Origin of the sequence: Rubrilithobacter danxiaensis, assembly GCF_047272945.1 — a bacterium.
Lineage (GTDB): Bacteria > Bacteroidota > Bacteroidia > Sphingobacteriales > Sphingobacteriaceae > Rubrolithibacter > Rubrolithibacter danxiaensis.
Genome location: NZ_JBKOPS010000007.1, coordinates 57371 through 172713, shown reverse-complemented (window position 1 = coordinate 172713; position 115343 = coordinate 57371). Strand labels below are relative to the sequence as shown.

Sequence of the window (115343 nt, the reverse complement as noted above, 5' to 3'; positions counted from 1 at the left end):
CCTTCTTTTTGCGGTAAACAAGAGCAAGGTTCAAATAGGTATCGCCAATTTGCTTGTCATCTTTAAAAAAACGGTCAATGTCCAGAACTTTGTAATGATAGGATAGAGAGGCATCCAGGTTTCCTGTATAGAAATAACAAAGGGCCATGTTGGAATAGATTTCTGAAAAGCCCCGTAAATTGTTGGTTTTTGCACAGATTTTTAAAGCAGTTCGATCGGTTGCCAGGGCTTTATCGTATTGCCCGCTGATACCATAGATATTTGCTAATGTATGGAGGCATCGTAAATGAAGCCTGTCGTCATTGATCCTGCCGGCAATTACCAGCGCCTTTTTTACAAACTGTTCGGCTTTATCTAATTGATTATTGCTAAAATATACCCCACTTAAACTGGCAAGACTTGCACCAATTCCGACCGAATCTTTTAAGATTTCACGTATTTTTAAAGCTTTTAAATGGCTTTTTATCGCTTTGTCAAACATTCCTGTCTGCCAGTAATACGTTCCATACAAATGGTTTCCGTAGGCATCTGCCTCTGTAAGTTTTTCTTTTTCAGCCAACTGCAAACAACTGTCTCCGTATGCTTTTAGGGAATCGTACTTGCCCTGTAAGTTATAATACAGACCAAGCTGATAGTTTGAAAGCATCCTTCCCGTTGAATTACTGGTTTTAACAGATAGCGACTTCAGTTCACGAATGTAACGGAAGGCCGCTTGCGGGTCCTGCTGCTGAAGTTCTGTGATTAAACGATGGTAGGCGGAAACCTTTTCTTCTGATGAAGCCGTTCTGGTGATTCTCTTTAAGCTGTCGGTTAATTTATTCTGCTGTGCAGCTACCAGCCCGGGAATCAGTAAGAACAGTAAAGAGAAAAAACGCATATCTTGAATAAGTAATTGAGTTGTAAAAATTACTACTTTTAGTTGTTTAACGGAAATTTAATCAGCAGTATTTATTGGATGAGAACACGCATTTTAATTGTTGACGATCATGGTATCATGCTGGACGGGATTGAATTGTTGTTAAAGCAGAACAAGGACTTAGAAATAATTGCCAAAACAATCAATGCAAATTATGCCCTGGCTTATTTACGCAGTGAAAAGGTAGATCTATTGATTACAGATTACAACATGCCCGAAATGAGCGGACTGCAACTGTTAAAACAGGCAAAAAAAATACATCCGGGCCTGAAAATTATATTTTTAAGTATGCATGATGAACAGGTAATTGTTCAGGAAGTGATTCAGGCCGGGGCAGACGGATATATTTTGAAGAAGTATGCGTACCAGGAAATAATACAGGCAATTGATGTTATAAAAAGTGGCGGACAGTACTGGAGCCCTGAAATTCGTAAAGTGATGCTTTCTGCATTAAGAAAGGAAGACTCCCTTGTTGAATTAACCGACAGGGAAATGGATATTTTAAGATTGCTTGTGAAGGAATTGACAAGTAAAGAAATTGCGGAAAAGCTTTTTATAAGTGAACGCACAATCGAAACCCACCGGAAAAACTTACTCAGAAAAACCAATTCTAAAAGTACTGTTGGACTGATAAAATACGCCTATACATATAAATTAGTGGATTAGGCTGCAGTTGTGGAGCAATAGCTATCAGCACTGCTTCATTTCTACCTGCTCCACCTGCTGCAAAATTCAGTGTTTGTAGGTATAATTATCTCCGTATTTCTACGGATACTATTCCTTCTCTTCTTTCTGATTTTAGAGTCTGCTAATTACAAATCGATAAGATGATGAAAAAACTGTTAACACTATTAATTACACTGTCTTTATTCAGTTCGTTTGCTTTTAAGAATAAAGATGAAGAAGGACTTGCCCGGGTGAACAAAGTACAGGGAATAGAGGTTTATATTCTATCTGAACCTGTTCGTGATTATGAGGTGATAAGCGATGTTGGTACCGGGCTAAGTACTACTTCTGCTATTACAGGCGGACTTGTAAATGAAAGCATTGCCGACAAAATTTCGAATTTTGTGAGAAAAGCAATGAAACAGAACTCTCGCATTGACGCTGTAGTTTACTCATCAGGAAAAAGAATTGTAGGAATCCGTTTTAAAGATAAACCAACACCTGCAACAAAAGGTATCGGGAGGGTGAAAAAGATTAATGGTATGGACGCATATGTATTGGCGGAGCCGCTTCAGGATTATGAGGTTCTTACCAATAAAAGCGGTGGTATAAAATGGAAATCGGCAATAACCGGCGGTTTAATAAACAACTCAATAGAAGAAGACTTGGAACGTATGGCTAAAAAAGTAGGGGGTGACGGAACTTCTGTTGACGGGATTATTTATTCTTCCGGAAAAACTGCTTCAGGTTTCAGATACAGATAAAAAAGGGTGATCATAAATTGAAAAGCTTTCAAATGATTTATTTGAGAGCTTTTTCTTTTTTAATAAGTAGGTCGGTTTTATTAGTTCTTATCTTGCTGATCCCTAAACTGAATATCATATTTGCAACAGAGAAATTTAATAAGCCTCCTTTAATCGGATCTTAATTAATAGGTTTTAAAATCCGGTTCCATCTTACCTTATTCAAAAGGTTTTCTGTCGAATCTATGCTCATCCAGGTTATCATTGCTTTTCCTACTATGTGATCTTCGGGGACATATCCCCAAAAACGGGAGTCGATAGAATTATGCCGGTTGTCACCCATCATCCAGAAATAATTCATTTTAAAAGTATAACTATCTGCCTTCTTCCCATTTATAAATATATCCGGGCCTTTTAATTCAACCTTATTATTTTCATATAATTCAATAGCACGACGGTATAACATCATAGTAGAATCTGTCAATTGGACTGTCCAGCCTTTTTTAGGTATGATAATCGGTCCGAAATTGTCTGCGTTCCATTTAAACTTCTCATTATGGGGGAAAATAGATTTATCGTACACCTCTGTCGGCTGGACAACCGGAATAACGTTTTTCACCCAGGGATAAGACTTAATGGTCGATAAATACTTAGTCGGTATTATCATTTCATAAGTATTGTTATCCTGTTGCTGCATAATGGTAAGGTGCATATCCTTAATTAGCTGAGGATTAATGTCTGTTCCATCAGTACTAACGAGGTAGGAAGTTTGTACTTTCTCAAAATCGGCTGATTTACCGTTTATATAAACTCTTGAATTTATAATACTAAGCTCATCACCCGATGTAGCAAGGCACCGTTTAATTAAATTAGTACGAACATCTACCGGTCTGTTAAAAACCGGATCGGCTTCTTCAGGCTTATTAAAGACCACAATATCACCCTTTTTTATTTCAGATATACCTGGCAAACGAAAATAGGGGAGTTCAATACCATCCCAATACGTTTTAATATTATTTTTTGTCACGGTTGATTCCAAAAAAGGAATCTGAACGGGAGTAAAGGGCATTCGCGGTCCATAACTTATCTTGCTTACAAACAGATAGTCCCCTGTGAGCAGCGTATTTTCCATTGAGCCGGAAGGAATGGCATAGGCAGAAAACAATAGTCCCCGAAAAATGGTAGAAACAATAACCGCAAATAAGATAGCGTCGAGCCATTCGCGGGTTTTTGTTTTTTTAGGCTTATTGTTTTCAGTCCTCTTTTTAAACTTAAAATTCCATTTCATAAAACCTGTTTTTGGACATTACAGGTTAGATTATGAAATGGAAAGATTGTTACAGCAGCAGAACTAAAAAAACCGGCTATTAAAGCCGGTTTCCTACTAACTATATAATAAACCCACAATTACTGGCCCTGCATACCCTGGCCGTTATTGTCACCCTGTTTAAGGTCGTCGTTATTGATGCCCCGTTTCTTTTTAGGCATCTGCTGATTAAAATTCATCTTACCAAAGCTCCAGCTGAAATTAACACCCACAGATCTGAACGGAACCGAGAACTGATTGAATTGTGTAAGCGTACCGCTGTTGATGTTGGTTGTAAAGTTTTTCCGGTCATTAAACGGTTCAACAATGTTCAAACCGATACTACCCTTTTTCTTTAAGATCTCCTTTTTCAATCCGATCGTCCATAAGTTAAAGGAAGGATTTACTCCCTGGAAAGTTCTGCGTGGAGAATTTTGAATCATGAAAGTTTCGGCTGCGAAACCGCTTGGTAGCTTAACTCCACCGCTCAAAAAAACATTGTATTGCAAATATGTATTATCGTTTGTCTGTGTATAAGTACCTGAAGTTTCCGGCTTATAGGTAAACAGATTTACACTTCCTCTTAAGGTAATAATCTTTTTCAATGTAACCGAACCGAATATGCTGGAACCAATGGAATTATTCTGGCCAATATTTCCAAAATTGGTTAAAGACACATTTCTGGTAACAGAATTACCCTCATTGTCAACCGTTGTATAAGGAATAGTAGTTATGTAGCTTTCAATTATATTATCGGTGTGTCTGTAGTAAACAGACGCGTTGATAACAGATCCTTTAATAAAGGTTGAGTAATTAAACTCTACACTTTGCGATACTTCAGGAGAAAGTTCAGGATTACCTTCACTTTGGTTAAGCGGGTCGCTTGTATTTCGGAACGGATTTAAGAATTGCAAACTTGGGCGCTGGATCCGTTTACTATAGCTCAATTTAACAGTTTGAGAATTATCAATCTTTTTTGAAACAGCAAAGCTTGGGATAAAATTATTATAGGTGTTTTTAAAAGGTGATCCGTTGCTGCTGTTAACAAAATTTCCTTCAATCTCTGTGTTCTCTAAACGTCCTCCAACTTGTATTCCGTATCCATTTTTAAAATTAGCACTTAATACACCATATCCTGAATAAACATTTTGATTATAATCGTACTGATTTGATGTCAGGGGATTTAATACATATTCACCCACTTCGTTTGGGTTATAAAAGTTAGAGATACTGCTGATATTCCTAAAGATTCCCTTGGTACCAGCTTCTAATTTTAACACTTTATTAAGTGGCAAGGCATAATCGAGCTGCACGGTATATTCATCGTTTTTTCCGTCGTTGCTTGCATCCTGGTCTTGAGCAAAGCCTGTATATCTCGAAGTATAATCAATATTTACTTTACTATGGCTCCATTGGCCTGCCAGCGTAAGTTCTTCTCCTTCTTTTTTAAACTTGTGAGTATAATCAGAATTCCAGTCGAAACTATTTAATGCAAAGTGGTTGCTATTAATTGCACTGTATTCTATAAAACCGGTTTCCGGCGTCGTATTGCTGCTTACAGAACTTCCGTCATTGCGGAAAGAACCGCCACGAAGACTGATGGAAGAAGATACACTGTTGTAGTTATTGAAATCATAACCTAAAGAAGCCGAACCCATATTGAACAGGCGTTTCGATTGGTTAGTGCCAATAGAGGAAGAGCTGCTTCCTAATGCGGTATTCTGACTGCTTAATGTTGTATTAGTCGTCTGTGGCCATCCGCTGTTCACACCTAAATTCGCCGATAAACTTAACCGGTTTTTATTAAGATTGATATTAAAATTACCATTATTCTGGCGGGTGCCAAGTCCACCGCTTACCGAACCGCTTACACCCGAAACATTCTTCTTCTTGGTTACGATATTGATTATTCCGGCAGATCCTTCTGCATCGTATTTAGCGGAAGGCGATGTTACAACTTCAACGTTTTTTATCTGGTCTGCCGGCATTGATTTTAATACATCAGCAACATTGCTTGAAAGAGCTCCTGAGGGCTTTCCGTTTATCAGGATTTTAACATTCTGACTTCCACGAAGCGAAACATTTCCATCCATATCTACCGAAAGCATCGGAACCTTTCTTAATACATCACTGGCGTTTCCACCAGTTGTAGTTACATCTTTTTCAGCATTAAAAACAAGTTTGTCGATCTTGTTTTCAATAATAGGAGTCTCGCCTGTTACCACTACCGCATTCAGCGTATTAGCGCCCGGAGATAAAACAATAGAACCTAAATTATGATCCGGTTTTGAAAGGGTAGTAGTTACTCCGGTAATGGTTTTTGTAGGATATCCGATAAATGTAATCGTTAATTTATAGTTTCCTGTGCTAACATTTGAGATTTTAAATTCCCCTTTTTCATCTGTCAAGCCACCATTTAAAGGCGCTTTCCCGTTTTCTCTGAATAAGGTTACTGTTGCATAATCCAGGGGTTTACCGCTTACTGAATCTATTACAGTACCCGATATTGTCCCGATGATAGAAGGGCTTCGTTGTTGCATTGGTACCTGTGCATGGCTATCTGTAAACAGAAAGACTGCTGCGATACACAGGAAGATTCTTAAATAAATATTTGCAAATCGGTTAAATTTAAAATTGAGCAAAGGGATTGATTTGGGTTTCATTTTTAATAAAATTATGCTCAAAACAAATCCTATTTTCTGACTATATAAAATTAAATAGACTAAGCAGCAGGGAACGCCGACAGATAAGAAGATTTAGACGTTAAAGCGTTATTGACTGAATTTTATATGTAATCAGGCGTTTTCATAGATGAAATTACAGCTCCTATCGGCATTCTCCTACCGCCCGTATATCAGGGCTTATAAATTAAAACGTATGTATTAAGTTTGTTATATATATTTAACCTTAGATGACGGTTTTCCCAAAAAAGCACAGACTTTCAATCCTCATACACATACTGGTAATACTTGGACTTATGCTGTTATTGTGCCAGCCACTTGCCTGGCAGGTATCATTACCGGTACAGTTTTGGATACGGCAGGTAATTTTGTTCTGTTTGTGGACCGGAGCTTTCTACCTTAATATGAAATTACTGGTGCCGAAACTTCTTTTTAAAGATAAAGTATGGCCCTATATCTTCTTTGTATTAATAATGATTGTTGGTTCGATAGCTGTTAACAGGTTAGCTGAGTCTTCCTTAAATCTGCCAGAATTAATGGAGCGGACTTTTCATCCCCATGCAAAACCTTCTCAATCAAAAAAGTCAGATCATGCATTTGATTTTGTACTTGTTATTATTACGATGCTGATGGTTGGAATCAGCACCAGTGTCACTGTTTTTCAGAAACTGCAGCGTGATACCGAGCTGAGGTTAAGTCTTGAAAAAGAGAAAACAACTTCCGAGTTGTCATTTTTAAAAGCGCAGATAAATCCTCATTTCTTTTTCAATACGCTGCACAGCATTTATGCGCTTACTATTGCCAATGTTGAACTTGCCCGCGATGCTTTGTATACGCTCTCGCACATGATGCGTTATGTTTTGTACGAAACACAATCAGGAACAACCTTACTCAGCAAAGAGATTGCGTTTATTAAAGATTATATTGACCTGATGCAGTTGCGTTTAACTGAAAAAGTTAAAGTTACTTTTATCTCGCCATCGCCGCTTAAAGATGTGCAAATTGCCCCCATGCTTATTCTTCCCTTCATAGAGAATGCATTTAAACACGGAGTAAGTGCAGTTGAAGAAAGTAAAGTGTACGTGGAGATAAAACAACAGGGAAATCTTCTGATGATAGAAGTCAGAAATTCATTGCTTTCGGAAAAAGGAGGCATTATGGAAGAAAGTAACGGGATAGGAGTAAACAATACCAAACGACGCCTCGATCTGATATACCCCGGGCAATATGAATTGAAAGTAACAGAAGATATTGCAGCGAATGAATTTGTAGTTCAATTAAATTTAAACATGGCATGAAATTAAAATGCATAGCTGTTGACGATGAGCCGTTAGCCTTAGGGTTGATCTGCACGTATATTGAGCAAACTCCTTTTCTGGAATTAACAGGAAGATATTCAAGCGCTGTTGAAGCATTGAAGGTGATTCATAACTCGCCTGTCGATCTTATATTCCTGGACATACGGATGCCAGACTTAAGCGGAATTGAACTGGCCAGAGTATTAGATAAGGGCAAGCCTGGAGCCGGCCCCAGAATAGTGTTTACTACTGCTTTTGACCAGTTTGCGATGGAGGGTTACAAGGTAGATGCGCTTGATTATTTGCTTAAACCATTCAGTTATGTAGATTTTTCGAGAGCGGCAAATAAAGCCCTTGCGTATGCAGAACTGCTTACTAATTCTAAAAATGATGCAGTTTCTGCTGATAATGAAAAGCAGGAAGAAGATTATTTGTTTCTGAAAGTAGAGTATCAATTAATTAAAGTTGCGTTAAATGATATACTTTATATTGAAGGACTAAAGGATTATGTTAAAGTTCATCTTGAAAGCAGCGAGAAACCACTGTTATCACTTACCAGTTTAAAAGCGCTGGAAGAGAAGCTTCCGGATAAAAAATTCATGCGCATTCACCGCTCCTTTATTGTGGCTCTTAACAAGATCAGGTCTGTTACGCGTAATACCGTACAAATAGGAAACACCACAATTCCGGTTACAGATCAGTATAAGGAGAATTTTAACAGCTTTTTAAGTCGGTGGATGTAAAATTAAAAGAGGCTACGAGATTGGCTCTAAACCATTCAAACAGCCTCTTTCATTATCCGTTTATTGTTTTCATCATTTGTTCCGGGTACCGGGTACCAGCAGCAATATCAGGCGGAAAAATGGCACTTATTTCCGATAGCTCGTCCTGAGAAAGAGAGATTTCAACAGCAAGAATATTTTCATCCAGGTATTTCCGGCGTTTTGTTCCCGGAATGGGCACAATTTCTTCTCCCTGTGCTAAAACCCAGGCCAATGCTAATTGTGAAGGAGTACAGTTCTTTTGTTCCGCAAAAGATTTTATCTTTTCTACCAGCTGCAGATTTTTTTCAAAGTTATCTCCCTGAAAACGCGGACTGTGCCTCCTGTAGTCGTTTTCATCAAAATCCTCTGGTTTGATAATAGCACCTGTGAGGAAACCACGTCCTAAAGGGCTGTAAGGAACAAATCCTATTTCCAGGCTTTTACAGGTCGAAAGAACACTGTTCTGTTCAGGATCCCGGGTCCATAAAGAATATTCAGTCTGAACAGCTGTTATTGGGTGGGTTTTATGTGCCCGCTCGATGGTATGAGCAGAAGCCTCTGATAATCCCAGAAAACGGATTTTACCTTCTTTTACCAGATCGGCCATGGCACCTATCGTTTCTTCTATCGGTACTTTTGGGTCTACCCGGTGTTGGTAATATAAATCTATAATTTCAACTCCCAATCGTTTCAAACTTCCTTCAATTGATTTTTTAATATATTCCGGACTTCCGTTAATTCCCCGTGCTGCCGGATCATCCGGAGTACGAACAATACCAAACTTTGTAGCTATAAAAACCTGGTCGCGTTTTCCTTTTATAGCGCGTCCTACAAGTTCTTCATTGGTGTATGGCCCATACATGTCGGCGGTATCCAGGAAATTAATCCCCGCCTCTAAAGCATGGTGAATGGTAGCTATAGATTCCTGATCATTTCTTTCACCGTAGAAATCACTCATTCCCATACAACCTAATCCAATTGCGGATACTTTTGGCCCGTTACTGCCTAAATTTCTGTATTTCATAAGTAAATGGCTTTTGCTACGTTATAAATAACAAAGAAAGTATAATAGTTTATAAAACTTTAGATCCTCTTCACATATGTTGTGCAACCTTGTGAAACAAATGCCAGAGGTTTAGGTTTATGGTAAGTAAAATGTTCCTGACTGATTATATTCCCGCATGAAAAGACGCTGTTTATTTCTTATTCTATTTTCTATATCCGCACTAACTCTTAAAGCGCAGGAAAAAGACAACGTTTCGGCTAAATCCTCACAAACGATAACTAAAAAGAATTCTAAGCCTGAGAAGAAAACTGTGGATTCTTCTAGGAGCGTAGTAAAAGATAAAAGCCAAACTGACTCTGGTATCAACTCAAAGAAAAAAAGTAGTACCACTTCTGTTAAAAAGACTCCTGTTAAAAGTACAGATACCATCTCAGCAGTAAAATCAAAAAAAGCCGCAGCTGCTGTTAAATCAAAACCTGTAAGTTCATTATCTAAAACAAAAAAAACACAATCAGGCAAAGCAACAAAAAAAGAAAAAGCGAAGCTTACAAAATACGATCCGTCAGTTTCCTATATTTTTAAAACCATGCAGCCCTATACTGCAACAAAGTTAAACCCGATGTCTGGCAATCAGCATGTATGGATGGGAAAAGTCAGCATTGTAAAAGCTTCAAGGCAGAAACGCCTCGAGCAGGATGTTAAAGATATCCCCTATTTACTGGCAATAGACAGGGAAAAAGAAGCAATACTAAAGGCAAAAATTGCTTTGAATTACAGCGAAGGCGTTGGAAATACAAAAATACAACTGGAAATTCTGAATTTACTGGCAAGGTATTGCACCAGGTACAAGGTTTGGGATGAAGCGGAAAAATATTACCGAATTGCGCTCACTCGTCGTCTTATTGCGCCAGATTATACGGGTTACGGATCTTTTTCAAGGCAACTGTCGCAAGTGTTATTACAAAGAAATCAGTTTGATTCTGCACTTAAATATGCTCTATTTGCTGTTAACGAGTTCTCCACTGCAGTTAATCCCGATAGTCTTGCACCTGCTTATCTTACTCTTGCTAAAGTTTATTATGCACAAGGTAATTTATCAGAAACGGAAACTATTCTGCTAAAAAAAGCGCTTCCGTTGTATAGTTATGTCGAGAATAATTCAGGGAGAATGTATTGTTTTGAATTACTGGGCAAGCTGTATTATGATCAAGGCCGGAATTCGGAAGCAAAATGGTTTTTTATACAACAAAACACACTCGCAAAGCAACTTAATAAAAAGGAATCGATGTTTAACTCGCTGGTAAACCTGGGCAGAGTGAAAAGTGCTATCGGTGATTTTGGTCTTGCTTTGGGAGATTTCAGAAAAGCTCAAACTTCTTTAAATAAAAAATCTTCTGTTCAACTATCCCTGTATCTTGAAGAAGCATATATGGATTACTTTAAGAAACAGGGTAAAACAAAGTTTGCGAATGAGGCTAAGCGAAGATCTGCAAAGCTTAAAGGAACATATAATAAAACAATTGCAGCTCAACGGAAAACTGCTATGAGTTTACTTAATACTTTTAAAGAACAGAAATTGCTGTACGTTCTTGCAACTGATAAGGTTCAGAATTAGTTTTCAGCAATCATAATTACAACCTCTCTGCTCATTGGATTTCCAGTATTCCACAGTAATTCATTTTTTCCACACTTAGAGCAAAAACAAGTCAATAAATTAACTTTACAGACTTTTAAGAAGATTAAGATTGGCAAAGACTGCGACTAAAGAAACTCCATTAATGCAACAATATAACACCATCAAGGCGAAATATCCGGGTGCATTGTTGTTGTTCAGGGTGGGCGATTTTTATGAAACTTTTGGCGAAGATGCAGTAAAAGCTGCAGGAATTCTGGGTATCGTATTAACCAAACGGGCAAACGGTTCTGCCTCACACATTGAGCTGGCTGGTTTTCCCCATCATTCTTTAGAAACTTATTTACCCAAACTGGTAAGAGCAGGGCAACGTGTGGCTATCTGCGATCAGCTGGAAGATCCGAAATCAGTAAAAACCATTGTAAAACGCGGAGTGACAGAACTTGTAACTCCGGGTGTTTCTTACAGCGACAATATTCTTCAGCAAAAGTCCAACAATTACCTGGCTTCTGTTTTCTTTGAAAAAAATACTATAGGAGTAGCTTTTTTAGATATTTCTACCGGGGAGTTTTTAACAGCACAGGGAAGTTCAGATTATATAGATAAACTTTTACAAAGCTTTAAGCCTACCGAAGTTATTTTCCCTAAAAGCCGCCACCGTGATTTTACAGAAACTTTTGGCGACCGCTTTTATACTTATTGCCTGGATGAATGGGCATACAGCGGGGATTATGCGTATGAAACTTTACTGAAACACTTTGAAGTAACTTCCCTTAAAGGTTTTGGGGTAGATCGCTTACCGGTTGCTGTTACCGCAGCCGGTGTTGCTTTGCATTATCTGAACGAAACGGAACATCGCAATCTTCAGCATATTTCTTCCATAGCACGAATTGAAGAAGACCGTTTCATGTGGCTGGATCGGTTTACCATTCGTAACCTTGAACTTATAGTTTCATCGAATGAGAACGCCGTTACTTTGGTAGATGTTCTTGATCAGACCTGCTCACCTATGGGAGCGCGTATGCTGCGCCGCTGGATCGTGATGCCTTTAAAAGAAAAGAAACCCATTCAGGACCGTTTGGATGTGGTAGATTTTTTCGTGCAGCAGGAAGAACTGAGAGAAAATTTATTGCATGAAATTAAGCAGATTGGCGACCTGGAGCGCTTGATTTCAAAAATAGGTTTGCAAAAAGCAAATCCACGCGAAGTGTGCCAGCTAAAAAGAGCCTTATTTGCTTTGGATAATATTAAAAAAATATGCTCCGAAGCCGATAGTACTGCACTTCAAATCATCGCCGAACAGATAAATCCATGCGCAATTATCCGCGAAAAAATAGAAAAAGAACTTCATGTTGAACCGCCGGCACTGGTGATAAAGGGAAACGTAATTGCAGAAGGCGTAAATGAAGAACTTGACCGTTTACGAAAAATTGCTTTTGGCGGTAAAGGCTATCTGGTAGAAATTCAGAAGCGGGAAGCTGAAGTTACCGGAATACCGTCGCTTAAAGTTGCTTTTAATAATGTTTTTGGATATTATCTGGAAGTAACTAACTCACACAAAGATAAGGTTCCTGCCGATTGGATACGGAAGCAAACACTCGTAAACGCTGAGCGTTATATTACTCCAGAGTTAAAAGAATATGAAGAGCAGATACTGGGCGCAGAAGAAAAAATCTTAGCTCTTGAAACGAAACTCTATAACGAACTTGTTTACCAGTTATCGGAATACATTAAACCGATCCAGTTAAATGCCCAGCTGATTGCGCAACTGGATGTGTTGTTGTGTTTTGCCACGCTTGCTATAAAAAACTATTATGTAAAACCGGAAATTAACGAAGGTAATGCAATAGACATTAAAGGCGGGCGGCATCCGGTTATCGAAAAGAAACTGCCTGCAGGCGAAGAATACATCACAAATGATGTTTACCTGGACAGTGAAACCCAGCAGATAATTATTATTACCGGCCCCAATATGGCAGGTAAATCAGCTTTGTTAAGGCAAACCGGTTTGATAGTTTTAATGGCGCAGATGGGTTGTTTTGTTCCTGCAAAAGTTGCCACCATTGGCTTAGTGGATAAAATATTTACACGCGTTGGCGCTTCGGATAATTTATCGTCCGGCGAATCTACTTTTATGGTAGAAATGAACGAAACCGCCAGTATTTTAAATAACATTTCAGATAAAAGTCTTATCCTTCTGGATGAAATTGGCAGGGGAACAAGTACATACGATGGTATTTCCATTGCCTGGGCCATTGCCGAATTTTTACATAATCATTCAACAGCTAAAGCAAAAACACTTTTTGCAACGCATTATCACGAACTCAATGAACTGTGTAATTCTTTTAACCGTATTAAAAACTTCAACGTATCGGTAAAAGAAGTAGGCAATAAGGTGATATTTCTTAGAAAATTAGTTCCGGGTGGAAGTGAACACAGCTTCGGAATACACGTAGCAAAAATGGCAGGCATGCCACCCAAGCTTATTCATCGGGCCAATGAGATACTGAAGCGGCTTGAACAGGAGCGAACAGGCGGTGAACATATAAAAGACAGCATTAAAAAAGTGCAGCAGCAAGCCTATCAACTCCAAATGTTTTCGATAGAAGATCCAGTGCTGGTTAAAGTAAGAGATTTGTTAAATAACCTCGACGTCAACACCCTGACGCCTGTTGAAGCCTTAATGAAACTGGACGATATTCAGCGATTACTAAAAGGATAAACCGCTTTCTTTCCTGAAATCAACCTGTTGTAAATTCAATTAATCTATTATACATTTGCAGCGCTTTGGTTCTCGTCGGCTTCGCCGATAGGATTAAAAGGGAATCATGTGAAAATCATGAACAGACCCGCTGCTGTGTTCTCCGCAACGGTTACTAATTCAAAGCCACTGTTTGCTTAAGCAAATGGGAAGGCAAGTAACCGGGAGTAAGTCAGAAGACCTGCCAGGCACATTAATAATTCGGCTTTCGGGGATTGAAGCTTGAATGGTAATACTTCGCTGTATTCTCATTTTTGATTTTTCATCTTTTTATTGCCTGAATTATAAAAGTGAAATAGAGAATCACGGAGCTGTTTTATAATTAATCCGGAAAATTATGCAGTGCAAGGATGTTTTATTTCAACAAAATTTATCAGATGGGACTACGATGAGCAGGCAGTCGATAAATCGGAATTGAATCCGGTAGTTGCAGCATACTCAGAAGGTCTCATCACATCAAAAAAACAAATATTAGATGAAACAAACTTACATTCAAATTATTGCAAGCACTGTGCTTATTCCGGTTATTCTTTTTGCAAGTTCCGCTTTAGCACAGGAAAAAAATGCTCATTCCTTAGACGAAGTTGTGGTTACGGCATCACGGTCGCCAAGAAAACAATCAGAAATTGGCCGTGTTGTGCGTGTTATAAATTCGAAACAATTGCTGCAAAGTCAGGGGAGAACCCTGCCGGAGGTTTTAAATAATGTTGCGGGACTTACACTTTCTGGTAGCGGAGGTGGTTTTGGTTCCAATATCTCCGTATACACACGCGGAGCCGCTGCTGGTTACACACTTATTTTGATTGACGGCATTCCCGTTAATAATTCATCAGGTATTACTTCCGAATACGATATCAGTTCTTTTGCTATCGACCAGATAGAACGGGTTGAAATTTTACGTGGAGTTAATTCAACCTTATATGGTTCGGATGCAGTAGCGGGAGTAATTAACATCATTACTAAAAAACCTTCTGCAGATAAACTGAATGCGGATGTTCTTCTTTCCGCCGGAAATTATGGCTCACATAAGGAAGCAATTGGTTTAAACGGAACGAAAAATAAAACAGGCATCGCGGTAAATTTCAGCAACACTGCTACCGACGGGTTTTCTATTGCAAAAGACGCTACAGGAAATAGTAGTTTCGATAAAGATGGCCTAAACCAGCTCGCTTTAAACTCCCGAATAAATCAGGAATTAACTGATAGATTAAGTTTAAGTGCCAATCTGCAACTAACTCAAAATAAGTTTGATCTGGATGCCGGAGCTTTTACTGATGACGCCAATTATACCGGTAAAAATACCTTTCTCTTTGGTGGCCTAAATCTGAAATACAATCTGCGAAAAGGGGTTTTAAACGTTAATGTTAATCAGAATAACGTGTGGAATAATTTCATTAACCTGGCTGGTGGCGGTGACAATGGAAGTGCAAAGCAACGGAATACCGGAAAAATAACATATTCAGAAGCTGTACTGAATCAGCAGTTAGTTGAGAATCTGGATTTGACAGCAGGCTTGAATTACCGGGATACAAAATCTGACCAGGTGTATGAATCATTAAGCGATTTTGGACCTTATAATTCCTATTTATCTTCAGACTCTGCAAACAACTCGATTTTCAGCGGTTTTGCAAGTTTGTTTTTCCACAATAAAGCAGGCTTTAATTTCGAACTGGGGGGTCGATATAATAATCATTCGGAGTATGGCAATAATTACACTTATACCATAAATCCATCTTACGTTATAGTAAACCGCTATAAAATATTCGCCAGTTTAGCTTCTGCTTATAAAGTTCCAAGCCTTTATCAACTGTATTCACAATACGGAAATCAGGATTTAAAGCCTGAAAAGTCCACTTCATACGAGGGTGGACTGGATCTGGAATTAATTGTTTCAAAAGTTACGTTTACAGCTTCTTTCTTTAAAAGGGATATTACAGACCTGATTTATTTTTATTCAGACCCCGTCACTTTTGCTTCGCAATACCGAACCGGTAATTCGCAAAAAGATAAAGGCTTTGAGCTGGAGTTGAATACCAATCCCACCGAGAAATTATCCTTTAATGCCTGGTATGCCTATGTTGAAGGCGAAGGAAAAGATGCAACAGGAGCTGTGACTGAATATTTGTACCGCCGGCCTAAAAATTCTTTTGGAGCCAATGCTGGCTATAGCTTTAACAAAGCGCTTTCGCTGAACCTGATTTATAAATATACGGGAGAACGTTCCGATCCGTTTTATAACAATACCACTTTTAAAACAGACATATTAACCCAACGTTCTTTCTCTTTGCTTGATGCTTATCTGCAAATTATTCCTACCCGCAGACTTACTTTATTTATTGATGTAAAAAATCTGCTGGATGAAAAATATGTGGAATGGCAGGGCTATAATACAAGAGGCAGGAATTTTAATGCGGGAATAAGGTATACTATTCAATAATCTTATTTAGCGGGAATAAAAAATTTCCGCTTTTTTGTTATGAAAAAAAACGCAGCATTGTTCTGGAGCGGTGGTAAAGATTCGGCATTTGCTCTGTACCTGGTACAGAAGCATTATCCGGAAATCAGGGTTGCTTGCCTTGTTACCACTCTTTCTGAGGAATATAAACGTATTTCTATGCATGGCATCCGGGAATATTTACTGGATAAACAAGCAGAAGAGACTGGCTTGCCTCTTTATAAAATGTATGTTCCGGCCGGTTCTTCAAATCAGTTGTATGAAAAGGAATTGAATAAAATGTTGTTACGACTGAAAGCAGAGGGAATTGAATTTGTAATTTTTGGAGATATTTTTTTAGAAGACCTGAAGCAATACAGGGAAGACCTGTTAAAACAAAAGGGTCTTTCTGCTATTTTTCCTTTATGGAAGAGAGATACGCGGCAATACTTAGCTGATTTTTTAGCTTCGGGATTTAAAACAATTATTTGCTGCACAAGTAACCTTTATTTAGACGATAGTTGGCTCGGCAGGGAATTAAATGAACGTTTTTTACTTGATTTGCCGGAAGGGATAGATCCCTGCGGAGAAAATGGAGAATTTCATACTTTTTGTTTTGACGGGCCTGTGTTTAAGAAGCCTGTTAATTTTAAAACCGGAAATAAAGAATACCGTCAGTTATCATTAGATAGAGATAAAAAAGCAGGTTTTTGGTATCTTGATCTGTATTAATCCTTGGTTGCAAGTTTCCATCCTTATGTATAAAAATATTTTGAACAATAAACTTTATGAAGCCAAAAATTGTAGTGCTAACCGGCGCTGGAATCTCTGCTGAAAGTGGTTTAAAAACTTTCCGTGATTCGGATGGATTATGGGAAGGCTACGATGTTTATGAAGTTGCAACGCCAGAGGCATGGATAAGCAATCCGGCTCTGGTTCAGGATTTTTACAACATGCGCCGGAAGGATGTGCTGGCCGCTTCGCCAAATGCAGCACATATCGCATTGGCGGAATTGGAAAAGAAATACGAGGTAGTTATTGTAACACAGAATATAGATGATTTGCACGAAAGGGCAGGATCATCAAATATTATTCATTTGCATGGAATAATAACCAGATCTCAATCAAGTAAAAATCCAAATCTTACTTATTTAATGGAAGGCGATGAAATAAAAATGGGTGAGAAGTGTGAATTAGGCTCCCAACTTCGCCCTCATGTGGTTTGGTTTGGCGAGCCGGTGCCGATGATAGAAAAAGCTGCACAAATAGCTGCTGAAGCGAATATTTTTATTGTTATCGGAACTTCTCTGGCGGTCTATCCGGCAGCCGGCCTGATAGACTTTGTTCCTCACGATGCCGAAAAATTTTTAGTTGATCCAGCTACTCCTGATTTAAAGGTTAAGAACCTTACAGCAATTCGTGAAAAAGCCACCATCGGTGTTCCAAAACTGGTGAAGGAACTTCTGGAACGAATATGAAATGTTAAAAAATAAGAAGACCCACTGGACAGTGGGTCTCTTAAATAATTTGCTTATTTTATATCAGTTCTACACTTCTTTTTACAAATGCTGTAAGTTCAGCACCGGTTAACATTCCCTGCGATAGTAAGGCAAGGTCGAATGCTTGTTTCGCGAGCTGCGATTGAGTTTCTTCTCCTTCAGCCTGAAGAATTTTATTGATCAAAGGATGGTTTCCGTTGACAGCAACCTTATAATTTTCAGGGAAAGCACCGTAAAAACTCATTCCTCCACCCATCTGAGCCATGTCTTTCATCCGGCGCATAAACTCATCCATCGTTACACTTACGGGCAATTCATCCGGATTAAGACTTTCGATCTCCACTTTCATATTTGGCTTTTGTATCGCCTTTTCAAAGATCGTTTTTACTTTTTCGGTTTGCTCTTCAGTTAACGCATGTGCAGGATTATCGTCTTTCCTGATCAGTTTATCTATAACGTCTGAATCCACTCTTTTTAAAGATGTTTTCTCTAATTTCTGTTCCAAATGGCTGATGAAATGGTTATCAATAGGAGAGTCCATCAGCAGGACATCGTAATCTTTTTTATGAGCAGACTGGATGAATGCATCCTGTTTAGCCGCGTCGGTTGTGTAAAGGTAAACCAGCGTTCCGTCTTTATCGGTCTGATGATCCTTAACTTTGTCTTTATACTCTTCGAGTGTAAAATGCTGTTTACTGGTATTAGTTAGTAAAGCAAATTCTTTAGCCTTATCATAAAATTTATCTTCGCTTATAATTCCATATTTTACAAACAGCCCAATATCCTGCCATTTTTCCTCAAAAGATTTGCGGTCTTTTTTAAATAGTTCAGCTAACTTATCAGCAACTTTCTTGGTGATGTAATTGTTGATTTTTTTAACATTACTGTCGGCCTGTAAAAAGCTTCTCGAAACATTTAACGGGATGTCCGGAGAATCAATAACCCCATGCAGAAGCATCAAAAATTCCGGAACAATATCTTTTACTTCATCTGTAATAAATACCTGACGGGAGAATAACTTGATTTTATTTCTCTGCAGTTCGAAATCATTTTTCACTTTAGGGAAATAAAGAACTCCGGTTAAATTGAAGGGATAATCTACGTTCAGGTGTATCCAGAAAAGAGGATCTTCCGAGAAAGGATAAAGCTCTTTATAAAAAGCAAGATAATCTTCGTCCTTTAAATCTGCAGGAGATTTAGTCCATATCGGATTGGTATTATTGATGATATTATCAACCTCAACCGAGTCGTATTTTGGTTTTCCTTCTTCGTCTTCACCGGCAGGGATTTCTTCTGTTTTTGTTCCCAACTTAATTGGCACGGGCAAGAATTTGCAATATTTATCCAGTATTTCCTGCAATTTAAATTTCGACAAGAACTCCTCGGAATCCTGATTTATGTATAAGATGATGTCTGTACCTCTTTCGGTTCGGCTTCCTTCCGTGATTTCAAATTCAGTACTTCCATCACAAATCCATCGGGCCGGTTCAGAACCTTCCTGGTAAGAAAGCGTTTTTATTTCCACTTTATCGGCAACCATAAATGCGGAATAAAAGCCTAATCCAAATTTTCCGATCAGTTCATTCGCATCCTTTGCGTCTTTAAACTTCTCAACAAATTCTGTAGCACCAGAAAAGGCAATCTGGTTGATGTATTTTTTTATTTCTTCAGCGGTCATTCCTATTCCGCGATCAGAGATAGTGAGTGTTTTTTTGTTCTCATCAAAAGCGACTTCAACCATCAGATTGCCAAGTTCACCCTGATATTTCCCTAAAGATGATAGACGCTTTATTTTTTGTGTGGCATCTACCGCATTAGAAACTAATTCCCGAAGAAAGATCTCGTGGTCGGAGTAGAGAAATTTTTTAATTATCGGGAAGATGTTTTCGGTGTGAATTGATATAGTTCCTTTCTCTTGCATAGTCTTTAAATTGATGTTTTTCCTTTCTGCTCAACAGCTGTTCCAAAAGTCCTTTTTTTGTCAAATTGTCAGCGCCAGTAAACGGGTAGGTAACAAAATGAAATTTTTCAGGCTCTAAACCGTCAGTATTAAGTATATGCGAAACAAAATAAATATTGCGCCTTTTATTGCGCTCCTATTGATTTCCTTTTTAACTGACCTATATGTGTTTGAGGGAATAAAAGTAATAACAGCATCTCTATCGGCAGGATTACAGCAAATAATTCATACAAGCTTTTGGGTTATATCTTCCGGACTGGTTTTTTTATTCATTTATCTTTTTTATCGCTTGTTTCCCGCCCGCGAATTCACTTTGCTGTTTAATACTGTATTCAACGCTTTTTTAACGCTGTTTGTAACCAAACTTGTTTTTATTTTCTTTCTTTTTTTGCAGGATACAGGTCGGGTTATTGTAGGTGCTGTTAGTTACTATTCAAGTGGAAATGGCTTTCAATTGCCTCAGCGATCTTTACTTCTAACTGAGATAACTTTCTTACTTGCAGCCATACCTTTCTTTTCCTTTCTTTTTGGTGTTACCAGGGGGAAATATCATTACAAGGTGCACCGGCATACTTTATACTTTAAAGACCTGCCCGGGAACTTTCACAATTTTACCATCACACAAATCTCTGATGTCCATGCAGGTGGGCTGGATAACAAAAAGGAAGTACAAAAAGGAATAAATCTCATCAAAGCCCAAAAATCTGATGTATTTGTTTTTACCGGCGATCTTGTAAATAATAAGGCTAAAGAGATTATTCCCTGGATTGAACAGTTCTCCCAGATAAAATCTCCCTTGGGACAATTTTCCATTCTGGGGAATCATGATTATGGCGATTATGTGCCTTGGCACAACAATGAAGAGAAACAGAAAAACCTTGCGGAGCTAAAAAGATATCATCAGCAAATCGGCTTCAGGTTACTGCTGGACGAGCATGTTATTGTTGAAAAAGGAGGGCAAAAAATAGCATTATTGGGTGTAGAAAACTGGGGTCTGGGTTTTGGACAAAGGGGGGATCTTCGTAAAGCGCTGAATGGAATTGATCCATCTGCTTTTAAAGTGCTTCTTTCGCACGATCCGTCTCATTGGGATGCACAAGTAAAGAATTATCCTGTTAAGGTTCATCTTACTCTTTCTGGCCATACCCATGGAATGCAGTTTGGAATTGAAATTTTCGGATTCAAATGGAGTCCTGTAAAATATCGCTATCCAAACTGGGCAGGAATTGCAATGGAGAATGGCCGCGTATTAAATGTAAATCGTGGATTTGGTTTTTTAGGATTTTCCGGCAGAATCGGAATCTGGCCGGAAATAACGGTTATTACATTGAAAAAAACTGCTTAAACTAAAAAGAGCTCCATTCAGAGCCCTTTTTAAAAAAAAATATTGAAGAAAAATTACTCAGTAAATATAATACAGGGTGATACAATTTTTTAGTTAAATAATGTTAAACGCGAAGAGATAAATGTTAAATATTTTGGGATAAAAGCATTTACTTTGATTATGCCTTATGCTTATTTATTCCTTCTGCTCATTCTTTCCGTCGGAATATTCCTGAGTGTTAAAACGCAAAAACTTACCCTGCCAGCTGCCTTAACAGGTGGGATTGTGGCAATTTGTATTTTCGCCGGTGCTGGTTTTACCGGCATTGCAATGCTTGCTGCATTTTTTGTATTTGGTTCCGTTGCAACTTCCTGGAAAATAAAAAAGAAAGAACAGCTTTTTCTGGTTGAAAAAAACGAAGGAAGAAGGACAACGTCGCAAGTGTTGGCAAACGCCGGAGCTGCAGGAATAGTCGGACTTCTTTCCTTAATTCTTACGGCAGAACGACAATTGTTTGAATTAATGATAGCAGCCAGTTTTGCTTCTGCAACAGCTGATACTTTATCATCCGAAATGGGAAATGTGTATGGCAAAAATTTTTACAACAGTATCAGCTTTAAAAAAGATAAGCGAGGGCTGGACGGAGTTATAAGCACAGAAGGAACACTTTTTGGTTTTGCAGGAGCGCTGATTATTGCTTGTATCTTTTCAATTCTCCGAGGTTTTAACCAAAGTTTTTTTACTATAACAATTTCAGGATTAGCCGGTAATGTTTTTGATTCAATATTAGGTGCTTCTTTACAGCGAAAAGGCTATTTGAACAACAATTCAGTTAATTTTCTTAACACAGCTTTTGCTGCAATCCTTTCCCTGGTATTATTTGAGATTTTACAAAGGGTTACTTAAAAAGTAGTCTGATAATTGTTCCCATTCCAGGTCTAACGTAATTGAGGGCCTTTTCCTTGCGGCTCTGTTGTACCAATAATCGGCATTCCAGGTATCGCCTTCTTTTCTGTGAAGATAAGCATGAATCCAGGCAGCATCTTTATCAGACAGATTTTCAATTAGGCTGTGGGCCTTCTTCCAGTTATCTTTTGCATCGTACCACAAAGCCTGAAGGTAAACAGAAGCGTTAGCTGGCGGGTTATTCCCTGATAAACTTTCCTTAAATGCAGTTAGTTCCATTTTTTATTCAAAGACGATTGTTTTATTGCCTGTTACAAATACCCGGTCTTCAAAAACAAGTGTCATAGCTTTACTCAAAACCGATTTTTCTACTTCCTTACCGGCAATAACCATATCGTTTACCGTGAATGTGTGATTAATCGGAGTTATTTCCTGCGCAATTATCGGTCCTTCATCCAAATCGTTGGTTACAAAATGAGCGGTAGCTCCAATAAGTTTTACACCTCTTTGAAAAGCCTGACGATAAGGATGCGCTCCAACAAAAGCGGGTAAAAAAGAGTGATGGATATTTATAATCTGGTAAGGATAATTTGCAACAAATTGCGGCGAGAGTATCCGCATAAACTTTGCAAGTACTAAATAATCTGGATTATAAGTAGCAAGAATCTGTAAAATTTCCTCTTCAAATTGTTCTTTTGATTTCTCCTGGTGATCCACATAATGGAACGGTACATCAAAACGTTCGGTAAATGATTTTAGTGTTTCATAGTTGCCGATTACGCAGCAGATATTTGCACCCAGGTTATTAAAGCAATGCCGGGTTAAAGCATCGCCCAGGCAATGATATTCTTTAGTTACCAGCAGGGCAACACGTTTTTCTTTTTTTGGATTGATGCTGATTACCGCATTTTCAGGAAGTTTTATTTTTAGTTCCTGGAAAAGAAGATTCTGGTTTTCAGCAAGCCCCTGGCATTCAATACGTGTAAAAAAAAGAGAAGCGGTTTCATCCACAAATTCCCTCATTTCAGTAATATTAAGATTATGTTCGGCTAAAATGCGGGTTACAAGTGCAACAAGCCCTACTTTATCCGAACACTGTATCAGTATCAATGTATTCATGCTGTAAATATAATGGCAATTTTAAATTTCAGTAAAACAATGCCTGCTAATTAAATAGGCAAACACTTTTAATAAAGTTATTGTTTATCAAGAAAATTAACTTAAACTTTAAGAATATGAAAAGATTCCTGTACATCGTTCTGATTACTATGATAGTTGGTTTTGTATCTGTTAATGCTTCGGCCACCGATTTAAAAGTTAAGAACGGGGTAGCTACAGAAAAAACATTAACTGAAGAACAAAGAGAGGCACGTATTCAGCAGATTAAGCATCGTGTAGAAGAAATCAGGGATATGGACCGATCCAATATGTCTCGCCAGCAACGTAAAGATTTGCGCAATGAACTTCAGGATTTGAAAAAAGAAGCCAGGGCAGTAACATCCGGCGGTGTTTATCTATCGGTAGGAGCTATTCTTCTTATAATACTTGCGTTGATAATTCTTTTATAAATACATCTATCTACTTATACTAAAACATCTATTTATGAGCAGTTCATCAAATCAAACCCATGATCATCAAAAAATAAAGGAATGGGCAGAAGAACGGGGCGGTATCCCAGCAAAAATTAAAGGAACGGGAGGAGGCGATGACGAAGGTGTGCTTCGTATCCATTTTCCAAAAAACAGTGATGCCGATGATCGTTTCGAAGAAATTGAGTGGGATGACTTCTTTGAAAAGTTTGAAGAAAAAGATCTCGATTTTTTGTACCAGGATAAAAAAGCGGATGGTGAAACAAGCACTTTTCACAAATTTGTAAGCCGCGGAAATAAATAGCAATAGGGATATTCAAAAAGCAAGCATGCTTTTTATAAGAGTATGTGCAGTTTTTTGAATATCCCTTTTCTTTCTTAAAACTTATAAAGAATCTGTTATAGCTACCTTTATTTAGGAAGAAGGGGCTGAACCGGTATCTTCAATAGCTTTACCAATTTCGTTAACCAAGTCTGTATCCATATTTTCTCCGTTCAATTGTTCCCACGAATCATCCGCTTCATCTAAGCCTATTATTTCTTCGTCTCCATCGTCAAATACTACTCTGTAGGCTTTTTTTCCTTCAAATATTTCCGGCTGAATCTGAACTTCCTTCATTTCTCCGCTGTAGGGAATTGTAATTTTTACGATCTGCATTTCTTTATCCTTAAAGTTTAAAATTCCTGACCCACCCATTTTTATCGCCACTTGTAATAAAATAAAATCCTCCGTAGCTACCAATTATATTCACAGGTTCTCCGGTCTTCAAAAGGTCTTTTGCAATGGCGTTTGTGTCCGGTTCTGTTAATAATTCCGCTGTTGTTGAAATGTTTACTTTTTTTATCGGTTTTTCCGTGCTTTCTGCAACCGTGTATCTTATAAATCCGGTAGTACCGTCAGGTAAAACACTTTTATACCAGCGTGAAGTGGCTGCATCGATTCTGAAGATAGTATTTGCGTGTAAAGTTTTGAGGACTGTTTTTGCATCCGGATCGGTATAAATCGAGCTTTCAGACTTTGTTCTTGAAGATCTTCCCAAGATTGTTGTGTCTCCCCGAACGGGCAACGGATTGTTTTTTACAGGATTTACAAAAGGCAGCGGGTCAATGGCACCGCCAAAAGTGTACACTCCAAAATGAAGATGCGGAGAAGTGTGTATGGCATTACCGGTTTTACCAACAAGACCAATAGTATCACCGGTTATTACCCGGCTGCCCGGTTTTACCAGCTGAGAATCAAGATGCGCATAGTACAGCGTATAATCTTTGTTATCAGGATGCAGGAAAATAACCTTTCCGCCCAGTTTATTGGTTGTAACGGAAACAGTGGCATTTGCTGCGGCTATTGCAGGAGTACGAAATGGAGCGAAAATATCAATACCTTCATGCTTTCGTACGCCTTCATCCCGGCTGGCGCCAAAAAAGCTTTGAATACTGCTTCTCTTTACACCTTTTACCGGAAAACTCAGCGAAGGACCCGTTGTAATGGTTAATGTATATAATCCCGAAACCAGTAGTTCTGGCTGCAAACGCAGAACATAGGTGCCTGTTTCCTTTACTTCATAACTTAATCTGTTACTTAACGTATCGGCAGAGGATAAAAGTTTGGGATTGTTGTTTTGTACTTTTAGCAGGTCTGTAAATATCCTAAAATCGGTTGCTGAATTTTTATCCAATGTAATCAGTAACGTTTCTCCGCGTGTTCCCTTAAAACGAAATGCTGCCGCCTGCACCCGCTCGGCTGCAAAAAAACCCGTTTCCTTGTAGGGTAAGGTTATACTGATGGCTGACGAAATACTTTTTACTGCTTCCTGTGTCCAGGCTTTTCCCATGGCCGTTTGTAGCAAATTTGCAGCTTTCAGCTTTTGAGCGTATTGTTCATGCGGACTCCTTTTAGTAAACAAACCAGGTACTAAACTGGTACATGAATTTAAACAGAACACGAAAAGTAATACGATTCCTGATGTTAGTAAAATCTGCAAGTTTTTCATTCTTAAAGTTTAACTTTATATAATTCTTAAAGTTTTATTTTCAAATCTGCTATGGAAAATGAACCAATTGTAATTGAACGGACTTTCAATGCTCCTGTGGAAAAAGTATGGAACGCTCTTACTGATAGTCAGCAAATGAAGCAATGGTATTTTGATATCGCCGACTTTAAGCCTGAAGTTGGTTTCGAGTTCCGTTTTTACGGAGGAACTGAAGAAAAACAATACCTCCATATCTGCAAAATATTAGCAGTGGTGCCAAAAGAAAAACTAGCCCATACCTGGCGTTACGACACCTATGAAGGAAATTCAGAGGTAATATTCGAACTGTTTGAAGGAGATTCTCCAGATGAAACAAAACTGAAGCTTACCCACGAGGGTTTAGATACTTTTCCGCGTGATAATCCCGATTTTGCAAAAGAAAGTTTTATGGAAGGATGGAATTACATTATTGGTTCTTCTTTGAAGAGTTTTGTAGAAAACTAACTCCAATAAAGGGATAAGATTCTGACTTGAGTTGAAGGAAGGTAAGAAGGTTTTTATCAGATATTCAAATAGTTAAGCGTTTCTTTATTACGGTCAATCCTTATCAATATTAATTTTAATCAAACAAGGTTAAAAATATTTTAAAGCGTCGTAGGGGTAGGTGTATGTTTCGTTGTCTCATTTTAAAATCAGACAATGAAAACGACCACATACACATCTTTATTTCAACGCTCAGTCGTCAAAACAATCGGTGCAGCTATTCTCCTAGCGGCAGGATTAAATGTAAATGCTCAAAACAGTATTCCTGATAATATCCATATCGGGATTGTCTATCCAATAAGTACTCATGGCAATCACGCCGCCGCAGATACCAATATTTTTTCTCTCAACCTGTTGGGAGGTGTTTCTTCGGCAGAAAAAGGTTTAACATTTTCCGGTCTAACAAATGTAATTCTCAACAATGCAACAGGATTACAGTTTGCCGGCATATCGAACCATGTAGGAAACCGTTCAGAAGGATTTCTCTTTGCTGGTGTAGCAAACACTTACAAGGAGGGAAATGGAATGGCTTTCGCCGGTATAAGCAATATTGCTTCAGGAAAGGTAGAAGGCGCTCAGTTTGCAGGCTTGTTAAATACAGCTGCTGATGCCCTGGCAGCTCAATTTGCAGGTTTTACCAATATTTCTCACAATATAACGGGCTCGCAATTTGGCGGCTTTGCAAATATCAGCCATGATATGACAGGTTCGCAATTCGCAGGGTTTATAAATGTTGCTGCAAAAGTAAAAGGTTCACAGTTTGCCGGATTCAGTAACATTGCCGGTGGAAAGTTGACTGGTTCTCAATTCTCAGGCTTTCTTAATAAAGCAGGAGATGTAGCAGGCTCACAATTTGCAGGTTTTATCAATATCGCAAAGAATGTTAAAGGAGCTCAGTTGGCAGGTTTTATTAACATTGCTGATAGTAGCGATTCTCCCGTAGGCCTGTTAAACCTGATTAAACATGGCGAAAAAAGTATTGGAATAAGTACAGATGATAACCTGACAACTTTAGTTTCTTTCCGGTCCGGCGGAAGATCTTTATATGGCATATTAGGAGCAGGATATAATTTCAATAACACAGAAGAAGTATACGCCATTGAAGCCGGATTTGGGGCCCATTTCTTTGAATCACGTTCTTTCCGGCTGAACACGGAACTTGCTGCTGTTACACTTGAAAGCTTTAAAACAGGTGAATATTTCAAAGGTTCTTTACGACTTCTGCCAGCAGTTAGGCTTGCACGGTATTTTGAACTGTTTGGGGGCCCTGTATTTAATTATGTAAACACAAATACCGGCGAAGGTAAATCACTCACCAATCATTATTTCCGCACGTGGACTGAACGCCCCGAGGGCAGTTTTCAGGGATTGTATATCGGGTACACGGGCGGCTTTCATTTTCTTTTTTAATCGTATTTAATTAAAGCATCATATTAAAATTTATAATCATCATGAGAATTATCACACTAATTGCATTTGTAAGCATGTTCTGTTTTTCATGCTCAAAAGAGGTATTAACAGGCAATGGCAACAGACAAACAGAAACACGGAAGCCAGGAAGCTTTACTGCCGTTCGAAATTCCGGTTCAAATCCCGTTCATATTCAACATGGAGAAGAGTATAAAGTAGAAATAAAGGGTTCATCAAACCTGATTCCTGCTTTTAAGTCGGAAGTTTCAAATAATACCCTCCATTTAGGATTTGAGCGTGTTAATGTAAGAGATAATGATATTGAAGTATTTATTACCATGCCTAAAGTAAAAGAAGTTTCATTAAGCGGAAGCGGAAAGCTGGATATAGCAGGAGCATTTCCGGATCAGGAAATTTTCAGATTGAGGATAAGTGGTTCTGCGGATGTAACTGTTGAAGACCGATTTAATTCGGAAGAAGTAAGAGCAGATATTTCAGGTTCAGGAAATGCCAATCTGGAAAAAATAAATGCTCAACATGCAGAGGTTAATATTTCCGGCAGCGGTGACGTACGCATAACTTCGGAAGAAACACTTAAAGCACGGATAAGCGGAAGCGGAAAGGTTTTTTATACGGGAAATGCAACCGTAAACTCATCTATCAGCGGATCCGGCAAGGTTATTCATTTTTAACATAGTCCTTCAACTTTTAACAAGAAAGAAAATGTTATTTACAGCTTTATCTCCAGTCCTGGTTCAGACTATTTTTGGCGCACCGCAAATAGCTCTTGACACTATTGATGAGCTCGAAAAAAGTTCTCCAAACATATTAGTGTATGCTTTACCCTTGGTATTGTTGTTTACGCTGCTGGAATTTTTCTTCTCGCACCATCACGACCATCATAAAAGTTATGAGAAAAAAGAAACGATAGGCTCTGTTTTAATTGGTACAGGAAATCTGGCAGTAAACCTGGCATTGAAAGTTGTTTTGTTTTATGGAGCAGTGTGGTTATATAACCACTTGCCCTGGCGAATGATGTTTAACTGGTGGACACTGGTTCCTTGTTTTATTCTATATGACTTTTGCAGCTATTGGGCTCACCGTATTTCCCATTTCAACCGTTTTTTCTGGGCAACACACGTAGTGCATCATTCTGCAGAACACTATAATCTTACGGTTTCTTTCCGTCAGAGCTGGGTGCAGCATTTTAAGCTGATATTCTTTTTACCGGTTGCCTTATTAGGTTTTCATCCCGTTATCTTTTTTATCGCAAATCAGCTAAGTGTATTGTACCAGTTTTGGGTGCACACAGAATCTATCGGAAAATTGCATCCGTTTATTGAAAAGTATTTTGGCACACCTTCTAATCATCGGGTACATCATGGCAGCCAGGAAAAATATCTGGACAAAAATTTCGGTGCCACTTTTATGATATGGGATCATCTTTTCAACTCCTTTCAATATGAAAAGGAAAAGCCAGTTTATGGCATAACTACAAAGCTGGACAACAAAATAAATCCGTTCATACTGAATTTTCACGAATATGCTGATATTATAAAAGATGTTAAGCAGGCAAAAGGATGGCGGAAGAAGTTATTCTTCCTGTTTGCCAGCCCGGATAAAATTTCCCGGCATAAGAAAATGAGCATAACGAATATTTTAGAAAAAAAGGCTCCTAAAGCTTTTATTAAGCCAACTGCGAAGTTTGCCTATCGGATTTTGCTTTTATTCTTACTACAGTTGTTTGCTTTTCCGTTGCTTGCAACGCCTGCCGATGATACCGTATCGCTGCCTTCTCCGAAAGGAAATAATTTACTTTTTTACCTGCAACGGGACCCCGATGCAAATACAGTGATCTATGAATTAAATTACAGAAAAGACGGAACGCCTCATCCTTCAATTCCTGTAAAAGGTTCGTGGATACGGTACAGTGAAAACGGACAGCACAAAGACTTAAATGCCATAGAAAGAAAATTTGCTTACGGGATTCAGAGCAAGGCAATTGCGGATAACGAATACGAAATTAAACTGGTATCCTATAAAAAACAACCAATGTATCTGAAACGTACGGAGACGGGAAAATATGTTATTTACACGAATATCAATAAACAAGAACTTTTATTAAAACGGGTCTTTGTGAGGGTAAACGGCGGGTCGTTCTGGTTTCCGAAAGTGGAATATATAGAGCTGGCAGGTATTGAAACATCCAGTGGTAAAGAAGTTATTCACCGCATTAAAATTTAATAAATTCGTTTGAAAATTTAACAGATATATCAGTACAGGTAAGCTGAGTGCTTAAAACTGATATATTTGACGGAGATTTAAACGAGTGGAATTAACAGGAACTAACGTTCGGGAGCGGGTTGAATACGATGATCAGGCTTTTGAACAATTATTTAAAACACATTTTAAAGCGCTTCATTCGTATGCCGCTGTTATGCTGCGTGACGATGATCTTGCTGAAGAAATTGTACAGAATATGTTCCTGAAGTTATGGGAAAAACGCGAACAATTAAATGTACAAACATCGGTAAAAGCATATTTATATAAATGTGTACATAACGATAGTCTGAACTATCTTAAGCACCAGAAGATTAAGGCAAAGTACCAGGATTATGCCACTTACTCAATGAACGGTAACACAGAACAGGCATCTAAGAATCTGGAATTAAGCGAGTTGGAAAGCCGCCTGGGAGAAGCATTGAATGAACTGCCGCAGCAATGCCGTACTATTTTCCAGATGAGTCGTTTTGAGGAATTAAAATATAAAGAGATAGCAGAACGCCTGGATCTTTCTGTTAAAACTGTAGAAAATCAAATGGGTAAGGCCTTAAAAATCCTGCGGTTAAAACTGGCTGATTTTCTGCCGCTGATTGTATTAATTTTATGGTTGTTGCATAACCGCTATTTTTTGATTTAGAGGAAACATGAAGGAAGAGCTACTGATAAAGTTTCTGTTAAAAGAAGCAAGTGTTGAAGAGGAAAACCTCGTCAGAAATTGGATTGCATCTGATCCTGCAAATGAGAAGCAGGTTTCGCATTATGAATTAATATGGAAAGCAAGTAAAAAACTCGAATCACAAAGTAAAATTGATGAGGAAGCTGCATGGCAGCGTTTTAAACAAAAGGCAAATGCTTCTGCTCAGAAACCTGTTGTTCGTTCTTTGACTTCTAAATACAGCTGGTTGAAAATTGCTGCAGCAATTGTAGTGCTGGCTGCAGGCTGGTCGGTTTATTCAAAACTTAGCGGACCGAATTATATTACAATAGCCGCGGCAGGAGAGGTGCGCACAGAGCAGCTTCCTGACGGTTCGGAAGTTATACTGAATAAAAATTCTGAATTATCATTCAATAATAAGTTTACCGGCAATAAAAGAAAGGTTCATTTAGAAAAAGGAGAAGTCTTTTTTAGGGTAACTCCTGATAAAAATAAACCTTTTATTATTGATGTTGATCAGGTTACCGTTCGAGTGGTTGGAACCTCCTTTAATGTAAAACACCTTCATAATCAAACCGAAGTTATCGTTGAAACAGGTATTGTTCGTGTAAGTCTCGGAAAACAACAGGTTGAACTGCGCCGCGGTGAAAAGGTAAAGATAACAGGAGATGCCGGAAAACTTGTTAAACAGGAAAATACAGATCAGCTTTATAATTATTACCGGAGCAAAGAATTTGTTGCTGATAACACACCTTTATGGAGAGTGGTTGAGGTATTAAATGAGGCATACCAGGCAGATATCAGTATAGAAAATACCCGGGTACGTGATCTTACACTTACCACTACTTTCAAACGGGAGGAATCGCTGGATCACATTCTTCAGATTATCAGTGAAACTCTTGATATTACAGTTGTTCGGTCAGATAAAAAGATTATCCTGAAGTAAAAGGCGATGAAAACCAGATTAATTCTTGCCGTCTTCTTTCTGTGCGTATCTGCTGTTGTTCAGGCTCAGGAAAAAACAGTGTTCCGGTCCAATCTCTCCCGCAAGATTTCGGTAAAAATAAATAATCAGCGATTGCAGGATGTGCTTGATAAAATAAGTGAACAGGGAAAGTTTTATTTTTCGTACAGCGGAAAAATGCTTCATAGGGATAGCATGGTATCAGTAACAGCGGAAAATAAAACTATACGTTCTGTTTTGGATGAGCTTTTTCAGGGACAGGTTGACTATAAAGAAAACGGTAATTATATCATTCTGCGCTCGGCCGCTTTACGTTTTTATATTGAGCCGGAAACGATATCAAATCAAAACAGATTATACCAGATAAGTGGTTATGTAATTGATGAAAAAACCGGAGAAAAGGTTAAAGACGCCAGCGTTTACGAAAAACATTTGCTCCGTTCTGCATTAACGGATGATCAGGGCTTCTTTAAAATGCGCTTTCGAGGAGATTATACTTCCATCAATTTAACGGTAAGTAAAGAAGCATACAGAGATACTTCGATGGTATTTTTGTCGAGTATCCTGGTAAAACCTGAAGGCTATCAGGAAACAGACGAAGAAAAAAGCAGGCGTTATACTTCCGATCTGGTTGAACGATTAGGTTTCGGACGGTTTTTTGTTTCATCCCGGCAACGGATACAAAGTTTAAATATTCCCGGTTTTCTTGCCAACAGTCCGTTTCAGGCGTCGCTTACTCCGGGCCTCAGTTCGCATGGAATGTTAAGTTCGCAGGTGGTAAATAAAGCTTCTTTAAATTTAGTTGGCGGTTATACTGCCGGAGTTGATGGTGCAGAAATGGCAGGTGTTTTTAATATAAATAAAGGAAACGTTGGAAATTTTCAGATTGCAGGTGTTTTTAACCTGGTAGGAGGGGCGGTAAAGGGAGTGCAGATTGGAGGCGTAATGAACAATGTACTTGACAGTATGAATGCGGTACAGCTTGCAGGTGTGTTAAACAGCGTAAATAAAAATGCACAGGGAGTACAGATAGGCGGAGTATTTAATCATGTGCATCAAAATTTTTCTGGAGTACAAACCTCAGGTGTTTTTAATCTCACATCAAAAGATTTTTCGGGGATGCAAATTACAGGGGTAACTAACGTAGTATCGGGAAATTTAAATGGAATTCAGATAGCAGGAGCAGGAAATATTGCTTCCAAAAAAATGAGCGGCTTACAAATCGGAGGCGTCTTTAATCTAGCCAAGAACATGAAGGGTATGCAGATCGGGCTGATTAATATAGCCGACAGTTCTTCAGGTTTTAGCCTGGGATTGCTCAATATTGTAAGAAAAGGGTATCATAAAATCAGTTTATCAACCAATGAAGTGATGAACGCCAATGTTGGAATTAAAACAGGTAATTCAAAATTATATACAACCATAATTGGCGGAATGAATGTATCAGATACGGAAAAGATTTATTCTGCCGGGCTTGGGCTGGGACACGACTTTTTATTTGGTAAACTGTTTTCGGTTTCCGCCGAACTTTCTTCGCAGTACTTATACCTGGGAAATTTTGATAATACAAATCTTCTGAATAAGTTCCAAAGTAATTTTCAGTTTAAGATTTTTAATGGCTTAACTCTTTTTGCCGGACCGGCTTATTCAGTCTATTACAGCAAAGCATCCTCATCAAGCTCAATAGGTTTCAAACAACATGTCTATCCTGAAAACCATCGCGTTTATAATGATGATCTGAAAGGCTGGCTTGGGTTTAACGCAGGAGTAAGTATTTTTTGAGGATAAGATTATAATTACCGCTATTCTAGCACATTATCAATCTGAAAATTCTTCTGTTTTAGCATACAGCAATGCACTTAAAAGAGCACATTGGAATCTTGTATGTGCTTAAAAAGTTTAAGTGATCTTTCAAAATTGTCTCTTTTAAATCATAAAACCGGCTTTTCTGATAAGTTAATTCCTTACACAAAACAAAATGGCGTAATAGTTGATTCTATATACAGCTGGCAGTTTCTGCCTGTACCACTAAACATTTTTTGAAGATTATATTAAACTTTTAATTATGAAAATGAAAGAATTATTATTGAATGCCTTAAGTTTTAATGAAATTTTAAAACAATTTTCTATCGATCAGTCAGAGGTTACTATTAAAGATGAAGATCTGCTGATGGCAAATCCCGATTGGATGAATAAAGAGATTTTGAAAGAGCGGATCTGTATTGAGGGAAAATCAAATAATAATATCATTAATTTTTTTGGAACGCTGCATTATAACTTTTTCAACCAGCTTGCTGTTTTTGAGCCTGAGTTTATAGAAAAAACTCCTGTTAACACTGCTATTAATTAGCAATGTATAGGTGTTTAATAAATTCTTTTAAATATTTTGATAAAAAAAACCTGCCCCAAAAAGGCAGGTTTTTTTGTAACAGGCAGGTGGAGTGTTTTAAACTAAACTATTCCCTGTGCAATCATAGCATCTGCTACTTTTACAAACCCGCCTATATTAGCTCCTTTTATATAATCAATATAACCGTCTGCTTGTTTACCATGTTTAATACAGATCTGGTGTATCTGATGCATAATTTGCTTTAAACGAGTGTCAACCTCATCTCTCGTCCATGATATGCGTAAGGAGTTTTGGGACATCTCAAGGCCGGAAACAGCAACACCGCCGGCGTTGGCCGCCTTGCCGGGAGCGTATAAGATTCTCGCCTTATCAAAAGCATGAACGGCTTCAATAGTACAAGGCATATTTGCACCTTCAGCAACACAAATACAACCATTTTTAATTAATGTCAGCGCATCCTCCTTGTTCAGCTCATTTTGGGTGGCATTCGGAAAGGCAACATCACATTTGACTTTCCATGGACGCTCGCCTTCAAAAAACTCGCAGCTATATTTTTTAGCATACTCTTCAATCCTTCCTCTTTGCACATTTTTCAGGTTCATGATATAATCAAGCTTTGATTTATCAATTCCTGCCGGATCGTAAATAAAGCCACTTGAATCAGATAAGGTAACAACAGTAGCTCCCCAATGGATACATTTTTCAACCGCATACAGGGCAACATTCCCTGATCCTGAAATAGCAACAGTTTTACCCTTTAGTGAATCTCCCCGTGTTTTCAGCATTTCTTCAGCAAAATATACCACTCCGTAACCCGTAGCTTCAGGCCTGATCAAACTGCCTCCGTATTCAAAACCCTTACCTGTTAAAACTCCGCTAAATTCGCCCTGTATCCTTTTATACTGTCCGAACAAATAACCAATTTCCCTTCCTCCAACGCCAATGTCGCCGGCCGGTACATCAATATCAGCATGTATATGTCTGTATAGTTCAGTCATAAAACTTTGGCAGAACTTCATCACCTCGTTATCTGATCGTCCTTTAGGATCAAAATCGGAACCGCCTTTACCGCCACCCATTGGAAGACTGGTAAGGCTGTTTTTAAATACCTGTTCAAAGGCAAGAAATTTAAGTATGCTCAGGTTAACTGAAGGATGAAAACGTAAGCCTCCTTTGTAAGGGCCGATCGCACTGTTCATTTGAACCCTGTAACCGCGATTTATTTCAACTTCTCCCTGGTCGTTAAGCCAAGGGACTCTGAACATTATAACTCTTTCAGGTTCTGCAATTCGTTCGAGTATCTTGTGATTTTGATAGTGGGGGTTTTCTGCAGTAAAAGGGATAACAGACTCGGCAACCTCTTGTACAGCTTGTAGAAATTCAGGTTCATGGGCGTTCCGTACTCTGACCTTATCCATGAACTCCTTTATAAGTACATCCATTAAAATAAAAATTGTTTGGTGATCGTACGAATCTATAAACTATTCTAAAAAATGCTGAAATATCAGTGAAATTTTTACGGTAATAATTTAAAAATTAATTAAATGGCAAAAATATTGTTTGTGTAAGAAGTAGAAATACCTTAAAACCGTGTATCGTATTTGCTGTTAAAATTTAAACGATAACTTTAAAATGCATACTACCGAACCACAAAAAGTACCGCCTCAATCGCAGGAGCATCAACCAGGAATTGAATCTGAAATGACTCCAAAACCGCATTATCAGGGTGAGAGCCAGGATGTGTTTTCAAAACTTGCAGGAAAAGTAGCAATTATTACCGGTGGCGACAGTGGAATTGGCCGGGCAGTAGCAATAGCTTTTGCACGTGAGGGAGCCGATGTGGTAATATCTTACCTGGAGGAGCATGCAGATGCTGAAGAAACAAAAAGACATGTGGAAGAGTACAATCAGCACTGTTTACTTATTCCGGGTGATGTAAGTGAAGAGCAGCATTGTATCAAAATTGTGCAGGAAGCTATTTCAAGATTTGCCCGCATTGACATTGTTGTAAATAATGCTGCTGTGCAATATCCACAGAAAAATTTAGAGGATATTACAGAAGAGCAGCTGGAAAAAACTTTCAGAACCAACATTTTCCCACATTTCTTTTTAACAAAAGCTGCGCTTAAATATCTTAAAAAGGGTAGCACCGTTATTAATACTGCTTCGGTTACAGCTTACAGGGGTAGCAGTCATTTACTCGACTATGCCTCAACAAAAGGCGCCATTGTTGCTTTTACCAGATCGTTGGCATCTAATCTGGCAGAAAAGGGAATCCGGGTAAATGCAGTGGCCCCGGGCCCGATCTGGACACCTTTAATTCCGGCGTCTTTTCCTGAAGAAAAGGTTGGGTCTTTTGGTCAGGATGTGCCGTTAAAACGTCCCGGTCAACCGGAAGAAGTGGCACCAAGTTATGTATTTCTTGCTTCAGAGGATTCCAGCTATATGACGGGGCAGGTATTGCATCCAAATGGGGGTGAAATAATAAATGGATAAGAACCGTTAATTTCTGTGACTATAATTTGTTAAATTCTGCCTCCCAAAAGAAGAAAATCCAATTCTTTCCAGTATTTTTTTTCGGCATGGATTGGATTTTTTATCCGAAATATTTCGAAGAAAAGCAATTGAAATGTAAAAATTGATTTGTTATATAGTTTTTATACCTTTTTCTAAACGGGTTTTTTGTTCAAAAGAAGCCTTTTTTTTAAATTTTAATGAAAATATCTTTCAAATAGGTTTTAATACCAGTACAAAGCTATTATTTTTGTTACCCACAGAAACCTTAATTAATAATTAAATGAAGCTAAGCCAAAAAGAAGCTGTATTTGCCAGCGAAGTTGTTACAAGGTTTGAATTATACAATAGTTTATTTCTTACACTTCCATTTTATCAGGTAAAACATACAGGTATTTTATTGCCGTTTTTCACTTCTCATTGCGAAAACGGAGTAAAACAGGAATTAAGCCCTGTTGATATTATTGAAAGCTTTTTTGGCCAGTATGAGCAATATGTTCAGGCAGCAGACCGGTTTGATCTTTTATTCAGGTTTATACAATATATAGAACGCCAGGTAGTATTATTTGATGCTATTGAAGATTCTGCTTTTAATAAAACCAGCCGCACAGAAGATACAGGTTCATTGAAGATCCTGCTTCAGCAGATGTCGGGTAATCCGGCTATGAAGAGTAAAGCATTGGAAGCTATCAAGGATTTTTCGCTTCGACTGGTTCTTACCGCACATCCAACTCAATTTTATCCAAGTACTGTTCTTGCAATTATTACTGATCTGACCGATGCATTAAAAAATAACGATATTAATTCCATCCATTTATTGCTTCAGCAATTAGGTAAAACACCTTTCTTTAATAAAAAGAAGCCAACGCCGGTTGATGAGGCGGTGAGTTTAGCATGGTTCCTGGAACACGTTTTCTATCCGGTGGTTTCCGATTTACAAGCTCAGATTGAAAACGAGTTTGAAGTTCCGGTATTTGATGCTCACCAGCTTATAGAACTCGGCTTCTGGCCCGGTGGTGACCGGGATGGGAATCCAAACGTAACTGTAGAGAGTACCAAAAAAGTTTCACGCCTGCTTCGCGAAATTCTGTTTCGTTGTTATTACCGCGATTTTCGTGTGTTAAAACGACGCATAACATTCAGAGGTGTAGAAACTTACATGAGTAACCTGCAGAATATATTTTATAAAAACAGTTTCAGTTCTCTGGCAGAACCTCAAAACAAACAAGCCGAAATACTGGAGAATCTGCAGGCGGTAAAAGAAGTTTTGCTAAGGGCACATGATGGGTTGTTTGTTGATACGGTTGATAACCTTATTCTTAAGGTAAAACTCTTCGGGTGTTATTTTGCCTCTTTGGATATCCGGCAAGATAGCCGCATACTGCGTGATACGCATGCTTCCTGTAGAGCAAGTTTAAAACAAAGTTCCATTCCGGAGAATTACAGCGAACTTCCTGAAGAAGAAAAACTTAAACACATTCAATTCGAAGAAGCCGACTACATCTGCGAGGATAATGCAGATGATCTTACCAAAGATACGCTTGCAACTATTCGCCTCATGAAGCAGATGCAGCTATCCGGCGGAGAAAAGGCTTGTAACCGTTTTATAATCAGTAATTGCCAGCAGGCATCGGATATTCTGCAGTTAACTACCCTATTTTTATGGAGTGGTTGGAAGAAAGACGAACTGAATGTAGACTTTGTTCCTTTGTTTGAAACGGTTAATGACCTTGCCTCTGCAGCAGAGGTAATGAAGAAATTATATACTCATCCTTTCTATAAAGAACATCTTAAAAAACGAGGAAACAGGCAGGTAATTATGCTTGGCTTTTCAGACAGTACTAAAGATGGCGGTTACCTGATGGCGAACTGGTCGATTTATAAAGCTAAAATGGAGCTTACTGCAATGGCCAGAAATTATGATATAGATCTGGCGTTTTTTGACGGCCGGGGAGGCCCACCAGCCAGAGGTGGGGGTAAAACGCATAAATTTTATGCTACCATGGGTAAGGAAATTGCTAATGAGCATATTCAGCTTACTATTCAGGGACAAACAATCAGCAGTCAGTACGGATCCTATGATACGGCGTATTATAATATTGAGCAACTGGTTAATGCCGGATTGGTTTCTGCACTGGGGCAGAAAGAAAAGGATACGCTAAACAATGAGCAGAAAGAGCTGATAAATAAAATGGCCAAAGACAGTTACAATGCTTTCTTTGCTTTGAGAGAAAATCCGCTGTTTTTGAAATACCTGGAACGTTTTAGTCCCTTAAAACTGCTTTCTGAAATTAATATCAGCAGCCGTCCGGTAAAAAGAAACTCAAGTTCAGAACTGAAACTGGAGGATTTAAGAGCAATCAGCTTTGTTACTTCTTGGAGCCAGCTTAAACAAAACATACCAGGCTTTTACGGAGTAGGTACAGCATTAAAGGCCATAAAAGAAGAAGGCCGCTGGGAAGAAGTTAAAGACCTGTATCTTTCTTCCGGGCAATTTAAAACGATGATAGACAATTGTTCGATGTCTATGTCTAAGTCTGATTTTCGTGTTACCGCCTATATGAACAATGAGAGCGAGTTCGGGAAATTCTGGCAGGGACTTAGGGAAGAGTTTGAACTTACAAAAAGCCTTATCCTTGAACTGACAGGTAACAGAGTACTAATGGAGCAATATCCGGTAGAGCGCCGTTCCATTGCAATTCGCGAAAAGATTGTATTGCCGCTTGTTGTTATCCAGCATTACGCCCTTCAACAGCTTTTATCCGGGAACGCGGACGAAGAGCAGGCAAGGATTTACAGAAAACTTATCATCCGTACCGTTTACGGAATTGTGAATGCAGGCCGAAACCTGGCGTAAAATTTTATATCCGATGAATATTGACATTGCAATATTCATCGGATAATCATAAAAAAAATTTCTTAAAATCTGCTGTTACACAAAACGCGACAGCAAATAGATCCATCCCAAAATCAAGAGCGTTCCAATTAAATTATTAACCCATTTTTTTTGAGTTTTAGTAAAGCGTTTATAGTAAAACGAACCTAAAATGGCGATGAAAATAAAAATATAGGGGAGGAGCAAACGCATAAGCAAAAGTATGCTTTTTACAACTTTAATTGCATGCTGTTAAATACATCTAAAACACTTTTCCGGCAAATGCTGTTAGTTTTGAACGATGATTACAGTACCTCCTGCAAATATTATTGCTGATACCATTAAAAAGCATTTAAGTGATCTTCTTCGGGGGCATACTTCTGGTATCGACCTTGAAGATGCTGTTGATAACATACCCTTCAGTTTAAAAAATACAAAGCCCGAAAGCCTTACATATAGTATCTGGGATCTTCTTAACCATATTCAGATTACTCAGGCTGAAATACTTCATTTTTGCCAAAATCCGAATTACAAACCAAGAAAATGGCCGGAAGAGTACTGGGTACCTGCTACAAATGAACCGGTTGAAGAAAGCTGGACGACTGTAATTAATCAATTTAAATTAGACCGCGAAGCATTTATCTCTCTTTTAAATAATCCAGATATTGAACTTTTTATTCCCCTGGCAGATGGAACAGAACGATCGATGATACGGGAAGCTCTATTTCTGGCGAATCACACAACATATCATATTGGTCAGATTATTTTAATACGAAAACTATTAGGCTGTTGGAAATAGTTTTAGTATTTACGGCTCTCGCTTCTACCATTTTTTTCAGCTTTAGTATCTGTTATTGGGATCAAGTATGGCAAAGGAAGAGGAAATTCAGGATGTGCAGGAATATTTAAAGATTGTAAAACTGTATAAAAAACAGAATCTTGATTCAGGGAATGAAGAAGACTTTCTTTTCAGAGGCCAGCAGACAGATCAGCCTTTGATACCTAAAATAGCCAGATTACGTCCACACGGAGACCTTGTAATTATTGAAAAAATAATACTGAATGAATTTAAAAGAACCAACCCTTTATTGATTGAAGCTCAAAAAGCAATTGATGATTGGGATTATTTAACGCTTGGTCAGCATTTTGGCCTTCCCACCCGCTTTTTAGACTGGACAAATAATGCACTTACCGCTTTATGGTTTGCTACCAATAATTACGGTAACCCTAACAATGAATACGGTGTGGTATGGGTATTAATGGCAGAAAAATTAGATTTTATTCTCGATGCAAGTAGTAGTTCTCCTTTTGATGTGAGTAAGACAAGGGTTTTCAGGCCGAGAATCATTAAGCAACGTATTAATAACCAGTCCGGAGTTTTTTCTATACATACTACAGAAGATATAATACATAAAAATGAACTGAACACCGTTCCCTTTTTCAAAAATAAATTACTGAAAATTAAAATTCCATCTAACCACTTCCAGGAGATAAGGGAAGATTTAAATACACTTGGTGTAAATGATTTTACCATTTTTCCCGAGTTAGAGGGCCTATGCTCATACCTTCAATGGCGTTATTTCTCCTGAGGCTTTCTTTTAAGATTATTTTTTCTATTTGACTATCAATTAATTAGTAGTTTCGGTTAAAATTTATTGAACAAATTTTTGATAAAGTAATTATTAGCAATACTTTTACTCTACTAATTTTATAGATTAAATAGGAAATGGAATTTAACAGTTTTAAGCTGATGTACTATGAGTGTTGGGGTAGATGGAATTAAGATAAAGAGCTAATTATTATTTACACACCTAAACACAAATACAATGAAACTAATTTTAATAAAAACAACTCTTTTTTCCCTGGTTCTCTGGGTGGCTGCAACAGTATCGAAAGCCCAACAACAGAATGAAGACTTACTAAATTTATTAATTCAAAAGGGAACACTTACACAGGAGGAAGCTGATTCTTTACGAGCTGAATGGGCTTTAAAAGCACAGGATCAGAAAGAAAAACAAACCAAATTTAATCTCAGTACTTCGAAGGCACTGCAATTAAGCGGATATATCCAGGGACGGTATCAGGTTCAGGACGAAAAGGGAAAAATAGATGGTTTTGATATCAGGCGGGCTCGTCTGGACTTGCGTGGCACAATCAGCGAACACTGGGATTACCGCTTACAGGTAGATTTTGCCGGAACTCCAAAGCTATTGGATGGAATTATAACTTATAAAAACAGTGATTTTTTTAAAATCAGTGCAGGCCAGTTTAAAATTCCTATTTCATATGAAAATTTAATGGGTTCGCAAAAATTAGAAACTATTGACAGATCACAGGTTGTAGAGGCACTGGTTGCAAGAGGAAAAGATGTAATTGGAAATCATAACGGAAGAGATATAGGAGTACAGCTAAACGGCAGCTTTGTAAAGCTTGAAAACAACTATCTGTTTGATTATGCAATAGGGATATTTGATGGAGCCGGAATTAACACAACAGATAATAATGAAAAGAAAGATTTTGCAGGACGTTTAACTATACATCCCTTATCCGGTTTGGATATTTCTGCTAATTATTATAATGGACTGGGTAAGTGGGCTGCTTCAAATACAGCACAACCCGTAAGTCGGGGAAGAGAAAGAGTAGGTTTTGATGTCCATTACTTACGCGGCCCTTTATCACTTACTGGAGAATATATTAAAGGAAAAGATGCAGACAGCAAAAAAGAAGGATGGTATGCACAGGCAGCAGTATTCGTTTTTCCAAAAAAGGTACAATTAGTTGCAAAATACGATGACTTTGATCCGAATACCGCAGTCGCACAGGATATTTCACACTGGTATATAGGTGGTTTAAATTACTTTTTTACAAACTGGTCGAAATTACAAGTGAACTACACAGTAAAAGACGAACAGGCTTTAGAAACACACAATAATTTACTTTCAGCACAACTTACCCTTCAATTTTAATCTGAATATGAGAACTATAAATTTTACAAAATATGTTTTGATAAGCGGACTTGCTATCAGCATAATAACACTGAATTCATCGTTTATAAATAAAAATGAGGTTGTAAAACCTGCAGATGACCTTTCTGGAACTATTAATATCTCAGGGGCTTTCGCGCTATACCCGATTACAGTAAAATGGGCGGAGGAATTCAAAAAGAAACATCCAAACGTGAAATTCAACATTTCCGCAGGCGGGGCAGGAAAAGGAATTGCAGATGCGCTGGCCGGTTTGGTAGATATTGGTCTGGCTTCACGCGATATTTATCCTGCAGAGGTTAAAAAAGGTGCATACACTGTTTATGTAACTAAAGATGCTGTAATTCCTACTTTCAATCCGGGCAACCCGAATGCACAGCAATTGCTCGCAAGGGGGCTAAAAAGAACGGAGTTTGCTAATATTTTTATTAATGGAACAGTGAAGAACTGGAAACAAATCCCCGGTATTAAAACAGCAGCTCCGGTGCATGTTTATACCCGGTCGGATGCTGCAGGTGCAGCAGAAAGCTGGGCAAAATATTTTGGCAAAAAGCAGGAAGACCTGCAGGGAGTAGGTGTATTTGGTGACCCTGGTTTAGCGCAGGCTGTAAAGAAAGATGCAGCCGGTATCGGATTTAATAATATTGCTTACTTATACGACCTGAAAACGCGAAAACAGGTTGCAGGCATACGAGTATTGCCAATTGATATTAACGGTAACAGCAGGATTGATGCAGATGAGAACTTTTACGGAACAGTAGATCAGTTAACGGATGCCATAGCAGCAGGAAAATATCCTGCTCCACCGGCAAGAAATTTAGGATTTTTATTTAAAGGAAAGCCACAAAAAAAGGAACTGATTGAATTTGTAAGATATGTACTTACGGAAGGGCAACGATTTGTAGAAGAGAACGGGTATGTTACTCTATCTAAAGATAAACTCCAGTCTGAACTTAAAAAGATAAATTAATTTCAAGCATGGAGATTCGTTTAATAAAAGATAAGTTTTTATCCAAACTGATGCTGGTGTTTACACTTGCATCAGTTTCTTTGGTACTGCTAATCGGCATCGGTCTATATTATCGTTCAATTCCTTTATTGAATGAGAATTCCTGGGCTCAGCTTTTAGGATCAGCTGAGTGGAAACCTTTTAAAGGCTCCTTCGGTTTTTTCCCTTTTATAACGGGTACCTTATGGGTTACGGCAATAGCAATAATTCTGGCGCTTCCGCTTTGTTTACTTACCGCAGTTTATTTGAATGAATATGCACCTGTACGTATAAAACGGACTATTATTCCGTTTGTGAATCTGCTGGCTGGCATTCCACCGGTCATTTTTGGAGTTTGGGGCGTGTTAATGATCGTACCTTTTATAGAAAAGTATCTTGCACCTCATTTTGTAGAATTTTCAACAGGTTATAGTGTGCTGGCCGGAGGCATAGTTTTGGCGGTAATGATCTTTCCCTTAATTGTCAGTATTATATGTTCGGTATTCAATACTATACCACAGGAGCTTAAAGATGCATCCCTTTCACTGGGAGCAACCAAATGGGAAACAGTTAAAAAGGTACTATTCAAAAAAGCCGCACCCGGCATAATCGCCGCCACTGTTCTGGCGGTGTCACGAGCTTTTGGCGAAACTATTGCTGTATTAATGGTGGTTGGCAATACACCGGAAGTCCCAAAATCCATTTTTGATTCGGCCTATCCGCTTCCAGCTTTGATTGCAAATAACTATGGCGAAATGCTCTCCATTCCGCTTTACGACTCTGCGTTGCTTTTTGCCGCCTTCTTGCTATTTATAATTATCGTGTTGTTCAATTTAATATCCCGAATTATCTTGTCAAGACTGGAAAGGAGGCATATTTAATGAAACGAAGAAATTTAGAAGAGCGTTTTTTTAAAATGCTGATGCTGCTTACTACCCTTATAGTAGTAGGAAGCTTTTTCCTTATTGTTGCAGTTATTGTCATTCGCGGCCTTCCTTACCTGAATCTGGACATGATTACGAAAGTTCCTGATGGCGGCTTTTATATTGGTAAGGAGGGAGGTGTCTTAAATGCTATTATCGGCTCTTTGTATGTTGCAGGAGGAGCTACCCTCATCAGCCTGATTATAAGTATTCCGGTAGCCTTGTATATTAATTTTTATCTGAAAGCCAATACCATTTTTACCAGTGCTGCCCGCATGTCATTTGATGTTCTTTTTGGAATACCTTCTATTGTTTATGGTGCATTTGGTTTTATAATCATGATGTATTTTGGATTAAGAGCATCGTTGCTGGGAGGAATAATCGCGGTAACCTTACTTGTAATTCCGATAATGGTAAGAACACTGGATGAAGTAATCCGCACAGTTCCGGCCGAGCTGCGTGAGGCATCCTTTTCATTGGGCGCTACCCGGTGGGAAGCAGCAAAAGTAGTATTACGACAGGTAAGACCTGGAATTTTTACTGCCATCCTGCTGGCTTTCGGAAGAGGAGTAGGTGATGTGGCAGCGGTAATGTTTACGGCAGGATTCTCTGATAATATTCCCACTTCGCTGCATGAGCCGGCCGCAACATTGCCTCTCGCTATTTTCTTTCAGTTAAGCAGCCCTACACCAGAAGTACAAGGACGAGCTTACGCGTCCGCCTTGATACTTACTATCCTGGTACTTGCTATTACTGTCTTATCAGAAAAACTTATTAAAAATTATTCAAAAAATAAAATCTAACATGACCTTGTCTCCTCATATCAGCGTTCAAAACTTAAATGTTCATATTAGCCAGCAACATATCCTGCAGGATATAAGTATTAACATTCCAAATAAAAAAGTAACGTCTATTATTGGCCCTTCCGGATGCGGTAAAACTACTTTGCTGAAAACATTTAATCGTTTGCTCGATGATTCTGCAGATGTTAAAGTGGATGGAAAAGTATTGGTTGACGGTGAAAATATTTACGATCCGAAAGCTGAAGTTACACATATACGAAAAAAAATGGGACTGCTTTCACAGCGACCCTTTCCTTTACCGATGTCTGTGTACGATAATGTTGCCTATGGGCCCAGAATTCATGGTATACGAAAGAAAGGGCAGCTTGACTATCTGGTAGAAAACTACCTGCAGGCTACCGGATTATGGGAGGAAGTGAAAGACCGCCTGTATTCTCCCGCAACACGTTTATCCATTGGTCAGCAGCAGCGCTTATGCCTTGCAAGAGGGCTGGCAGTAGAGCCGGAAATAATTCTTGGTGATGAATCAACTTCAGCGCTGGATCCTGTATCGACTCATAAAATTGAGGAGCTTTTTATTAAACTCAAAGAAAAATACACCATCGTACTTGTAACACACATTTTAAGACAGGCACGCAGAGTATCTGATTATATAATTTTTGTTTACATGGGAAGGATCATTGAATTCGGCCCTACAGAGGAAGTGTTACTTAATCCCAAAGAAGAACTTACAAAGGAGTACGTAAAAGGATTTATAAGTTAAATAGTATTGGTTCACACAAACACAAAAGATATTCCCCTGACAAAAGCTTATTGCCTGAAACTGAAGAAAACTTTAACTTAGCAGTCCAAATAATTTTTGAATGGCGCAGGAAACAGAGCACGTAAAATGTTTAATAATAGGTTCAGGTCCGGCGGGTTATACTGCCGCAATTTATGCTGCAAGAGCTGATCTGAAACCGGTTTTATACACCGGGATTGTTCCCGGAGGTCAACTCACCCAAACCACAGATGTGGAAAATTTTCCAGGTTATCCGACTGGAATTTTAGGTCCGGAAATGATGGAGGATTTCAGAAAACAGGCAGAACGCTTTGGAACAGATATTCGCTTTGGATATGCTACTTCGGTAGATTTCTCTGTCCAGCCACATAAAGTTGTTATTGATGAAATTAAAACCATAACTACAGATACTGTAATTATTGCTACCGGAGCCACAGCTAAATGGCTGGGCCTTGAAAGTGAACAAAAATACAACGGTTTTGGCGTTTCTGCCTGCGCCGTTTGTGACGGATTCTTCTTCAAAGGGCAGGAAGTGGCGATAGTTGGAGCAGGAGATACGGCCGCTGAAGAAGCAATGTACCTGGCAAAACTCTGCAAAAAAGTACACATGCTTGTTAGGAGAGACGAATTCAGAGCTTCAAAAGTTATGCAGGCTCGTGTTTTTGCAACTGAAAATATTGAAATCCATTATAACAGTGAAACCAGGGAAATATTGGGAGACGGACAGGCAGTAACAGGTCTTCGTGTTTTCAATAATAAAACCAATGAAGAAACTACGCTGGATATAACAGGTTTTTTTGTGGCAATAGGTCATAAGCCAAATACGGAAATTTTCCAGGGTTGGCTTGATATGGATGAAACAGGTTATCTTATTACCAAACCCGACAGTACAGAAACAAATGTAGAAGGCATTTACGCCTGTGGCGATGTGCAGGATCATGTTTTCAGGCAGGCAATTACTGCAGCGGGGACAGGCTGTATGGCAGCTTTAGAAGCCGAAAGATATCTGGCAGCTAAAGAACATAGTGTAGTAAACCTATAATAAATTTTGTAAAACATCCTTTATTGTATGATGTTGATAAATCTGAACCATAATAACTTTCAAAATGGGAAAAGGCGACATCAAAACAAAAAAAGGGAAGATTACCAACAAATCATTCGGTAAAAAACGAAAACACAAAAAATTACCGGCTGTAGCAAGCAGCGAAAAGCAAGAACCAACAAAATAAAGTGCTCCAGTAAGCACTTTTTTTATTTCCTATTTTTCAGGCAAAATTACAATCCTCATAGCAGTAAAATTTCAGTGACCGCTATTTACTTAGTGTAAAACTTTTGCTTCGCCATAAAAATTTTAGATTTTTGCAGCTTCCAAACTAACTAACCATCAATGAAGAAATTTAAACTTATTTTATTCAGCTTTATTTTATTCAATCTAAAGCTTGTAACTGCCCAAACCAACTCCCTCGGGATTATTCCTGCACCAAAATCAGTTAAGGTAAATGACGGACATTTTGTAATCAGTCGAGAATCTGCTATTGAGTACGAAAATGCTTCAGACAAGCAGATAGCAGAATTGTATCACGATTACCTGAAGGATAATTATTTTCTTGATCTTCCGGTTGCCAAAAATTTTGTAAAAGCGCCGAAAGGGGTAATACGTTTTTCTTCCGCAAATTATAAGGGTTCAAATCCCGAAGGTTATACAATAACAGTTACTCCGCAGCATATAGATGTTTCAGGTAAAGGTTCGGGTCTGTTTTACGGGTTGCAATCCATGATGCAATTGCTTCCTCTGGAAAAGGAAGCAGCTCCAAAAATTCAATGTGCGGAAATTACAGATGAACCTCGTTATAAATATCGCGGCTTGCACCTGGATGTGGGCAGGCACATGTTTCCCGTTCCCTTCATCAAGAAATACATTGATCTGATCGCTCAATATAAACTCAATACCTTTCACTGGCACTTAACAGAAGATCAGGGATGGCGGATCGAAATAAAAAAGTATCCTAAATTAACCCAGGTTGGTGGTTTCCGAGATCAGACGGTTATCGGCAATTACCACGATTATTCACCACTGCAATACGATGGTAAAAAATACGGAGGTTATTATACTCAGGATGAAGTAAAAGAGGTGGTTGCTTATGCTACTTCTAAATTTGTTACCGTGATCCCGGAAATTGAATTGCCAGGGCATTCACTTTCTGCATTAACAGCTTATCCTGAACTTGGTTGCGGAGATAACCCGGGCCCGTATAAGGTAGCACAAAAGTGGGGCGTTTTTGAAGATATTTATTGTGCCGGAAAGGAGCACACATTCAATTTTCTTGAAGATGTTTTAACCGAAGTGATGGCCTTATTTCCAAGCACTTATATTCATATAGGCGGTGATGAGGCACCCAAAGAAAAATGGAAAACCTGCCCGTATTGTCAGAAACGCATTAAGGATAATCACTTGAAAGACGAGCACGAACTGCAAAGCTATTTTATTCAGCGGATAGAGAAGTTTTTAAACTCGAAAGGCCGTAAAATAATTGGCTGGGACGAAATACTTGAAGGTGGCCTCGCTCCAAATGCTACTGTTATGAGCTGGCGAGGCATAGAAGGAGGAATTGCTGCTGCCAAACAAAACCACGACGTGATTATGACGCCTGGAACCTATGTTTATTTTGACCATGCTGAAGGCAATACCGCTCAGGAACCCGTAACCATAGGAGGATATCTTCCTTTAAGTACAGTTTATTCTTATGATCCGACACCGGAATCATTAACACCAGAACAACAAAAATTTGTAATCGGTGTGCAGGCTAATCTGTGGACTGAATATATGCAAACTTCTTCAAAAGTTGAGTATATGCTTCTGCCGCGTCTTTTAGCTTTATCAGAAATTGCCTGGACTCCTTTAAATCGCAAAGATTTTACCAATTTTAATGAAGTAAGAGTTCCTGTTCATTTGGCAAAATTGGATAGAACTGAAACCTTGTATCGCGTACCGGCTCCAATAGGCATTTCTGATACAACGCTTTTAGGTTCTGAGTTTAATTTATCTTTAAATGCACCTGTTAAAGATGCTAAAATATATTATACCATCAATGGATACACTCCCCGTGAAACCGATAATTTATATGAGAATGGTATTTATGTAAAAGTCCCTGAAGGTGAAAAAAGATTTTTAAAAACGATTGTAATAACTCCTTCAGGAAAAAGAAGTGCTGTTACGACAACTATTTTGAGTAATGAATTGCCGTTAGAACCTGCAGCAAGCACTACCAATGGTTTAAAAGCAGGTTTGAAATATTATGCGGTTCCGGGTGTTTTTGAAAACGCGTTGCAAATTGATACTGCCCAGGCAATAGATAAAGGAGTTACATCTTCTATAGATTTCTCGAAATTCAGAAGTAAAATTGGGAGAGGAAAGTCATTTGGAGTAATTTATACCGGTTTCATCAATATTCCTGAAGATGGTACTTATACTTTTACCACGAGATCAGATGACGGCTCGAGATTGTGGCTTGATGACCGCTTAATTGTGAACAACGATATGAGGCACGCTGCTTTCGAGCAAACTTCTGCCACTAAATTGCAGAAAGGGCTTCATCGGATTAAGATTGCGTACTTTCAGGTTAACGGCGGCGAGTTCAAAACATTTATGAGCCAGCCCGGTAAAACAAGATCTGTGATTCCTGTGAATGTTTTATATAATTAAAATTATATATTGCCTTGATGAAAGCAGTAAAATTATTACCGGTATTACTTATTGTAGGCTCATTTATTGCAGGATGCACAGAGGAAACTAAAACCAGCAATACAAGCCAGCCTGTAGTTACAAAAAATCCATTGGATGCTCCCTTTCGCTTCCATAAAGCAATTGAAGTAAAACCGGGATTAACATTTGATGTGTTAAGCTGGGGAAGGGGATCTGAAATGGTAGGAGGCCTGCTTATTCTCCGGTCGGATTCAACACATTTGAAATACGCTTCTACCACCGATGAGCTGGAAGGAAGAATTGTAGATGCCTGGAATATGGATATGGATTCGGACGGGAACCCTGAGATTTTTATTCAGGCCAAAGGCGATCAGAAAGACTCTTATCTGAATATGTATGTCTACGAGTTTTCAAATTCCGGCAATGAACAAAAGTTAAGATTTCCGGAACTGAGCAGCTCTTCAAAAAAGAATTACAGGGGTAAAGATTCGCTTTATGTAAAAGACGATAAAATCATGAGGGAATATCCTCTGTTCGATGATAAAGATACGGCGGGCGTTTCTCCAACAGGAAAGAAAACTCTAGAGTACAGCCTGCGCGGTAATAGTTTTAATGTAAAAGAGATCAAGGATAAAGAATAATTTTAACTAAAATTAAAAAACAGAAAAGTCCGGATGAAAGTTCGCCCGGACTTTTCTGTTTTTAACACAGCTGTATTTGTCAAGGGTTTACTCTGCTTCAAATTGCTTTTTTAAGCGACTCAGACTATTCATCATTTCTTCCAGTTTTTCTTCTTCCCGTTTAATGTAGATCTTCATTAAAAACCAGCAGATTAAAAACCAGGCGATTGTAAAGATAACGCCTAGTAACGTTTGCCATAAAGGAGCCAGAAAGTAAACTTCAATAAAATAAAGTCCAAAGGCGATTCCAATAAAAAGGCTGTAAAGTTTGTATTTCCGGGTATTTAATATATAACGTTCTTTTTTATATGCCTGAAGATAATTGATAAATTCCTGGGGTTGTTTAAGCAGTAGTTCAGCATTGCTGATGCTTCTGTAATCCTGAAACTGAACAAAGAGATAATACAGGCAGCAGCCCATGAAAATGGCCATCGCCAAGTGGGTTGTCCACATCATAAACGGGGTGCTTATCCATATAAAGGCGAATAACAGGATAACAAAAAGCATTCCTGCTGTTTCAAGTAAAAGCTTGTTTGAAAAACTTCTTTTAGTTTTTCTTACTTTTTTAAGTACGTCTTCCGGGTTAATTTCAGACTGTTCTACCTGACCCGACCATATATTTTTCAGTGCTTCAAAATCTTTCATAACGGTTATATATATCAGTCAGTTTCTGTTTAATACGATGGATCTTTACCCGCAAATTTCCCTCTGAAATGCCCGAAACTTCAGCAATTTCAGCATATGGTAATTCATCTAATACCATTGTTATTATAAATCTTTCATTTTCTTCCAGTTTTGAGATACAGCGGTATAATAAAGCAGCCTCTTCGTTTTTCGAAGAAAGCTCCTCTTCTTTATTTTCGATAATATTGGGTGTTAATTCGTCTTTTGCCTGCCGTTTTTCTACACGCAGGTAGGAGAGACAAGTGTTTACAGCTATACGGTAGATCCAGGTAGAAATTAGGGCTTTATTTCTGAATTTATCCAGGTTTTGCCACACTTTCATGAAGGTTTCCTGCATCAGGTCATTCGCAGAATCACTGTCGCCGGTATAGCCATAGCATAAATGGTAAATCTTCTTCGAGTTTTTCTGAAAGATTTCCTTAAAAAAAGCTTCTTTATTTACCATTGTACCTTTGACAGCAGTTAAAGTTGTTTGTTACAAACCGAATTCATTTTTATCGAACCTTTTTATAAGCTGCCGGCTTTTCTCTATCAGGAGGTTAAATTCCTGCTGGTAGTCAAACTGCAGATCTTCGTGAAGTTTGCCAAGCAGATTTTTAATTTTAACCAGTTGCCTGAAATATAAATTTTTTAGTGGTTTATAAGATGAATTGAGGTTGACATGATTTAAGCAGTTATTGCAAAACCAGCATAATAACTCTGTTTCAGCTTCTTTTGATGAGGTAAATTTAGCATATCGGTTTATGGCACGAAGAATTTTCCGGAGGGATTTTAAACTATAATATTCGTGATTATTAAGATTCAGAAAATCTTTCTCAAGGTTGTCTTTTACCTTTGTAATGTATGCCTGGCTATCAGAGGAATCATAAATTAAGTACGATAAAAACTCTTTATTATCTTTTTTATACTTCGCCAGCTTTAAACAAAAACTAATAATTTCTGATGAGCTAAGCGTTGCTAATTCTTTTTTTATATCTGAAAGTTTTTCTGAATGCATCCAGTAGATTTATGATTAAGTTGTAAATCTAATTAATTCCTTACTTTTGCGCCTTAAAATTATCCAGATACATGAGTTTAAAAGGGGCGGGCAAGCTTGCTGTAATTACATTTTCTGTTGCTGCGGTTTTAGTTTTTCTTTGCGAATATAATCTGGTAACTGTACCTTCTGCCATTCTGGTGACAGTTAGATGGCTGGCTATTGCAAGTTTGTTCTTTTATGGAATCAAGAAAAAATCACTTACTACCTGGATTCTTATATCCATGGTAGTGGGGGCTTCCATTGGTCATGATCTGCCTCATATCGCTTTAAATCTTCAGGTTCTGAGTAAAATTTTCCTGAAACTTATAAAGACAATTGTAGCCCCATTGCTGTTTGCAACGCTTGTACACGGTATCGCAGGGCATGCGAACCTTAAACAGGTTGGCCGAATGGGCTGGAAATCAATTGTATATTTTGAAGCTGTTACTACAATTGCCCTGTTTATAGGTTTAGCAGCAATTAATATTTCAAAAGCTGGTGTGGGGATTAAAGTGCCTCCGGGTTTACACGAAGAATTACCTAAAGTAGAAGCACAAACAGCTACGGATATCCTTCTTCATATTTTCCCGGAAAACATTGCCAAATCAATAGCAGAAGGGCAAATTCTGCAGATTGTGGTTTTTAGTATTTTATTTGGTATAGCCTTAGCAATGGTGCGTGAAGATAAGAGAATACCGCTGCTGAAAGCTACAGAAAGCCTGTCGGAAGTGATGTTTAAATTTACCAATGTGGTAATGTACTTTGCACCGATCGGGGTAGGAGCTGCCATTGCTTATACTGTTGGGCATATGGGGCTTGGAATTTTACTAAACCTTATTCAACTGCTGATCACGCTTTATGTTGCACTGCTGGTTTTTATTTTAGGAGTTTTGTTTCCGGTTGCACTTGCGGTTGGAGTACCGGTAAAAAAATTCCTTCAGGCTATATCGGGGCCTGTGTCTATTGCTTTTGCAACAACCAGCTCCGAAGCAGCATTACCCAGAGCAATGGAGAACATGGAGAAGCTGGGGGTTCCACGAAAAATTGTAGCTTTTGTTATGCCTACAGGTTATAGTTTTAACCTTGACGGCACTACACTATATCTTAGCTTAGCTTCTGTTTTTGTAGCTCAGGCCGCCGGAATAGACCTGTCGTTTGAAAAACAGATAATTATGGTCTTTACCCTGATGCTTACCAGTAAAGGTGTGGCAGGTGTTCCAAGGGCTTCACTGGTTATCCTTTTAGGCACCGCAGCTTCTTTTGGGCTGCCGGTCTGGCCGATATTTATTATTCTGGGAATTGATGAATTAATGGATATGGCACGTACTTCGGTAAATGTAATTGGAAATTGCCTTGCAACCGTTGTTATCGCAAAATGGGAAAAGGAATTTCGTCCTGAAACAGAAATGCTGGCTGAAGGAGTAAACGATTAAATTTTAAATTAAATATAGTATGAGTGACAGAGGAAAAAAGATATTTCTTGCATTGAGCGTATTCGTTCCTTTCCTGATCTATTGTGTTTATTATTATTCTATAATGATAAAAAATGCTCCCTATAAATTTTCTGAATTTGAATCTATTACTTTTAAGTACGGATTGGGCGACAGCCTGATCAATCAGTATGACTCAAAAACGGGTAACTATCAGTACCTGAACGAAAAAGATTCATTAATTAAAACAAAGGTTAAGTTGTCGAAAGATGATTTACTTTATTTACACAGAAAAGCGGTGGACCTGGGTTTCTGGGATTTTCCCGAACAGATCTTACCTTCGAAATATGCCGGTTCAAGTCCTAATTCGCCACATTACTACCTCGAGTTTAATTACGAACGAAAAAGCAAACACATGCTTTTTGACGTCAATTACGATAAAAACCAAAAGCTGAAGGATGCTGCGAGAATGCTAATTGAAGAAGTAAGCAGAACAATTAACGATGCGCAGGACAGGGGAAAGAAAGAAAAATAGTTAATTGATTGGTTTTGTTTAAAAACAATAATTCCTATATTTGCACCTCATTTAAAAAATATATCTAACAATGTACGCAATAGTAAATATAGCCGGACAGCAATTCAAAGTTGCAAAAGACCAGCAGATCTTTGTACACCGTTTACAGGGAGATGAAGGCGCTAGTATTGAATTTGACAATGTGTTGTTAGCTGCAGACGGAAGTAAAATAAAAGTAGGTGCAGATGCATTGAAAGGCGCTAAAGTTTCAGCTAAAATCGTGTCTCATTTAAAAGGTGATAAAGTAATCGTTTTCAAAAAGAAACGCCGTAAAGGATACAAAAAGAAAAACGGTCACCGTCAGCAGTTCAGTAAAATCGAAATTACTGGAATTTCTTTATAAGAGAAAAGTAGAACGGCAAAGGTTAAAACCTATTGCCAGTAAATGTTAAACATCAGAATTGAGATTCAATTCATAAAAATAAAAAACAATGGCACATAAAAAAGGAGCCGGTAGTTCCAAAAACGGTCGTGAGTCGCATAGCAAACGCTTAGGTATCAAAATTTTTGGTGGACAATCTGCAATTGCAGGAAATATCATTGTACGTCAGCGCGGTACTAAACACCACCCTGATAAAGGTGTTGGTATTGGTAAAGATCATACATTATTTGCTCTTACCGCGGGTACTGTGATCTTTAGAAAAAAGGCAGATAATAAATCATACGTTTCTGTTATCCCTGCTTTCCCTGCAGCTGAATCAGCAGAATAATTTATACTTGAAATAAAAAAAGAGTTTGCTCAAAAAGCAAGCTCTTTTTTTATTTATCAGTTTTCCCGTACCAGCAGTTCTTCGGCGAAACTTCTTAATATTTGTTTCTTCTCTTTTTCTGCCGGAATATCTTCCAGGATGTTCAGGGCTCTTTCTGCGTATTTGTTCATTTCTTCTTCGGCCAGATGACGTATCCCTAAACGATTATAAATATCTGTAACAGCATCAACCTTGGTTTCAGGTTCTGCGTCTTCCTTGTTCAGCCAGAATGAAAGCTCTTCCTCTTCCAGTCCGCTTGCAAGTTCCAGTGCTTTAATAAGCAGGAATGTTTTTTTATTTGAAATGATATCTCCGCCTACCTGTTTTCCAAATTTTTCCGGATCTCCGTACACATCCAGGATGTCGTCCTGCAGCTGAAAGGCAATACCCAGATTTTTTCCAAACTGATACAGTTTTTCTGCATCAGCGAGCTGGGCTCCGCCTATCAGGGCACCTATTTTTAAACTGGCGCCGAGCAAAACAGCGGTTTTTAACGCGATCATTTCAATATAAGCTTCAATGCTTACCGTTTCCATCTGTTCAAAGCTCATGTCAATTTGCTGGCCTTCACAAACTTCTGCTGCTGTATTACTGAATATCCCGATTACTTCTCTTAAAATTCTATCATCGACTTTCATTATCTGCTGATAGGCTTCAACAAGCATTACATCTCCGGAAAGAATGGCCGCTGCTTCATTCCATTTAGCATGTACAGTAGGCTTTCCACGTCGGAGAGGTGCCTTGTCCATAATATCATCGTGCATTAAAGTGAAATTATGGAACATCTCCAGGCCAATAGCCGGTTCGAGAGCTGTGAGAATACTCCCGTTGAAAAGATCGGAAGCAATTAAGGTAAGAACAGGCCTTAATCGTTTACCTCCTAACGATAATATGTACTTTATCGGCTCATACAACTCTTCAGGATGGGCAGGGAAACTTTTGTCGGCAATTGTTTGGTTTACTAATCGTTGTAATTCGGTAACAGCTATCATTAATTATTGTACTAAGGTAAAATCTATTTGTCTTTTTGAGAGGTCAACTTTTTTTACCCGTATCTTCACTTCATCTCCTAACTGGTATTTCTTCTTTTTACGTTGTCCAATTATACAATAATTTTTTTCGTCGAGCACATAAAAATCATCTGTAATCTCTTTCAACCGAACCATTCCTTCACATTTATTCTCTATAATTTCCACGTACATTCCCCACTCTGTTACGCCTGAAATAATCCCATCAAATGTATTTCCTATGTTATTTTCAAGATATTCTGCCTGTTTGTATTTTACGGATGCTCTTTCTGCATCAGCTGCTTTCTTTTCCATTTGAGAAGCGTGTAAACACATTTTTTCATACGCTTCTTCCTTTACAGATGCACCGTTGTGAAGGTAATGTTCCAGAAGTCGGTGAGCGAGAATATCGGGATACCGGCGGATAGGAGAGGTGAAGTGGGTGTAATAATCAAATGCCAGGCCGTAATGACTTGACTTTTTGGTCGTGTAAATCGCCTTTGCCATGGACCGGATTGCCAGATGGGTGAGCACATTCTGTTCCTTTTTACCCTCAACATCAGCCATTAAATGATTAAGTGAGCGGGCAATTTCTTTATCAGAATTTGTGTTGATCTTGTAACCAAACTTATAAGCAAACTGTGCAAAAGCCGCTAATGTTTGTTCGTTTGGCGCATCGTGAGAACGGTAAACAAATGTCAGTTTTTTCTTTCCCTTTCCTTTTTTAGCAATAAATTCTGCTACCTTTTTGTTTGCCAGTAACATGAAATCTTCAATAAGCTTATGCGCGTCTTTCCGCTCTTTTACATAAACCCCTACAGGACGGCCTTCTTCATCTAACTTGAATTTCACCTCAGTTGATTCAAAACTTATGGCGCCATGTTTGAATTTTCGTTCCCTGAGTTTATAAGCTAAGTCATTCAAAACCAGGATTTCCTTGCTATACTCGCCCGTTTTATTTTCTATTAGTTCCTGTGCTTCTTCATATGAGAAACGATGGTTAGAGTGAATAATAGTTTTTCCAAACCATTGATCAATTATATGAGCTTCGGCATCGAGTTCAAAAACGGCGGCAAAACATAGTTTATCTTCTTTTGGCCGTAATGAACAGACACCATTAGAAAGCCTTTCGGGTAACATAGGAATAACCCGGTCCACCAGATAAACAGAGGTACCTCGTTCAAAAGCTTCCTTGTCTAAGGCAGTATCCGGTTTTACGTAATGTGAAACATCGGCTATATGTACACCTACTTCAAAATTGCCATTTTCAAGATAACGGAAGGAAATGGCATCATCAAAATCCTTGGCATCAAAAGGATCAATAGTGAAGGTTAATATATTTCTGAAGTCCCTTCGCTTCTCAATTTCTTCAGTTGTAATGATATCCGGAATTGCATTTGCTTCTTCTTCCACTTCGGCAGGAAACTCTAAAGGAAAGCCATACTCAGCAAGTATAGCGTTCATTTCGGTGTTGTTTTCACCCTGTTTACCTAATACATGTACTATTTTTCCGATAGGATTTTTAGCTCCTTCTGGCCAGTCGATAATTCTGGCTACTGCTTTATCTCCATCCTTCGAACCGTTTAAGTCTTCTATAGGAATAAAGATATCTTTCAGCATCTTGCGATCGTCCGGAATCAGAAAAGCAAAACGCTCAGATTGTTTAACAATACCGGTAAAGTCTGTTTTCGCCCTTTCAAGAATCTCTACAACTTCTCCCTCTTTCCGGCGGCCTTTTCCTTTGGCATATACATACACTTTAACCTTATCACCGTGAAGGGCATTCCTTAATTTTCTGGGAGCTACGTAAATATCTTCTACAAATTCATCGTCAGGAACTATGAAACCTGAACCATCTGTAGTCATATCAACTGTTCCGGTAATAAATGTTTTCAGCTCTTTTAGCTTAAAACGGCCACGGTCAACCGCTTCAAAAATATCCTTATTCCCTTCATCCTGTAAAATTTCCAATATTCCCTGCCGGGATTCGGGATCGGAGAGATTCAGTTTGGCCGCAATCTGTTTATAATTTAATGGCTTGTCTGCCGATTTCTCTAATATGTCGCTTACTAATTGCGTAAGCACCAGTTTTATATGACTCGAATTTTTTTTGCTCATTGAGATAGGTTTAAAAACATAATGAACTCCTTAGAGAAGAAGTTTACAATTTATCGCTATTGCACAAAAACAACGTTTTCATCATTGATAGTTGGCAATCCTTTAAATTTAAGCAACAAACGGGCAGTTGTGATTACATCTTTCTGGCAATAGGTTTTAATCCGGTCGAGATCGTTATTCTGCCAGTAAACTTTGTGGACATCTGCACCGCTGATATCATCTTTAGGAGTAGGAATATCAAAAACTGCAGCAAGCAGGTTTAATGACGTGTAATTTTTGTGATCTCCAAATTTCCAAAGCTCCATTGTATCCAGGTGGTTTACTTCCCAGGGCTTTTTTCCACTGATCCGCAACTGTGCGGGAAGGCATAATTCATTAATTAAAGTCCGTCTGGACAAATAGGGAAAATCGAATTCCTTTCCATTATGGGCACATAAAATAAGTGAAGAGGGTTGTTTATCTAAGAGAGTAATAAATCCTTTTAAAATTTCGCATTCATCGTTTCCTGCAAACGACTTTACTCTTAAACCTGTATTCGGATTAGCGGTATCAAAGACACCAACAGAAATACAAACTATTTTACCAAATTCAGCCCAGATTCCTGCCTTGCAATAATATCCTTCTGCTGATTCGCCTTCTTTTCGCTGGTGCTGCGTTTTCTGATCCCACAACTCTTTAAAAATTTGCGGCACTTCATTATAATCCGCATACTGTGGAACCGTTTCTATATCAATTACAAAAACGTTATGAAGGTCAAGATTATCAAGCATTCATTTATTGTTAGATTCAATTTTGTTAAGATCGGTTATAATTTCACAAAATACAAATTACTATTTTCTCTCCTTATCTAAAATGGTAAAATACTGGACTAAGCGGTTGCCTTGCTCGTCAACCAATGTTAAGATGTGTTTTCCTGCTCCGGAGTTTAAGGCAAGCTGATGAAAGTCGGTAGTTGACCCTATATATTCATTATCTAAATGCCAGAATATTTTAGCTTTTGGATTTCTGTGAGCAGCGTTTAGAATAACTTTCCCTTTTCGCCCGTCTATTTCCAAAGGAATATATATTTTAGAATTGTTTTTTGGATAGATAAGTTCCATTTGATTGATGTCCTGTTCGTCTGTGCAACCGGGTTTGACAGGAGGTAATAATTTGTAATCCCGGTGCCGTAATTTGTAGTAATATTCCATTGCCGGAGGCAATACGAACCAGGCTTGATGTACCATGTTTTCTACCGATTCACAGGATGAGGAAACCCTATGTGCTGCAGTTTTATCAAGATGAACCAACTGGTGGTAGGGACAAACTTTTGTCTTTATCCCAGAAACAGGTACAAAAAGAGTTTCTTTCACCGGGCAGAAACTGCTTGCTTTATAGCCGCTTTCTGGGCAAACTTCAACCTGGATGAGTTTATCAGCAGGGGCTTCAAATTCTTTTGAAGCAGGCAACAGATCAAAGATGTCAAAAAGTACCGGAGCTGCAGTTTCAATACCCGTTAACCCCGGCCGGCCTTCACCGTCGGCGTTTCCGACCCAAACGCATACAAGGTAACCCGAAGTTAAACCGATGGCCCATCCATCTCTGAACCCGAAGCTGGTTCCTGTTTTCCAGGAAATTTTTTTTGAAGAAGAAAATTGTTCCCAAAGTAACTCTTCGCCCGGGCGCATAACTTCCTCCATGGCTTTAAAAGCAAAATAGACTGATGCATGATCGGGAAAATAGGCCCTTTCTATCGATTTAGTTTTGGTTTTAGTATCCGGGAGATAAACGGGCATATGGTAGTCAGCCAAATCGTATTTTCCCATATTCCTGTTCGCATGATTTAAAGAACGTGCTAAGCTGGCATAAACACCGGAAAGTTCCCACATCGAAACCTCGCATCCTCCGAGGATTAAAGACAAGCCATAAAAATCAGCAGGATTTTTCAATGAAGTGATTCCCTGCTGCTTCAAAAGTTCATAGAAACGTTCGTATTTGTATTGCTGCAACATTTTTACTGCCGGAATATTGAGGGAACGACTCAATGCTTTCGAAGCCGGAATAGCGCCATCATAACCCAGGTCGTAATTTTGGGGAGTATACCCGGCAATCTGGGTTGGTATATCCGGAACGAGACTGTTGGGAAGCAGTTGTCCGTCTGCTAACATGGCTGCATATAGAAGTGGTTTTAACGTACTCCCCGGGCTTCTTACCGCAGAGATCATGTCCACATCACTTTCCATTTCCGGGTCTTTTGGTTCATACACATTTCCAACATAAGCCAATACGTTTCCATCTTCAATTTGCATTACAAGTGCGGCAGCATTATTTATTCCGTTTGATTTAAAAAATTGGTGGTGTCTTTGCAAAATTCGGCTTACATTTCTTTGCAGGTTTATATTTATGGTTGTTCTTGTTCTTGCAGAGCCAGGATGATGTCTTGCGTATTCTCTTTTAAAACGATTTAATAAATGCGGTGCAAGCTGGGGCAAGGGGAGGGGTTTCTCAGGGACAGGTTCCAGTTTTGCGAGGCGGGCTGTGGTTTCATCAATCACTTTTTTTGACACCAGTTTATCCAGCAGCAAGTTTCTCTTGGCTTCGAGTTTAATTCTGTTTTTACCTGGATGTACGAGTGAAGGAGCATTGGGAAGTACCGCTAAGGTGGCCATTTCGGCCCATGAAAGCTTTTCTGCACTCCGTCCGAAATATCTCCAGGAGGCTGCATCAAGCCCCACAACATTAGTCCCGAACGGAGCATTGGCAGCATATAATTGCAGAATCTCCTGTTTTGAATCAGAAAGTTCGAGCCTTATTGCAAGAATGATTTCAATGAGTTTTTGAAAAACATTTCTTGGTTTATTCCGGCTAAGCCTGATTATCTGCATCGTAATTGTACTGCCGCCGCTTACTATTTTTTCAGATTGGATATTTTGTTTAGCAGCCCTTAAAAAAGCAAGCGGATCAAACCCAGGATGATAGTAAAAACGTGAATCTTCAAAGGCTAAAATACACTTTTCAAACTTTTCAGGAACTGTTCCTGCTGATGGAAATCTCCACTGTCCGTCCTTTGCTATAGAAGCATTTAATAATTCTCCTTTCTCATCTTCGATAACAACAGATGAAGGCGTTTTAAACAGGGGAGAAGGGAGCGAAAACCAAAAAATTAACAAGAGGACGATAAAAAAAACTCCTCCGATTGCTAGTTTCGGTTTTCTTAGCCTTTGTAATAATCTTCCCGGATGTTTTGTCATACCATAGCCTTCTTCGCTATTTATTTTTTCCGGGTAAAACCTCTGTCCACTTACCTGGCAATACAGCCTGTATCTCATTATTATACATTGCAGAACAGGAAACCGCAGGGAGATAATACTTCCCAGAGTAAGAAGCATTCAATAAAACCTGGTACGTATAACTTGCACTGGCAGGAATATTAAAATACGTAAATACACGATCATCGCGAATATCGCGGTATGTATAAGGAGATAAAGAAATAGCTTTTTCATTATCCATTAGCCGTGTATTTATTATTTCCCAACCAGACGGAAATATCTGCGTAAGCGCCATCTGCTCATAGTTTCCTCTTCTTCCAGGATTTTTTACTGTTACTTCTGCAATAAAATCAGTTCCCTGAATCAATATGGATGGGTCTATTGTTTCTCCCTGCTGATTTTTATAATTAACACTCATTAGTAAAATATCCGGATTGTTTACAGCAGGCGGATCCTGTCCCGGAGGAGCTTGCACCTGGCGTATGATACGTATGTACAACCGGTTTTTCCCCTGGTTTGATAACTTTATCGAAGCAGTATTCGACTTCATATTTACCGGAATCCGATATAAATAGGTATCGGAAGATATTGTTTTACCGCTTCCGTTAACCGAATAGCTGAAAGTTAACTTTTTACCGCTTTCATTTTCTCCGCAATATTTCGCTATCGCGATTAAGGCATAAGCCGTAGTTTGTGTACTGTACCATTGTTCCTGCGACAATTTAGCGGCAACAGTGTAAAGTAATTTTGACGCAGCTGTATTTTGTTCCAGTTCAACAAGCGTTTCCAGGATCATTGCCTGATCCCGCAATTCTGAACCAAATGTTTTCCCCGGTTCAGAATACGGCTTTATAGTAAAACTTAATCCTTTTATAAGCTGGGTTGCTATTTCTGGCCGTCCGACTAATTTATATGCAGACGCAAGCCGCCATTTTGATTCAGCTGATAAATATTTAAACTCTCTGAGGCGATTCATTGCCCCGATTTCGGGAGATTTGGCTAATGCCAGAAGATATAGCCGGTATGCCTGAATGAGGTCTCCGCGATAAAAATCAGCACTGTTTGGTACCCAGCTTACCGAGCGGTTCTTCTGATACCGTTTCCACGAATCAAGAAAGCCTGCAGGAACAGAATATCCTTTATTCTGAGCTTCAATAACAAAATGGCCGGCATAGTTAGTTCCCCATTCATCAGCTTCTGAATTTCCAGGCCAGTATGAAAGTCCGCCTTCCGGTGTTTGAAATCCCCTTAAACGACTGATTGCATTTTTAATATTTCTCTCAACCGAGACCTTTTGCTGCTCGCTCAGATCTGTGAGTTGTTTTAAATACAATTGAGGAAAGGCAGCAGAAGTAATCTGTTCAACACAGCCATGAGGATATTGGATAAGATAATTTAATCGTTTGGTAAGATTGACCGGAGGAATGGAGGAAACCTCAATCGTTGTGCTATTTGTTCCTGGCATCCCAATGGGGGTGATTGTTGTATTCCATGTTTTATTTGCTTCCAATTCTGTTCCGGAAACGGAAGTGATATATGGATTTGGATTGCGAATATCCAACTCCAGGTTATATTCTTCACGGTTTGAGCCGCTTTTTGCTACAATTTTAATTTTTGCTATTCCTGTTGTGTTTTTAACTTTTACATCAGCAAAAACCAATTTTTCTCCTGTTTGAGAAAAGCTAAGGGTTTGTTTTTGATTAGCCACCGTAAGCATATTGTTAGCTGAAATATCAATGCTTACATTTTTAATACTGTTCTCCATTGCGAAAACGGTAACCGGCAACTTAAAACTTTCGCCCGGCCCGGCTACTCTCGGTAAGGTGGCTAAAAGCATCAGTGGTTTTTTTACGGCTACCGCTTTTTCCGTGTATCCATAGGCGCCATTTTCTCCCGCAATAAGCATTGCCCTTACTGATCCGATATATTTTGGAAGGATAAACGAATGGCTTTTCTTTTCGCCCTTATTTAAATGAAAAGGGCCCAGGAATTTCACCACCGGTTTAAACCTGTTTGATTTTGCCGGATTTATATTCCTGTTGATATTCGCATCGCCGCCGATGCTTAAAATCCGTTCCAGGTCTCCGCCCCAGGCACCTATCACATTATCAAACAAATCCCATGTTTTTACCCCCAGAGCTTCTTTTGCATAGAAGCTTGCATGAGGGTCGGGTGTTTTAAAACGTGTAAGATCAAGTAAACCTTCATCAACTATAGCAATGGTATAAGTCATTGCTTTGCCACTGTTTTCAGACACTGTTAAAGCCGATCTTGTTTCCGGCCTGATAATGTCCGGCATTGTAATTACCGGTTTTAGAATGGTTTCTTTATCTTCAATAAGTAATGGAATAACGCCATACATTCTTATTGGAAGATCATTTACAGTGTTGGCATGTGGCTGAAGTAAGGTGACGTTTACAAAAACATTGGGCGCCATTCCTTTTTCTGCCTTAAAGCTGAAGCGGGTTTGCCCCTGAGTGGTTTCTATCCACCATGTTTTAATTACTTTACTGCCGCTTTCTATACTAATTAACCCACGCCCGCCTTTACTGGATGGAATTGTTAAGGTAATGTTTTCTCCAACCGAATATTTTTCTTTGTTAGCGGTAAAGGAAAGCATGGATGCTTCCGTTGGGTTATTTTGCTGTTCCCTTTGCGCCCAGCCCGGCCAGTCAACATAAACGGTTTTACCGCTTGTATGCCCGCTTTCAAGATCTTTAACTCTGATTAAGTACCTGCCCCAGTCCGGATAGTTAATTCTTAAATTCCATTTTCCCGTTCCGTTGTTTAATATAATTGTTTCTTTCCCTAATAATTGATTGTACTTATTCTGGGTAAAATTGCTCAGGCTTTCTTCTTCCTGATCCCACCACCATCGCCATTGAATTTTATACAACTCTACCTGAACTTTTCTTTTTCCTGTTATTAATTTACCTTGTGCGTTTACGTTAACAATGTTTACCGGATGATTTTTGTCAGTTAATAACATGCCGGTTAACTTATCGCCTTCAGGTATATGAATACCGGCATAGCTTAAATAAGAATAATAAGGGATTGAAAAATTATCAATACTGAAATTACCGCCCGGTTCAAAAACTTTGGTTGTGAAACTTGCTTTCAGAACTCCGGGGGCATTCGATGCCTCTATTTCGGGATTAACAGCAGCAGTTCCGTCAGCATTTAATTTACCGTCAAAAACCGTTTTATTCTCTGCTTCGAAAGAACTGGTCGGATCATCAAAAGTATATTGTGCAAACCCAGTAAAGGCAGAAAGAGCAGGAGTTAGGGTAACATCTACTTTTGCTTTAAGATTTTGGGCTGCTGCTCCAAATAACCATCTTGCAGTTAAAATTCCTTTCTCTGATTGTCCTTTTACAAGTTCTTTCCGGCCATTGAAATGAAGATCAATCTTTAGCCTGTTAGGCATAATAGTTTCAATCTTAATGGATTTCTGAAAAACAGCTCCACCAACTTTTATCTTGGCAAGCCAGTTTCCGGTAGGGGAAGACGGTTCTGTAACTGTGTGGAAACTATAAAATCCGTTAACGGATTGAGTTTTAATAATGCTTTTATACAATTGTCCCTGAGGAGTATAGAATTCGAAAGTTACGGGATCAGCTTGAGGAAGTTTCTTTTCCTTGTCTTCTAAAATAAAACTGATAAACAAGGAATCGCCGGGGCGCCAAACACCCCGTTCGCCATAAATAAATCCCTTGATTCCTTTTTGTATGATTTCGCCATTAACGTTGAAGCGACTGAGCGGGAGGGAAGAGCCATCATCCAATTTTAAATAGCCTCTTTGTTCGCCTCTTTTTGCAATAAGCATAAAAGGTTTCCTTTTAAGGTCGAAGTTTGCGAGGCCTTCGTTATTGGTAGTTAGCGTAGCTAAAACCTGCTGCTGGTAATCCAGAAGTTTTAATTCTACGCCGTTAAGCGGTTTCGTAGTCAGTATATCTGTAGCCGCAATCAGTATGTTGTTTGTTCCCCGCTTAGCTATTAAACCAATGTTGGAAGCGATGATATTTCTGGATGCCCAGCGTTCTTTTGTATAATATGAATTACTGCAGGGCTCATCCTTTTCATCCCATTGATAGTCTGCCGGATAATAATTATTGTAAAGATTCCAGAAGTCATCGTCCTCATCAATTTGCTCACCATAATCATAGTTATTATCCTGTGATTCCGATTCTGTTGAAACTCCGTTGCAGGGATATACTGAGTAGGACTTCCGAAAACCGATAGTTACACGATAAATTGCACCCGGTTCTGTCCGTAATATTTTATTGATATCTAAAAAGAACCGGTTCTTCTTACGGAGGTTAACGCCTTTACCTTCCAGCCGGATTGTTTTCTGAACAATCGGTTTCGCTACTCTTCGCAGATCGTTTTCGCCATCCATATTATTTACCTGTAGATATTGAGGGATGTTATTTTCGTAAATTTTTATGATCGTTACATCTACGGCTTTCAGGTTAACAGCTTCGAATGGTAAGGTTAAATTTCCGCTTGATGGTAAAATATTTCCCTTACCCGGAATAGTTACAGAAGGCCTGAAGTCTTCGAAATTCAAATTTGCTGCAACGCCGGTTTTTAATTTTTTTGAACTTATGTTTTCAATGCCTTCATTTACAACTACCTGGTAATTACCCTCCATACGGTCTGATGAATAAACTTTTACTTCGCTTCCGGTTATGGTGAACCGAAGATCATTTAAAGTGCTTATACCGATTAACCCATTCAGGTCCTGTGCTATCATTATCGGGTCAGAGAACTGAATTAAAGCATATTGTTCTTCATTCTGAACAGCACGAATATCCAATACTTTAAAAACTCCGATTGCAGGAATTTTAACTATTTTTTTCCCTTTTACGTCTGCACCTAAGGGATCTCCATCCCATGAAATAGTTAACTGTTGTTCTTTAGTTGACCTGGGAATACTGTCAATAGTAAAACGTGAGCTTCGCTGCTCGGGATTATGCGACCATTTTACGTGAAAACTTTTGTTATTTATCTCTGCCGACAGAAGTTTTGCAATTTTAGCAGGTTGTTCTTCATCAGCAAAATAGACTACACCGGTAAATTTCATCAGATCAAGCGAAGAACTGTTCAACGCTTTTAATCCTTCGTGTTCTACTTTAAAAGAAGGCTTTATTACCTGAAATTTAAAATCAAATGAGCTTAGATCTTCTGGCACTTCTGTTAAAGCGCCCAGGTTAAAACTTGCATCGTACTGCTTTCCAGGAGTAAGATTTTCGTCGGGCCTGAATTCTATCGTCCGGGAATCTAACCAGTAAGTCTTTCCTTTTACTGTTGGTTCAAAATCAAAGATTTCTCTCTCTTCCGGTTCATTTTGTTTGTGAAGAGCCGTTATTTCACCTGTCAACTGTACCCGGATTGTAGCAGTTTTCGAAATCGTTCCGGAAGTATAGGATTCAATGTATTTGGCAAAAGCCGGGTTAATTTCAATTTCTTTTTCTGGTTTAAAAAGAAAAAAAGCAAGTACAGAAATAAAGGCGATTGCGAGAAAAGATAAAATAAAAGGCTTACCTTTTATAAAAGCCGGTAATTTTTGCATAGAAGAGAATAAACTCTTCCAATTTACTAAAAAGAGATAATAGTTCAACCAATCATTACGCCCGGCTTATTAACTACCGGAATTCGTATTAGATTAGACTCAACAATACTTTCGGGCAGAAAAATAAATTTTTTGTCGTAAATGGTGCCATTTTGATAGTAGCTTAACCAGTATTCATTAGTAAGGCCAAAAACCTGCTCGTCAATAGCTTCAATTAACGAGAAGTCTCTGGAAGCTAAATTGCCTATTGAATGTCTTAAAATAGAGGTTTTAACTTCCTCATTATCTTTTAATCCATATCCTTTTGAGGTTACTAATACGGTTTCAAGTGGCGTATTTTTTAAATTTACCAGATAAACGTTCCATACCTTTGCCTCCGGAGATTCACTTTCTAACACTACCGCAATAGCAACGTCCTCAACAATATTTTCAGGAAGATCTTTTTTCATAATTACGCATTGAGCTAAACGCAGAGCGCAAAGCGGGTTTAAAAAAGCGGACAGCAAACTCTATACTATGCACCTTGCACTTTGCTAAATTACTTTTTCCGTGTAAACTTTCGTCCTGTTTTTTTAGGCTCTTTTTCTGCCGCTTCTGCTAAAGAAACTACTTCTTCGTAAGTCAGGTCTTTAGCTTCCTTTCCTTTTGGAATCTTAACGTTTTGTTTGCCAAATTCGATATATGGCCCCCAGCGTCCATTTAATATTTTTGCTTCCGGATTTTGTTCAAACGTTTTAATTACCTTTTCCGCATCTTTTTTTCTCTTTTCCTGAATTAATGAAATGGCTAATTCTTCGCTTACAGTTAAAGGATCAACATCTTTTGGTATTGAATAGAATTGATTATTATGACGAATATAAGGGCCAAATTTTCCAATGGCTACAGTCATTTCTTTATCCTCAAAAATCCCCGCTTTTTTAGGAAGGTTGAAAAGTTCAAGGGCTTCATCCAGCGTAATGGTTTCAATCATTTGTCCTGTACGCAGGCTTGCATATCGCGGTTTTTCTTCCCCTTCGGAATCGCCAATCTGAACAAAAGGCCCAAAGCGCCCGATACGTACAGAAACCTTTTTCCCTGTTGCAGGATCAATGCCCAGTTCACGCTCTCCACGAGCCTTTTCTGCTGTTTGAATGGTGTTTTCTACTTCCTGATGAAACGGACTATAGAAAGATTGTATCATCTTAGTCCATTCTTTTAACCCATGGGCTATTTCATCGAATTCCTTCTCAACAGTTGCGGTAAAATTAAAATCAACAATTCCTTGAAAATGAGCTACCAGAAAATCATTTACTACAGCGCCAATATCGGTAGGAAAGAGTTTGGATTTTTCTGTTCCGGTAATTTCGGTTTTATTTTCTTTATTTATTTGCCCGTTTTTTAAAGTCAGTACTCTAAAGTTCCTTGTTTTTCCATCACGGTCTTCCTTTACAACATATCCCCGGTTCTGGATAGTAGAAATAGTGGGGGCATAGGTTGACGGACGGCCTATTCCTAACTCTTCCAGTTTTTTAACCAGACTCGCTTCCGTGTACCTGGCAGGAGGACGGGAGAAACGTTCTGTCGCTTTTATTTCCTGCATGTTTAGTTGCTGAGATTGCATTAATGGTGGAAGAATGGCATTGTCGCTTTCTTCGTCAATTGTTACTTCCTGGTCTTCATCGGAAGATTCCATATACACTTTCAGGAATCCGTCAAACTTCATTACTTCACCGTTGGCTACAAAATCTTCCGGACGAGTGGATATGGAAATCTTTGCTGTAGTTTTTTCGAATTGAGCTTCACTCATCTGCGAAGCAATTGCTCTTTTCCAGATCAGATCATACAATCTTTTTTCAGAGTTATCACCATCAATAGTATGCTGATCGAAGTAGGTAGGCCGTATAGCTTCGTGAGCTTCCTGAGCGCCTGCTGATTTGGTTTTGTATTTTCTAAGCTGATGGTATTTTTCGCCATAAGCCGAGCGTATTTCAGCGCTGGCCGCATTTAATGCTGTGTCAGACAGGTTTACAGAATCTGTACGCATATAGGTTATTTTTCCGGACTCATAAAGCTTTTGAGCAATACTCATAGTCCTGGAAACTGAAAAACCTAATTTCCGACTGGCTTCCTGCTGCAAAGTAGAGGTTGTAAACGGCGGGGCCGGATTTCTTTTAGTCGGCCTGGTTTCTAAACTCTTAATTGTAAACGATGCCGTAGAACACGCTTTTAAAAATTCTTCAGCCTGTTCCTGTGTTTCAAATTTTTCCGGTAATTCTGCTTTAAACAGTTCTTTTTGTTTCCCGGTAGAAAAAATAGCTACTATTTTAAAGGCCGCGGTGGGTTTAAAGCGGTTTATTTCTCTTTCTCTTTCTACAATAACCCGTACAGCTACCGATTGTACTCTTCCGGCTGATAGCGAAGGTTTAACCTTTTTCCATAATACAGGAGATAATTCAAAACCAACAAGACGGTCTAAAACCCGGCGTGCTTGCTGCGCATTTACCAGATCATAATTTATTTTTCGTGGATTTTCTATTGCCCGAAGAATGGCGGGTTTTGTAATTTCATGAAATACGATACGTTTTGTCTTGTCGTCTTTTAGTCCGAGTGTTTCATATAAATGCCATGAAATTGCTTCTCCCTCACGGTCCTCATCCGATGCAAGCCACACTGTTTCAGCTTCTTTTGCAAGTTTTTTTAATTCGCTTACAATCTGTTTTTTATCTGCTGGAACTTCGTATTTCTGGACGAAATTATTGTTTACATCTATCGCATCATCTGTTTTAACAAGATCTCTGATATGGCCATAGCTTGACTTTACTAAAAAATCTTTTCCTAAGTATCCTTCTATTGTTTTTGCTTTTGCGGGCGACTCAACTATCAGTAAATTTTTTGCCATTCTGAAAATCCTATTTTTTGCAAATAAAATCAATATAAAAGGCAATGCCAAACATTTGCCTGTGCAAGCTGCGTATTTTCTAACTGATAGAAATTGAAATTGTTGGCAGAACAGCCTTTTTTGCTATTGTAAATACTCTTCGTAAAAAAATAAAGAGATATTTATATAGCAGCTTTTTTTGAAGTTTACATCAGAAATCCACCCCCGATGAGGTCGCTTCCTTCATAAAAAACAGCTGATTGCCCCGGAGCTATACCGGAAACCTGATGATGAAAATCAATATTCATTATATCACCTTCCTGAACAAGGGTACTTAAAGATCCTGCATCCTTATACCGGATTTTGGTTACTGCTTCAAGCGGTTGTGTCAGTGTTTCGTATTTTATGAGGTTAAGGTTGCGAACCTTAGCAGATGATCGTTGCAGTTCATCCTGCGTGCCCAAAACTACTGTATTTGATTCCGGAAGTATTTTAGTTACAAACATCGGCTGACCAAGTGCAATACCTAAGCCTTTACGCTGCCCGATGGTATAAAAAGGATAACCCTGATGTTTTCCAACAACGGTTCCGTCTGTAAGAATAAAATTTCCTCCGGCAACTTTCTCTTCTAAATCTTCTACTTTATGGCGCAGAAATGAACGGTAATCGTTATCAGGAACAAAACAAATCTCGTAGCTTTCAGATTTGTTGGCCAGTTCCAGCTGCCCCATATCTCGGGCCATTTGCCTGATCTCCGCTTTTGTAAAACTGCCTAAAGGGAATTTAGTACGGGCGAGATTCTTTTGGGAAACACCCCACAAAACATAAGATTGGTCTTTATTTTCATCCTTTCCTTTAGAAATCACATATCTTCCATTATCCTGCAAGCGAATATTTGCGTAGTGCCCGGTGGCTATAAATTCACAATCCAGTTTATCTGCCCTTTTAAGTAAGGCTTCCCATTTTATGTACGTGTTGCATAATACACAGGGGTTGGGTGTTCGTCCTGCAAGGTATTCATCAACAAAATTATCTATTACAAAATCGCCAAACTCATTTCGTATATCAAGAATATAGTGAGGAAATCCGTAAGCTACTGCAAGTGCACGGGCATCATTTATAGAATCGAGGCTGCAGCAACCGGTTTCTTTTGATGAACTTCCTGATGAGGCATAATCCCAGGTTTTCATGGTTAATCCAATAACCTCATATCCTTCCTCATGCAACATTACCGAAGCAACAGAACTATCTACTCCGCCGCTCATTGCTACTAATATTCTTCCGTGCTTGCTCATGTTATAAAAATGCAAAGATAAGTTTCTAAAATCTTCTCATCTAATTTACCATCACTATAATCTTTAAAATGACTTTCGTTTTAAAAATAATCTTGTTTATATTTGATTATCAAGTTTAAAATAGATAATTAACAATTATCTATTTATAAGTAGATAATAGGGTATTATCCAGAAATAAGTTGATAACAATCTAATAAGGTAAATGAAAAAGGGAGCGGTAATTACCGGAGATATTGCAGGTTTTACAAGCCTTAAGGATAAGCAGAGAGAATCTCTCATAGCTCAGTTAAAAGAAATTTTTGCGTCATGGACAGAAAAAGGGTATGCAGAATTATTTCGCGGAGACAGTTTTCAATTATTGGTGCCTGATTTTGAAACTTCAATTAAGCGAAGTTTACAATTACGCTGCTGGTTTAAAAAAGTAACTCCATCCAAACAAAAAACTGTACTGGATGCCAAAATGGTAATAGGCCTGGGAGAAATTTCTTATTTTAACAACAGTGTGCTGGATGCAGATGGAGAAGCTTTCCATTATTCAGGGCGTACATTTGATAAAATGGAAGAAACGGGGCTACGTATTGTAACGAAAGATGAGAAGATAAACAAGCAATTGGATGTTATAACAGACCTGATGAATGTCATAATAGGTAACTGGACAACAGGACAATCGGAAGTTATTTATCAATTATTAGAAGATAAAACACAGCAACAAATTGCCGATAACCTTCATATTGCACAATCTGCTGTAAATAACAGGATTAAACTGTCGAGATGGAAGGAAATTGAAAAAACAATCGCTTATATAATTTCTCTTACAAATGACTTATTCTGAAGAATTACTCGTTTTAGTACGTTTACTATTGGCGCATCTTCTAACCGATTTTATTTTACAACCTTCGTCGTGGGTTAAAGAGCGAAAAGAAAAAAAAATCAGATCAAGCAAATTATACTTTCATGCAGCACTTACGGCAATTCTTGCTTATGTGTTTTCAGGAGTATGGGCCGCCTGGGCACTGCCTGTGGTTATTTTTTTTACCCATTTTCTTATTGATTCCTGGAAGTCATACCAAAAAAATAATCTTAAATACTTTTTAATTGACCAGCTGCTCCATTTACTTGTTATTTTATTTTTATGGATCTGGATATTTAATAAATGGAATGAAGCGCAATTAATACTGCAAAAAGCGGTAAGCAATATTGATTACATTATAGTAATTACTGCTTATGTGATGGCTGCCTGGCCTTTAGGTATCTTAGTTGGAATTGCAACAGAAAAATGGCGAAACCAGGCAGACATAAACCGCGAAGGTTTAGAAAAAGCAGGCCTGTGGATTGGCTTGCTTGAACGTTTTTTAATTCTGACATTTATCCTCATAAATCAATATACAGCAGTAGGTCTGTTAATTGCTGCAAAATCAATTTTAAGATTCAGTGATAAGGAGAATACGCAAAAGAAAACTGAATATGTTTTGATAGGTACCTTAATGAGTTTTGCCATATCCTTTGTAATCGGGCTTTTGGTTCGATATCTAATAGAAGTTATTTGATATATACAGTTTTAATATTTACAAACTCTTTTATTCCATAACTGCTTAACTCACGGCCATAGCCAGAATGTTTAATACCGCCGAAAGGCAGGCGGGGATCTGATTTTACCAGGGCATTTACAAAACAGGAACCTGCGTTTAATTTATGTTTCGCTATCATTTCTCCACGGCTTAAATCTGCGGTAAATACAGCTGCACCTAATCCAAAAACAGAGTCATTGGCTATTTGAATGGCCTCGTCTTCATTTTTCGCAGTGACAAGGGCTGCAACAGGGCCAAATACTTCTTCATCAAAAGCCGGCATTCCTTTTTTTACCCCAGCAAGTACGGTAGGAGAGTAGAAGGCATTTTCACCTGCCGGTATAGTGCCTCCTAATAAACATTTTGCTCCAGACTGAATGCTTTTTTCCACCTGTTCGTGTACCTGGTCTCTCAGGTCGCGGCGAGCCATGGGTCCAAGCTGCGTTTTTTCATCCATCGGATCTCCCATTACCTTTGAAGCCATTTTTTCTACAAATAGCTCTGTAAATTCCTTTTCAATAGCTTCGATAATAATAAAGCGTTTGGCAGCTATACAACTTTGCCCGCTGTTAATTAAACGGCTTTCTGCACAGGTTTCAGCAGCCAGCTCCAGATCGGCATCTTTAAGAACAATGTAAGCATCACTTCCGCCTAATTCTAAAACTACTTTTTTTAATACCGATCCTGCTTTTTGTGCAACTTTCATTCCTGCTTCCGTGCTTCCTGTTAAGGTTACTGCTTTAACAACCGGATGTTCGATCACCTGATCAACCATATCACTTCCAATAACAAGTGTTTGAAAAATAGCTGCAGGTGCACCCGCTTCCCGAATAACATTCTCAATTGCCAGTCCGCAACCCATTACATTAGAGGCATGTTTTAATAGGCAGCCATTTCCAGCCATTAATGCAGGAGCAAGAAATCTGAAAACCTGCCAGAAAGGAAAATTCCAGGGCATAACCGCAAGTATTACGCCCAGGGGTACAAATGTTACCAGACTTTTCGTTGCATCCGTTTCAATAATTTCCTCTTTAAGAAATAGTTCAGCATTTTGAGCGTAGTATTCGCATACCGAGGCACATTTTTCAATTTCGGCTATTCCTGAATTAACCGGCTTGCCCATTTCTTCGGCCATTAGTCTGCTTAATTCAACTTTACGTTTCTTTAAAACAGCAGCAATTGACTTCAATAATTCCGCCCTGGATTCAAAAGAAGTTTCTTTCCATTTGTGCCATGCTGCTTCTGTTTGCACTAATTTTTGCTGAACTCTTTCTACTGTATCAGGTGAAAATTTTTTTATAATTTGCCCGTTTATTGGATTTACTGATTCCATCTGCGTCTCTTTTACAAATACCTACTATTTAATAATAAAAAAAAATAAAAAGTTTTATATATTTTTATTAATCGGTAGTACAAAAAGTTAATCAAAGAGATATTTTTTTCTTTATTATTAAAACATAATAACATCTATCAGTGTTATCAATTTCCTGAAAATTAGGTGGGATGCGTAGTCTTAGGGCATTAAAATTAAAAAATTTAATACTTCCGTTAATAATTGTAATAATCTCATTGGCAATGCTGGTTATTATTAATTATTTTTCAGTTAAACTTTTATATGCTACCCGTTCTTATACTCAGGAAGAATATCTATACTCTAAAGCCCGAAAAACTGCCGCTCTTAATTTACTGGTTTACCTTAATACAAGCGACGAAAAATACTACAACAACGTTCTTAAACAATTAAAAAGCGGATTAGGAACAGCCTCAAAAAAAGGAGAAAATAAAAAGGCGTCTTCTGAAAAATTCAGTCAGAATTTAAATGAACTGAACTGGTTTTTTCAAACTTCCAGAAATATTTCATTAATGAAAAAACTGGATGGGTTACAAAAAGAGGGTACTACACTAAATGAAGACCTACATAAAATTGCCGGCGAAATTCATCAGGCTGCTATTTCTCAAAATTTTGAAAATTCGCTAAAAGAAACCTATTCGTTCAGGCTTTATAACCTGGCAGAGAAAGCATCGTCGCACGAAAGAGCGTTTTCAGCTATTCTTGGTAATACTTTTCAGCAGGTAAAGAAGAAACTTTTTTTCGCCAATATTCTAATTATCCTTCTCATAATAATCAGTACCGTAATCTATACGGTTATAACGCTTAAAAGATTAAGTCATTCTTATCAGGAAATTAAAAAAAAAAATAACAGTTTGGCTACAACCAATCATGAGATGGATCAGTTTCTGTACAGTGCTTCGCATGATTTGCGTGCGCCCATTACTTCGCTTAAAGGCCTTGTTAATATAGCTTCAACAGAACATGATCCTACAGAAGTTAAAGCTTATCTTACATTAATGAATCAGATAATAGATCAGCAGGATCGGTTTATTGCTGAAATAATTAATTTTTCAAGAAACAAAAGAACAGAGATCAGTATACAGCCTGTTAGTTTGAAAAAAATAATAGAAGATTCCATTGTACAGCACAGATATATGAAAGGCTTTGGAAACTTCAGGATAGATAAGGAGATATGGCTTGATGAAATTAAAAGTGATCCCTTACGTTTGGGCATCATTTTTAATAATTTAATCTCTAACGGAATAAAATACAGTGACGAAACAAAGGAAGTAAGTTATTTGATGATACGAACATTTGCCTCTGGTGATAATTGTATTATCGAAATAGGGGATAATGGAATTGGCATTAAGGAGGAGAATCTGAACAGTATTTTTGATATGTTTTTTGTTACCGCTAATAAAAATAAGGGGGCGGGATTAGGGTTGTATCTCGTAAAGGAAACGGTTGAGAAACTGGGAGGTACTATTGAAGTACGCTCTCAGTTTGGCCTTGGAACTTATTTTACCATTACTTTTCCCGGGACTATTCATCATTAAAAGAAAATCGCGTTTTTGTATTAATATAATTCTTTAAATATGTAACTATAATAAAGTCTCTCTCGTAGAAGGTAGAAAATTCAATACGATGAGAAAGAATATCAAAAAATTACTTGGTTTCTCATCTACCTTCTTTACAGCTTCTGCTCTTTTTGTGTTTGCTTCTCAGCAGGCTAATGCGCAATTTATTTCATCACCATTCAAAACAGCAAGTTTTACAGGCAGCAGTACGGCAGCAGTAAAATTAGTGCGTCTCAGCCTGGAAGATGGGTTTAACAGAGAGGAAGCGGTAATTACTTTTGATAATAACAGCAATGCAAGTGCTGGCTTTGAGGATGAAACTTATATTGGAGGAAGCCCTGTATCTGTGAGTACCCTGTCAAAAGACGATATTGCATTATCATTAAACAGAATGCCTGATTTGAATCAGGATATTGAAATTGGGTTGAACATAGATTCTCGTAGCTCTGCCTCCCTCACTTTAAAAGCAGAATATGTAGATCTTGGCAGCTGCCAGGTGATTTTGCAAGATTCTTATTTAAATAAGCAGATCGATCTGAATGAGAATACGACCTATAATCTTGTAATTGATAAAAAAAATCCCTCATCTTATTCTACCAACCGCTTCAAATTGCTGTTTTTTCCGCAGAGAAAAAATCTGGCGTATGCATTGCTGAATTATCAGCAAAAAGCACCATCGGATCTATCTGATAAAGACATGCTTTATACCAGCACATACAAAGTATCAGTTTTGGCAACAGAAGAACCACAAAACAGTAAAAGCAGCACAGTAAATCAAAATAAGTTAAAAGTAGCGGCAACTTCTTCTTTATAGAAATTCCCCGAACAGATTACAGTATTAAAGGGAGTTTAAATTTTTGTTTTAAATAACGGTTATCGTTGTAGTAAAACTATTAAGTTTATGAAAAAGTTTATATTGCAGATTCAATATAAACTTTACTATGAAGGCATTTTTTTATGAAGCATTTCTGCTACTTATTCTCCTGCCTTTCTATTCTGTTGCACAGCTCGAAGAAGGAAACCTGGGCGATCCGGTTGTAAATATAGATTTTGGATCTGCCACACAGGGGCCGGCACCTATTACTACTACATATTCACTCTGGACGACAGATCAGTGTCCTCCCGACGGAAATTATAAATTAGTAGCCAATACCTATGGTTGCTTTAATGATTCCTGGCATACTTTGTTATCTGATCATACAGGCAATGGATATATGATGCTTGTTAACGCAAAAGAAGAACCTGGTGTTTTTTTCCGCCAAACAGTTTCTAATCTGTGCCCCAATACTACTTACGAATTTGCAGCATGGGTAATGAATGTTCAAAAGAAATATGCACCATGCCCTTCGCAAATTCCGGTAAATCTGACTTTTAATATTAAAACTGCTAATGGTGAAAAAGAATATACCACTGGTGATATTACTTCAACTGATAATCCCGAATGGAAACAATATGGCTTATATTTTACAACCGGAAATGAGTCAGAAATAGAATTAAAAATTATCAATAACGCTCCGGGAGGCTGCGGAAACGATTTGGCACTGGACGACATAACGTTTCGTCCATTTGGGCCTGTAGTTACCCCCTCGGCAAAAGCAGCAGATGGAAATTCAACCATCTGTGAAGGGCTTCCTGCAATCATTTCATTAGATGCTCAGGTAACCTCTGGAACTTACAGTTACCAATGGCAAATAAACACGAATGATACTGAAGGCTGGAAAGACATTGCAGGAGCAACAAGTACACCAGCTGTTTTTCCCGTTTCCTCCCCTGATAAAAAAGGGTATAAATTCCGGTTGTCTGTTTCTGCAGCCGGAAATATCAGTTCATCCGCTTGCAGAATATATTCAGATTCTATTCTCGTGCAGGTGTTAGAGAAACCTGTGGTTGATGCCGGCCCTGATACAATTTTTACAGTACAGGGAAGGCCCGTTAAATTAGAAGGCAAAATAACAGGAGCAACTAACGGAAGATACACGTGGTATCCGGCTACTGATTCGCCAGCCACTTTGAGTACAACGGCCCAGCCCCTGGAAGATACCGAGTACACTTTAACCTTTCTTTCTGATGTTGGATGTAACTTTGTTTCGAGCGATAAGATTTTTGTAAAGGTTTACAAAGATCTCCAAATTCCAAATACTTTCACTCCTAATGGTGATGGGATAAATGATAATTGGAATATTGTAGCTCTTAATACTTACTCTAATGCATGGTTAACGGTATATAACCGTTTTGGAGAAATTGTTTACAGAAGTATTGGATATTCAAAACCCTGGGATGGCAATAGAAATGGACAGGTTTTACCTTCAGGAACTTATTATTATACACTGGATCTTAAAGAAGGGACACTGGGTATTAAAAAAGGCTGGGTTTTGGTATTGCATTAATTGATTATTGGAAAGGTACCACGCTAAAAAAACACTAACAAAAAAACAATCAGGCAGTTGAAAAGTTCTTTATAAAAAAAGAGGATGATTGAATTATCGGCAGAAGAAAAAATAAAGTTGTTAAGCATTGCTTTACGATCAACAGATTTATATAATGACAGGGTTTATAAGTTACATGAGTATTGCTACAAACTGATCAATGAAATTATAAGTGGAAGAGTTAGCTGCGTTAATATAACAGAATCCGTATCAGAACTTGAAGAGCTGATTGAAGGCTTTAAAATGATGATTTATAAATATGAAAATTACCGGGAGATTATGAATCAGATAAGCAATGTAAACTAACGTTTACTCTTTTCATATTTTATGCAGATTTATTAAAACAGCTCCATTTGCTCCCATACTCCCAAACATTTCAATCGCTTCTGCATCTTTCAAAAACTTTACACTCGCAATTTTATCTGTTGTAATAGTTGTTAATCGGGCTTGGGCTTCTTTTCCTTTGTAGGGAACTCCGTCAATGACGTATAACTGATTGTTTTTATTCTTCTGACTGCCGGATATTCCATCTAGCTTTTTGCCTATAAAAGCTCCGGTCGTAGCTCCTAAAGCTGCTCCAACTGTGGCTCCTACAACCGTGTTTCCTGCCCGTTTCCCAATGATCGCTCCAATTGCACCGCCGGCTGCTGATCCGAGGAAAGTACTTTTCTGTGTTTTATTTACTGAAGCACATCCCGTAAATAAGAAAGGCAAAACCATGACAGCCAAAACACACAGAAAGAGTTTTACATTAAACATGGACGATAGTAATTTATATTGGTTTAGATAAACCGTAAGGCTTATACTTCTAAGATAAACTTTTTTTCGAAGATTTTAGTATCAGGAAAAAAATTATATCAGGATTTAAGCGACCAAAAGACCATCATTATTTATCACGTCTTTGGCTGATTTACTAAAAAAAGAATCCTTACTTATTTTAAATAACTGCAGATCCTGTTTTAAAGACTGTTTAAGTTCTTTATCAAAACGTTCCAGCAATTTTTCAAGTGATGACTTTTTTGAAACTTTCATTTTTTTAGTTTTAGGTTATGCCTTTATCTTTCTATTTTAATGCCAAACAGTAGAATAAGCTTTTCTGTTGGCTGACGATAGTATGACATTTTTTAAGTGTATCTTTTTTTGGTCATCTTCAGAAAAAAATGTTCGGACAGCCCGCTTTTTCACTACTAAACAATTTGATCGGTTTCGCCTTCTTTTAGAATGAAGAATATCAAAGTAATATATGTTTATGACGCTCTTTGCGGTTGGTGTTATGGCTTTAGTCCGGTCATAAAAGCTGTTTACGAAAAATATTCAGCGCAAACAGATTTTGAAGTGATTAGCGGAGGAATGATAACAGGTGAACGTACAGGACCAATAGGAGTAGTCGCTCCCTACATTAAAACAGCATACAGAACAGTTGAAGAAACAAGCGGTACCACTTTCGGGGAAGCTTTTTTAAAAGTTTTGGAAAGAGGCGAACTGATACTTGATTCAGAAAAGCCTTCAATTGCATTAAGTGTTTTTAAATCTACTCATCCCGAAAAGGCAGTATTATTTGCCCATGCTTTACAAAATGAATTTTATTTCAATGGAAGAGACCTGAATGAAGAGGAGCTTTATCGTTATATTGCTGTAAATTTTGGCCTCGATCCCGACGAGTTTATTTATAAAATGCAGCTTGAACAATTTAAGCAGGATGCTTATTATGATTTTGCTCTGGCAAGACAACTCGAAGTAAATGGCTATCCTTCAGTTTTGATTCAGAATAGCGATACTCATTTTTATCTCATTGCCAGAGGTTATACTGACCTGGAAACTCTGGAACTGCGTATTCAGAATGTATTATCAGAAATAAGATCAGCTTAACTTTTCGCAAATTCTGTTAATATCCTTACTTACTTTAAGTACATATTCCAGCTCTTCGTTCAGCAATTTATTGTCGGGAGTATCTTCAATAAGCTGAATTGAATTCTCTGGTATGGAAAGATCAGTTTCTTTAAAGCTTTTATCTTCTGGATTTAGTTTATTTACAGCTTCAGCCAGCAGGTATAATGCCTTTTTAATAGATTTAATATGAGCTGTATTTACCGGATGATTTTCATTTCGCTGCAGGCTGGCCAAAAGAGAAGCTATATAAGAAGAAAGTTTGTGGTTAAGAACTACAAATTTATGCAGATCCTGTCCGTTTTTCTGTTTACTCTTTGGTTCAGACAGCATTCGTTGAAAAGCCGATGAAATGTTGGCCGAGCTTACATACACTTCTTTTCTTACCAATTTATATTCTGTTACATCTAATTCTCTTCCTGCCAGTTTTTCTCCGGCCTTATAAAGATATTTGTAATTGGCCATCAGAATCTGTTTCATTAAACCTTTTAATTGCCGGTATTCCCACGAGGGGAATATATAATAACTGGCAGTAAAAGCAATTACAGAGCCTACAATGGTATCAAATATTCTTTCACGGGCAACACTTAATCCGCCAAGACCTAAGAAGCTGAATAAAATAATAATATAAGGAGTTAGAAAAAGTATGCCTACTATATAATTCTGACGAATAAAAGTATAAGCACCTACCATAAAAACGAGCAGCAAAATAAATCGTGCGATGTCGTCTTTAATAAAAATAACAATCAGTGCCCCAACAATCCCACCAAAAAAAGTCCCGGTTAAACGCTGAAAATTTCGTTGTTTGGTAAGGCTGAATCCGGGTTTAAGAATGGTTAAAATAGTTAAAAGTATCCAATAACTATGGTGTCCTAAAGGCAGTGCTATTGAAAAAAGATAACCAATTACGGATACAATTGCAACGCGAACAGAATGCCTGAAAATACCCGACTCAAAAGTCAGGTTTTCTCTGAACAGCTTATAATCAAACTCGTTGTGAGAAACGAACTGACTGAGTTCAAGGTTTTTAGTTTGGTCGGCACTTAAAAGTTTTAACTGGAAATAGCTATAAATCTTTTGAATTCGGTTAACTATGTTACGAACATTTATAAGGATTTTTTTCAGTACCAGGTTGTTCAAACCAAATTCAGATTCCACTTTGTCTATTTCTGTTTTTAGTTTTTCCAGATCGGATTGAAAATTGTTCAAAGGCTCGGGAATTTCGTTGCTTAATAATTTTAAGCTCAGATGATTCAGCTCTTCCGCAACTTTTAGAATGATTTCTTTAAAGTGAATAAGAACTCCTGTTTGTCCGAATGTTTTACGAATACTTCCATACTCATAATGGGTGGCCATTGTCTGTTCAAACAAGTCAACAATATCAACAAATACCAGAACCAGCTTGCGGCCCATACTGGTAGATTCTTTAACGATTTGCCTTGTTTTAAACAACAACTCCCTTACATGATATTGCTGCTGGTTTACTACTACCTGCTGGGCTATCAGTTTCTGGTATGTTTCATCATAATCTTCATTTATATCATAAAAACTGGCCTTTACCTGTAAATAACTCGCAACTTCTTCAATACAATTTGCAAGTGTTTGCTGCGCCATCCTGTAAGGCCGTATCTGCAAAACCGACATACTTAATCCCAGATACCAGATACCGCCTATAAACAAATAAACTGCGTGAAAAAGATTTTGCCCAAGCGTCAGGCTGTCATCAATAGTTAACACTACAACCAGCAGGGCAGCTGTCCCCACATTTGCTGCCCGGTCTCCATAAATGGATAACATGGAGAAAAAAAAACAGAAAATAAACAAGCCTACCATCATTAACGCTGGATAGCTGTTTAATAACCCTGTAACAAAACCCGTAAAAATAACTGCAAAAATGCAGCCTAACATGCCGTTTCGTTTATGGATCCAGGGCCCGGGGTTATCGCCTAAACTGGCAGAAAAAGCGCCGAGCGAAATTGTTATACCCGTAATAAGTTGCCCGAATTGGGCCAGAATGAGTGATGGTAAAAGTACTCCAAGTGTAATACGGATGCCATCAGAAAAATAAAGGCTGTGTATAAAACTTTTTATTTCTCTGGGTTGATTCATTATTGAAGCGTTTTGGACCGGAATGTAGTTGCGAAGATAAAACCTTTTGTACTTAAAAGGTAAAGCGTATCCGTGTGCAGTTTATACAGCCAAGATTTTTACATCTATATTACCCCGGATTGCCTTATAATACGGACAGAATAAATAGGCTTCTTCAACAATCTCTGCTGTTTCTTCTACAGAAAGCCCGGGAATATGTACCTCAATATCAGCTGCAAGTAAATAACCGGAAGCATTTCTGTTTAAACTTGTCCGAACTGTAACAGTTGCCTTTTCTGTATCAATATTTGAAGATGCAGCAAACATTTTAATTGTACTTAGTAAAGATGCCCCCCATGCAGCAGCAAATAATTGTTCAGGATTTGGTTGGATTCCCAAGCCGTTTAATTCCTTTGGTTTTTGAATTGCTAAGTTTAACAGGCCATCGGTACTCTGTGCAAGTCCGTCCCGTCCGCCTGTAACCTGTACTTCTGCCTGATAAATAAGCTCCATTTTCTTTTAACAAGAATTTATATTAAAAGTTAGTTCTCTTTATTTTTTGGGTTGAAAATAATTTTATTTCTTTTTTGGATTTTCAATTCAATTTACTAACTTAGTATAACATCAAGTAACCATAATTTTGGCAGCCTGATCTACCGAGAAGAACGAAATTTTTAAGAAAATCATCAGTTCAAAGGAGTTTTATCTCTTTTCAGCTAAAGTCTGGTAACCATGCGTAAAGAGATAAAAAGGCAGGTGGCAGATTTCAAGATCTACGGAAACTGAAATCTGAAACAATAGATCGCTGAATTCATAGTTTCGAAAGAACATGAGATTATCGGATCTGTCAAATTAAAACTTGAAGCTTTAGAATAAGCTATGGCTTTTTTTAGAGTTAAAAGGGAAATTCTGCAGGCCAGCAGGTTTCCCTTTTTTATTTAACTTTTACTGCTGTTAACAACATGTTAATTACTGTTAGTAAGGTGTTTAAAAAAACAAAATATTTTTGTTTGCTTTATTAAGATATTCATCTAACTTAGTATCAAAGTTCAACAAAAGTACTTTGACAGCCTGAAAAGAAAGTTTCGGAACCAGGTTCTGAAACTTAACACTATGTCGTTAGATATATGAAAATCAGGTAAGCTTGTATAAAGATCTACGGATCTGAAAACAAGCGAAGGTCATTGCTGATAAGCATATCGGCACCAAAAGATGACTGGTCAGGGATACAGAACTTTTACTTTCTTAAAACTACGGTTTTGGAAAGTATAAACGGGAATCTTAATCGAACAGAGGCAGATTCCCGTTTTTCTTTTTAGCCTGTTTTCATTGTCAATTTTTGTAATTTGCATTATGTCCAGGCAAAACAATAAAATTGACACCCGTAAAATATTCGTTCTTGACACATCCGTAATATTATATAATCACGATGCCTTTTTAAATTTCCAGGAGCACGATGTTGCCATTCCAATTCAGGTTTTAGAAGAATTGGATAACCTGAAAAATGGCAATGAAACACGCAATTTTGAAGCACGAAGTTTTATCCGGCTTATTGAGAATATTTCTCAGAACCACAGGTTAAATAATTGGATTCCCTTACACGGCAACCGGCTGGGAAGCTTTAAAGTTATAATGGACCACAAATCGGGAACATATGATGCTGAAAAAGTTTTTGGAGAAGGAAAGTTTGATCACAGAATATTGAATGCAGCATTAAGCCTGCAAAAGGAACATCCTGACAAAAAAGTAATACTGGTTTCGAAAGATATTTGCCTACGTTTAAAAGCAAAAGCCCTGAATCTTCCGGCAGAAGACTACGAAACAGGAAAAGTAAAAAATGTAGAAGAATTATATTCCGGCACTACCACTGTCAACGTATCCGAAAAAATACTACAGCAGGTTAGTGAAAAGGGAATGAGCGCATTGAAAGGTATAAAAATCAATGTCCCTTCATCCAACCAGTTTATTTTGTTACAGGGTAAGGAAAAGTCGGAAATAGTATTTTACAGCTTACGAAACAAAAGCTACGAGAAAGTGCCTCAAAAAGCTGTTTTTAATATTTATCCTAAAAATCCTGAACAGGCCTGCGCTATACATGCCTTACTTAATCCGGAAATAAAACTGGTTACCCTTCAGGGAAATGCCGGAACCGGAAAAACACTTTTGGCCTTAGCTTCTGCGCTTGAACAAAGGAAAAACTACCGACAAATTTTTATAACCAGGCCAATTGTGCCTTTAAGCAATAAAGAAATAGGTTTTTTACCCGGGGATGTTAAATCGAAAGTTGATCCGTATATGGCACCTGTTTGGGATAATCTGAAATTTATCCGAGAACAGTTTAATGATGATACGAAGATACAGGCTAAAATTGACGAACTGGTTGAAACGGAAAAAATAGCAATTGCTCCTTTAGCATTTATCAGGGGACGAACGCTCACTAAAATTTTCTTTATTGTGGACGAAGCTCAGAATTTAACCCCTCATGAAGTGAAAACCATTATTTCAAGAGCAGGCGAACATACTAAAATTGTTTTTACAGGAGATATTTACCAGATTGATACGCCTTACCTTGACTCGGAAAGTAACGGCTTGTCTTATCTGATAGATAAAGCAAAAAATCATCCTCTGTATGCTCATGTAACCTTACAAAAAGGGGAGAGAAGCGAACTTGCAAACCTGGCTACCGAATTGTTATAAGAATTATAAATTGGAAAACACTTCTCATTCAGCATCCGGCTTACGTATTATTCTTGCTTTTGCTGCTATATACATTATTTGGGGATCTACCTACCTGGCGAATGCCGTGGCTATGAAAACAATACCGCCGTTGCTTATGGGAGGCACACGTTTTATAACCGCCGGCTTCTTACTTTTTTTGTGGACCAGTATTAAAGAAAAAAGCAGTATTACCAAAAATGACTGGATGCAAAATGTCTTTGCCGGCTTATTATTAATATTCGGCGGCCTGGGATCTATTTTATGGGTTCAGCAAACTCTTTCAACAAGTGTGGTTTCCATATTTGTAGCATCAATGCCAATCTGGATCACACTTTTTGATTTCCGGAACTGGAAAAACACGCTTAGGGATATTAAATCTGTTGCAGGGTTGCTGATCGGATTTTCAGGGGTCATTCTCCTCATCTCCGTGCGACAGGACGGAGATACTATCAATTCATCCGTGCTATTTAGCTTTTTTATTTTAATAGCTGGAAATATCTGCTGGGCTTTAGGTTCTTTGTATTCAAGGAATAAATCACCTTCAATTTCTTTTTTTAAAAGGGTAAGTATTCAAATGATTGCTGGTGGAATTGCCTGTATGATACTTGGTATTGCTCTTGGTGAGTGGAAAGAGTTGCATTTTTCAGCTATAACCACCGGTTCAATTCTCGGACTTGCGTACCTCATTCTTTTTGGCTCACTGATTGGTTATCTTTCTTATATATGGCTGTTAAACATTCGCCCTGCCTCGCAGGTAAGTACGTATGCTTATGTAAATCCGGCTGTAGCGGTGTTGCTCGGCTGGTTAATATTACATGAGAATATTTCCGGTAGTATGCTGATTGCATTAGTAATAATCCTGGCAGGAGTAGTTCTGGTAAACATATCCTCTTATCGAAATAAAGTTTAATGAGATACTGAAAGTCAACACAATCTCTCTTCTGTTGTTATATCGTAACATCAAAACCAACAACTATGAAATTACATGAAGAAGAATTTCCGGAAGAAAATGAAGATTTATCGCTTACAGGCCCTAATGAATTAAATGAAGAAGATCTGGAGCCCGAAGAAGATATTGTAAATAGTGAGAACATAGAAAATAACAGCGATAGTACAAACGATAATGACAAAATGGAAGATCCGGAAAATGACCTGGATGAAGATGAAGTTAAACGATTGTTTCCAGGAATGACTGAACAAAATTCGGATATGGAGGATTTAAACGATTCTGTTTAATGTTTCTGTAACATGATTAATAGTCTGAAATAGGTATTTCGGACTATTTTTTTAATCTTACAGCAAATTTTAAAATATGATTGATACCATTATATTCGATTTTGGCGGAGTATTAATTGACTGGAATCCTAAGTATTTATATAAAAAGATATTCAAGGATGAAGATGAAATGAACGAGTTTCTTGGAACAATTTGCACTCCCGATTGGAATGAGGAACAGGATGCCGGAAGATCTTTAAAAGAAGCTACCGAGTTTTTAATAGAAAAATATCCTGATCATGAAATAAATATCCGGGCTTATTATGACAGGTGGGAAGAAATGCTTGGAGGCGTTTTTGAAGGAACTGTTGAAATTTTGAAAAAACTGAAAGAAAGCGGCAAGTATAAACTCTACGGTTTAACAAATTGGTCGCATGAGACTTTTCCTGTTGCCCAAAGCCGGTACGAATTTCTGCATTGGTTTGACGGAATTGTAGTATCCGGAACCGAAAAATCAAGAAAGCCCTTTCCCGAATTTTATCAGCTTATTATAGACAGGTATTCTATAGTTCCTGCCAATTCAATTTTTATCGATGATAACCAGCGAAATCTTGAAGGAGCAGAAAAAATGGGCATCAATACGATTCATTTTATTTCTTCGGAAAAATTAAAAGCAGCACTGAACGAATGTGGTGTTGTTATATAGATTGCGCTTCAATCCAAAAGAAGAATTTAATAAATACTTACTGATTCACTAAAGAGGGCATTTGTCCTCTTTCTTTTTTTAATCTGTGTTTGAAATAAAAGGATTGAATCTATATTTTCCCTAAATTCAGCTTTCAAATTTTAAGTATGGCAACAGAAGTAAAGTGTCCGGGCTGCGGTTATCTTTTCCCGATAGAAGAGGTTATGACTGAGGAATATAAGAAAGAGCTTCGCGAGAAAATGAACTCTTTTAAAAAGGAAAAGGAAGATGAGTTTCAACGAAAATTAGAAGAATTTAACAGGAAAGCGCTGCAGCAGCAGGAGGAATTTGATAAAAAAATAGCTGAGGAAAAAAGCAGAGTACAAAAGGAACTGGAAGAGAATCTGCGTAAAACCATTTCCTCCGATTATGAAAACAAACTCCATCTGCTGGAATACTCCAATAAGGAAGCCGAAGAAAAGCTAAAGGAATCGAGGCTGAAAGAACTTGAGTTTCTCAAAAAAATGCAGGAACTTAAAAATAAGGAAGAGGAATTTGAAATTAATTTGCAGCGTAAACTACAGGAAGAAAGGAATCAGCTTGCCGAGCAGATAAAAAAGCAGGAGTTTGAAAAGAATCAGATTAAAGAAACTGAATTTCAATTACGCTTGCGTGAACTTGAAAAACAGCTTGAAGATCAGAAAAAACTGGCGGACGAGATGAAACGCAAAGCAGAACAGGGATCGATGCAATTGCAGGGAGAAGTACAGGAATTAATTCTGGAAGAGCTGCTTCGTACTTCGTTCCCTTTTGATATAATAACCGAAGTAGGCAAGGGCGTAAGAGGTGCTGATTGCGTTCAAACCGTACGCAACCAGTTTGGACAGGAATGCGGCAAAATAATTTATGAAAGTAAGCGCACTAAAGATTTTTCGGGAGACTGGATAGAGAAACTGAAAAAAGATATGCGCAGCATGGGTGTTGATGTAGCCGTTATTGTTTCGCAATGCTATCCAAAGGGAATGGATTGTTTCGGACAAAAAGATGGTGTTTGGATCTGTTCTTTTGAAGAAGCAAAAGCGGTAGCCTTTATCCTGCGAGACAGTATAATCAAACTTTATAGTGTTTCCGTATCACAGGAAAATAAGGGTGAAAAGATGCAAATGCTGTACGATTATTTAACAAGTTCTGAATTTTCCGAACAATGGAAAGCCATCAGGGAGGGTTTTATGAGCATGCGCTTATCTATTCAAAAAGAACGCGAAGCAATGGAGAAGTTATGGAAAGCACGTGAAAAGCAGTTGGAAAAAGTTTTACTGAATGCTGCTCATATTCGTGGTTCTATTGAAGGCATTGCCGGAAGTGATACGATTCAGATGAATTTAATAGATGATAACGACACTTTGATGTTAGATTAATTTTGCGTTATTTGTTTTTTACAATCATTAATAACTCTGGATTTGGTATAACTAATAGAAATTGTTAAAAATAAAAAGTTAATAATAACGATATTGTATATTTCCTGTGCTTTTATAACACTGTTTATTTTTAAAAACTATCTGTTTTTTTTACTATTAATAAAGTAACGGCTATCTGAATATTTAAAATATATCAGCACTTCCGGTTATTAATACAGGAAGAATTAAAACGCATTTAACAGGATATTTTCCTTGGTGCTTATGAAAATAAAGAGTTTTTTACGTACTTATTATCCTGCTTTTCTTATTCTGGTATCTTTAATTGCTTTTTCTTTTTACGCATTTTATGAATCCACTGTTTCTTTTAAAACACAAAGGGCGAAGCTTTTTGAAATCAGGATTCAGCGTATAACCGAAACTGTACGAACCCGGATAATAGATTATGTACAGATTTTACAGGGATGTAAGGCTGTTTTTTATGCCTCCGATAGTGTTACCGCAAAAGATTGGAAATCGTATACGGAAAATTTAAAGGTTTCTTCTAACTATCCCGGGATTCAGGCTATTGCATATGCACGCTACATTCCTAAACCTGAAAGCAGACAGGTCGAACAGTCGCTAAGAAAAACGGGGTTTCCAAATTTCAAAATCAGATCTACATTTAAGAATAATTACCTTTCTCCAATAATCTTTATTGAACCGTTGGATTTTCGCAATCTGCGGGCACTTGGCTTTGATATGTATAGCGAAACGATACGCCGTGAAGCTATGGACAGGGCAATTATAACAGGCAAAGCGGCATTGAGCCGTAAAGTTAAACTTGTCCAGGAAACCAATCAGAATGTACAACCGGGGTTTTTATTATACCTGCCCGTGTACAAGAATAACGAAATCATCAAATCTGTGGCAGACCGTAAAAAGAACATTATTGGGTTTGTATATAACGCCTTCAGGGCGTATGATTTGATGAATGCGGTATTAAAACAGTTTGACGATGTTGATATAGAGATTTATGATGGTAATACAGTTGAAGAAGAAAGCCTTCTCTATAACTCAGATTCTGTTTTACATGCTGCCCGTAAGTATAAAAATTATGAAAAAGACATCTATGCCGACACCGTTATTAATAATATTGGTACTCCATGGCACATACATGTTACCACCCGGCCAAATTTCGGGTCTGCAATAGAAAAGCGTCAGCCAATACTGGTTTTATTTTTTGGCTTAGCAATCTCTTCCTTATTATTTATGATAAGTTTAGGTTTTATTAAACGGAAAAAGGATGTTGATAAAGAATTAGTTCTCACAAAAGAACTGGAAAATAAAAAAGATGAGTTTATCGGGATCGCAAGCCATGAACTTAAAACACCTTTAACAAGTATAAAAGCCTATTTTCAACTTCTTGAAAGGGCAGAATTAAAAGAAAAGGAACGTGTTTTTGCAGCTAAAGCCAATACGCAGATTCAAAAGTTAAATAACTTAATAGCCGACCTGCTGGACGTTTCGAAAATCCAGTCGGGAAAACTGCAGTTAAATATCAGTACATTTTTGCTTAAAGACCTTATTGCTGATAGTGTAGAAAACGTTGGACACATGTTTGCAAGTCATGAAATAATAAAACCTGCAATAATTCCGGATATAACACTAAAAGGCGACAAGTTCAGACTGGAACAAGCCCTTTCAAACTTCCTGGTAAATGCCATTAAATATTCACCGGGGCAGGATAAAGTTTTTGTAGAAGTAGAACTTTTGAAGAAAAAGGTTATAATAAAGGTAAAGGACAAAGGAATAGGCATTTCAAAAGAAAATCAGAAACAGATTTTTGAGAAGTTTTTCAGAGCAAAGGAGCTTTCTCCAATTCTTTCGGGCTTGGGTATGGGCTTGTACATTTCCAGCGAAATAATAAAACAACATCACGGAGAAATTACTGTGCAAAGTGAAGTTGGAAAAGGTTCTGTTTTTGAAATTATTTTGCCACTTGAATAGTTAGTGTCTTTTAATATAATCTATACCTGATGAAAAGCTTGACAGATAAAAGAGAGCGTTTAAATCTTCTTTATACCTTATCGGGATGCGGATGAATCCATGGTTGACGATAAGGCCGCTGAAGAAGTGCATTTGCTTCCGGATCGTTTATAATTTGTCTGGTTTTAGGATCGTAAACTAAAGGGCGTCCGGTTTTCATAGACAAGTTAGCTAAAATGCAGCTGGCTGTTGAAATGTGTCCTTCTTCTATATCCGCTACAGGCCGGTTTCCATTTTTTATAGCTTCCAGGAAATTTATCATGTGCAAGCGGGTGGCAGGAGCTGCATTTAATTCTATTTGCGGTTCAGTAAGATCTTCAGGATACTTTTCTTTTTCGTAAACCACATCTTTGTGAATCTTTTCACCTTTTCCTTCAGGGATAAAATCATATTGCATAGTACTTGCCTTTAGTGTTCCCTTTTCTCCGTATAAAGTAAAAGCCCAGGGATATTCCGGATCGGCAGAAGTCCCCCAACTGCGGTGCTGCCATACGCAATTCAGGTTCTCGTATTCGAAAATGGCTGTTTGTGTATCTGAAATAGTTGACTTTCCTTCCTTATCAACAAAAATACCCCCGGTAGAACTGATCTTTTTGGGCCAGCCCAGTTTAAGCATCCAACGCACAGTATCGAACATGTGAATGCACATATCTCCCATAATGCCGTTTCCATATTCCATAAAAGTTCGCCACCATCTTACATGCGGAATTCCGTCATAGGGACGGAGAGGAGCGGGGCCGGTCCACATTTCATAATCCAGAAAATCAGGCACAGGCTGCACAGGTGGATTTCCGTTGTTTCGCATATGATAATAGCAGCACATTTCTACATGAGATATTTTACCAAGTAACCCTGCATCCACAATATTTTTCTTTGCATCGATCAGGTGGGGCGTACTTTTACGCTGTGTTCCAACCTGAACAACCTTGTTATATTTACGTGCAGCGGCAACCATCGCTTCTCCTTCCATCACGTCCACACTTATTGGCTTTTGAACATACACATTCGCCCCGGACTTAAGAGCTTCAATTGTTTGCAGGGCATGCCAATGATCGGGAGTGCCAATAAGAACAATATCGAATTCATTTTCAGCAAGCATTTTATGGTAGTCACCATAAAGACGCGGAGTTTTTCCGGATTTTTGCCGTTGGCTAACCATTTTTGCCGCATTTGCCAGCATATTTTTATCAGCATCACATAGCGCAACTACATTAACCGGCGCTACCTGTATTAAGCGAAATAAGTCGCTTTTTCCATACCAGCCGGTTCCTATCAGTCCTACACGATACTGTTTTGCAGGATTAATAATATCCATTCCGCTGGCGCCAAGTGCAGAAAGGGCAAGGGTGGCGGTAGTGCCCTGAAGAAAACGACGACGACTGATGTTGAAATTATCCATATAAACTCGAATTATAAAAGGTTAGGAGATGACGAAATTAAAGATAGATGTTTTTAAATGTATTTTAGTATCTAAGATTTTACTGTTTTTTCTTGAATTAAGAATTAAAAGTTAGCCAACGTTAAATAACGTAAACTTTATCTGTCCGAAGGTGTTTTTAAAGCTATTCAAATTTCAATAATCTACTCCATGAACTCTTCTGCCGTAAAGCCTCAAACTTCTCCGGTAAATTTACTGTGGACAGGAGGATGGGATTCTACCTTCCGGTTAATCCAGTTAATAATAGAAACAGACGCAATTATTCAGCCTGTATATATTATCGATCCGGAACGAGCTTCCACGTTAATGGAAATAACAACAATGAATAAGATTCGCCATAAAATTGAAGAAAAGTTTCCCGGTACAGGTAACCGTATTCTTCCTCATAATTATTATTCCAGGCTTGATATTCCCGAGGTTCCGGAATTGTCTAACAAACTTAAAGCTTTGAAACAGGAATCATTTATAGGACGACAGTACGATTTTCTTTCACGTCTTGCTTATACACAGCAAATTTCAGGTTTGGAGCTTGCTATTCACGTAGACGACAAGGCACACTATTTTATTAAAAATAAGGTTGTTAAAAAGCAAAGTCCTCTTATTGGGGAATATTTTGAAATGGATGAAGATAAACCGGACGAAAGTAACGCCTCTATTTTTTCCTATTTTCGTTTTCCGATACTAAACTGGTCAAAAGTTCAAATGATGAAATATGCAGAGGAAAAAGAGGTGTTAGATATAATGATGAGCACCTGGTTTTGTCACCAGCCTATTGCAAACCATCCCTGCGGAATATGTAACCCCTGCAAATATTCTATTGAAGAAGGAATGAAATTCCGGTTTGGAAAAGCTGCGTTAATGCGAAATAAGCTTTTTCCAATTTTTAGGGTAAAAAATGCCGTATTCCGGCGTTTAAACAATTTAATAGAAAGTTTCTGATTGGAATGTATTTATAATAAATCCGTTGTATTTGATGGTAAAACTGCCCTCATAGGATAGTATTCGTACCTGTTAATTTTTCCTGCAGGATCATTTTCAATAAAGGCAGTTAATTGCTCTTCAGAATCAACAGCAATTATACCAAGACCGTATGTACCCTTAGGATCAAACACAGGTCCAAAAACAAGAGCAACACCTCGATTCATATATTCGGTCCAGTAGCTAACATGTTGAAGCATAATATTCCGCTCATTTTCGGTCATTGTTTCTGCCAAATCCGGCCGTGACGGCACCAGATGCAGTACGATATTTTTTATCCATTATTTGAGCTTATAATTCTATATCTCTGGTAATTGCTTTCATTTTTTCAAGTCCTGTTTGTGCTACTTGCAATGCATCCTGCGAATAATAAGTTTTATTAAACACTTCAAGGGAAATAATCAGCGGCTTACCTGGGCTAGTCAAGGTTTTTAAAATTTGCCTCACAGGTGCAACTCCATCACCGGGATAAATCCTGTCAGCGTCTGTAATCTTTTCAGGAGATACGTTTGCCGGATAATCATTAACATGCAGAATTTCCACGGCTGAAGGGCTTACTAAATGCAGCGTATTTAAACCCGAATTACCTTTATACAGGTGAAATACATCCAACAGGATTTTAGCGGATGGGTGATTGCTTTCTAAAGCAACATACATAACTTCGCTTACACTCCCCAGGTTTTTTGAAAATCCCCAAAGTTCTAAATGCGGCATGACACCTGTTTGTTCGCCTGTTTCCAAAATAGTTCGATAACGTTCAGCTACTTTTTTAAGATCCAATTGAGGCAGCTGTGTTGCTCCAACGGGCGGAGCAGCAGTACGCTTACAACCAATCTGTGCAAGCATATCCATCTCCCGTTTCATCTGTTCAAGGCCTTTGTTTCTCGCAGCGTTATCATCTGTAATCCATTCAGCAAAGCCTATTGCATTTTGCACAGTTATTTCTAAATCATCTATAAGTTTTTTTGCGTCTTTTAATGTCCCTCCGGTTTTTAAATAAGTTTGCAAGGTGTCTATCCAAATCTCTACTGATCGAAATCCCGCTTTAGCGGCTGTTTCTAGTTCTTTGATAAATCCTAAATTATGCCCTCGTATCGTACTCATATTCAGGCAGTATTCAAACTGAGGTTTACGAATTGGAGCAGCATAATTTATTTCAGGAAGAAAAGAAACGGCGCCGGCAGCACCAAGGCCTTTCAAAAGCGTACGACGGGAAACAGGTAATTCAGACATTAAAAATTCAGATTTATTGATTTCAGCTAAAATAATTAAAAAGAAATTGCCGCAGTGATGCAATTTTATTTCCATAAATGCTTTTTATATACACACAAGAAAAGTAGAACACAGAGTGGTATATTTAGCGCAATTCAATTTTTGATGAGATCTGTAATTTGTATAGGATTCCTTTTAATCAGTTCCCTTGCTTTTTATTCCTGCAATTCATCTGAAGGAAGTGCTAACACCCGAGGGATAAAAAAGCCGTCATTTCAAAGCATTAAGGGGATCAGGTTTACAGAGGTGCGCAGGTCTTTTGAAAACGGACTTGCTTTTAATGAAATTGGCTTTCAGCAGGAACCCGAATGGGTAATGGAATTTTTATCAGATGATTCTGTAAAGGTTTATAGTCCGGAAAGGAAACGTTTTTTTCATTTTCCAGTTACTTTTAGTCACGATTCCGTTTTCAACTTTGCCGGCGAATGGTTCCGCTTCAAACAGCTAGGCCAGGATAGCTTGCTATTACAACTTTTGAAAGTAGAATCACGTGTTGTGTCTAAAGAAATGTCGAACGTATTAATGAAATTCTATTCTGATGCATACATTAATAAAGTTTTTCATGGTAACCTGGATAGTCTAAGAAAACCAAAAAAAAGAGATACCTTGTTTATCCGCTCTCTTGCCGAAAAGGCAAACAGAAATCCTGGAAATATTGACAGCGCTTTTGCAGCACGAAATCCTGTAGTTTTAAAAAGTAAAAGCCCTGTTATTGAAGTAAAAAAACTGCAGGTTGAAAAAGATCCGTTGAATAACATCAGCCTTTCAGACGCTTACATTCATCCTACATTTTACATTACCATAAACAAAGCATACAAAGATTTTAATCATTCATTTTTAGTTCTGGTGGATAACAAAGGAATAATGCATTATGGCAAGCCTTTGGAATTTATAATGCCCGAATTTGAAGAATCAAAGAAAAGAGTATCAAAAGGGATAATGGAAGTATATCTACAAAACTTATTAGAAATTACTCCGGGAAATACCCTGGGTCTACCCCATACCAGTTTAGTAAGTCTGCATGTTATCGGAAAAAGCAGGTAATGAAAATGTAATAGCTAAATAAAATGCTTTGTTTATGAAGTAATTCTTAATATTAAGAAAAGTTAAACTTAAACGCCTCTTTTCTTGTTTTAAAGGTATCTAAATAATCCTGCTATGAAAAGTCACGTATCTCCAAAAAACTTTTTTATATTTCTTGACGTTTTTTTGATTGCCCTGGCCGTTGTGTTTTATTTCACATTTACAAGTGACCGGATATGGAATATAGCAACTGACGGATTCAGACATACTCATGGTTTGCCATTATATCTCCAGCCCTGGGCCTGGACTTCTTTACTTGCCTTTATTATGGTAGTGACATTAGTACTGACACATGGTGGCGAATCAGAAAAGATGGAATCTGATTCAGAAGAAGGCACTACCCACGAATGAGTAACAAAACTATAAATTATACTCAATTTTTGGGAAAGGGAAATTTTGTTGACTAAGAATTGTATATCAGGAACAATTAATTTGACAGCAAGTATCGCCATGTATTATTGCTGATACTTTTATGTGTGTACTTGCATTTATACCTATTGTTTTTCCATTAGCCGTATAATCCTCTACCTTTGTTTATCTTTATCAGGAATGTCAACATCATATCAGGATACATCTGCAATTTTTGGAGGAGTTAAAAGTCCGTCCGAAGGTTTTCCTTCCAATTGCATTGATCATGTTCCGATAGCAATTTATACCTGCGATAAAAATGGCTTTATCACTTCATATAATCGTGCTGCTGCCACATTATGGGGTAAAGAACCGGTAATAGGTAAAGATATGTGGTCGGGTTCCTGGAAAATATTTACTCCTGAAGGAAATCCTATTTCACTGGCTTCGAGCCCAATGGCCAAAGCGTTACAAGAAAAAGTTTCTGTTACCGGCGAGGAGATTATCGTTGAGCGGCCCGATGGGGTTCGGCGTAATATTCTTCCCCATCCGGTCCCTGTTTTTGATTCTTTCGGCGAACTGACAGGCGCTGTTAATACCTTACTGGATATTACTGAGCAAAAACAGGTTGAAGAAAAGCAGGGAAGGCTGGCTGCTATTGTTGAATCTTCTGATGATGTTATAATCAGCAAAACACTGCAAGGGGTAATTACAAGCTGGAATCAGGCAGCGGAAAAACTGTTTGGCTACACTGAGCAGGAAGCTGTTAGAATGAATATCAGAATGCTTATTCCGCCTGAGAGAATAGCCGAAGAAGATTTGATTATCAGTAAAGTAAGTGTGGGTGAAAAAGTGGACCATTTTGAAACAGTGCGGGTAACGAAACATGGAAAGAGGGTTCCTCTTTCTTTAACCGTATCGGCAGTAAAGGATAAAAATGGCAAAATTATAGGTGCCTCTAAAATAGCCCGGGATATTTCTGAGCGAAAATTATCAGAGGAAAAACTGAGAGAACATTCAGAAAATCTGGAAATTTTAAACTCAATTGGTAAAGCTATATCGGAGGATCTGGATACCCAAAGTATTTTACAGAAGGTAACAGATTCAACAACCCGCTTAATGGGAGCAGAGTTTGGAGCGTTTTTTTACAATACGGTAAATGAGAATAGCGAGTCGTACGTGCTATATACCTTATCAGGAGCTCCAAAAGAAGCATTTGAAGAATTTGGCATGCCCCGAAACTCTGCTGTTTTTCATACTACCTTTAGCGGAGAAGGAGTTTTACGCTCAGATGATATTAAAAAAGATCCAAGATATGGCAAAAACCCACCTTTTTATGGTATGCCGAAAGGGCACTTACCTGTAGTAAGTTACCTGGCTATCCCGGTTATTGCCAAAGACGGCACTGTGATAGGAGGGCTATTTTTTGGACACTCTCAGCCTGCAAAATTTACAGACGACCATGAAAAACTGCTTGTAGGTGTAGTATCGCAGGCAGCCATAGCTTTAGAGAATGCAAAGTTACTGGACGAAGTACAAAAGCTGAATTCCAAGAAAGATGAATTTATAGGCCTTGCAAGCCACGAACTAAAAACTCCCGTTACAAGCATAAAAGGTTATTTACAAATATTACAAAAAAGTTTATTAAATGAAGGAACTTATAATGCTTTTATAGTAAAAGCATTGCAACAAACTGCTAAATTATCTAATCTCATTTCCGACTTACTGGATATCTCTAAAATAGAAGCAGGTAAACTGCCATTTATGTTTAGCAGCTTCAATATTGTTAGCCTGACAGAGGAAATATTGGAAATGATGCGCCATGAAAGCAAAACCCATTCAATAGAATTTAACTCGATTGACTCATATATCGAAGTATATGCCGACAGGAACCGGATTGAACAGGTAATTATCAACCTGATCTCAAATGCCATGAAATATTCTCCGCAAGCAAATAGGGTAATAGTAAGTGTGCGAAAATCAAATGAGCGAATAACATTTGCCGTACAGGATTTTGGCATCGGTATAAAGCCAGAATACCTGGACCGTATTTTTACCAGATTCTACCGCGTAGATGACCTTGCTTCGCATATATCAGGCCTGGGAATAGGTTTGTATATTTCACATGAGATCATCAATCGGCACAAGGGAAGGATGTGGGTAGAAAGTTCACCCGGCAAAGGCTCAACCTTCTATTTCGAAATTCCTGAAAAAATTCAGGAAAACTGAAAATAATTTAACATACAACATACTTCCGGGAACCTTCATATTGCTTATCATTGATTTTCTCATATAAATCTATTTGCGTCTAAAAAGTATCGTAGCAGATTGTAACGAAACATAAGTTTAATGCGTCTTATGGTAGACGAATAATTTACAACAAAAAGAGAATTTAAATTCGCAACCATGAGATCCAAAATTTTACTGCTCGTTCCTGTTCTTTTTTTTATTGCCAGCCCCCTCTTATGTGCACAATCAGCAGGAAAAATAAGTGGTTCGATCGACGATAACACCAATCAGCCTTTAGAATCAGCCACCATACTTCTTTTGAAATTACCCGACTCCTCTCTCGTTAAAACAAGCCTTTCAGGCACTGACGGTAAATTCGTGTTTGAAAACTTGAAAGAAGGAAGCTATAGTTTAAAAGTTTCCATGATGGGATATACATCTTTCAGAAGTAAAAATATTGTAATAGATGCTGCAAATCCACATATAGAACTGCCTGTAATTACTTTGCAAACTAATCCTAATATGCTGAAAGAAGTTGCTGTACTGGGGCAAAAATCACTTATTGAGCAGAAAACTGATCGTACGGTAGTAAATGTAGATGCACTCATTTCAAATACCGGCACCAATGCGCTTGAACTTTTAGAGAAAACACCGGGTGTTACAGTAGATCAAAACGGGTCAATAAGTCTGAAAGGCAAATCAGGAGTACTTGTATTAATAGATGATCGTCCAACCTATCTTTCAGCCGCTGACCTTGCGGCCTACCTGAAGTCTCTTCCTTCGGGTACAATCAATCAGATTGAACTTATAACAAATCCTCCCGCAAAGTACGACGCAGCAGGTAATGCCGGGGTTATTAATATTAAAACAAAAAAGTCAAAAATTAACGGCATAAACGGCAGCTTTTCCGCCAGCATCGGAAAAGGTGTTTACTGGAGAAATAATGAAAGTATTAACCTGAATTATCGCATTAATAAATTTAACTTCTTTACCAATGCAAGTTTTAATATGCAGGATTCATGGAGACAGTTAGATCTGGAGAGACGTTATTTTCAGCCAGACGGAACGTTGAATTCTGTGTTTGCTTCAACCTCCTTCTTTTATCCTGAAGAAAGAACTCCCACCTTGAAAGCAGGAATAGATTACTATTTGAGCGATAAAACTACTATCGGGATTGTATTAAACGGTTCATACAATACCAATGACGAATCCAGGCCGGTAAATAGTGAGCTCTTTAACGGAACAGGTTCTATAGATTCATTAATATATGCTACTAACGGCGAGGACAATGTTTTCAAAAACGGCAGTATAAATCTTAATTTCAACCACCAATACGACAGTACAGGCAAATCCTTAAGTTTTGACCTGGATTATGTAAAATACAACTCCGGCACCGATCAGTCATTTCGTAATAATATTTTCTTCCCGGATAACACCTTAAAAAGTTCCGAAATATTAAAAGCAGATCTTCCTTCCGTAATTAATATTTATTCTGCTAAGGCAGATTATACCCTTCCCATAAAAGGAAAAGCTAAAATTGCAGCCGGAGTAAAAACAAGTTATGTTTCTACCGATAATGCGGCTAATTATTTCAACTATATTAATAATGTTCCCTCTGTGGATTATAATAAGACAAACCGGTTCAGGTATAAAGAAAACATCAATGCGGCTTATCTGAATTTTAATAAAGATTTTCGACGTTTATCTCTACAAACCGGATTGAGGCTGGAAAATACAATCGGAGACGGACACCAGTTAGGAAATGCTGCGAAACCCGATTCCTCTTTCAGAAATAATTATACCAGCCTTTTCCCAACCGCCTATTTATCTTACAAACTGGATACAGGAGGGAAGAAGCTTTTAAATTTTTCATACGGCAGGCGCATTGGCAGGCCCTACTACCAGGATTTAAACCCTTTTGTCTTTCTGCTCGACAAGTTCTCTTACTTTAGCGGCAATCCCTTTCTTAAACCGGAGTTCAGCAATAATTTCGAATTGTCATTTAACCAGAATAATAGATTCACACTCAGCTTGTTGTATAATTATGCTACCGATGTATTTACAGAGAGCATTGAACAGAAAGGAAACGTTTTTGTAAGCAGCACCGGAAATATTGGAAAACGGATTAATGCGGGAGTTTCGGTAAACACAACACTTAAAAAGGGAAGCTGGTGGATGTGCAATATTTATGCAGAACTGATGAATAACAAATTCAGAGGAGACCTTCCTTCAAGCACTTTAAATTCCGGCTCTACCTATTTCAGTATCAGACCTAATAATCAATTTACCTTCAAGCATGGCTGGAGCGCTGAACTGACAGGTTTTTATAACTCCAAAAGCACATATGGTCAATTTGAAATTGGTTCAAGATGGGCAGTAGATGCCGGTATTCAAAAGAAAATATTATCTAACAAAGGAACGCTTAAACTTTCAGCACGTGATATTTTTCACACTATAGAACCAAGTGGAAAAATTACAAATATTCCAAATGCAGAGGCTACTTTCCATAATTACCTGGATACCCGTGTTGTAATTGCTTCGTTCACCTACAGCTTTAGCAAGGGTACGGCTGCAAAAAGTAAACAAAACACTGGCGGGGCGGATGAAGAACAACAACGGGTAAAAAACTAACGGAATAGTTTTAATAAATTTCTCCTTTACGAGTCTCTTGTTTTGAACCGTAAACTTTACAGATAACTAACTGAGAATTTTAGGTAGCTGGTTTCTTAATCCTTCTACAGAATCTGGAAATTCTAATTTAATTTTCGGGCTTTAGTACACTCTTCTTATATTGTGAACAATCAATAATTGCCTGAATCATTTATAAATCACTCTTACTATGAATTCTCGTCGCGACTTTTTGCAAAAAATTTCAGTTTCGGCACTTGCACTGCCCTTTTTACCGTATTTAAGCAAAGCTAATATTACAGATTTTTATGATCAGCCCTATGAAGGCCCTGTGCTAAGGGTTGCTATTATGGGTTTGGGAAGTTACGGAACACGTGTTGCCGAAGCTATGCAAAGCTGTAAAAGGGCGAAATTGGTTGGCGTTATAAGCGGAACTCCTTCCAAGATTAAAGACTGGCAAAGTAAATACGGTATTCCTGACAAAAACTGTTATAACTATGAAAATTTCGACCGGGTAAAGGACAATAAAGATATTGATGCTGTGTACGTGATTACACCCAACGCCTTACATCATGACCAGGTTATACGGGTTGCTAAAGCCGGAAAGCATGTAATTTGTGAGAAACCTATGGCTATAAATGCAAAAGAAGGGCAGGAGATGGTGAATGCCTGCAAAAAAGCGAATGTAAAACTGCTGGTTGGATACAGAATGCATTTCGAGCCGAAAACCCTCGAAGTGATCCGGATGCGCAAAGCTGGAGAATTCGGAAAAGTTTTGTTTTTTCAGGGATTAAGCGGCTTTAAAATAGGCGACCCTAATCAATGGCGTTTAAACCGTGAACTTGCAGGCGGTGGCTCAATGATGGATATTGGTATTTATTCAATAAACGGTGCCCGCTATATGATAGGAGAAGAACCTGTATGGGTTACAGCACAGGAAACGAAAACAGACAAGCAAAAATTTAAAGAAGGAGTAGATGAAACTATTTTATTCCAGTTAGGCTTTCCTGGCGGAGCTGTGGCTTCTTGCCTGTCAACTTATAACATGAACAATCTGGACAAATTTTTCTTGAACGCTGAAAAAGGTTTTGCTGAATTGCAGCCAGCTACCGGTTATGGCCCTATTCAGGGTCGTACAAATAAAGGCGAACTGACACAACCACACGTAACACATCAAACCGTTCAAATGGAGGAAATGGCGGCCATCATATTAGAAGATAAAAAACCGGTAGTCCCTGTAGATGGCGAAGAGGGGTTGAAAGATTTAAAAATTATTGACGCTATTTATGCTGCCGTTAAAACAGGGAAAAAAGTTGATTTGACCTGATAAAACAATAGTTTTACATTTGCTGAGACACAAAGGAAATGCATTTTCCTTTTATAAATTAATACGTATTAGCTAATATTTGAATTTTGAAAAGAAGAACATTTATTAAAACCACCGGAATAGCCGGCGGAAGCTTGTTATTCAGCAAAGCCTTCGCCTTGGCAGCCAATCCTGATTATCCCGTTGTTCGGACACCAGCATCTAAAAGACACTTTACCAGTAAAGCAGTAGAGCAGGCAATAGCTGAGTTTAAAAGAAATGTAAAAAATCCGGAACTGTGTTGGTTGATGGAAAATTGTTTTCCGAATACCCTGGATACTACCGTTACTTATAAAGTAAAAGATGATCGCCCGGATACCTACGTGATAACTGGTGATATTGATGCAATGTGGCTTCGTGACAGCACCGCCCAGGTGTGGCCTTATCTGCCTTTTATGAAACAGGATAAACCTTTACAGAATCTGGTAGCGGGTGTAATAAACAGACAGGTACAGTGCATTCTGAAAGATCCTTATGCAAATGCTTTTTATGACGATGAAACAAAAGTAGGAGAGTGGAAAGATGATCTTACTGATATGAAACCGGGCTTGCATGAGCGTAAATGGGAAATTGATTCCTTATGCTACCCCATTCGTCTGGCTTATCATTACTGGAAAGATACAAAGGATACCAAACCATTTGATGAACAATGGGAGGCATCCGTAAAAAATATACTCAAAACATTCAAAGAACAACAGCGTAAAGAAAATGATGGCCCCTATCATTTTCAGCGTAGAACTTCCTGGGCTACAGACGGCGTTCCCATGAACGGATACGGTTATCCTGTAAAGCCGGTAGGATTGATCTGTTCTGCATTTCGTCCAAGCGATGATGCCACTATATTCTCCTTTCTGATCCCTTCGAACTTTTTTGCGGTAGTAAGCCTGAAACAGGCCGCAGAAATGGTGAAAGAAATTAAAGGAGACCAAAAAACGGCAGCAGAGCTGATTGCCTTATCTGACGAAGTATCGGAAGCACTTAAAAAATACGCAGTTGTTAATCATCCGGAGTTTGGACAAGTGTTCGCGTATGAAGTGAACGGAATGGGCAGCCATAATCTGATGGATGATGCCAACATTCCAAGTTTACTGGCCCTGCCTTATTTGGATGCTGTTCCTGTAACAGATCCGGTTTATCAGAATACCCGGAAATTTCTGTTATCGAAAGAGAATCCATTCTTCTTCAAAGGTAAAGCTGCAGAAGGAATAGGAGGCCCCCATATTGGTATGGACATGATTTGGCCTATGAGCCTCGTTGCCCGCGGCCTAACCAGTACAGATGATAACGAGATTCGCTATTGTATCCGAACCTTACAAAATACACATGGAGGCACCGGTTTTATGCATGAATCTTTCCATAAAGATAATCCTGAAAAATTTACACGAAAATGGTTTGCATGGGCCAATACTATTTTTGGTGAGTTTTTATGGAAGACTTATAAAGAAAAGCCGCATTTGCTTATATAATTTATATCTGTGAGGTATTAATTCCCTGCCGGATACCTATATTAGTGTTATTCATTGAAACAGCTCTCCCTAAGAGCTGTTTTTTTATTATATGCATACATTATTTCCTGTGCCGCCAGTATTTCCTGAAGGATTTCTTTATTTCCCCGATTTTTTAACTGAAACCGAAGAGCTGGAATTATGTGAAGAAATTTTAAAATTCGACCTTCATACTTTTAATTTCTAGGGATTTGAAGCCAAACGAAGGGTGGCAAGTTTCGGCTATCATTATAATTTTGATCAAAGATCGCTATCTAAAGGAAAAGAAATTCCGCCGGTATTTAACACACTAATAAAAAAAGTTGCCACAAAGGTGTTAATACCTGAAAGTCATTTTGCAGAATTGTTAATTACAAAATATCCCCCAGGTTCTGTTATCAACTGGCATCGTGATGCTCTTCCCTTTAATCTTATCGCCGGCATATCTCTTCTTGCAGATTGTACATTCCGGTTGCGTCCGCATGAAAAGGGAAATCAAAACCGTAAATCCCTTGTCTCCTTTCCCGTAAACAGGCGTTCGCTTTACATAATACAAGGTAACTCAAGAACGAACTGGCAGCATAGCATTAGTCCTGTTAAAAAAACACGCTATTCTGTTACGTTACGGACTTTAAAGTGTGAGTATTTGCAGTAAATAAAAAGGGGCCCAAAGCCCCTTATCTAATCAGTTTATCCTTAGTGTTAATGTGCATGCCTGATAGCATGATCTATTCCATGATCAGGTGCATGTTGTGAACTTCTTTCTGTGAACAAGCCCACGCCCATTTCTAAAATACCTACGATTAAATGAGGTAAATAGACCTGTTCATCAAAATTAAACAGCCAGGGCGAAGCTGCCAGGAACAAGCCTGCTAAAACATCCATTGTAAGGTGTGTGCTCATGGATAAGATCTTCGCTCCGCCACCCTCATAGTCAGTGACAAAAGACATGATCAAAATTAATACACCAACACCAATGGCTACCCATTTAGCTGCATCTACATCGGCAAAATTAAATAACCACGGAGCCACAATTAATAGTATTCCCGTCATATAATCCAATACGGCGTGGAACTTTCTGCTAATAAATCTCATAGTACCTTTTTTAAGTTTAACATATATAGATAACATCTTCGTTCAAAGCCCATGCCAATATGATTCCATCATCGCATTTAACTATTAGGAATTTACTATCACAAGTGATTAGGCACAGACAGCTTAATAAGAAGAAGAAAATCTATTTGTATAATTCGTTCACAACAAGTCGCTTAAATTTCTCCTTTTAAAGTAATTTTCAAATTAGTATAACCTTTGGAATGTTAATTGCTCATGTTAAGAATCTACTATTAAAAACATGTCTCATTAAAAGAAAGGATTTTTTATGTTAGCAATGAATTTCCGGGGGCCATTCAGAGTACGTGCCGACCGGGACAAACCTTATCCTGAAATAAAACACCCAAATGATGCTATTGTCCGCGTTACGCGTTCGTGTATCTGCGGTTCCGACTTGCATTTATACCATGGACTGGTTCCTGATACCCGGGTGGGAATGACTTTTGGGCATGAATTTATAGGAGTTGTAGAAGAAATTGGCTCATCTGTTCAAAAACTGAAGGTTGGCGACCACGTCATGGTGCCATTTAATATTGCCTGCGGAACCTGTGCCTTCTGCCGACAAGAACTTTATGGAAATTGTCACGAGTCAAATCCGGAAGCAACTGCAGTTGGAGGAATCTTTGGTTATTCACATACCGCCGGTGGATATGAAGGTGGGCAAGCAGAATATGTTCGCGTTCCTTATGCAGATGTCGGCCCAACTGTAATTCCGGACTGGATGGACCCTGACGATGCGGCTCTTTTAACCGACGTAGTCCCTACCGGTTACCAGGCTGCAGAAATGGGAGGCATTCAACCGGGAGACACGGTAGTGATTTTTGGTGCAGGACCAATAGGAATTATGGCGGCAAAATGTTCCTGGTTGTTTGGTGCAGGCCGCGTTATTGTTATTGACCAACTGGATTACCGGCTGGATTTTGTTAGAAGCTATGCGCAGTGCGAAGCCTATAATTTCAAATCACTGGGCGATCCGGTACTTTTTATCAAGAAAACGACAGATTCTCTCGGCGCCGATGTGTGTATTGATGCAGTAGGATGCGAGGCTGCAGGAAGCACCATGCAAACAATTATGGGCAGAAAGATGCTGCTGCAGGGCGGTTCTGCTACAGCACTTCACTGGGCTATCAATTCTGTTAAAAAAGGAGGGATAGTATCTATTGTAGGCGTGTACGGGCCAATTGACACACTCATTCCAATCGGAAATGTAGTAAATAAGGGAATAACTATTCGGGCGAATCAGGCGTCGGTTAAACGGGTATTGCCAAAGCTTATTGAACATATCCGCGACGGAATTATTAATCCAAAAGAAATTATTACTCACCGCATCCCATTAGAGGAAGTAGCAGAAGGCTATCATATTTTTTCTGCTAAAAGGGATAATTGTATAAAAACAGTTCTTATACCACCATCAGCTACCGCTTAATCACTGTTATTATGGAAAACAATACAGATTTTAAAAATATCAGGGGTACAGATTTTAAAAACATTAAAGGCTGGGGTATAGATGCCAACCCGGAGAATGACCCGACATACCCTATGAAAAAACGAACTAACGAGGAACACGATGGGTACAGTTGGGAAAGACCGCCTCAGCAACCTGTAACGGTCGAAGTCCTTCATTCGAATGAACGTCCAAACGTAACTGCTGTCTTCGGAACTTCATCGCCCCCTTCGGGATTAAGCGGAAAGATACGCCGGTATGCCTTCAAGTACAGTGAATCGAGCTATGGGCACTGGCTTCCCTTAGTACTGGCCGACAGGATCAACGTAGTGGAAGGTATTATTGATGATCTGAAGCATGGACACATCCCCAACATTTTTGCCGAGCGAGGTTGGACTGCAGAATGGAAGTATAACAGGCAGTCATTTATAAAAAAAGCAGCTGCAGGGGTCGTAATTACATCGGCGCTGATTGCACTATTGGTTTACCGGAATAAACGATCATCTTCCAGACGTAGCTAATAAAAATTATAAATTTCATTTTGTAATTTCATGTTGTCGCGTATATTTGTTCAAAGTATGAAACAAAACCTATATATTATTTCTGTCGTTGCGGTCGCAAAGCTTGCGTACTGACGGGAATATTATATATTAAAATAAAAATGTAAGCCCGTCCTCAAAAAGGTCGGGCTTTTTTTATTTACATCACAATGAGAACAAGTAGGTCAATCAATCTTTCAGTGATTTATGCAATGGTCGCAGTGATAACACATTTCTGCGGGATGGATTGATATGGTTACTAGTTAAACTACAGTTCAGCCTCCCGCAAATACCGGGAGGCTTTTTTATTGTCTTAAATTTTAAATATATGAATACAGAAACACTAACAGATTTATTTGCACAAAGAGTGCACAACGTTCCTCAGTCATTTATTCGTGAAATTTTAAAAGTAGCTGCTAATCCCGGCATTGTTTCTTTTGCCGGAGGTTTGCCAAACCCACAGTTGTTTCCGGTAAAAGAACTGGAAGAATGTGCAATCCGGGTATTTCAAAAACATGGAATGCAAGCTTTGCAATATGCCGCTACAGAAGGTTACTATCCCTTACGTGAATATGTTTCAGGAAGATACAGAGATCGTTTCGGGCTTAATATTCCGGCTGAGCAGATACTTATTACTAACGGGTCGCAGCAGGCACTTGACCTGATCGGAAAGCTATTTATTCAACCAGGAGATAACATTGCAGTTGAACGCCCGAGCTATCTCGGAGCCTTACAAAGTTTCTCTATGTTTGAGCCGCATTTTAAAGAAGCAACATTGCAACAGGATGGTATAGAGCCAGATGAATTGGAGCAGATTTTAAGCCTGTATGGTTGTAACCTATTTTATACTATTCCAAATTTTCAGAACCCTTCAGGCATTCGTTATAGCAAGGAGAAACGGATAAAAGCAGCAGAAATAATAAAAGGGAAGGAAGTGATTCTTATTGAGGATGACCCTTATGGCGATATTTCTTTTACTGAAGAAATACTGCCGCCCATATATTCTTATGTGCCTGAACAAAGTATTCTTTTAGGATCATTTTCTAAAATTATCGCTCCTGGTTTGCGTTTAGGATGGATGATTGCCAACAAGGAAATTATCAAAAAGGCAGCCATTATGAAACAGGCATCTGATCTTCATTCCGGTAATTTATCGCAATATATTTTATTCGAGTTTTTGAGTAATTACAACCTGGAAAAACATATTGAAAAATTAAAAACTCAGTACAAAAAACAACGCGATATGATGGTGGATTCCATCGAAAAATACTTTCCTGCTTCAGTAAATTATACTAAACCTGAAGGAGGAATGTTTACCTGGCTTACTTTACCAAGGGGTCTAACTTCCAGAGATTTATTGAAGCAGGCACTTGAAAAAAATATCATTTTTGTTCCTGGGGATTCTTTTTACGCATCTAACCCAGATACGCAAACACTTCGCTTAAATTATTCGAATGTTGAAGGAGATTTAATGAAAAGTGCCCTGAAAATTCTTGGAGAAATGATTGATCGGTAAATAACTGGGAGTGATTATCAACTGTATCGGCAAGCAGACAGTCACTCCCTTTATTTTTTAGCTAATTAATCTACATTTTGTCCAGGTCTTCTTTTTCGTATCCCCCCATACAATCCATACAGGCATTTGCGTAAGCATCGTATTCATCGTAAGCGGCGCCTGGCTTGCCAAAAAGCGTTATAATCCGGTCAATCCTTATTTGAGCTTTGCTATCTAATTTAATAAATATTCCTTTTCCGTCAATTTCTGTCATCTCAAGTATCTTTCCCTGTGCTTCGTCAATAACTTTCTCAGCTGCGAAATAGAATATTTTGCCCCTAGTTTGTTTTGCAATCGCCTCTTCAATCAATTCCCTGTAGGTCCAGGGTACCGGTAAATAAGATGTGTCCATTACTTGCTTTTATTTATATTACTAACAAAACTATGTAAGATTAGTTCCCATAGGAAAATAATGCATAACTGCTTGCTGGCTAAATTACAACTTTATAAAGGTTCAAGCCTTGTATTAAAAATGTCTAACTGTTTTTGATTCTGATTAAAATCTAAAAACAAGTTCTTAATAAGAAAAAAATATCCGTGCTTTGTATATACATGTCACTCTACATTTCATCAATAAATTCGGGCAGCAACGGAAATTGTTATTATATCGGGAACGAACAGGAGGCCGTTTTGGTCGATGCTGGAATTTCCTGCCGGGAAACAGAAAAACGGATGAAAAGGCTGGGACTATCAATGAACAGCGTAAAGGCCATCTTTGTATCGCACGAACATTCAGATCATATCAGTGGAATAACTGTACTCTCAAAAAAATACAAACTTCCTGTTTACATTACTGATAATACTTATCGTAACAGCGGCTTACAGTTAGAAAACTACCTTTTAAAATCTTTTACCGCTTACCAAACTGTACAGGTGGGCGGATTTACCATCATACCTTTTCCAAAACATCACGACGCTGCCGATCCTCATAGTTTTCTGGTTCATTATGATGATATAAAAATAGGAGTGTTTACAGATATTGGTGCTCCCTGCGATCATGTAATTAAACACTTCAGTCAGTGTCATGCAGCCTTTCTGGAAGCAAACTACGACGAAGAATTGCTGGAACAGGGCAAATATCCTTATTATTTAAAACGAAGAATAAGAGGTGGAAAAGGGCACTTATCCAATACACAGGCGCTTGAGATTTTTAAATCCTGCAAACCTGCCTTCATGAGTCACTTGTTGCTATCCCATCTTTCAAAAGATAATAATTGCCCCAATTTGGTAGAGAATTTATTCCGGCATCATGCGGGAGATACGGAAATTATAATTGCTTCGCGTTTTAAGGAAACTGCTGTTTATCGGGTAGGAAATGTAAGTAAGCATAATTTATATTCAGCTGCTACTTCCGCTTATTTTCAAACTTCTCTATTTTAATATGCAGATAATAAGCCAGAGATTTGGAATATATCTCTGGCTTATTTGTATTATTTAAGCTGGTATGCTACTACACTTTTTCCTAAAAAAGTAGGTACATATACAATTTTCTTAGCAGCATCAAATCCAATATCTGCTGTATTCTTATTTTTATCGTGCGTATCTAACAATAATTGTTTCTTTCCATCTGCAGAAACATAGTTTATATATCCAACCCACGCAGAAACAATAAAATCTCCGTTTCCAACTGGTTCTATTCCATCTCCGCCCTGATCAAGTTTTGTAACTTCTGTCAGTTTTTTAGATGCATCGGCTTTTTGTACTTTATCGCTTGATAAAATGTATAAGTCATTTTTTGCCGCTAAAAGTCCGTTTACACCTTTTATATCAGTTAAATAGGTACTTACTTTTCCATTTTCAATACGATGTACAATTCCTGTTCCCGAATCAGACACATAAACAATGCCCTTTCCGTCTACTGTTATATCGTTTAAAAATACAGCTCCCTCAACAGGTATTTTTTGCATTACTTTACCACTAGCAAGATCAATAACTGCTACTTCGTCAATATCTGCTGCATATAGTTTGTTTTTATAAATTCCTAATCCTTTAGGTGCGTTTAGGCCTTTAACCCAGTCGCTGCTAATAATTTTTCCGTTTGCATCCAGTTTAGCAATACCACCCTTGCCATCCTTTTCATCAGCTTTGCCATCAATTAAAGAAACATACAAAATTCCTGTTTTTGCATGATGCAGAACGGATTCGGGAACAGCAAGAGAATCACTCTCCCAGATTTTTTCAAGGCTGTGCTCCTGTGCCTTTAAGCCCGAAACCAAAAAGCTTAAAATTAATACCAGAGATAACTTCATTTTTTTAAGTTTAGATTGTTAATAGATTACGCTAATATAAAGAAAAATGGCCTTATCAAAATTCAATCATCAATAAGGAATATCAAGCAGCTTTAGCATCAATTCCAGCCTTTACGGCATTGCAAATCTCAAATTCTTCTAAACTTTCGTAGTAATACAGAATTTCATTCAGTTCTGTTAACGACATTTCTTTTGCAACTTCTATCATCTGCTCTTTAGATAGAGAACGAAGCAACAAGGTTGATGCCTTGTTAATTCTGTCAATTACCTCCATTAATTTATTATAATGATCTTCCATCCCAGTAGATTTTATAAGATAACATAATTCAGGAGTTATAGTTTATCTATGCCTGGCAATAAAACTTTAAACGGATTAAGCTGTTATCTGACAGTTAAAACACACACAATGATACTCCCATTAAGTCCGCAATTATTAGGAGACCTGATTGAAAAAGGGTATTCCCATTTTTTAGTTTCTACAAGTAGCGAATTAAATACCGAAATAATAACTCTGAAACCAGTAAGGGGAAAACCCCAACTTGAGCAACTTCCTCCTGGTTTCGACACGTATTACAAAATAACTCAGGAACCGCTTGCCATGCTATGTGGCATTGAAGACACAAAAATACAGGTGGATCTGCAATCGCATAGTGAATTTGCTACTACTCCTGAAGAAGTTTTAAGCGACAGTTATTTTCGGATGAGTGAGGATTTTTTCAGACAGGTGCTGGAAAGTCTCGAAGATTACGCAGTTATTACAACCGACAAGAACGGCGATGTAACCAGCTGGAATACGGGTGCAGAAAGAGTGCTTGGCTATATGGAAAAAGAAATAATTGGCAGAAGCTCGAAGGTGTTTTTTACTGAAGAAGATATCCGGAAAGGTGAACCTGAAAAAGAACTGGAAACAGCACTTTCTAAAGGCCGTGCAAAAGACGAACGCTTTCATGTAAAGAAAAGCGGTGAAAAGTTCTGGGGATTCGGTTTGGTATTTCCTTTAAAAGACGAGCACGATAATCATCGTGGATTTACAAAAATTATGAGGGATTTAACAGGCTATAAAATAAATGGTGGCAGGGTAAATAACTCTTAACAACTAAATTTAATTCGCCGGAAATATTAACTTAATATAAAATACTGATCTTGATAAAAAACATGAAATTTTTAGTATCAGTAATTGCCGCATTAAAAGACCGGATTGTAATAAACAGCATGCGCTCTTTCTTTTCAGCCTTTAAACATATTCCTTACGGAACTAATCGTTAACTACTTTATATGAGCGATTTAAGTTACGAAGAGTTTAATAAAAGTAATTTTGGCAGAAATTTTCATTGGGGTGTATCGGTTGCGGCCTCTCAGATTGAAGGAGCGCATAATACTGATGGAAAGGGCCCTTCCATATGGGATGAATTTGCGAGTAAAAAAGGAAAGATTTTAAACGGAGATCATGCCTGCATAGCCTGTGATTTTTATAATCAGTATAAAAAGGACATACAACTTATAAAATCGTTAAATATTCCAAATTTTCGGTTCTCCATATCGTGGCCAAGAATTTTTCCGGAGGGAATAGGTTCTGTAAACCAGGCTGGAATTGATTTTTACAACCGCGTTATTGATTATTGCCTTGCATCAGGGATAACACCCTGGATAACTCTGTACCATTGGGATTTGCCAAAGGCGCTTGAATTGAAAGGCGGCTGGACTAACCGGGATATTATTTCCTGGTTTTCTAACTATGTAAATGTATGTGCGGCAAGTTTCGGCGACAGAGTAAAGAACTGGATGATAATGAACGAACCGATGGTTTTTACCGGTGCTGGATACTTTTTAGGTATACATGCACCAGGGAGAACAGGGCTTAAAAATTTTATTCCTGCTATTCATCATGTTGCTTTAAGTATGGCCGAAGGAGGAAGGATGCTAAAAGAATTATTACCCTCGGATACCACTATAGGAAGCACCTTTTCCTGTTCGCATATTGAACCACATTCAAAAAGCTCACGTGATTACAATGCCGCTGTAAGAGTTGATGCATTGCTAAACCGGCTGTCTATTGAGCCGGCTTTGGGGTTAGGATATCCGTTTAAGGAACTTCCTTTTTTAAAAAGGATTGAAAAATACATGCACCCAGGTGATGAACAGAAGATAAAGTTCGACCTCGATTTTGTCGGTATTCAAAATTACACACGCGAAATTATTAAACACTCTTTTTTCACTCCTTATCTCCAGGCAAAACTTATTAAAGCGGAAAAGCGGAAAGTACCACTAACGGCAATGGGTTGGGAAGTTTATCCTCCGGCTATGTATCACGTACTTAAAAAAATTTCATCGTACAAGGCTATCAAACGAATAATAATAACAGAAAACGGGGCAGCATTTCCGGATACAGTAGTAAAGAATACTATTGATGATCCGCTCAGAATTGATTTTTTAAAGAAAAATCTGCAACAGGTTTTAAGAGCTAAACAGGAGGGATGCCCGGTTGAAGGTTATTTTGTTTGGACCCTAACAGATAATTTCGAATGGGCCGAGGGCTACAAACCCCGGTTTGGATTAATTTATGTAGACTTTGAAACTCAAAAAAGAACTGTAAAGAATTCAGGATTGTGGTATTCAGAGTTTCTTAAAGAAAAGGATTAAATCTGCTAGTGTTCAGAGTTGAATTTATTTTATAAAGAGCTTATTTCATTGATCTCTGAAGCCTTCCATTGTTGTGTGGAGCCATTTTCAGATTTAATAAAAGTTACTACATAGGAGTGTGTCAGTCCTTTGTCATCCTCAAAATTAACCGTTATATCTGCCGTATTATTTTCAGCAAGGGAACAATTCTGAACTTTAGAAGCAGCTTTCTCAATAATTTCCTGGTCTGTATGGATTCTCATAGTCGGTTATTTCAGATTTTAACAGCAGATTAACTGTTCTGTTTGTTATTAAAACAGCTTTTACAAATTCAGATATTGCTCAAAAACAGTTTGCATATACGCTTTACCGATCTTTAATATACTCTCATCATTACTTTTCTTTTCCGCATTTTTCCGATAAATTATGTTCTTCCCAACATTATCAAACGTTACTGTTTGCTTATCTGTAACTACTCCAAAACCATTATCCCAATCAAAAAAGGCGAAGTCTATAGCTTTTGGATTTAACAAATTCCTGCTCCAGTTAAAAGACGGATCGTCTATTTTTAGTTGTGAAAGCAGGGTAGCGGCAATATCGGTTTGACTTCCAATCGTTTCAATCCTTTTTCCCCTGTATTCGGGCTTGATTGCATTTCCAAAAAGCAATAATGGAATTTTATATCGCAAAGGGTGGTAGCTGTCGTATTTTTCTCCCGGCAAACGGTGTCCGTGGTCGGCAACAACAATAAAAAGCGTATTGTCATACCATTTTTCCTTCTTCGCATTAGTTAAATAAGCATATAAACAGGAATCAGCATAGTAAGCTGTACTGCGAAATTTATCCGGCAGACTGTTTCCTTTAAAATGAGCGTTCACAGGAAGTTCAAACGGTTCGTGATTGGTTAAAGTAAGAAGTGTGCTGAAAAAAGGAGTTTGTTCATTTTTCAACCCTGCAAGCTGCTTTTTATAAACGACTTCGTCGTAAGCGCCCCATTTGGAGTTCATGTCCTTCTTGTCAAAGTAATGTTTATCTATAATTTTCTCATATGAATGACTTAAAATGTACGATTTCATATTAAAAAATTCGCTTTCTCCGCCATAATAAAACGAAGTAGCATATCCTTTTTTTCGTAAACTTCCTGCAATGGAAGGTAACTTTTCCTGTTTGTTGTTTTCTTTAATCACAGAGCGTACAGCTTGTGAAGGAAAGGCACTCAACACGGCAACCAGGCCCTTATCAGTACGGTCGCCGGAGGCATAGATATTGGTAAATAACAATCCGTCTTTAATAAGTTCTTCCATGCGTGGTGTCACACCTATTTCGCCGCCCAAGCTTTCAACAACGCTCGCTGTAAAACTTTCCATTATTATAAGAACCACATTTGGTCTCGTAGTCTGGAGTATTTCAATACTTGCAGCTGCAGGTTTTTCGTACAGCGTATTAGTGATCGCTTTCGCTTCAGCAGTTTTAAAATACTGATATGGATTTTTATGCCCGTATTTGTTTCGCAAAACATCACGAAATAAACTCCATTCGGTATTAATACCGGCATGATTAAGGAAAATATTTTGTGAAAAATAGGCCATACTCTCATTTACCGGTGAGAGCTGCCAGCCACCGCGTATCAATAGAAAAGTTATACCAGGAATAAGAATACTAAATACAATTCTTTTAATGAGGGATTTTTCCCTTACCATGCGGTAGTTTACAATCCATTTTTCTAAAAAAAGACTGATAACAACAAGGAAGAAAAATATAAGAAGTGATGAAAAAACAGGAGATGAAGCGCTGGAAGCTATCGCTTCATTTGGTGCATTAAAGGCAAAATCTAAAGCCCTGAAATTTACTTTTGAACCCCATTCGCGGTAAATATTAAAGTTAACGATAGAAATAAAAGAAAATAAAATGATAAGTACCCGGGTATAGATTTTCGGAACAAGAGCAGAAATATGTACACGGGGCACCAGTATGAGGAATATATACATCAACAACGGCAAAATGGAGATGTATCCTGCCATTGATGTATCAAGCCTTAACCCGTATAAAAACGTTTTTGATATTTCCCCAAAGCGTACGTTTTTAAGCTTTTCGGTGAAATATAAAAGAAAAACCAGCCTGTCAATAAAGAAAAACAGCAGCCAGAACAGGAAATAGCGTATTAAAATAAAAAGGCTTTTTAACATAGTGCGAAATTGTTAAAAATGCAGCATGTTAAAAAGCCTTTAAAAAGATATTAAACTATTATTGTCTACCGGCACCGCCCATCATTCCTTTAAGTTCATCAAAGGTAATTTCCTGGTAATCTTTAGATCCGCCAAAAGTACCGGCCGGAACAGCTTCTTTTTTAATTTCTTTTACGGTAGCCTTCAATCCCATACCATTGTGGAATGTTACAAACTCCAAAGGCAAACCGTATGATTTATCAAAGAACTGGGTTAACGAATTTGGAACAATATCTGCGTCTTTACTAAACCAGCCATCAAAGGTTTGGCCGCTTCTTTTTTCTTTTACTGAATATTTCTGCGCATTGTAACCAGCTATTGCTTTTGTTTCTGTTCCCACTGTTAGTTCAAAGTCCGGTTTTTGATCTTCCATTTGCTCCATATCGGCAGGGGTGAAGATGATAGAGAATTTTTTGTTCATCATTGGGATATCAAGCAATAAGCGCTGGTATTCAGTTTTACTGTTCATGATACTTTTTGTAGATGACATTGAAGTTTTAGATGTAGTAGCAGATGAGTCCCCTTTAAAATACACGGTCATTTCCGTAGGAAGCATGCTTGCCATCTGGGCCGGAGCCTGCGGTGGTAATTTCCATTCTACTGTATAAGAGATGGATCCTTCATCAATCTTGTTTTGTGCTACAGCGCATAAACTTGTTAATGTTACCGCTGCGGCTAAAAATAATCGTTTCATTAGTTAATAATTTGGTTGTTAGACAGTAAAATGTGTTGAATGTTACTTATTGATTTAATTAAATATACGAAAAAAACAGCATGTTAATTTTACTTCTGCAATTCTTCTGTTTCCATAAAAGCATAGCAAATAATATGGCAGATATGCATGTGGGCGTCTTCAACACGGCCGTAATGTTCAGAATCAATTACAATTGCTTTATCTGCCTTTTGAACCAGTTGCCCTCTTTTACCACCCAATAACGCTATTGAGCTTACTTCATTTTTCTTTGCCCAGTCTACTGCTTTTACCAGGTTAGGAGAGTTTCCGCTTACACTCATTACAAAGATAAGATCGCCGGGACGGGCATAATTTTCAAGCTGCCTTACAAACACATCATCATACGAATAGTCATTTCCTATTGCCGTAAGCCAGCTTACATTATCGTTTAATGAAAGGCAGCGAAACCGCCTGTAAGTTTTATCAGATGAACCTTTTCCAAGATCAGTTACAAAATGAGAGGCATTGGCTGCGCTTCCCCCGTTTCCAAAAACAAAAATTTGTTGATCATTTTTTAAAGCCAGCCTGAATTGTTCAATGATTTCTGCAACTTCTTTCACAGGGATTGAATCGGTTGCTGATTTTTGAGCCTGTATATAGTTTGAAACAAAAGCTTCCATAATTTTAATAATA

At 38.2% G+C, this 115343-nt stretch carries 102 protein-coding genes and 1 riboswitch (1 of these 103 cut by a window edge); of the genes, 65 read left to right on the top strand and 37 right to left on the bottom strand.

Annotated features, from left to right (window positions below; all coding sequences use genetic code 11):
- Positions 1–877, bottom strand: partial view of a tetratricopeptide repeat-containing sensor histidine kinase gene (locus ACLCDL_RS11020; RefSeq protein WP_423148352.1) — the beginning only. Its footprint begins 1082 nt before the window's first position; the window shows 877 of its 1959 coding nt (coding positions 1–877); its start codon is at positions 875–877; its stop codon lies beyond the left edge, outside the window.
- A 78-nt stretch (positions 878–955) separates the two neighbouring features.
- Between ACLCDL_RS11020 and ACLCDL_RS11015 the strand changes: the two genes are divergently transcribed.
- Positions 956–1582, top strand: a complete 627-nt coding sequence (locus tag ACLCDL_RS11015) for a response regulator (RefSeq protein WP_423148351.1) — start codon at positions 956–958, stop codon at positions 1580–1582.
- A gap of 161 nt (positions 1583–1743) precedes the next feature.
- A complete protein-coding gene (locus ACLCDL_RS11010) occupies positions 1744–2346 on the top strand; it encodes a hypothetical protein (RefSeq protein ID WP_423148350.1) in 603 nt (200 codons plus the stop codon).
- Positions 2347–2506: 160 nt separating this feature from the next.
- Here ACLCDL_RS11010 and lepB read toward each other — a convergent pair whose 3' ends face one another.
- Together lepB and ACLCDL_RS11000 are read right to left on the bottom strand one after the other, a co-directional pair.
- Positions 2507–3613, bottom strand: coding sequence for a signal peptidase I (gene lepB, locus ACLCDL_RS11005; RefSeq protein WP_423148349.1), 1107 nt, complete (start codon positions 3611–3613; stop codon positions 2507–2509).
- A gap of 119 nt (positions 3614–3732) precedes the next feature.
- Entirely contained in the window at positions 3733–6294 is a 2562-nt protein-coding gene (locus ACLCDL_RS11000) for a TonB-dependent receptor (RefSeq protein WP_423148348.1), read from the bottom strand.
- Positions 6295–6716: 422 nt separating this feature from the next.
- Here ACLCDL_RS11000 and ACLCDL_RS10995 point away from each other — a divergent pair, with 422 nt between their 5' ends.
- Positions 6717–7610: a sensor histidine kinase gene (locus ACLCDL_RS10995; protein WP_423148347.1), complete on the top strand. Its 894-nt coding sequence runs from the start codon at positions 6717–6719 to the stop codon at positions 7608–7610.
- A complete protein-coding gene (locus tag ACLCDL_RS10990; RefSeq protein ID WP_423148346.1) occupies positions 7607–8353 on the top strand; it encodes a LytR/AlgR family response regulator transcription factor in 747 nt (248 codons plus the stop codon). The genes ACLCDL_RS10995 and ACLCDL_RS10990 overlap by 4 nt, the downstream gene beginning before the upstream one ends.
- Positions 8354–8405: 52 nt before the next feature.
- Here the strand turns inward: ACLCDL_RS10990 and ACLCDL_RS10985 are convergent, their stop codons facing one another.
- A complete protein-coding gene (locus ACLCDL_RS10985; protein ID WP_423148345.1) occupies positions 8406–9398 on the bottom strand; it encodes an aldo/keto reductase in 993 nt (330 codons plus the stop codon).
- Between the two features lie 157 nt (positions 9399–9555).
- On the opposite strand from ACLCDL_RS10985, the gene ACLCDL_RS10980 reads away from it, so the two are divergent.
- The 5 genes from ACLCDL_RS10980 (at position 9556) to ACLCDL_RS10960 (ending at position 17686) form a co-directional block, all read left to right on the top strand.
- A complete protein-coding gene (locus ACLCDL_RS10980) occupies positions 9556–10995 on the top strand; it encodes a tetratricopeptide repeat protein (protein WP_423148344.1) in 1440 nt (479 codons plus the stop codon).
- A 130-nt stretch (positions 10996–11125) separates the two neighbouring features.
- Positions 11126–13735, top strand: a complete 2610-nt coding sequence (gene mutS, locus ACLCDL_RS10975) for a DNA mismatch repair protein MutS (RefSeq protein WP_423148343.1) — start codon at positions 11126–11128, stop codon at positions 13733–13735.
- A gap of 49 nt (positions 13736–13784) precedes the next feature.
- A riboswitch (cobalamin riboswitch) is annotated at positions 13785–13977 on the top strand.
- Between the two features lie 272 nt (positions 13978–14249).
- Positions 14250–16211 (top strand): TonB-dependent receptor plug domain-containing protein, encoded by a 1962-nt coding sequence (locus ACLCDL_RS10970; RefSeq protein ID WP_423148342.1) that lies wholly within the window; start codon positions 14250–14252, stop codon positions 16209–16211.
- A gap of 39 nt (positions 16212–16250) precedes the next feature.
- A complete protein-coding gene (locus ACLCDL_RS10965; protein ID WP_423148341.1) occupies positions 16251–16940 on the top strand; it encodes a Dph6-related ATP pyrophosphatase in 690 nt (229 codons plus the stop codon).
- 56 nt (positions 16941–16996) lie between these two features.
- A complete protein-coding gene (locus tag ACLCDL_RS10960) occupies positions 16997–17686 on the top strand; it encodes an SIR2 family NAD-dependent protein deacylase (protein ID WP_423148340.1) in 690 nt (229 codons plus the stop codon).
- Between the two features lie 58 nt (positions 17687–17744).
- On the opposite strand, the gene htpG is transcribed toward ACLCDL_RS10960, so the two are convergent.
- Positions 17745–19628: a molecular chaperone HtpG gene (gene htpG, locus ACLCDL_RS10955; protein WP_423148339.1), complete on the bottom strand. Its 1884-nt coding sequence runs from the start codon at positions 19626–19628 to the stop codon at positions 17745–17747.
- A gap of 136 nt (positions 19629–19764) precedes the next feature.
- Between htpG and ACLCDL_RS10950 the strand changes: the two genes are divergently transcribed.
- Positions 19765–21012 (top strand): metallophosphoesterase, encoded by a 1248-nt coding sequence (locus ACLCDL_RS10950; protein ID WP_423148338.1) that lies wholly within the window; start codon positions 19765–19767, stop codon positions 21010–21012.
- A gap of 159 nt (positions 21013–21171) precedes the next feature.
- Positions 21172–21897 (top strand): DUF92 domain-containing protein, encoded by a 726-nt coding sequence (locus tag ACLCDL_RS10945; protein WP_423148337.1) that lies wholly within the window; start codon positions 21172–21174, stop codon positions 21895–21897.
- On the opposite strand, the gene ACLCDL_RS10940 is transcribed toward ACLCDL_RS10945, so the two are convergent.
- Entirely contained in the window at positions 21880–22176 is a 297-nt protein-coding gene (locus ACLCDL_RS10940; protein WP_423148336.1) for a hypothetical protein, read from the bottom strand. The two genes, ACLCDL_RS10945 and ACLCDL_RS10940, sit on opposite strands and share 18 nt — an antisense overlap.
- Before the next feature lie 3 nt (positions 22177–22179).
- Positions 22180–23016: a formyltetrahydrofolate deformylase gene (gene purU, locus ACLCDL_RS10935; protein ID WP_423148335.1), complete on the bottom strand. Its 837-nt coding sequence runs from the start codon at positions 23014–23016 to the stop codon at positions 22180–22182.
- A 116-nt stretch (positions 23017–23132) separates the two neighbouring features.
- Here purU and ACLCDL_RS10930 point away from each other — a divergent pair, with 116 nt between their 5' ends.
- Entirely contained in the window at positions 23133–23465 is a 333-nt protein-coding gene (locus tag ACLCDL_RS10930) for an OmpH/Skp family outer membrane protein (protein ID WP_423148334.1), read from the top strand.
- Positions 23466–23499: 34 nt separating this feature from the next.
- On the top strand, positions 23500–23790 hold the full coding sequence (locus tag ACLCDL_RS10925; protein ID WP_423148333.1) for a hypothetical protein: 291 nt from the start codon (positions 23500–23502) through the stop codon (positions 23788–23790).
- Between the two features lie 111 nt (positions 23791–23901).
- Here the strand turns inward: ACLCDL_RS10925 and ACLCDL_RS10920 are convergent, their stop codons facing one another.
- A complete protein-coding gene (locus tag ACLCDL_RS10920; RefSeq protein ID WP_423148332.1) occupies positions 23902–24144 on the bottom strand; it encodes a hypothetical protein in 243 nt (80 codons plus the stop codon).
- 10 nt (positions 24145–24154) lie between these two features.
- A complete protein-coding gene (locus ACLCDL_RS10915; RefSeq protein WP_423148331.1) occupies positions 24155–25477 on the bottom strand; it encodes a peptidoglycan DD-metalloendopeptidase family protein in 1323 nt (440 codons plus the stop codon).
- Between the two features lie 51 nt (positions 25478–25528).
- On the opposite strand from ACLCDL_RS10915, the gene ACLCDL_RS10910 reads away from it, so the two are divergent.
- The 8 genes from ACLCDL_RS10910 to ACLCDL_RS10875 all read left to right on the top strand — a co-directional run bounded on the left by ACLCDL_RS10910 (position 25529) and on the right by ACLCDL_RS10875 (position 33661).
- A complete protein-coding gene (locus ACLCDL_RS10910; protein WP_423148330.1) occupies positions 25529–25960 on the top strand; it encodes an SRPBCC family protein in 432 nt (143 codons plus the stop codon).
- A 195-nt stretch (positions 25961–26155) separates the two neighbouring features.
- The gene (locus ACLCDL_RS10905; RefSeq protein ID WP_423148329.1) at positions 26156–27409 is read left to right on the top strand and encodes a hypothetical protein; all 1254 of its coding nucleotides are present in this window, start codon (positions 26156–26158) and stop codon (positions 27407–27409) included.
- Positions 27410–27450: 41 nt separating this feature from the next.
- Positions 27451–28101 carry a head GIN domain-containing protein gene (locus tag ACLCDL_RS10900; RefSeq protein ID WP_423148328.1) on the top strand — a complete coding sequence of 217 codons (651 nt, stop codon included), beginning with the start codon at positions 27451–27453 and terminating at the stop codon, positions 28099–28101.
- 31 nt (positions 28102–28132) lie between these two features.
- Entirely contained in the window at positions 28133–29653 is a 1521-nt protein-coding gene (locus ACLCDL_RS10895) for a DUF4833 domain-containing protein (protein ID WP_423148327.1), read from the top strand.
- 85 nt (positions 29654–29738) lie between these two features.
- Positions 29739–30329: an RNA polymerase sigma-70 factor gene (locus tag ACLCDL_RS10890; protein ID WP_423148326.1), complete on the top strand. Its 591-nt coding sequence runs from the start codon at positions 29739–29741 to the stop codon at positions 30327–30329.
- A 7-nt stretch (positions 30330–30336) separates the two neighbouring features.
- Complete coding sequence (locus ACLCDL_RS10885) at positions 30337–31293, top strand: FecR family protein (RefSeq protein ID WP_423148325.1); 957 nt, start codon at positions 30337–30339, stop codon at positions 31291–31293.
- Positions 31294–31299: 6 nt separating this feature from the next.
- Positions 31300–33093: a peptidase associated/transthyretin-like domain-containing protein gene (locus ACLCDL_RS10880; RefSeq protein WP_423148324.1), complete on the top strand. Its 1794-nt coding sequence runs from the start codon at positions 31300–31302 to the stop codon at positions 33091–33093.
- 289 nt (positions 33094–33382) lie between these two features.
- Positions 33383–33661, top strand: coding sequence for a hypothetical protein (locus tag ACLCDL_RS10875; RefSeq protein ID WP_423148323.1), 279 nt, complete (start codon positions 33383–33385; stop codon positions 33659–33661).
- Between the two features lie 101 nt (positions 33662–33762).
- On the opposite strand, the gene gdhA is transcribed toward ACLCDL_RS10875, so the two are convergent.
- Complete coding sequence (gene gdhA / locus ACLCDL_RS10870) at positions 33763–35103, bottom strand: NADP-specific glutamate dehydrogenase (RefSeq protein WP_423148322.1); 1341 nt, start codon at positions 35101–35103, stop codon at positions 33763–33765.
- A 190-nt stretch (positions 35104–35293) separates the two neighbouring features.
- Between gdhA and ACLCDL_RS10865 the strand changes: the two genes are divergently transcribed.
- From ACLCDL_RS10865 to ACLCDL_RS10805, 13 genes are all read left to right on the top strand, one after another.
- Positions 35294–36157, top strand: coding sequence for an SDR family oxidoreductase (locus ACLCDL_RS10865; protein ID WP_423148321.1), 864 nt, complete (start codon positions 35294–35296; stop codon positions 36155–36157).
- A 301-nt stretch (positions 36158–36458) separates the two neighbouring features.
- Positions 36459–39032, top strand: a complete 2574-nt coding sequence (locus tag ACLCDL_RS10860; RefSeq protein ID WP_423148320.1) for a phosphoenolpyruvate carboxylase — start codon at positions 36459–36461, stop codon at positions 39030–39032.
- Between the two features lie 319 nt (positions 39033–39351).
- Entirely contained in the window at positions 39352–39849 is a 498-nt protein-coding gene (locus ACLCDL_RS10855) for a DinB family protein (RefSeq protein ID WP_423148319.1), read from the top strand.
- A 67-nt stretch (positions 39850–39916) separates the two neighbouring features.
- A complete protein-coding gene (locus ACLCDL_RS10850; protein WP_423148318.1) occupies positions 39917–40639 on the top strand; it encodes an FRG domain-containing protein in 723 nt (240 codons plus the stop codon).
- Between the two features lie 237 nt (positions 40640–40876).
- Positions 40877–42016: a porin gene (locus ACLCDL_RS10845; protein ID WP_423148317.1), complete on the top strand. Its 1140-nt coding sequence runs from the start codon at positions 40877–40879 to the stop codon at positions 42014–42016.
- 7 nt (positions 42017–42023) lie between these two features.
- A complete protein-coding gene (locus tag ACLCDL_RS10840; RefSeq protein WP_423148316.1) occupies positions 42024–43004 on the top strand; it encodes a PstS family phosphate ABC transporter substrate-binding protein in 981 nt (326 codons plus the stop codon).
- An 8-nt stretch (positions 43005–43012) separates the two neighbouring features.
- Positions 43013–43903, top strand: a complete 891-nt coding sequence (pstC, locus tag ACLCDL_RS10835; protein ID WP_423148315.1) for a phosphate ABC transporter permease subunit PstC — start codon at positions 43013–43015, stop codon at positions 43901–43903.
- On the top strand, positions 43903–44748 hold the full coding sequence (locus ACLCDL_RS10830; protein ID WP_423148314.1) for a PstA family ABC transporter permease: 846 nt from the start codon (positions 43903–43905) through the stop codon (positions 44746–44748). The genes pstC and ACLCDL_RS10830 overlap by 1 nt, the downstream gene beginning before the upstream one ends.
- 1 nt (position 44749) lies before the next feature.
- The gene (locus tag ACLCDL_RS10825) at positions 44750–45511 is read left to right on the top strand and encodes a phosphate ABC transporter ATP-binding protein (RefSeq protein ID WP_423148313.1); all 762 of its coding nucleotides are present in this window, start codon (positions 44750–44752) and stop codon (positions 45509–45511) included.
- Between the two features lie 100 nt (positions 45512–45611).
- On the top strand, positions 45612–46571 hold the full coding sequence (gene trxB / locus ACLCDL_RS10820) for a thioredoxin-disulfide reductase (RefSeq protein ID WP_423148312.1): 960 nt from the start codon (positions 45612–45614) through the stop codon (positions 46569–46571).
- A gap of 64 nt (positions 46572–46635) precedes the next feature.
- Positions 46636–46758: a 30S ribosomal protein THX gene (locus tag ACLCDL_RS10815; RefSeq protein ID WP_423148311.1), complete on the top strand. Its 123-nt coding sequence runs from the start codon at positions 46636–46638 to the stop codon at positions 46756–46758.
- A 158-nt stretch (positions 46759–46916) separates the two neighbouring features.
- Positions 46917–49232, top strand: coding sequence for a family 20 glycosylhydrolase (locus tag ACLCDL_RS10810; protein WP_423148310.1), 2316 nt, complete (start codon positions 46917–46919; stop codon positions 49230–49232).
- A gap of 17 nt (positions 49233–49249) precedes the next feature.
- On the top strand, positions 49250–49873 hold the full coding sequence (locus tag ACLCDL_RS10805) for a hypothetical protein (protein ID WP_423148309.1): 624 nt from the start codon (positions 49250–49252) through the stop codon (positions 49871–49873).
- Between the two features lie 87 nt (positions 49874–49960).
- Here ACLCDL_RS10805 and ACLCDL_RS10800 read toward each other — a convergent pair whose 3' ends face one another.
- From ACLCDL_RS10800 to ACLCDL_RS10790, 3 genes are read right to left on the bottom strand one after another with little or no spacing between them, the layout of a single operon-like run.
- Entirely contained in the window at positions 49961–50557 is a 597-nt protein-coding gene (locus tag ACLCDL_RS10800; RefSeq protein WP_423148308.1) for a hypothetical protein, read from the bottom strand.
- Positions 50544–51041 carry an RNA polymerase sigma factor gene (locus ACLCDL_RS10795; RefSeq protein ID WP_423148307.1) on the bottom strand — a complete coding sequence of 166 codons (498 nt, stop codon included), beginning with the start codon at positions 51039–51041 and terminating at the stop codon, positions 50544–50546. The genes ACLCDL_RS10800 and ACLCDL_RS10795 overlap by 14 nt, the downstream gene beginning before the upstream one ends.
- Before the next feature lie 30 nt (positions 51042–51071).
- On the bottom strand, positions 51072–51593 hold the full coding sequence (locus tag ACLCDL_RS10790) for a hypothetical protein (protein ID WP_423148306.1): 522 nt from the start codon (positions 51591–51593) through the stop codon (positions 51072–51074).
- Between the two features lie 71 nt (positions 51594–51664).
- Between ACLCDL_RS10790 and ACLCDL_RS10785 the strand changes: the two genes are divergently transcribed.
- The 4 genes from ACLCDL_RS10785 to rpmA all read left to right on the top strand — a co-directional run bounded on the left by ACLCDL_RS10785 (position 51665) and on the right by rpmA (position 54328).
- Positions 51665–53047, top strand: a complete 1383-nt coding sequence (locus ACLCDL_RS10785; protein WP_423148305.1) for a dicarboxylate/amino acid:cation symporter — start codon at positions 51665–51667, stop codon at positions 53045–53047.
- A 19-nt stretch (positions 53048–53066) separates the two neighbouring features.
- Complete coding sequence (locus ACLCDL_RS10780; protein WP_423148304.1) at positions 53067–53579, top strand: hypothetical protein; 513 nt, start codon at positions 53067–53069, stop codon at positions 53577–53579.
- Between the two features lie 70 nt (positions 53580–53649).
- The gene (rplU, locus tag ACLCDL_RS10775) at positions 53650–53961 is read left to right on the top strand and encodes a 50S ribosomal protein L21 (protein ID WP_423148303.1); all 312 of its coding nucleotides are present in this window, start codon (positions 53650–53652) and stop codon (positions 53959–53961) included.
- A gap of 88 nt (positions 53962–54049) precedes the next feature.
- On the top strand, positions 54050–54328 hold the full coding sequence (gene rpmA, locus ACLCDL_RS10770) for a 50S ribosomal protein L27 (RefSeq protein ID WP_423148302.1): 279 nt from the start codon (positions 54050–54052) through the stop codon (positions 54326–54328).
- A 56-nt stretch (positions 54329–54384) separates the two neighbouring features.
- Here rpmA and ACLCDL_RS10765 read toward each other — a convergent pair whose 3' ends face one another.
- From ACLCDL_RS10765 to mnmA, 8 genes are all read right to left on the bottom strand, one after another.
- The gene (locus ACLCDL_RS10765; protein ID WP_423148301.1) at positions 54385–55359 is read right to left on the bottom strand and encodes a polyprenyl synthetase family protein; all 975 of its coding nucleotides are present in this window, start codon (positions 55357–55359) and stop codon (positions 54385–54387) included.
- A 3-nt stretch (positions 55360–55362) separates the two neighbouring features.
- Entirely contained in the window at positions 55363–57492 is a 2130-nt protein-coding gene (gene rnr / locus ACLCDL_RS10760; RefSeq protein WP_423148300.1) for a ribonuclease R, read from the bottom strand.
- A gap of 56 nt (positions 57493–57548) precedes the next feature.
- A complete protein-coding gene (locus tag ACLCDL_RS10755) occupies positions 57549–58262 on the bottom strand; it encodes a 3'-5' exonuclease (RefSeq protein ID WP_423148299.1) in 714 nt (237 codons plus the stop codon).
- A gap of 60 nt (positions 58263–58322) precedes the next feature.
- Positions 58323–60800 (bottom strand): penicillin-binding protein 1C, encoded by a 2478-nt coding sequence (gene pbpC, locus ACLCDL_RS10750; RefSeq protein ID WP_423148298.1) that lies wholly within the window; start codon positions 60798–60800, stop codon positions 58323–58325.
- Positions 60739–66315 carry an alpha-2-macroglobulin family protein gene (locus ACLCDL_RS10745; protein WP_423148297.1) on the bottom strand — a complete coding sequence of 1859 codons (5577 nt, stop codon included), beginning with the start codon at positions 66313–66315 and terminating at the stop codon, positions 60739–60741. Before ACLCDL_RS10745 ends, pbpC begins: the two co-directional genes overlap by 62 nt.
- 44 nt (positions 66316–66359) lie before the next feature.
- On the bottom strand, positions 66360–66764 hold the full coding sequence (locus tag ACLCDL_RS10740; protein ID WP_423148296.1) for a hypothetical protein: 405 nt from the start codon (positions 66762–66764) through the stop codon (positions 66360–66362).
- An 89-nt stretch (positions 66765–66853) separates the two neighbouring features.
- Positions 66854–69193 carry a type I DNA topoisomerase gene (gene topA, locus ACLCDL_RS10735; RefSeq protein ID WP_423148295.1) on the bottom strand — a complete coding sequence of 780 codons (2340 nt, stop codon included), beginning with the start codon at positions 69191–69193 and terminating at the stop codon, positions 66854–66856.
- 185 nt (positions 69194–69378) lie between these two features.
- Positions 69379–70467, bottom strand: a complete 1089-nt coding sequence (gene mnmA, locus ACLCDL_RS10730; RefSeq protein ID WP_423148294.1) for a tRNA 2-thiouridine(34) synthase MnmA — start codon at positions 70465–70467, stop codon at positions 69379–69381.
- Between the two features lie 202 nt (positions 70468–70669).
- Here mnmA and ACLCDL_RS10725 point away from each other — a divergent pair, with 202 nt between their 5' ends.
- Positions 70670–71299, top strand: coding sequence for a hypothetical protein (locus tag ACLCDL_RS10725; protein ID WP_423148293.1), 630 nt, complete (start codon positions 70670–70672; stop codon positions 71297–71299).
- On the top strand, positions 71286–72014 hold the full coding sequence (locus ACLCDL_RS10720; protein ID WP_423148292.1) for a DUF3307 domain-containing protein: 729 nt from the start codon (positions 71286–71288) through the stop codon (positions 72012–72014). Before ACLCDL_RS10725 ends, ACLCDL_RS10720 begins: the two co-directional genes overlap by 14 nt.
- Here ACLCDL_RS10720 and ACLCDL_RS10715 read toward each other — a convergent pair.
- Entirely contained in the window at positions 72007–73368 is a 1362-nt protein-coding gene (locus ACLCDL_RS10715) for an NAD-dependent succinate-semialdehyde dehydrogenase (protein WP_423148291.1), read from the bottom strand. The genes ACLCDL_RS10720 and ACLCDL_RS10715 overlap by 8 nt on opposite strands.
- 170 nt (positions 73369–73538) lie before the next feature.
- On the opposite strand from ACLCDL_RS10715, the gene ACLCDL_RS10710 reads away from it, so the two are divergent.
- From ACLCDL_RS10710 to ACLCDL_RS10695, 4 genes are all read left to right on the top strand, one after another.
- Positions 73539–74924, top strand: coding sequence for a sensor histidine kinase (locus tag ACLCDL_RS10710; protein ID WP_423148290.1), 1386 nt, complete (start codon positions 73539–73541; stop codon positions 74922–74924).
- Positions 74925–75012: 88 nt separating this feature from the next.
- Entirely contained in the window at positions 75013–75759 is a 747-nt protein-coding gene (locus ACLCDL_RS10705; protein WP_423148289.1) for a hypothetical protein, read from the top strand.
- A 127-nt stretch (positions 75760–75886) separates the two neighbouring features.
- Positions 75887–77332, top strand: a complete 1446-nt coding sequence (locus tag ACLCDL_RS10700) for a T9SS type B sorting domain-containing protein (protein WP_423148288.1) — start codon at positions 75887–75889, stop codon at positions 77330–77332.
- A gap of 84 nt (positions 77333–77416) precedes the next feature.
- Positions 77417–77677 carry a hypothetical protein gene (locus ACLCDL_RS10695; RefSeq protein ID WP_423148287.1) on the top strand — a complete coding sequence of 87 codons (261 nt, stop codon included), beginning with the start codon at positions 77417–77419 and terminating at the stop codon, positions 77675–77677.
- Positions 77678–77689: 12 nt separating this feature from the next.
- On the opposite strand, the gene ACLCDL_RS10690 is transcribed toward ACLCDL_RS10695, so the two are convergent.
- Both ACLCDL_RS10690 and ACLCDL_RS10685 read right to left on the bottom strand, forming a co-directional pair.
- Positions 77690–78130: a glycine zipper domain-containing protein gene (locus ACLCDL_RS10690; protein WP_423148286.1), complete on the bottom strand. Its 441-nt coding sequence runs from the start codon at positions 78128–78130 to the stop codon at positions 77690–77692.
- A 105-nt stretch (positions 78131–78235) separates the two neighbouring features.
- Positions 78236–78403 carry a hypothetical protein gene (locus tag ACLCDL_RS10685; RefSeq protein ID WP_423148285.1) on the bottom strand — a complete coding sequence of 56 codons (168 nt, stop codon included), beginning with the start codon at positions 78401–78403 and terminating at the stop codon, positions 78236–78238.
- 189 nt (positions 78404–78592) lie between these two features.
- On the opposite strand from ACLCDL_RS10685, the gene ACLCDL_RS10680 reads away from it, so the two are divergent.
- Complete coding sequence (locus ACLCDL_RS10680; protein ID WP_423148284.1) at positions 78593–79240, top strand: DsbA family protein; 648 nt, start codon at positions 78593–78595, stop codon at positions 79238–79240.
- Here ACLCDL_RS10680 and ACLCDL_RS10675 read toward each other — a convergent pair.
- Positions 79232–81367 carry an FUSC family protein gene (locus tag ACLCDL_RS10675; protein ID WP_423148283.1) on the bottom strand — a complete coding sequence of 712 codons (2136 nt, stop codon included), beginning with the start codon at positions 81365–81367 and terminating at the stop codon, positions 79232–79234. The genes ACLCDL_RS10680 and ACLCDL_RS10675 overlap by 9 nt on opposite strands.
- Before the next feature lie 81 nt (positions 81368–81448).
- Entirely contained in the window at positions 81449–81859 is a 411-nt protein-coding gene (locus tag ACLCDL_RS10670) for an Ohr family peroxiredoxin (protein WP_423148282.1), read from the bottom strand.
- A gap of 840 nt (positions 81860–82699) precedes the next feature.
- On the opposite strand from ACLCDL_RS10670, the gene ACLCDL_RS10665 reads away from it, so the two are divergent.
- The 6 genes from ACLCDL_RS10665 (at position 82700) to ACLCDL_RS10640 (ending at position 89368) form a co-directional block, all read left to right on the top strand.
- Positions 82700–84043 carry a PhoH family protein gene (locus ACLCDL_RS10665; protein WP_423148281.1) on the top strand — a complete coding sequence of 448 codons (1344 nt, stop codon included), beginning with the start codon at positions 82700–82702 and terminating at the stop codon, positions 84041–84043.
- A gap of 10 nt (positions 84044–84053) precedes the next feature.
- Positions 84054–84974, top strand: a complete 921-nt coding sequence (locus ACLCDL_RS10660) for an EamA family transporter (protein WP_423148280.1) — start codon at positions 84054–84056, stop codon at positions 84972–84974.
- Between the two features lie 65 nt (positions 84975–85039).
- Positions 85040–85300, top strand: coding sequence for a hypothetical protein (locus ACLCDL_RS10655; protein WP_423148279.1), 261 nt, complete (start codon positions 85040–85042; stop codon positions 85298–85300).
- 76 nt (positions 85301–85376) lie between these two features.
- Positions 85377–85985 (top strand): HAD family hydrolase, encoded by a 609-nt coding sequence (locus ACLCDL_RS10650; protein WP_423148278.1) that lies wholly within the window; start codon positions 85377–85379, stop codon positions 85983–85985.
- A gap of 146 nt (positions 85986–86131) precedes the next feature.
- On the top strand, positions 86132–87382 hold the full coding sequence (locus tag ACLCDL_RS10645) for a DUF2130 domain-containing protein (protein ID WP_423148277.1): 1251 nt from the start codon (positions 86132–86134) through the stop codon (positions 87380–87382).
- 261 nt (positions 87383–87643) lie between these two features.
- A complete protein-coding gene (locus tag ACLCDL_RS10640; RefSeq protein ID WP_423148276.1) occupies positions 87644–89368 on the top strand; it encodes a CHASE domain-containing sensor histidine kinase in 1725 nt (574 codons plus the stop codon).
- Positions 89369–89438: 70 nt separating this feature from the next.
- On the opposite strand, the gene ACLCDL_RS10635 is transcribed toward ACLCDL_RS10640, so the two are convergent.
- Positions 89439–90806, bottom strand: coding sequence for a Gfo/Idh/MocA family oxidoreductase (locus ACLCDL_RS10635; RefSeq protein WP_423148275.1), 1368 nt, complete (start codon positions 90804–90806; stop codon positions 89439–89441).
- Between the two features lie 189 nt (positions 90807–90995).
- Here ACLCDL_RS10635 and ACLCDL_RS10630 point away from each other — a divergent pair, with 189 nt between their 5' ends.
- On the top strand, positions 90996–91784 hold the full coding sequence (locus ACLCDL_RS10630; protein ID WP_423148274.1) for a hypothetical protein: 789 nt from the start codon (positions 90996–90998) through the stop codon (positions 91782–91784).
- Between the two features lie 11 nt (positions 91785–91795).
- Here ACLCDL_RS10630 and ACLCDL_RS10625 read toward each other — a convergent pair whose 3' ends face one another.
- Both ACLCDL_RS10625 and ACLCDL_RS10620 read right to left on the bottom strand, forming a co-directional pair.
- Positions 91796–92047, bottom strand: coding sequence for a YciI family protein (locus ACLCDL_RS10625; RefSeq protein WP_423148273.1), 252 nt, complete (start codon positions 92045–92047; stop codon positions 91796–91798).
- Positions 92048–92114: 67 nt separating this feature from the next.
- A complete protein-coding gene (locus ACLCDL_RS10620) occupies positions 92115–93131 on the bottom strand; it encodes a TIM barrel protein (protein WP_423148272.1) in 1017 nt (338 codons plus the stop codon).
- A gap of 69 nt (positions 93132–93200) precedes the next feature.
- On the opposite strand from ACLCDL_RS10620, the gene ACLCDL_RS10615 reads away from it, so the two are divergent.
- The 7 genes from ACLCDL_RS10615 to ACLCDL_RS10585 all read left to right on the top strand — a co-directional run bounded on the left by ACLCDL_RS10615 (position 93201) and on the right by ACLCDL_RS10585 (position 102888).
- Positions 93201–94139, top strand: coding sequence for a hypothetical protein (locus ACLCDL_RS10615; protein WP_423148271.1), 939 nt, complete (start codon positions 93201–93203; stop codon positions 94137–94139).
- 114 nt (positions 94140–94253) lie between these two features.
- The gene (locus ACLCDL_RS10610) at positions 94254–94529 is read left to right on the top strand and encodes a hypothetical protein (protein ID WP_423148270.1); all 276 of its coding nucleotides are present in this window, start codon (positions 94254–94256) and stop codon (positions 94527–94529) included.
- Positions 94530–94727: 198 nt separating this feature from the next.
- Positions 94728–96755, top strand: a complete 2028-nt coding sequence (locus tag ACLCDL_RS10605; protein WP_423148269.1) for a PAS domain S-box protein — start codon at positions 94728–94730, stop codon at positions 96753–96755.
- 177 nt (positions 96756–96932) lie between these two features.
- A complete protein-coding gene (locus tag ACLCDL_RS10600) occupies positions 96933–99386 on the top strand; it encodes a TonB-dependent receptor domain-containing protein (protein WP_423148268.1) in 2454 nt (817 codons plus the stop codon).
- Between the two features lie 208 nt (positions 99387–99594).
- Positions 99595–100710: a Gfo/Idh/MocA family protein gene (locus ACLCDL_RS10595; RefSeq protein ID WP_423148267.1), complete on the top strand. Its 1116-nt coding sequence runs from the start codon at positions 99595–99597 to the stop codon at positions 100708–100710.
- 86 nt (positions 100711–100796) lie between these two features.
- Positions 100797–102215, top strand: a complete 1419-nt coding sequence (locus tag ACLCDL_RS10590) for a glycoside hydrolase family 125 protein (protein ID WP_423148266.1) — start codon at positions 100797–100799, stop codon at positions 102213–102215.
- Positions 102216–102462: 247 nt separating this feature from the next.
- Entirely contained in the window at positions 102463–102888 is a 426-nt protein-coding gene (locus ACLCDL_RS10585) for an alpha-ketoglutarate-dependent dioxygenase AlkB (protein ID WP_423148265.1), read from the top strand.
- 47 nt (positions 102889–102935) lie between these two features.
- On the opposite strand, the gene ACLCDL_RS10580 is transcribed toward ACLCDL_RS10585, so the two are convergent.
- Positions 102936–103328, bottom strand: a complete 393-nt coding sequence (locus ACLCDL_RS10580; protein ID WP_423148264.1) for an SPW repeat domain-containing protein — start codon at positions 103326–103328, stop codon at positions 102936–102938.
- A gap of 286 nt (positions 103329–103614) precedes the next feature.
- Here ACLCDL_RS10580 and ACLCDL_RS10575 point away from each other — a divergent pair, with 286 nt between their 5' ends.
- The 3 genes from ACLCDL_RS10575 (at position 103615) to ACLCDL_RS10565 (ending at position 106845) form a co-directional block, all read left to right on the top strand.
- The gene (locus tag ACLCDL_RS10575; RefSeq protein WP_423148263.1) at positions 103615–104772 is read left to right on the top strand and encodes a zinc-dependent alcohol dehydrogenase; all 1158 of its coding nucleotides are present in this window, start codon (positions 103615–103617) and stop codon (positions 104770–104772) included.
- Positions 104773–104783: 11 nt separating this feature from the next.
- Complete coding sequence (locus ACLCDL_RS10570; RefSeq protein WP_423148262.1) at positions 104784–105311, top strand: hypothetical protein; 528 nt, start codon at positions 104784–104786, stop codon at positions 105309–105311.
- A 346-nt stretch (positions 105312–105657) separates the two neighbouring features.
- Positions 105658–106845 (top strand): aminotransferase-like domain-containing protein, encoded by a 1188-nt coding sequence (locus ACLCDL_RS10565; RefSeq protein WP_423148261.1) that lies wholly within the window; start codon positions 105658–105660, stop codon positions 106843–106845.
- A gap of 70 nt (positions 106846–106915) precedes the next feature.
- On the opposite strand, the gene ACLCDL_RS10560 is transcribed toward ACLCDL_RS10565, so the two are convergent.
- Positions 106916–107236 (bottom strand): hypothetical protein, encoded by a 321-nt coding sequence (locus ACLCDL_RS10560; RefSeq protein WP_423148260.1) that lies wholly within the window; start codon positions 107234–107236, stop codon positions 106916–106918.
- Between the two features lie 200 nt (positions 107237–107436).
- On the opposite strand from ACLCDL_RS10560, the gene ACLCDL_RS10555 reads away from it, so the two are divergent.
- Complete coding sequence (locus ACLCDL_RS10555) at positions 107437–108264, top strand: MBL fold metallo-hydrolase (protein ID WP_423148259.1); 828 nt, start codon at positions 107437–107439, stop codon at positions 108262–108264.
- A gap of 50 nt (positions 108265–108314) precedes the next feature.
- Here ACLCDL_RS10555 and ACLCDL_RS10550 read toward each other — a convergent pair whose 3' ends face one another.
- Positions 108315–109133 carry an SMP-30/gluconolactonase/LRE family protein gene (locus ACLCDL_RS10550; RefSeq protein WP_423148258.1) on the bottom strand — a complete coding sequence of 273 codons (819 nt, stop codon included), beginning with the start codon at positions 109131–109133 and terminating at the stop codon, positions 108315–108317.
- Between the two features lie 82 nt (positions 109134–109215).
- Positions 109216–109431: a hypothetical protein gene (locus tag ACLCDL_RS10545; RefSeq protein ID WP_423148257.1), complete on the bottom strand. Its 216-nt coding sequence runs from the start codon at positions 109429–109431 to the stop codon at positions 109216–109218.
- A 108-nt stretch (positions 109432–109539) separates the two neighbouring features.
- Between ACLCDL_RS10545 and ACLCDL_RS10540 the strand changes: the two genes are divergently transcribed.
- Together ACLCDL_RS10540 and ACLCDL_RS10535 are read left to right on the top strand one after the other, a co-directional pair.
- Entirely contained in the window at positions 109540–110226 is a 687-nt protein-coding gene (locus tag ACLCDL_RS10540) for a PAS domain-containing protein (protein WP_423148256.1), read from the top strand.
- 182 nt (positions 110227–110408) lie between these two features.
- Positions 110409–111773, top strand: coding sequence for a GH1 family beta-glucosidase (locus ACLCDL_RS10535; protein ID WP_423148255.1), 1365 nt, complete (start codon positions 110409–110411; stop codon positions 111771–111773).
- A 29-nt stretch (positions 111774–111802) separates the two neighbouring features.
- On the opposite strand, the gene ACLCDL_RS10530 is transcribed toward ACLCDL_RS10535, so the two are convergent.
- From ACLCDL_RS10530 to ACLCDL_RS10515, 4 genes are all read right to left on the bottom strand, one after another.
- Positions 111803–112015 carry a hypothetical protein gene (locus ACLCDL_RS10530; RefSeq protein ID WP_423148254.1) on the bottom strand — a complete coding sequence of 71 codons (213 nt, stop codon included), beginning with the start codon at positions 112013–112015 and terminating at the stop codon, positions 111803–111805.
- A gap of 60 nt (positions 112016–112075) precedes the next feature.
- Positions 112076–113938: an LTA synthase family protein gene (locus ACLCDL_RS10525; protein ID WP_423148253.1), complete on the bottom strand. Its 1863-nt coding sequence runs from the start codon at positions 113936–113938 to the stop codon at positions 112076–112078.
- 58 nt (positions 113939–113996) lie between these two features.
- The gene (locus tag ACLCDL_RS10520; protein ID WP_423148252.1) at positions 113997–114671 is read right to left on the bottom strand and encodes a hypothetical protein; all 675 of its coding nucleotides are present in this window, start codon (positions 114669–114671) and stop codon (positions 113997–113999) included.
- A gap of 89 nt (positions 114672–114760) precedes the next feature.
- On the bottom strand, positions 114761–115330 hold the full coding sequence (locus ACLCDL_RS10515) for a D-sedoheptulose-7-phosphate isomerase (protein WP_423148251.1): 570 nt from the start codon (positions 115328–115330) through the stop codon (positions 114761–114763).
- Between the last annotated feature and the right edge of the window lie 13 nt (positions 115331–115343).

What these genes read in the sequence shown, in the direction of transcription:
- ACLCDL_RS11015 (WP_423148351.1), top strand. Translation starts at nt 956, where the DNA reads ATGAGAACACGCATTTTAATTGTTGACGATCATGGTATCATGCTGGAC.
- ACLCDL_RS11010 (WP_423148350.1), top strand. Translation starts at nt 1,744, where the DNA reads ATGATGAAAAAACTGTTAACACTATTAATTACACTGTCTTTATTCAGT.
- lepB (WP_423148349.1), bottom strand. Translation starts at nt 3,613, where the DNA reads ATGAAATGGAATTTTAAGTTTAAAAAGAGGACTGAAAACAATAAGCCT.
- ACLCDL_RS11000 (WP_423148348.1), bottom strand. Translation starts at nt 6,294, where the DNA reads ATGAAACCCAAATCAATCCCTTTGCTCAATTTTAAATTTAACCGATTT.
- ACLCDL_RS10995 (WP_423148347.1), top strand. Translation starts at nt 6,717, where the DNA reads ATGAAATTACTGGTGCCGAAACTTCTTTTTAAAGATAAAGTATGGCCC.
- ACLCDL_RS10990 (WP_423148346.1), top strand. Translation starts at nt 7,607, where the DNA reads ATGAAATTAAAATGCATAGCTGTTGACGATGAGCCGTTAGCCTTAGGG.
- ACLCDL_RS10985 (WP_423148345.1), bottom strand. Translation starts at nt 9,398, where the DNA reads ATGAAATACAGAAATTTAGGCAGTAACGGGCCAAAAGTATCCGCAATT.
- ACLCDL_RS10980 (WP_423148344.1), top strand. Translation starts at nt 9,556, where the DNA reads ATGAAAAGACGCTGTTTATTTCTTATTCTATTTTCTATATCCGCACTA.
- ACLCDL_RS10970 (WP_423148342.1), top strand. Translation starts at nt 14,250, where the DNA reads ATGAAACAAACTTACATTCAAATTATTGCAAGCACTGTGCTTATTCCG.
- ACLCDL_RS10965 (WP_423148341.1), top strand. Translation starts at nt 16,251, where the DNA reads ATGAAAAAAAACGCAGCATTGTTCTGGAGCGGTGGTAAAGATTCGGCA.
- ACLCDL_RS10960 (WP_423148340.1), top strand. Translation starts at nt 16,997, where the DNA reads ATGAAGCCAAAAATTGTAGTGCTAACCGGCGCTGGAATCTCTGCTGAA.
- htpG (WP_423148339.1), bottom strand. Translation starts at nt 19,628, where the DNA reads ATGCAAGAGAAAGGAACTATATCAATTCACACCGAAAACATCTTCCCG.
- ACLCDL_RS10950 (WP_423148338.1), top strand. Translation starts at nt 19,765, where the DNA reads ATGCGAAACAAAATAAATATTGCGCCTTTTATTGCGCTCCTATTGATT.
- ACLCDL_RS10945 (WP_423148337.1), top strand. Translation starts at nt 21,172, where the DNA reads ATGCCTTATGCTTATTTATTCCTTCTGCTCATTCTTTCCGTCGGAATA.
- ACLCDL_RS10940 (WP_423148336.1), bottom strand. Translation starts at nt 22,176, where the DNA reads ATGGAACTAACTGCATTTAAGGAAAGTTTATCAGGGAATAACCCGCCA.
- purU (WP_423148335.1), bottom strand. Translation starts at nt 23,016, where the DNA reads ATGAATACATTGATACTGATACAGTGTTCGGATAAAGTAGGGCTTGTT.
- ACLCDL_RS10930 (WP_423148334.1), top strand. Translation starts at nt 23,133, where the DNA reads ATGAAAAGATTCCTGTACATCGTTCTGATTACTATGATAGTTGGTTTT.
- ACLCDL_RS10925 (WP_423148333.1), top strand. Translation starts at nt 23,500, where the DNA reads ATGAGCAGTTCATCAAATCAAACCCATGATCATCAAAAAATAAAGGAA.
- ACLCDL_RS10920 (WP_423148332.1), bottom strand. Translation starts at nt 24,144, where the DNA reads ATGCAGATCGTAAAAATTACAATTCCCTACAGCGGAGAAATGAAGGAA.
- ACLCDL_RS10915 (WP_423148331.1), bottom strand. Translation starts at nt 25,477, where the DNA reads ATGAAAAACTTGCAGATTTTACTAACATCAGGAATCGTATTACTTTTC.
- ACLCDL_RS10910 (WP_423148330.1), top strand. Translation starts at nt 25,529, where the DNA reads ATGGAAAATGAACCAATTGTAATTGAACGGACTTTCAATGCTCCTGTG.
- ACLCDL_RS10905 (WP_423148329.1), top strand. Translation starts at nt 26,156, where the DNA reads ATGAAAACGACCACATACACATCTTTATTTCAACGCTCAGTCGTCAAA.
- ACLCDL_RS10900 (WP_423148328.1), top strand. Translation starts at nt 27,451, where the DNA reads ATGAGAATTATCACACTAATTGCATTTGTAAGCATGTTCTGTTTTTCA.
- ACLCDL_RS10895 (WP_423148327.1), top strand. Translation starts at nt 28,133, where the DNA reads ATGTTATTTACAGCTTTATCTCCAGTCCTGGTTCAGACTATTTTTGGC.
- ACLCDL_RS10885 (WP_423148325.1), top strand. Translation starts at nt 30,337, where the DNA reads ATGAAGGAAGAGCTACTGATAAAGTTTCTGTTAAAAGAAGCAAGTGTT.
- ACLCDL_RS10880 (WP_423148324.1), top strand. Translation starts at nt 31,300, where the DNA reads ATGAAAACCAGATTAATTCTTGCCGTCTTCTTTCTGTGCGTATCTGCT.
- ACLCDL_RS10875 (WP_423148323.1), top strand. Translation starts at nt 33,383, where the DNA reads ATGAAAGAATTATTATTGAATGCCTTAAGTTTTAATGAAATTTTAAAA.
- gdhA (WP_423148322.1), bottom strand. Translation starts at nt 35,103, where the DNA reads ATGGATGTACTTATAAAGGAGTTCATGGATAAGGTCAGAGTACGGAAC.
- ACLCDL_RS10865 (WP_423148321.1), top strand. Translation starts at nt 35,294, where the DNA reads ATGCATACTACCGAACCACAAAAAGTACCGCCTCAATCGCAGGAGCAT.
- ACLCDL_RS10860 (WP_423148320.1), top strand. Translation starts at nt 36,459, where the DNA reads ATGAAGCTAAGCCAAAAAGAAGCTGTATTTGCCAGCGAAGTTGTTACA.
- ACLCDL_RS10855 (WP_423148319.1), top strand. Translation starts at nt 39,352, where the DNA reads ATGATTACAGTACCTCCTGCAAATATTATTGCTGATACCATTAAAAAG.
- ACLCDL_RS10850 (WP_423148318.1), top strand. Translation starts at nt 39,917, where the DNA reads ATGGCAAAGGAAGAGGAAATTCAGGATGTGCAGGAATATTTAAAGATT.
- ACLCDL_RS10845 (WP_423148317.1), top strand. Translation starts at nt 40,877, where the DNA reads ATGAAACTAATTTTAATAAAAACAACTCTTTTTTCCCTGGTTCTCTGG.
- ACLCDL_RS10840 (WP_423148316.1), top strand. Translation starts at nt 42,024, where the DNA reads ATGAGAACTATAAATTTTACAAAATATGTTTTGATAAGCGGACTTGCT.
- pstC (WP_423148315.1), top strand. Translation starts at nt 43,013, where the DNA reads ATGGAGATTCGTTTAATAAAAGATAAGTTTTTATCCAAACTGATGCTG.
- ACLCDL_RS10830 (WP_423148314.1), top strand. Translation starts at nt 43,903, where the DNA reads ATGAAACGAAGAAATTTAGAAGAGCGTTTTTTTAAAATGCTGATGCTG.
- ACLCDL_RS10825 (WP_423148313.1), top strand. Translation starts at nt 44,750, where the DNA reads ATGACCTTGTCTCCTCATATCAGCGTTCAAAACTTAAATGTTCATATT.
- trxB (WP_423148312.1), top strand. Translation starts at nt 45,612, where the DNA reads ATGGCGCAGGAAACAGAGCACGTAAAATGTTTAATAATAGGTTCAGGT.
- ACLCDL_RS10815 (WP_423148311.1), top strand. Translation starts at nt 46,636, where the DNA reads ATGGGAAAAGGCGACATCAAAACAAAAAAAGGGAAGATTACCAACAAA.
- ACLCDL_RS10810 (WP_423148310.1), top strand. Translation starts at nt 46,917, where the DNA reads ATGAAGAAATTTAAACTTATTTTATTCAGCTTTATTTTATTCAATCTA.
- ACLCDL_RS10805 (WP_423148309.1), top strand. Translation starts at nt 49,250, where the DNA reads ATGAAAGCAGTAAAATTATTACCGGTATTACTTATTGTAGGCTCATTT.
- ACLCDL_RS10800 (WP_423148308.1), bottom strand. Translation starts at nt 50,557, where the DNA reads ATGAAAGATTTTGAAGCACTGAAAAATATATGGTCGGGTCAGGTAGAA.
- ACLCDL_RS10795 (WP_423148307.1), bottom strand. Translation starts at nt 51,041, where the DNA reads ATGGTAAATAAAGAAGCTTTTTTTAAGGAAATCTTTCAGAAAAACTCG.
- ACLCDL_RS10790 (WP_423148306.1), bottom strand. Translation starts at nt 51,593, where the DNA reads ATGCATTCAGAAAAACTTTCAGATATAAAAAAAGAATTAGCAACGCTT.
- ACLCDL_RS10785 (WP_423148305.1), top strand. Translation starts at nt 51,665, where the DNA reads ATGAGTTTAAAAGGGGCGGGCAAGCTTGCTGTAATTACATTTTCTGTT.
- ACLCDL_RS10780 (WP_423148304.1), top strand. Translation starts at nt 53,067, where the DNA reads ATGAGTGACAGAGGAAAAAAGATATTTCTTGCATTGAGCGTATTCGTT.
- rplU (WP_423148303.1), top strand. Translation starts at nt 53,650, where the DNA reads ATGTACGCAATAGTAAATATAGCCGGACAGCAATTCAAAGTTGCAAAA.
- rpmA (WP_423148302.1), top strand. Translation starts at nt 54,050, where the DNA reads ATGGCACATAAAAAAGGAGCCGGTAGTTCCAAAAACGGTCGTGAGTCG.
- ACLCDL_RS10765 (WP_423148301.1), bottom strand. Translation starts at nt 55,359, where the DNA reads ATGATAGCTGTTACCGAATTACAACGATTAGTAAACCAAACAATTGCC.
- rnr (WP_423148300.1), bottom strand. Translation starts at nt 57,492, where the DNA reads ATGAGCAAAAAAAATTCGAGTCATATAAAACTGGTGCTTACGCAATTA.
- ACLCDL_RS10755 (WP_423148299.1), bottom strand. Translation starts at nt 58,262, where the DNA reads ATGCTTGATAATCTTGACCTTCATAACGTTTTTGTAATTGATATAGAA.
- pbpC (WP_423148298.1), bottom strand. Translation starts at nt 60,800, where the DNA reads ATGAGATACAGGCTGTATTGCCAGGTAAGTGGACAGAGGTTTTACCCG.
- ACLCDL_RS10745 (WP_423148297.1), bottom strand. Translation starts at nt 66,315, where the DNA reads ATGCAAAAATTACCGGCTTTTATAAAAGGTAAGCCTTTTATTTTATCT.
- ACLCDL_RS10740 (WP_423148296.1), bottom strand. Translation starts at nt 66,764, where the DNA reads ATGAAAAAAGATCTTCCTGAAAATATTGTTGAGGACGTTGCTATTGCG.
- topA (WP_423148295.1), bottom strand. Translation starts at nt 69,193, where the DNA reads ATGGCAAAAAATTTACTGATAGTTGAGTCGCCCGCAAAAGCAAAAACA.
- mnmA (WP_423148294.1), bottom strand. Translation starts at nt 70,467, where the DNA reads ATGAGCAAGCACGGAAGAATATTAGTAGCAATGAGCGGCGGAGTAGAT.
- ACLCDL_RS10725 (WP_423148293.1), top strand. Translation starts at nt 70,670, where the DNA reads ATGAAAAAGGGAGCGGTAATTACCGGAGATATTGCAGGTTTTACAAGC.
- ACLCDL_RS10720 (WP_423148292.1), top strand. Translation starts at nt 71,286, where the DNA reads ATGACTTATTCTGAAGAATTACTCGTTTTAGTACGTTTACTATTGGCG.
- ACLCDL_RS10715 (WP_423148291.1), bottom strand. Translation starts at nt 73,368, where the DNA reads ATGGAATCAGTAAATCCAATAAACGGGCAAATTATAAAAAAATTTTCA.
- ACLCDL_RS10710 (WP_423148290.1), top strand. Translation starts at nt 73,539, where the DNA reads ATGCGTAGTCTTAGGGCATTAAAATTAAAAAATTTAATACTTCCGTTA.
- ACLCDL_RS10705 (WP_423148289.1), top strand. Translation starts at nt 75,013, where the DNA reads ATGAGAAAGAATATCAAAAAATTACTTGGTTTCTCATCTACCTTCTTT.
- ACLCDL_RS10700 (WP_423148288.1), top strand. Translation starts at nt 75,887, where the DNA reads ATGAAGGCATTTTTTTATGAAGCATTTCTGCTACTTATTCTCCTGCCT.
- ACLCDL_RS10695 (WP_423148287.1), top strand. Translation starts at nt 77,417, where the DNA reads ATGATTGAATTATCGGCAGAAGAAAAAATAAAGTTGTTAAGCATTGCT.
- ACLCDL_RS10690 (WP_423148286.1), bottom strand. Translation starts at nt 78,130, where the DNA reads ATGTTTAATGTAAAACTCTTTCTGTGTGTTTTGGCTGTCATGGTTTTG.
- ACLCDL_RS10685 (WP_423148285.1), bottom strand. Translation starts at nt 78,403, where the DNA reads ATGAAAGTTTCAAAAAAGTCATCACTTGAAAAATTGCTGGAACGTTTT.
- ACLCDL_RS10680 (WP_423148284.1), top strand. Translation starts at nt 78,593, where the DNA reads ATGAAGAATATCAAAGTAATATATGTTTATGACGCTCTTTGCGGTTGG.
- ACLCDL_RS10675 (WP_423148283.1), bottom strand. Translation starts at nt 81,367, where the DNA reads ATGAATCAACCCAGAGAAATAAAAAGTTTTATACACAGCCTTTATTTT.
- ACLCDL_RS10670 (WP_423148282.1), bottom strand. Translation starts at nt 81,859, where the DNA reads ATGGAGCTTATTTATCAGGCAGAAGTACAGGTTACAGGCGGACGGGAC.
- ACLCDL_RS10665 (WP_423148281.1), top strand. Translation starts at nt 82,700, where the DNA reads ATGTCCAGGCAAAACAATAAAATTGACACCCGTAAAATATTCGTTCTT.
- ACLCDL_RS10655 (WP_423148279.1), top strand. Translation starts at nt 85,040, where the DNA reads ATGAAATTACATGAAGAAGAATTTCCGGAAGAAAATGAAGATTTATCG.
- ACLCDL_RS10650 (WP_423148278.1), top strand. Translation starts at nt 85,377, where the DNA reads ATGATTGATACCATTATATTCGATTTTGGCGGAGTATTAATTGACTGG.
- ACLCDL_RS10645 (WP_423148277.1), top strand. Translation starts at nt 86,132, where the DNA reads ATGGCAACAGAAGTAAAGTGTCCGGGCTGCGGTTATCTTTTCCCGATA.
- ACLCDL_RS10640 (WP_423148276.1), top strand. Translation starts at nt 87,644, where the DNA reads ATGAAAATAAAGAGTTTTTTACGTACTTATTATCCTGCTTTTCTTATT.
- ACLCDL_RS10635 (WP_423148275.1), bottom strand. Translation starts at nt 90,806, where the DNA reads ATGGATAATTTCAACATCAGTCGTCGTCGTTTTCTTCAGGGCACTACC.
- ACLCDL_RS10630 (WP_423148274.1), top strand. Translation starts at nt 90,996, where the DNA reads ATGAACTCTTCTGCCGTAAAGCCTCAAACTTCTCCGGTAAATTTACTG.
- ACLCDL_RS10625 (WP_423148273.1), bottom strand. Translation starts at nt 92,047, where the DNA reads ATGACCGAAAATGAGCGGAATATTATGCTTCAACATGTTAGCTACTGG.
- ACLCDL_RS10620 (WP_423148272.1), bottom strand. Translation starts at nt 93,131, where the DNA reads ATGGAAATAAAATTGCATCACTGCGGCAATTTCTTTTTAATTATTTTA.
- ACLCDL_RS10615 (WP_423148271.1), top strand. Translation starts at nt 93,201, where the DNA reads ATGAGATCTGTAATTTGTATAGGATTCCTTTTAATCAGTTCCCTTGCT.
- ACLCDL_RS10610 (WP_423148270.1), top strand. Translation starts at nt 94,254, where the DNA reads ATGAAAAGTCACGTATCTCCAAAAAACTTTTTTATATTTCTTGACGTT.
- ACLCDL_RS10605 (WP_423148269.1), top strand. Translation starts at nt 94,728, where the DNA reads ATGTCAACATCATATCAGGATACATCTGCAATTTTTGGAGGAGTTAAA.
- ACLCDL_RS10600 (WP_423148268.1), top strand. Translation starts at nt 96,933, where the DNA reads ATGAGATCCAAAATTTTACTGCTCGTTCCTGTTCTTTTTTTTATTGCC.
- ACLCDL_RS10595 (WP_423148267.1), top strand. Translation starts at nt 99,595, where the DNA reads ATGAATTCTCGTCGCGACTTTTTGCAAAAAATTTCAGTTTCGGCACTT.
- ACLCDL_RS10580 (WP_423148264.1), bottom strand. Translation starts at nt 103,328, where the DNA reads ATGAGATTTATTAGCAGAAAGTTCCACGCCGTATTGGATTATATGACG.
- ACLCDL_RS10575 (WP_423148263.1), top strand. Translation starts at nt 103,615, where the DNA reads ATGTTAGCAATGAATTTCCGGGGGCCATTCAGAGTACGTGCCGACCGG.
- ACLCDL_RS10570 (WP_423148262.1), top strand. Translation starts at nt 104,784, where the DNA reads ATGGAAAACAATACAGATTTTAAAAATATCAGGGGTACAGATTTTAAA.
- ACLCDL_RS10565 (WP_423148261.1), top strand. Translation starts at nt 105,658, where the DNA reads ATGAATACAGAAACACTAACAGATTTATTTGCACAAAGAGTGCACAAC.
- ACLCDL_RS10560 (WP_423148260.1), bottom strand. Translation starts at nt 107,236, where the DNA reads ATGGACACATCTTATTTACCGGTACCCTGGACCTACAGGGAATTGATT.
- ACLCDL_RS10555 (WP_423148259.1), top strand. Translation starts at nt 107,437, where the DNA reads ATGTCACTCTACATTTCATCAATAAATTCGGGCAGCAACGGAAATTGT.
- ACLCDL_RS10550 (WP_423148258.1), bottom strand. Translation starts at nt 109,133, where the DNA reads ATGAAGTTATCTCTGGTATTAATTTTAAGCTTTTTGGTTTCGGGCTTA.
- ACLCDL_RS10545 (WP_423148257.1), bottom strand. Translation starts at nt 109,431, where the DNA reads ATGGAAGATCATTATAATAAATTAATGGAGGTAATTGACAGAATTAAC.
- ACLCDL_RS10540 (WP_423148256.1), top strand. Translation starts at nt 109,540, where the DNA reads ATGATACTCCCATTAAGTCCGCAATTATTAGGAGACCTGATTGAAAAA.
- ACLCDL_RS10535 (WP_423148255.1), top strand. Translation starts at nt 110,409, where the DNA reads ATGAGCGATTTAAGTTACGAAGAGTTTAATAAAAGTAATTTTGGCAGA.
- ACLCDL_RS10530 (WP_423148254.1), bottom strand. Translation starts at nt 112,015, where the DNA reads ATGAGAATCCATACAGACCAGGAAATTATTGAGAAAGCTGCTTCTAAA.
- ACLCDL_RS10525 (WP_423148253.1), bottom strand. Translation starts at nt 113,938, where the DNA reads ATGTTAAAAAGCCTTTTTATTTTAATACGCTATTTCCTGTTCTGGCTG.
- ACLCDL_RS10520 (WP_423148252.1), bottom strand. Translation starts at nt 114,671, where the DNA reads ATGAAACGATTATTTTTAGCCGCAGCGGTAACATTAACAAGTTTATGC.
- ACLCDL_RS10515 (WP_423148251.1), bottom strand. Translation starts at nt 115,330, where the DNA reads ATGGAAGCTTTTGTTTCAAACTATATACAGGCTCAAAAATCAGCAACC.